At 47.6% G+C, this 115,343-nt stretch carries 116 protein-coding genes, 2 pseudogenes and 1 riboswitch (2 of these 119 only partly in view); of the genes and pseudogenes, 5 read left to right on the forward strand and 113 right to left on the reverse strand.

Annotated features, from left to right (window positions below):
- From MKY22_RS09840 to MKY22_RS09870, 7 genes are all read right to left on the reverse strand, one after another.
- Window positions 1–221, reverse strand: partial view of a Glu/Leu/Phe/Val family dehydrogenase gene (locus MKY22_RS09840; RefSeq protein WP_341088607.1) — the 5' portion only. Its footprint begins 1,045 nt before the window's first position; the window shows 221 of its 1,266 coding nt (coding positions 1–221); the start codon lies at window positions 219–221; the stop codon falls past the left edge of the window.
- 134 nt (window positions 222–355) lie between these two features.
- Window positions 356–1,300, reverse strand: coding sequence for a D-alanine--D-alanine ligase (locus MKY22_RS09845; protein WP_290777315.1), 945 nt, complete (start codon window positions 1,298–1,300; stop codon window positions 356–358).
- 139 nt (window positions 1,301–1,439) lie between these two features.
- Entirely contained in the window at window positions 1,440–2,030 is a 591-nt protein-coding gene (locus MKY22_RS09850; RefSeq protein WP_195864803.1) for an adaptor protein MecA, read from the reverse strand.
- Window positions 2,031–2,086: 56 nt separating this feature from the next.
- Window positions 2,087–2,971, reverse strand: a complete 885-nt coding sequence (locus MKY22_RS09855) for a MerR family transcriptional regulator (protein ID WP_195864802.1) — start codon at window positions 2,969–2,971, stop codon at window positions 2,087–2,089.
- 71 nt (window positions 2,972–3,042) lie between these two features.
- Window positions 3,043–3,237: a hypothetical protein gene (locus tag MKY22_RS09860; protein ID WP_152995552.1), complete on the reverse strand. Its 195-nt coding sequence runs from the start codon at window positions 3,235–3,237 to the stop codon at window positions 3,043–3,045.
- A 43-nt stretch (window positions 3,238–3,280) separates the two neighbouring features.
- Window positions 3,281–4,711 (reverse strand): RecQ family ATP-dependent DNA helicase, encoded by a 1,431-nt coding sequence (locus MKY22_RS09865; RefSeq protein WP_290777319.1) that lies wholly within the window; start codon window positions 4,709–4,711, stop codon window positions 3,281–3,283.
- Window positions 4,711–5,733 (reverse strand): helix-turn-helix domain-containing protein, encoded by a 1,023-nt coding sequence (locus MKY22_RS09870; protein ID WP_290777321.1) that lies wholly within the window; start codon window positions 5,731–5,733, stop codon window positions 4,711–4,713. Before MKY22_RS09870 ends, MKY22_RS09865 begins: the two co-directional genes overlap by 1 nt.
- Window positions 5,734–5,961: 228 nt before the next feature.
- Between MKY22_RS09870 and MKY22_RS09875 the strand changes: the two genes are divergently transcribed.
- A complete protein-coding gene (locus MKY22_RS09875) occupies window positions 5,962–6,210 on the forward strand; it encodes a ferredoxin (RefSeq protein WP_029342027.1) in 249 nt (82 codons plus the stop codon).
- Between the two features lie 129 nt (window positions 6,211–6,339).
- Here the strand turns inward: MKY22_RS09875 and MKY22_RS09880 are convergent, their stop codons facing one another.
- The 63 genes from MKY22_RS09880 to flgB form a co-directional block, all read right to left on the reverse strand.
- Entirely contained in the window at window positions 6,340–7,299 is a 960-nt protein-coding gene (locus MKY22_RS09880; RefSeq protein WP_023468662.1) for an ABC transporter permease, read from the reverse strand.
- Window positions 7,299–8,369, reverse strand: a complete 1,071-nt coding sequence (locus MKY22_RS09885; RefSeq protein ID WP_290774961.1) for an ABC transporter permease — start codon at window positions 8,367–8,369, stop codon at window positions 7,299–7,301. Before MKY22_RS09885 ends, MKY22_RS09880 begins: the two co-directional genes overlap by 1 nt.
- Window positions 8,366–9,895 (reverse strand): ABC transporter ATP-binding protein, encoded by a 1,530-nt coding sequence (locus MKY22_RS09890; RefSeq protein ID WP_035407107.1) that lies wholly within the window; start codon window positions 9,893–9,895, stop codon window positions 8,366–8,368. The genes MKY22_RS09885 and MKY22_RS09890 overlap by 4 nt, the downstream gene beginning before the upstream one ends.
- Window positions 9,896–9,960: 65 nt before the next feature.
- Complete coding sequence (locus MKY22_RS09895) at window positions 9,961–11,034, reverse strand: BMP family lipoprotein (RefSeq protein WP_214854462.1); 1,074 nt, start codon at window positions 11,032–11,034, stop codon at window positions 9,961–9,963.
- A gap of 130 nt (window positions 11,035–11,164) precedes the next feature.
- Window positions 11,165–11,884: a GntR family transcriptional regulator gene (locus MKY22_RS09900; protein WP_023468666.1), complete on the reverse strand. Its 720-nt coding sequence runs from the start codon at window positions 11,882–11,884 to the stop codon at window positions 11,165–11,167.
- Between the two features lie 222 nt (window positions 11,885–12,106).
- Window positions 12,107–13,120 carry a BMP family lipoprotein gene (locus MKY22_RS09905; protein ID WP_290777323.1) on the reverse strand — a complete coding sequence of 338 codons (1,014 nt, stop codon included), beginning with the start codon at window positions 13,118–13,120 and terminating at the stop codon, window positions 12,107–12,109.
- A 342-nt stretch (window positions 13,121–13,462) separates the two neighbouring features.
- Window positions 13,463–15,610: a DNA translocase FtsK gene (locus tag MKY22_RS09910; protein WP_341088617.1), complete on the reverse strand. Its 2,148-nt coding sequence runs from the start codon at window positions 15,608–15,610 to the stop codon at window positions 13,463–13,465.
- A 68-nt stretch (window positions 15,611–15,678) separates the two neighbouring features.
- Window positions 15,679–17,343: a ribonuclease J gene (locus MKY22_RS09915; protein ID WP_023468670.1), complete on the reverse strand. Its 1,665-nt coding sequence runs from the start codon at window positions 17,341–17,343 to the stop codon at window positions 15,679–15,681.
- Between the two features lie 153 nt (window positions 17,344–17,496).
- Entirely contained in the window at window positions 17,497–18,159 is a 663-nt protein-coding gene (locus MKY22_RS09920; RefSeq protein WP_251133294.1) for a M15 family metallopeptidase, read from the reverse strand.
- The gene (locus tag MKY22_RS09925) at window positions 18,159–19,418 is read right to left on the reverse strand and encodes a lipid II:glycine glycyltransferase FemX (protein ID WP_029342035.1); all 1,260 of its coding nucleotides are present in this window, start codon (window positions 19,416–19,418) and stop codon (window positions 18,159–18,161) included. Before MKY22_RS09925 ends, MKY22_RS09920 begins: the two co-directional genes overlap by 1 nt.
- The gene (locus tag MKY22_RS09930; RefSeq protein ID WP_064299664.1) at window positions 19,415–20,878 is read right to left on the reverse strand and encodes a UDP-N-acetylmuramoyl-L-alanyl-D-glutamate--2,6-diaminopimelate ligase; all 1,464 of its coding nucleotides are present in this window, start codon (window positions 20,876–20,878) and stop codon (window positions 19,415–19,417) included. Before MKY22_RS09930 ends, MKY22_RS09925 begins: the two co-directional genes overlap by 4 nt.
- Window positions 20,879–20,937: 59 nt before the next feature.
- Window positions 20,938–22,170, reverse strand: a complete 1,233-nt coding sequence (locus tag MKY22_RS09935; RefSeq protein ID WP_290777326.1) for a M16 family metallopeptidase — start codon at window positions 22,168–22,170, stop codon at window positions 20,938–20,940.
- A 74-nt stretch (window positions 22,171–22,244) separates the two neighbouring features.
- Window positions 22,245–24,464 (reverse strand): polyribonucleotide nucleotidyltransferase, encoded by a 2,220-nt coding sequence (pnp, locus tag MKY22_RS09940; protein WP_064299662.1) that lies wholly within the window; start codon window positions 24,462–24,464, stop codon window positions 22,245–22,247.
- A gap of 138 nt (window positions 24,465–24,602) precedes the next feature.
- Complete coding sequence (gene rpsO, locus MKY22_RS09945; protein WP_023468676.1) at window positions 24,603–24,872, reverse strand: 30S ribosomal protein S15; 270 nt, start codon at window positions 24,870–24,872, stop codon at window positions 24,603–24,605.
- A gap of 123 nt (window positions 24,873–24,995) precedes the next feature.
- Window positions 24,996–25,925, reverse strand: coding sequence for a bifunctional riboflavin kinase/FAD synthetase (locus tag MKY22_RS09950; RefSeq protein ID WP_341088622.1), 930 nt, complete (start codon window positions 25,923–25,925; stop codon window positions 24,996–24,998).
- Between the two features lie 16 nt (window positions 25,926–25,941).
- Window positions 25,942–26,850 (reverse strand): tRNA pseudouridine(55) synthase TruB, encoded by a 909-nt coding sequence (truB, locus tag MKY22_RS09955; RefSeq protein ID WP_341088624.1) that lies wholly within the window; start codon window positions 26,848–26,850, stop codon window positions 25,942–25,944.
- 50 nt (window positions 26,851–26,900) lie between these two features.
- On the reverse strand, window positions 26,901–27,242 hold the full coding sequence (rbfA, locus tag MKY22_RS09960; protein ID WP_023468679.1) for a 30S ribosome-binding factor RbfA: 342 nt from the start codon (window positions 27,240–27,242) through the stop codon (window positions 26,901–26,903).
- 39 nt (window positions 27,243–27,281) lie between these two features.
- Window positions 27,282–29,453 (reverse strand): translation initiation factor IF-2, encoded by a 2,172-nt coding sequence (gene infB, locus MKY22_RS09965; RefSeq protein ID WP_290777330.1) that lies wholly within the window; start codon window positions 29,451–29,453, stop codon window positions 27,282–27,284.
- 15 nt (window positions 29,454–29,468) lie between these two features.
- A complete protein-coding gene (locus MKY22_RS09970; protein WP_023468681.1) occupies window positions 29,469–29,771 on the reverse strand; it encodes a YlxQ family RNA-binding protein in 303 nt (100 codons plus the stop codon).
- Window positions 29,764–30,033 (reverse strand): RNase P modulator RnpM, encoded by a 270-nt coding sequence (gene rnpM / locus MKY22_RS09975; protein WP_023468682.1) that lies wholly within the window; start codon window positions 30,031–30,033, stop codon window positions 29,764–29,766. Before rnpM ends, MKY22_RS09970 begins: the two co-directional genes overlap by 8 nt.
- A 3-nt stretch (window positions 30,034–30,036) precedes the next feature.
- Window positions 30,037–31,146, reverse strand: coding sequence for a transcription termination factor NusA (gene nusA, locus MKY22_RS09980; RefSeq protein WP_023468683.1), 1,110 nt, complete (start codon window positions 31,144–31,146; stop codon window positions 30,037–30,039).
- 17 nt (window positions 31,147–31,163) lie between these two features.
- The gene (gene rimP, locus MKY22_RS09985) at window positions 31,164–31,631 is read right to left on the reverse strand and encodes a ribosome maturation factor RimP (RefSeq protein ID WP_023468684.1); all 468 of its coding nucleotides are present in this window, start codon (window positions 31,629–31,631) and stop codon (window positions 31,164–31,166) included.
- Between the two features lie 129 nt (window positions 31,632–31,760).
- Window positions 31,761–36,032 carry a PolC-type DNA polymerase III gene (locus MKY22_RS09990; protein ID WP_290777382.1) on the reverse strand — a complete coding sequence of 1,424 codons (4,272 nt, stop codon included), beginning with the start codon at window positions 36,030–36,032 and terminating at the stop codon, window positions 31,761–31,763.
- Between the two features lie 147 nt (window positions 36,033–36,179).
- Window positions 36,180–37,880, reverse strand: coding sequence for a proline--tRNA ligase (locus tag MKY22_RS09995; RefSeq protein ID WP_050677461.1), 1,701 nt, complete (start codon window positions 37,878–37,880; stop codon window positions 36,180–36,182).
- Window positions 37,881–37,914: 34 nt separating this feature from the next.
- Window positions 37,915–39,156 carry an RIP metalloprotease RseP gene (gene rseP, locus MKY22_RS10000; RefSeq protein ID WP_341088626.1) on the reverse strand — a complete coding sequence of 414 codons (1,242 nt, stop codon included), beginning with the start codon at window positions 39,154–39,156 and terminating at the stop codon, window positions 37,915–37,917.
- A gap of 14 nt (window positions 39,157–39,170) precedes the next feature.
- Complete coding sequence (locus MKY22_RS10005) at window positions 39,171–40,325, reverse strand: 1-deoxy-D-xylulose-5-phosphate reductoisomerase (RefSeq protein WP_050677463.1); 1,155 nt, start codon at window positions 40,323–40,325, stop codon at window positions 39,171–39,173.
- Between the two features lie 14 nt (window positions 40,326–40,339).
- A complete protein-coding gene (locus MKY22_RS10010; protein WP_149427585.1) occupies window positions 40,340–41,140 on the reverse strand; it encodes a phosphatidate cytidylyltransferase in 801 nt (266 codons plus the stop codon).
- Window positions 41,141–41,159: 19 nt separating this feature from the next.
- Complete coding sequence (locus tag MKY22_RS10015; RefSeq protein WP_029342046.1) at window positions 41,160–41,900, reverse strand: isoprenyl transferase; 741 nt, start codon at window positions 41,898–41,900, stop codon at window positions 41,160–41,162.
- Window positions 41,901–41,979: 79 nt separating this feature from the next.
- Window positions 41,980–42,537 carry a ribosome recycling factor gene (frr, locus tag MKY22_RS10020; RefSeq protein WP_023468691.1) on the reverse strand — a complete coding sequence of 186 codons (558 nt, stop codon included), beginning with the start codon at window positions 42,535–42,537 and terminating at the stop codon, window positions 41,980–41,982.
- 1 nt (window position 42,538) lies between these two features.
- The gene (pyrH, locus tag MKY22_RS10025) at window positions 42,539–43,258 is read right to left on the reverse strand and encodes a UMP kinase (RefSeq protein ID WP_341088631.1); all 720 of its coding nucleotides are present in this window, start codon (window positions 43,256–43,258) and stop codon (window positions 42,539–42,541) included.
- A gap of 111 nt (window positions 43,259–43,369) precedes the next feature.
- Window positions 43,370–44,251 carry a translation elongation factor Ts gene (gene tsf, locus MKY22_RS10030; RefSeq protein ID WP_023468693.1) on the reverse strand — a complete coding sequence of 294 codons (882 nt, stop codon included), beginning with the start codon at window positions 44,249–44,251 and terminating at the stop codon, window positions 43,370–43,372.
- An 82-nt stretch (window positions 44,252–44,333) separates the two neighbouring features.
- Window positions 44,334–45,068 (reverse strand): 30S ribosomal protein S2, encoded by a 735-nt coding sequence (gene rpsB / locus MKY22_RS10035; RefSeq protein WP_012370721.1) that lies wholly within the window; start codon window positions 45,066–45,068, stop codon window positions 44,334–44,336.
- A gap of 129 nt (window positions 45,069–45,197) precedes the next feature.
- Complete coding sequence (locus tag MKY22_RS10040) at window positions 45,198–45,641, reverse strand: hypothetical protein (RefSeq protein WP_341088636.1); 444 nt, start codon at window positions 45,639–45,641, stop codon at window positions 45,198–45,200.
- On the reverse strand, window positions 45,638–46,411 hold the full coding sequence (locus tag MKY22_RS10045) for a FliA/WhiG family RNA polymerase sigma factor (protein ID WP_047393832.1): 774 nt from the start codon (window positions 46,409–46,411) through the stop codon (window positions 45,638–45,640). Before MKY22_RS10045 ends, MKY22_RS10040 begins: the two co-directional genes overlap by 4 nt.
- 13 nt (window positions 46,412–46,424) lie before the next feature.
- Window positions 46,425–46,907 (reverse strand): chemotaxis protein CheD, encoded by a 483-nt coding sequence (locus tag MKY22_RS10050; protein WP_341088638.1) that lies wholly within the window; start codon window positions 46,905–46,907, stop codon window positions 46,425–46,427.
- Window positions 46,900–47,508, reverse strand: a complete 609-nt coding sequence (locus tag MKY22_RS10055; RefSeq protein WP_029342053.1) for a chemotaxis protein CheC — start codon at window positions 47,506–47,508, stop codon at window positions 46,900–46,902. The genes MKY22_RS10050 and MKY22_RS10055 overlap by 8 nt, the downstream gene beginning before the upstream one ends.
- Window positions 47,501–47,929, reverse strand: a complete 429-nt coding sequence (locus tag MKY22_RS10060) for a chemotaxis protein CheW (protein WP_029342054.1) — start codon at window positions 47,927–47,929, stop codon at window positions 47,501–47,503. Before MKY22_RS10060 ends, MKY22_RS10055 begins: the two co-directional genes overlap by 8 nt.
- A gap of 11 nt (window positions 47,930–47,940) precedes the next feature.
- The gene (locus MKY22_RS10065) at window positions 47,941–49,944 is read right to left on the reverse strand and encodes a chemotaxis protein CheA (RefSeq protein ID WP_341088640.1); all 2,004 of its coding nucleotides are present in this window, start codon (window positions 49,942–49,944) and stop codon (window positions 47,941–47,943) included.
- A gap of 21 nt (window positions 49,945–49,965) precedes the next feature.
- Entirely contained in the window at window positions 49,966–50,817 is an 852-nt protein-coding gene (locus tag MKY22_RS10070) for a MinD/ParA family protein (protein WP_341088641.1), read from the reverse strand.
- The gene (locus MKY22_RS10075) at window positions 50,817–51,818 is read right to left on the reverse strand and encodes a flagellar biosynthesis protein FlhF (RefSeq protein WP_341088644.1); all 1,002 of its coding nucleotides are present in this window, start codon (window positions 51,816–51,818) and stop codon (window positions 50,817–50,819) included. The genes MKY22_RS10070 and MKY22_RS10075 overlap by 1 nt, the downstream gene beginning before the upstream one ends.
- A gap of 45 nt (window positions 51,819–51,863) precedes the next feature.
- Window positions 51,864–53,888, reverse strand: coding sequence for a flagellar biosynthesis protein FlhA (flhA, locus tag MKY22_RS10080; protein ID WP_290751359.1), 2,025 nt, complete (start codon window positions 53,886–53,888; stop codon window positions 51,864–51,866).
- A gap of 14 nt (window positions 53,889–53,902) precedes the next feature.
- Window positions 53,903–54,994 carry a flagellar biosynthesis protein FlhB gene (flhB, locus tag MKY22_RS10085; RefSeq protein ID WP_035407021.1) on the reverse strand — a complete coding sequence of 364 codons (1,092 nt, stop codon included), beginning with the start codon at window positions 54,992–54,994 and terminating at the stop codon, window positions 53,903–53,905.
- Window positions 54,995–54,998: 4 nt separating this feature from the next.
- Entirely contained in the window at window positions 54,999–55,766 is a 768-nt protein-coding gene (gene fliR, locus MKY22_RS10090) for a flagellar biosynthetic protein FliR (protein ID WP_341088649.1), read from the reverse strand.
- Window positions 55,763–56,035, reverse strand: coding sequence for a flagellar biosynthesis protein FliQ (fliQ, locus tag MKY22_RS10095; protein WP_023468705.1), 273 nt, complete (start codon window positions 56,033–56,035; stop codon window positions 55,763–55,765). The genes fliR and fliQ overlap by 4 nt, the downstream gene beginning before the upstream one ends.
- Window positions 56,036–56,046: 11 nt before the next feature.
- Window positions 56,047–56,715, reverse strand: a complete 669-nt coding sequence (fliP, locus tag MKY22_RS10100) for a flagellar type III secretion system pore protein FliP (RefSeq protein ID WP_035407016.1) — start codon at window positions 56,713–56,715, stop codon at window positions 56,047–56,049.
- Window positions 56,712–57,203, reverse strand: coding sequence for a flagellar biosynthetic protein FliO (locus MKY22_RS10105; protein ID WP_341088651.1), 492 nt, complete (start codon window positions 57,201–57,203; stop codon window positions 56,712–56,714). The genes fliP and MKY22_RS10105 overlap by 4 nt, the downstream gene beginning before the upstream one ends.
- Complete coding sequence (locus MKY22_RS10110) at window positions 57,200–57,565, reverse strand: response regulator (protein WP_029342063.1); 366 nt, start codon at window positions 57,563–57,565, stop codon at window positions 57,200–57,202. Before MKY22_RS10110 ends, MKY22_RS10105 begins: the two co-directional genes overlap by 4 nt.
- A gap of 12 nt (window positions 57,566–57,577) precedes the next feature.
- Window positions 57,578–58,717, reverse strand: a complete 1,140-nt coding sequence (gene fliY, locus MKY22_RS10115) for a flagellar motor switch phosphatase FliY (protein WP_341088654.1) — start codon at window positions 58,715–58,717, stop codon at window positions 57,578–57,580.
- 1 nt (window position 58,718) lies between these two features.
- Window positions 58,719–59,702, reverse strand: coding sequence for a flagellar motor switch protein FliM (gene fliM / locus MKY22_RS10120; protein WP_029342065.1), 984 nt, complete (start codon window positions 59,700–59,702; stop codon window positions 58,719–58,721).
- Between the two features lie 9 nt (window positions 59,703–59,711).
- Window positions 59,712–60,161 (reverse strand): flagellar basal body-associated FliL family protein, encoded by a 450-nt coding sequence (locus MKY22_RS10125; RefSeq protein WP_029342066.1) that lies wholly within the window; start codon window positions 60,159–60,161, stop codon window positions 59,712–59,714.
- Window positions 60,136–60,372 carry a flagellar FlbD family protein gene (locus MKY22_RS10130; RefSeq protein WP_029342067.1) on the reverse strand — a complete coding sequence of 79 codons (237 nt, stop codon included), beginning with the start codon at window positions 60,370–60,372 and terminating at the stop codon, window positions 60,136–60,138. The genes MKY22_RS10125 and MKY22_RS10130 overlap by 26 nt, the downstream gene beginning before the upstream one ends.
- Window positions 60,369–61,223 carry a flagellar basal body rod protein FlgG gene (gene flgG / locus MKY22_RS10135; protein WP_214727177.1) on the reverse strand — a complete coding sequence of 285 codons (855 nt, stop codon included), beginning with the start codon at window positions 61,221–61,223 and terminating at the stop codon, window positions 60,369–60,371. The genes MKY22_RS10130 and flgG overlap by 4 nt, the downstream gene beginning before the upstream one ends.
- Window positions 61,223–61,693, reverse strand: coding sequence for a flagellar hook capping FlgD N-terminal domain-containing protein (locus tag MKY22_RS10140; RefSeq protein WP_047393808.1), 471 nt, complete (start codon window positions 61,691–61,693; stop codon window positions 61,223–61,225). The genes flgG and MKY22_RS10140 overlap by 1 nt, the downstream gene beginning before the upstream one ends.
- Window positions 61,686–62,804: a flagellar hook-length control protein FliK gene (locus tag MKY22_RS10145; RefSeq protein WP_341088659.1), complete on the reverse strand. Its 1,119-nt coding sequence runs from the start codon at window positions 62,802–62,804 to the stop codon at window positions 61,686–61,688. Before MKY22_RS10145 ends, MKY22_RS10140 begins: the two co-directional genes overlap by 8 nt.
- Window positions 62,805–62,817: 13 nt before the next feature.
- On the reverse strand, window positions 62,818–63,360 hold the full coding sequence (locus tag MKY22_RS10150) for a magnesium transporter MgtE N-terminal domain-containing protein (RefSeq protein ID WP_341088661.1): 543 nt from the start codon (window positions 63,358–63,360) through the stop codon (window positions 62,818–62,820).
- Window positions 63,357–63,791 (reverse strand): flagellar export protein FliJ, encoded by a 435-nt coding sequence (locus tag MKY22_RS10155; protein WP_133207505.1) that lies wholly within the window; start codon window positions 63,789–63,791, stop codon window positions 63,357–63,359. The genes MKY22_RS10150 and MKY22_RS10155 overlap by 4 nt, the downstream gene beginning before the upstream one ends.
- 12 nt (window positions 63,792–63,803) lie before the next feature.
- Complete coding sequence (fliI, locus tag MKY22_RS10160) at window positions 63,804–65,117, reverse strand: flagellar protein export ATPase FliI (protein WP_133207506.1); 1,314 nt, start codon at window positions 65,115–65,117, stop codon at window positions 63,804–63,806.
- Window positions 65,110–65,847: a FliH/SctL family protein gene (locus MKY22_RS10165; RefSeq protein WP_341088665.1), complete on the reverse strand. Its 738-nt coding sequence runs from the start codon at window positions 65,845–65,847 to the stop codon at window positions 65,110–65,112. The genes fliI and MKY22_RS10165 overlap by 8 nt, the downstream gene beginning before the upstream one ends.
- A complete protein-coding gene (gene fliG / locus MKY22_RS10170) occupies window positions 65,831–66,838 on the reverse strand; it encodes a flagellar motor switch protein FliG (protein WP_050677479.1) in 1,008 nt (335 codons plus the stop codon). The genes MKY22_RS10165 and fliG overlap by 17 nt, the downstream gene beginning before the upstream one ends.
- 4 nt (window positions 66,839–66,842) lie before the next feature.
- Window positions 66,843–68,411: a flagellar basal-body MS-ring/collar protein FliF gene (gene fliF / locus MKY22_RS10175; RefSeq protein WP_341088667.1), complete on the reverse strand. Its 1,569-nt coding sequence runs from the start codon at window positions 68,409–68,411 to the stop codon at window positions 66,843–66,845.
- Between the two features lie 28 nt (window positions 68,412–68,439).
- Entirely contained in the window at window positions 68,440–68,727 is a 288-nt protein-coding gene (gene fliE, locus MKY22_RS10180) for a flagellar hook-basal body complex protein FliE (protein ID WP_029342077.1), read from the reverse strand.
- A 17-nt stretch (window positions 68,728–68,744) separates the two neighbouring features.
- Complete coding sequence (gene flgC / locus MKY22_RS10185) at window positions 68,745–69,143, reverse strand: flagellar basal body rod protein FlgC (protein WP_035406970.1); 399 nt, start codon at window positions 69,141–69,143, stop codon at window positions 68,745–68,747.
- A 3-nt stretch (window positions 69,144–69,146) separates the two neighbouring features.
- Entirely contained in the window at window positions 69,147–69,509 is a 363-nt protein-coding gene (gene flgB / locus MKY22_RS10190) for a flagellar basal body rod protein FlgB (RefSeq protein ID WP_341088669.1), read from the reverse strand.
- Between the two features lie 448 nt (window positions 69,510–69,957).
- On the opposite strand from flgB, the pseudogene MKY22_RS10195 reads away from it, so the two are divergent.
- Window positions 69,958–71,405 (forward strand): annotated as a pseudogene (locus tag MKY22_RS10195) (IS1182 family transposase).
- A gap of 49 nt (window positions 71,406–71,454) precedes the next feature.
- Here the strand turns inward: MKY22_RS10195 and codY are convergent.
- The 22 genes from codY to smc all read right to left on the reverse strand — a co-directional run bounded on the left by codY (window position 71,455) and on the right by smc (window position 93,849).
- Window positions 71,455–72,234 (reverse strand): GTP-sensing pleiotropic transcriptional regulator CodY, encoded by a 780-nt coding sequence (gene codY, locus MKY22_RS10200; RefSeq protein WP_023468725.1) that lies wholly within the window; start codon window positions 72,232–72,234, stop codon window positions 71,455–71,457.
- Window positions 72,235–72,250: 16 nt separating this feature from the next.
- Window positions 72,251–73,624: an ATP-dependent protease ATPase subunit HslU gene (gene hslU / locus MKY22_RS10205; RefSeq protein ID WP_035406964.1), complete on the reverse strand. Its 1,374-nt coding sequence runs from the start codon at window positions 73,622–73,624 to the stop codon at window positions 72,251–72,253.
- Window positions 73,617–74,168: an ATP-dependent protease subunit HslV gene (gene hslV, locus MKY22_RS10210; RefSeq protein WP_023468727.1), complete on the reverse strand. Its 552-nt coding sequence runs from the start codon at window positions 74,166–74,168 to the stop codon at window positions 73,617–73,619. The genes hslU and hslV overlap by 8 nt, the downstream gene beginning before the upstream one ends.
- A gap of 14 nt (window positions 74,169–74,182) precedes the next feature.
- Window positions 74,183–75,088, reverse strand: a complete 906-nt coding sequence (locus MKY22_RS10215) for a tyrosine recombinase XerC (protein WP_251137861.1) — start codon at window positions 75,086–75,088, stop codon at window positions 74,183–74,185.
- Between the two features lie 145 nt (window positions 75,089–75,233).
- On the reverse strand, window positions 75,234–76,538 hold the full coding sequence (gene trmFO, locus MKY22_RS10220) for an FADH(2)-oxidizing methylenetetrahydrofolate--tRNA-(uracil(54)-C(5))-methyltransferase TrmFO (RefSeq protein WP_058264804.1): 1,305 nt from the start codon (window positions 76,536–76,538) through the stop codon (window positions 75,234–75,236).
- A 3-nt stretch (window positions 76,539–76,541) separates the two neighbouring features.
- A complete protein-coding gene (topA, locus tag MKY22_RS10225; protein ID WP_290778027.1) occupies window positions 76,542–78,638 on the reverse strand; it encodes a type I DNA topoisomerase in 2,097 nt (698 codons plus the stop codon).
- A 47-nt stretch (window positions 78,639–78,685) separates the two neighbouring features.
- Entirely contained in the window at window positions 78,686–79,513 is an 828-nt protein-coding gene (gene dprA, locus MKY22_RS10230; protein ID WP_341088680.1) for a DNA-processing protein DprA, read from the reverse strand.
- 83 nt (window positions 79,514–79,596) lie between these two features.
- A complete protein-coding gene (gene sucD / locus MKY22_RS10235; protein WP_035406957.1) occupies window positions 79,597–80,514 on the reverse strand; it encodes a succinate--CoA ligase subunit alpha in 918 nt (305 codons plus the stop codon).
- 13 nt (window positions 80,515–80,527) lie between these two features.
- A complete protein-coding gene (gene sucC / locus MKY22_RS10240; RefSeq protein WP_023468732.1) occupies window positions 80,528–81,688 on the reverse strand; it encodes an ADP-forming succinate--CoA ligase subunit beta in 1,161 nt (386 codons plus the stop codon).
- Between the two features lie 87 nt (window positions 81,689–81,775).
- Complete coding sequence (locus MKY22_RS10245; RefSeq protein WP_035406955.1) at window positions 81,776–82,036, reverse strand: EscU/YscU/HrcU family type III secretion system export apparatus switch protein; 261 nt, start codon at window positions 82,034–82,036, stop codon at window positions 81,776–81,778.
- A complete protein-coding gene (locus MKY22_RS10250; protein ID WP_341088682.1) occupies window positions 82,033–82,899 on the reverse strand; it encodes a flagellar hook-length control protein FliK in 867 nt (288 codons plus the stop codon). Before MKY22_RS10250 ends, MKY22_RS10245 begins: the two co-directional genes overlap by 4 nt.
- A gap of 12 nt (window positions 82,900–82,911) precedes the next feature.
- Complete coding sequence (locus MKY22_RS10255) at window positions 82,912–83,664, reverse strand: ribonuclease HII (RefSeq protein ID WP_290778039.1); 753 nt, start codon at window positions 83,662–83,664, stop codon at window positions 82,912–82,914.
- Between the two features lie 51 nt (window positions 83,665–83,715).
- A complete protein-coding gene (gene ylqF, locus MKY22_RS10260) occupies window positions 83,716–84,579 on the reverse strand; it encodes a ribosome biogenesis GTPase YlqF (protein ID WP_035396901.1) in 864 nt (287 codons plus the stop codon).
- Window positions 84,580–84,726: 147 nt separating this feature from the next.
- Window positions 84,727–85,266 carry a signal peptidase I gene (gene lepB, locus MKY22_RS10265; RefSeq protein ID WP_034786034.1) on the reverse strand — a complete coding sequence of 180 codons (540 nt, stop codon included), beginning with the start codon at window positions 85,264–85,266 and terminating at the stop codon, window positions 84,727–84,729.
- A gap of 104 nt (window positions 85,267–85,370) precedes the next feature.
- Window positions 85,371–85,724 carry a 50S ribosomal protein L19 gene (gene rplS, locus MKY22_RS10270; protein ID WP_023468738.1) on the reverse strand — a complete coding sequence of 118 codons (354 nt, stop codon included), beginning with the start codon at window positions 85,722–85,724 and terminating at the stop codon, window positions 85,371–85,373.
- Between the two features lie 112 nt (window positions 85,725–85,836).
- On the reverse strand, window positions 85,837–86,565 hold the full coding sequence (trmD, locus tag MKY22_RS10275) for a tRNA (guanosine(37)-N1)-methyltransferase TrmD (RefSeq protein WP_341088686.1): 729 nt from the start codon (window positions 86,563–86,565) through the stop codon (window positions 85,837–85,839).
- Entirely contained in the window at window positions 86,562–87,071 is a 510-nt protein-coding gene (gene rimM / locus MKY22_RS10280) for a ribosome maturation factor RimM (protein ID WP_023468740.1), read from the reverse strand. Before rimM ends, trmD begins: the two co-directional genes overlap by 4 nt.
- Before the next feature lie 62 nt (window positions 87,072–87,133).
- Entirely contained in the window at window positions 87,134–87,409 is a 276-nt protein-coding gene (gene rpsP, locus MKY22_RS10285) for a 30S ribosomal protein S16 (protein ID WP_023468741.1), read from the reverse strand.
- A 93-nt stretch (window positions 87,410–87,502) separates the two neighbouring features.
- Window positions 87,503–88,852: a signal recognition particle protein gene (gene ffh, locus MKY22_RS10290; protein WP_023468742.1), complete on the reverse strand. Its 1,350-nt coding sequence runs from the start codon at window positions 88,850–88,852 to the stop codon at window positions 87,503–87,505.
- 12 nt (window positions 88,853–88,864) lie between these two features.
- Window positions 88,865–89,185, reverse strand: coding sequence for a putative DNA-binding protein (locus tag MKY22_RS10295; RefSeq protein WP_023468743.1), 321 nt, complete (start codon window positions 89,183–89,185; stop codon window positions 88,865–88,867).
- A 99-nt stretch (window positions 89,186–89,284) separates the two neighbouring features.
- Window positions 89,285–90,289: a signal recognition particle-docking protein FtsY gene (ftsY, locus tag MKY22_RS10300; RefSeq protein WP_023468744.1), complete on the reverse strand. Its 1,005-nt coding sequence runs from the start codon at window positions 90,287–90,289 to the stop codon at window positions 89,285–89,287.
- Window positions 90,286–93,849, reverse strand: a complete 3,564-nt coding sequence (gene smc / locus MKY22_RS10305; RefSeq protein WP_341088690.1) for a chromosome segregation protein SMC — start codon at window positions 93,847–93,849, stop codon at window positions 90,286–90,288. Before smc ends, ftsY begins: the two co-directional genes overlap by 4 nt.
- A 126-nt stretch (window positions 93,850–93,975) precedes the next feature.
- On the opposite strand from smc, the gene MKY22_RS10310 reads away from it, so the two are divergent.
- Window positions 93,976–94,176, forward strand: coding sequence for a DUF1128 family protein (locus tag MKY22_RS10310; RefSeq protein WP_023468746.1), 201 nt, complete (start codon window positions 93,976–93,978; stop codon window positions 94,174–94,176).
- 70 nt (window positions 94,177–94,246) lie between these two features.
- On the opposite strand, the gene rnc is transcribed toward MKY22_RS10310, so the two are convergent.
- The 11 genes from rnc to MKY22_RS10365 all read right to left on the reverse strand — a co-directional run bounded on the left by rnc (window position 94,247) and on the right by MKY22_RS10365 (window position 104,435).
- The gene (gene rnc, locus MKY22_RS10315) at window positions 94,247–95,017 is read right to left on the reverse strand and encodes a ribonuclease III (protein WP_023468747.1); all 771 of its coding nucleotides are present in this window, start codon (window positions 95,015–95,017) and stop codon (window positions 94,247–94,249) included.
- Window positions 95,018–95,073: 56 nt separating this feature from the next.
- Window positions 95,074–95,313: an acyl carrier protein gene (gene acpP, locus MKY22_RS10320; RefSeq protein WP_341088692.1), complete on the reverse strand. Its 240-nt coding sequence runs from the start codon at window positions 95,311–95,313 to the stop codon at window positions 95,074–95,076.
- A 70-nt stretch (window positions 95,314–95,383) separates the two neighbouring features.
- The gene (gene fabG / locus MKY22_RS10325) at window positions 95,384–96,115 is read right to left on the reverse strand and encodes a 3-oxoacyl-[acyl-carrier-protein] reductase (RefSeq protein ID WP_035396763.1); all 732 of its coding nucleotides are present in this window, start codon (window positions 96,113–96,115) and stop codon (window positions 95,384–95,386) included.
- Window positions 96,112–97,032 (reverse strand): ACP S-malonyltransferase, encoded by a 921-nt coding sequence (gene fabD / locus MKY22_RS10330; RefSeq protein WP_035396761.1) that lies wholly within the window; start codon window positions 97,030–97,032, stop codon window positions 96,112–96,114. Before fabD ends, fabG begins: the two co-directional genes overlap by 4 nt.
- A gap of 16 nt (window positions 97,033–97,048) precedes the next feature.
- Entirely contained in the window at window positions 97,049–98,044 is a 996-nt protein-coding gene (plsX, locus tag MKY22_RS10335; RefSeq protein ID WP_341088694.1) for a phosphate acyltransferase PlsX, read from the reverse strand.
- The gene (fapR, locus tag MKY22_RS10340) at window positions 98,041–98,610 is read right to left on the reverse strand and encodes a transcription factor FapR (protein WP_023468752.1); all 570 of its coding nucleotides are present in this window, start codon (window positions 98,608–98,610) and stop codon (window positions 98,041–98,043) included. The genes plsX and fapR overlap by 4 nt, the downstream gene beginning before the upstream one ends.
- An 85-nt stretch (window positions 98,611–98,695) precedes the next feature.
- The gene (gene recG, locus MKY22_RS10345; protein WP_341088695.1) at window positions 98,696–100,726 is read right to left on the reverse strand and encodes an ATP-dependent DNA helicase RecG; all 2,031 of its coding nucleotides are present in this window, start codon (window positions 100,724–100,726) and stop codon (window positions 98,696–98,698) included.
- Window positions 100,710–101,606, reverse strand: coding sequence for an L-serine ammonia-lyase, iron-sulfur-dependent, subunit alpha (gene sdaAA / locus MKY22_RS10350; protein ID WP_023468754.1), 897 nt, complete (start codon window positions 101,604–101,606; stop codon window positions 100,710–100,712). The genes recG and sdaAA overlap by 17 nt, the downstream gene beginning before the upstream one ends.
- A 4-nt stretch (window positions 101,607–101,610) precedes the next feature.
- Window positions 101,611–102,273, reverse strand: coding sequence for an L-serine ammonia-lyase, iron-sulfur-dependent subunit beta (gene sdaAB / locus MKY22_RS10355; protein ID WP_023468755.1), 663 nt, complete (start codon window positions 102,271–102,273; stop codon window positions 101,611–101,613).
- A gap of 100 nt (window positions 102,274–102,373) precedes the next feature.
- On the reverse strand, window positions 102,374–104,047 hold the full coding sequence (locus MKY22_RS10360; protein WP_369815311.1) for a DAK2 domain-containing protein: 1,674 nt from the start codon (window positions 104,045–104,047) through the stop codon (window positions 102,374–102,376).
- A 25-nt stretch (window positions 104,048–104,072) separates the two neighbouring features.
- Window positions 104,073–104,435 (reverse strand): Asp23/Gls24 family envelope stress response protein, encoded by a 363-nt coding sequence (locus tag MKY22_RS10365; protein ID WP_023468757.1) that lies wholly within the window; start codon window positions 104,433–104,435, stop codon window positions 104,073–104,075.
- 283 nt (window positions 104,436–104,718) lie between these two features.
- Between MKY22_RS10365 and rpmB the strand changes: the two genes are divergently transcribed.
- Entirely contained in the window at window positions 104,719–104,907 is a 189-nt protein-coding gene (gene rpmB, locus MKY22_RS10370; protein WP_023468758.1) for a 50S ribosomal protein L28, read from the forward strand.
- 141 nt (window positions 104,908–105,048) lie between these two features.
- Window positions 105,049–106,452, forward strand: a complete 1,404-nt coding sequence (locus MKY22_RS10375; protein ID WP_341088698.1) for an amino acid permease — start codon at window positions 105,049–105,051, stop codon at window positions 106,450–106,452.
- A 54-nt stretch (window positions 106,453–106,506) separates the two neighbouring features.
- Here the strand turns inward: MKY22_RS10375 and MKY22_RS10380 are convergent, their stop codons facing one another.
- From MKY22_RS10380 to priA, 10 genes and pseudogenes are all read right to left on the reverse strand, one after another.
- Window positions 106,507–107,109 (reverse strand): thiamine diphosphokinase, encoded by a 603-nt coding sequence (locus MKY22_RS10380; RefSeq protein ID WP_341088700.1) that lies wholly within the window; start codon window positions 107,107–107,109, stop codon window positions 106,507–106,509.
- Window position 107,110: 1 nt separating this feature from the next.
- On the reverse strand, window positions 107,111–107,671 hold the full coding sequence (gene thiT / locus MKY22_RS10385; protein WP_290778066.1) for an energy-coupled thiamine transporter ThiT: 561 nt from the start codon (window positions 107,669–107,671) through the stop codon (window positions 107,111–107,113).
- A gap of 60 nt (window positions 107,672–107,731) precedes the next feature.
- Window positions 107,732–107,841: riboswitch (TPP riboswitch) on the reverse strand.
- Between the two features lie 22 nt (window positions 107,842–107,863).
- On the reverse strand, window positions 107,864–108,520 hold the full coding sequence (gene rpe, locus MKY22_RS10390; RefSeq protein WP_029342106.1) for a ribulose-phosphate 3-epimerase: 657 nt from the start codon (window positions 108,518–108,520) through the stop codon (window positions 107,864–107,866).
- A gap of 2 nt (window positions 108,521–108,522) precedes the next feature.
- Window positions 108,523–109,428 carry a ribosome small subunit-dependent GTPase A gene (gene rsgA / locus MKY22_RS10395; RefSeq protein ID WP_341088703.1) on the reverse strand — a complete coding sequence of 302 codons (906 nt, stop codon included), beginning with the start codon at window positions 109,426–109,428 and terminating at the stop codon, window positions 108,523–108,525.
- A gap of 25 nt (window positions 109,429–109,453) precedes the next feature.
- Window positions 109,454–111,388 (reverse strand): Stk1 family PASTA domain-containing Ser/Thr kinase, encoded by a 1,935-nt coding sequence (gene pknB / locus MKY22_RS10400; RefSeq protein WP_341088705.1) that lies wholly within the window; start codon window positions 111,386–111,388, stop codon window positions 109,454–109,456.
- A 2-nt stretch (window positions 111,389–111,390) separates the two neighbouring features.
- Entirely contained in the window at window positions 111,391–112,125 is a 735-nt protein-coding gene (locus MKY22_RS10405; RefSeq protein ID WP_035396748.1) for a Stp1/IreP family PP2C-type Ser/Thr phosphatase, read from the reverse strand.
- Window positions 112,126–112,143: 18 nt separating this feature from the next.
- A complete protein-coding gene (rsmB, locus tag MKY22_RS10410) occupies window positions 112,144–113,475 on the reverse strand; it encodes a 16S rRNA (cytosine(967)-C(5))-methyltransferase RsmB (RefSeq protein ID WP_341088706.1) in 1,332 nt (443 codons plus the stop codon).
- Complete coding sequence (gene fmt, locus MKY22_RS10415) at window positions 113,472–114,392, reverse strand: methionyl-tRNA formyltransferase (RefSeq protein ID WP_035396898.1); 921 nt, start codon at window positions 114,390–114,392, stop codon at window positions 113,472–113,474. Before fmt ends, rsmB begins: the two co-directional genes overlap by 4 nt.
- A gap of 72 nt (window positions 114,393–114,464) precedes the next feature.
- Window positions 114,465–114,854 (reverse strand): annotated as a pseudogene (gene def / locus MKY22_RS10420) (peptide deformylase); the annotation flags it as partial.
- 9 nt (window positions 114,855–114,863) lie between these two features.
- Window positions 114,864–115,343, reverse strand: partial view of a primosomal protein N' gene (gene priA, locus MKY22_RS10425; RefSeq protein WP_341088707.1) — the 3' end only. The gene runs 1,845 nt beyond the window's last position; only the last 480 of its 2,325 coding nucleotides appear in the window; the start codon falls outside the window, past its right edge; its stop codon occupies window positions 114,864–114,866.

Below are 115,343 nucleotides of genomic sequence, written 5' to 3' on the forward strand. Positions count from 1 at the left end.
CCAACGGCATCGTTATGTTGCGCACGATATCCTGTGAAGATTTTCGTCGAACCATCATCCATCCGTACCGGAATCCGGACTGTCAACATCCGGAGTGGTTCTTTAAGTAATTCGTACATCTCGTCTGGATAACCAAGTTTCCCTAGTGCCTCCTTGACGATTTCTTGTGTCGCTTCCAGTACGTTCTTGCGGTGATTCGCATGTTGTTGGTCAGTGATCATTCCAACGTTCCTCCCCATAAGTGGCATCCCCTATGCCGTTTCCTTGTTCGGATAAAGTATACTCTTTTCTCGAACGTAATGAAAGGGGTTACGCCTATATTTGTAAGCGCTTTCTCACTTCTTTTCCTAGGATATCATTGATTTGGTTGTTTTGTTTGACGATGTCGTTCGATCGCCAGTTCCATGAAATATTCAACCAATTCCGGATATTCGATTCCCACTGCTCGTGCACCGTCCGGGAATAAACTGGTCGAAGTCATACCAGGAAGTGTATTCGTCTCCAAGATGACTGGATTTCCGGATTCCGGTACTAGGAAATCAGATCGCGAGTATCCTGCACAGCCAAGGACTTGGTGCGCTTTAACAGCCCATTCTTGAAGTTTTTCTGTCGTTGTCTCATCCAGCTCAGCAGGACAAATATGCTCCGAACCTCCGATGGCATACTTTGATTCATAGTCATAAAAGGCGTTCTTCGGAATGATTTCGATGACCGGCAGTGCTTTTTCTGCACCTTTATGACCGACGACAGGGACTGTCACTTCACGCCCTTTAATGAACTGTTCGACAAGCACTGCATCGTCCGCTTTAAAGGCTTTAGCGATTCCTTCACGTAACATCGTCTCATCTTGAGCAATCGTCAATCCGTTTGATGAGCCTTCTTGTGCTGGTTTGACGACACAAGGAAATTGACCATTCCACTCTACGATTTTTGCTTCGATATCATCTCCACGCTCTAACAGCACATCACGGGCGATCGTAATGCCTGCTTTATCAAAGTGAACTTTCGAACGTGCCTTATCCATCGCTAGCGCTGACGCTAACACACCTGAACCTGTATATGGAATGTCTGCCAGTTCAAGCAATGCTTGTACGCGTCCATCTTCACCAATTTTCCCGTGAAGAGCGATGACAGCCACATCTACATCCAGCTGGAAGAGTTCATGCGCTTGATCAGGGTGGAAATCAACAGCCGTGACCTCATGCCCTTTACTGTTTAATGCTTCCATGATCGACTTTCCACTGTTTAATGAAACCTCCCGTTCTCCTGAAGTCCCACCGTATAATACTGCCACTTTCATCCTACTTCACTCCTTCTTCTTACGTTCAATGATTATCATACCATCCTTCTGACGATGAAAAAATACAAAATGGTGCCACTTCCAGCAGAAGACAAAAAGGTGCGGCATCCCCCTATGAGGGAATGTCGCACCTGATGTTTTACATATTAAACTGTTCAGCTATCGTTGCGACGGCATGTTCCGCCTGAATCGTTTTCCCATACTCCGCCATGACAAGTGGACTTTTCGGGCTCGGTTCACCGTATTCAGATAAAATCGTCGTCACCGTCTGCTCGAGCGCCTCATTCATTCGTTCTTGGAAATAGAGATAATAGCTTCCCTCGAAGAAGTAGAGGCTACCACCTGTCTCTGTACGAGGCATATGTCGCAATAATCCATGACTCGCTTGAATGACGTCTTCTAGCGATTGTAGAGCATATAAGACGTGATGGACGATATCAACTGTCATACGAATTTCGACTTGATCGAACTCCTCGTTCATCTCTTCTGGCAAATCGCCTTCACGACGTACATCAACGAGCATCCCGTCATTCGGAAAGAATGTAACGAAAAATTCGAGTGTTCCCGCTGCTTGAAAACCAAAATTCGATTCGGCTTCTTCTAATAGATTACGCAATAAAGCTTGTCCCTTCCCGACAGCCAACGTTTCTGGTCGAACGTCGTGAAGCGATAACTCCTGCTTTGTGATGAAGACACGAAGGTGTCCTTGTTTCATTTGTTCAAACCTCATATAGACTCCTCCAGTCAAAACCGGAAACCTGATGTCTCCGTTCGCTATGAATCATACTATACACCAGTTGTCGGAGTGAGTCGACTTAACCAACTTTTCCAAGATTGATCGTCTGCACCAAGTAAATGTGGACCATACCGTTCCGGCAGCTGATCGACCGCATAACCTCCAAGACCAATCTCAAGATCCGGAAAATCAGCCATCAAACGTGCCAGCGCTTCATCGAGCAACGGTAAATGATCCGATAACGTGCAGGAAAGAATAACGGCTTTCGGTTGCAGCTGGTGTGTGACCGTCACTAAGTCCTGAACCGGTATACCGGAACCGAGGAAAATGACATCAAATCCAGATTGACGTAAGTAAAGCGTGAAGAAAAGTAGCCCAAGTTCGTGTTCTTCTTCCGGCGCGCAGACACAGACGATTCGCGGTAAAAATGGATTGATCGGCATCTGTAACGACAATGTCGAAAGGCGAGCTCTCAGAAATGCCGTCGCAAAATGCTCATGCGCAATCGTGATCTCACCCGACTCCCACTTCACTCCGATCTCATGCAAAAGTGGACCGACGATGTCCTGAATGACTTTATCGAAGCTAAACATCGAGAATGCTTTATTCATGATGTCATGCGCATGTCGTTCTTCAAAGTTCGTCAATGCCTGAAATAACTGATCTCGCAGTTCGACTCCGTAATCGTGCGGTACTTCAGCCCGATTGACAGGCATCTCATACAACTGGATTGCTTTAGAGACAGATAACCCCTCTTTTTGTTTATCGACGATCCAGCGTAATTTCGCGACATCGTTATCACTATAGATGCGATGTCCGGATTCACTTCGATCCGGATCGAGCACCTGATATCTCCGCTCCCAAGCACGAATGGTCGTCGGGTTGAGTCCCACTAACGCAGCGACTGCTTTGATATTATATTTCCCACGATCCATGCATCGTGCCTCCTTCCCCTTCCTTTCTAGTATACGCTGAAAGGAAAAAAATCTCCGTTCACAATGTGCCCTTACATCATGAAACCGATGGAGACGAAGGCGATGATGATCGTGATCATGAGCACCGTCAACGTGATTGCTAACGGATTTTTTCGAAATGGTTGTTTTAATCGCTCGTTTCGAACGTGTTCGATACGCGAAGAACGCGGTGGAAGTGACTGCCCCTCTTCGTTCTGATGCAACCGTCTCTGATCTTGTTTACTCAATGTTCATCACCTTTTCTTAAAAAATATAAGGATATTGTCTAGTTTACACCGAATCTGGTGATGAAAAAAAGACTTGTTCTAAACGCAATTTCCAATCTACCGGTTGATGCGTCCTTCTCTGCACTGGATTTTCCCACTCAATCGTTCCACATATATCACAACAACGTGGTTGTACGATTGCCTGCTCATCAAAATGATGCAACAACATCGAACGGCGACATTCGTTCCGGTGAACGTAGTCCATCATCTGTTTGATCTCTTGTCGTTTCAATTGTTTACGTTCTGTTTGCCACTGGATGATGCGTTCCTTCGACCACCCATTCTCGAGTTGTGATTTAAGTAAGCGGTATGCCGGATCTTCCGGATTAAAACGAAAACGACTTTCCATCTTGGCATAGGATTCGCCTTGATTCATTCCTTGTTGCAATTGATCGATCCACAAGACGGGCGCATATTGCGTGTCGATCAAGTACGTTTGTAGTTGTTCATCTTGAGTAGCGTAGAGTAAGATCGCAGTCGCCTCTTTACCGTCACGTCCGGCACGTCCGACTTCCTGCATGTAAGCTTCGATCGTCGCAGGCATCGTATAGTGAATGACCGTACGGACGTTACCTTTATCGACACCCATTCCGAACGCACTCGTACACACGAGACAATCAATCTCATCATGAAGAAACTGTTGTTGAACAAGCTGGCGATCTTCTATCGTCAACCCAGCATGATAATAGGTCGCGCCGTCAATGATTTCAGCAATTCGTTCCGCTTCTTTACGGGTTGTCGTATAGATGACGCATGGGCGAACGATGCGTTCCATCCACCGATTGACTGCCGCATCCTTTTCTTCTCGATCAACGCGATCGACAACATATTGGATTTCTGGTCGGTTGACAGAACGACGGATGATTTGTGGCTCATGCATACGCAGTTGTGTTTGAATATCTTGCTCAACAGCACGCGTCGCTGTTGCCGTTAAGGCAAGACATGGTGGAAGGCCAAGTTCTTGTCGAATGTGACCAAGTCTTGCATACTCCGGTCGAAATTCGTGTCCCCATTGGGAGATACAATGCGCCTCATCGACGACGAAGAGCGCGATATTGATCTGTTTTAGCCGAGCCCGAATCTGTGGCAGCGCCAGTTGCTCCGGTGATAAGTAAAGATATCGTAGATGTTCGAGTACAGATAAGATCTGCTCCTTCTCTTCTCGTGTCTCGACAGAAGTTAATTTAGCGACAGATCGCTCCCCTCTGCGCTTGATTTGCATGACCTGGTCTTCAATCAACGAGAGTAACGGAGACAAAATCAACGTTAGTCCTTCATTTTGTACATAAGACGGAAATTGATAACAGACAGACTTTCCTCCACCAGTCGGCAAAATTGCTAGTGTATCTGTTCCGTTTAGGATGGAATCGATGATTTGGCGTTGTCCAGGTCGAAATGCTTCGTAGCCAAAATGACGATGCAATAACGCTTCCATTAAATCCCCTCCCATTTGCTACGTGCTAATACCAATCGAATCTGAAAATAAGATATCTCGGATTGCATCTCACTCTTGATCCGTTTCAGCGCGTAGGTTCCGAGTCGCTGTGCAATCTGTCGAACCTCTTCTTGCTGAGATAACGTAACAAAATGATCCAGTGGAAACGAAGGAACATACATTGCAATCTCAACGAGATGATCTTCCATCGTACTATTTTTTAATCGTCTTCGGATCGCAACCGCTTCAACGGTTAATCCCTGTTGTAATAACTCCCATGTCGTTTGCGCAGACTGGGTCATTTTTGACGTGTGTAGATCAACACCTATTTGCTTTAGAAATGGTGTTTTTTCTAAGTCATCGATGCACTTTCGCCAAGCGATCGTAAATTCGTATTGAACACTCTCCATATCCGTTTTCATCATTTGAGCTAATTGCGGATAAGACCATCCTGCCTGCACGCCAGACAAGCGGTAACTGATTAATGTCGCTTCTCGCTCTGGTAAGCGCTCAAGGAGAAATATCAACTCTTGGTGCATATGATGTAACCATTCTGCTCGATTCGAGATGGTCGGAAGAACACTTTTTACCCATTCACGGATGATGGTTTCCTGTTGCACAGGAATAAACGGCTGTTTCGCTTCTAAACAAACCATCGTTTGAACCAAAAGGCTGAGTCGTTTCCACATCATCTCAGCATAACCACGAAGTTCACCACCTAGTTGATCAATGATCGCACGATCCGTTTGCTCTACTAGTTGCGCGCCTTCGTACGTCAGTCGCAGTGTCTCTTGCCGCTCAATCCAATTCTTCTGCGAAAGTTCAGCCAAGATTGTTTCGAATCGCTGTTTACTGACTAATACAGTACCGAATACCGACTCTAAATCATAAAAATGAGCATCTTGCAGAGAAGTCGCTGATTTCTTTCCTTGAAAAACATGATAAAGACTGCGGTCAGATCGTTCATTTCGAAGGCGCTGGATCGATTCCAGAAAAATACGCTCGAGTAAAGAAACTTCCATATGTCACGCTCCCTCCTGTTGTATGTCGTTTCCAAATCAAAGATGATATGCTATTCCTGTTTCACCGTTACGTTTTAGAGAGGCCGTTTGCGGGCATGTGATGATATATACATTTTCTGCTGTCACTTGTGCTTCGTCATTGAAATGCACCGATGAGTCCGATACAATGACATATAGATGAGAACAGCGTGTTTCAATAATGTTTTCGTATAGAGAGGAGACCGTTCAATGGCTAAATTTACGATTGTCGACAAAGATACTTGCATCGCTTGTGGTGCTTGTGGAGCAGCGGCACCAGATATCTATGATTATGATGATGAGGGTTTGGCGTATGTCATTCTTGATGATAACAATGGTACTGCCGAAATTCCAGAAGCATTATTCGACGATATGATTGATGCATTCGAAGGTTGCCCGACGGATTCAATCAAAGTAGCAGATGAATCGTTCGAAGGCGATGCGTTAAAATTCGAATAAGTGAATAAAAAAAGATGTTTCCTCGCGAAGCATCTTTTTTTATTGGACTTTTTCTCATTCAATCTATCGATCATCTAAAAAAACCGGATGTCACCAATTGGCAACATCCGGTCTATGATTAGTAAAAATTTAGCGTTTACCTTTGATATACGGTACACCGACAGCTTTTGGTGCATCCGCACGACCTACGACTCCAGCAAGTGCTAAGATCGTCAATAAATACGGCGCAATCAACAGATACACTTGTGGAATTTGATCGAGTAACGGCAATTGCTGACCGATGATCGAAATCGCTTGAGCGAACCCGAAGAAGAGGGCTGCCCCCATGGCACCGAGTGGGTTCCATTTTCCGAAGATCATCGCCGCAATCGCGAGGAAGCCTTGACCGAGAATCGTCGTCACACTGAAGTTCAATGAAATCGACGTCGCGTAGACAGCACCAGCAAGACCGCCGAAACCACCAGAGATCATGACGCCGATGAAACGCATCTTCGTGACGTTGATTCCCATCGTGTCCGCTGCCATCGGGTGTTCCCCGACAGAACGTAAACGAAGACCAAATGGTGTCTTGAAGATGATGTACCATGCGACGAACGCGAGAACGATCGCGATATACGATGTATAGTAGACGTTCGCGAAGAACATCTTCAAGACTGGAATATCAGACAAGAATGGTACATTTTCTTTCGAAATCCGGTTTGGAATCGAATCTGTCTGTCCTTTACTGTAAAGTGCACGGACAAGGAAGATCGCAAGACCGACTGCGAGCAAGTTGATCGCTACTCCAAGAACCGTTTGGTCTGCTCGGAATAGGATTGCCGGAATCGCAAGGAACAGTGAGAAGACCGCTCCGACGACGATCGCGATGAGCATCGCAAGCCAAGGACTCGCAGCACCTAAGCCCATTTTCGATAAAGTCAACGCCGTGACGACACCTGTGAAGGCACCCATGACCATTAATCCTTCTAACGCGATGTTGACGACGCCAGAACGTTCACTGAAAATGCCGCCAAGTGCTGCAATGATCAACGGAGCCGAATAGGCAAGTGCGATTGGCACGATGATATAAAGTACTTCAAGAAAGCCCATTACTGACCGGCTCCTTTCGCTTTTTTAGATTCTTTCTTAACTGCGAACTTCTCGATGACGAGACGAATCGCGTATCCAGAAGCCACGAAGATGATGATGAACGCAATGATAATTTTGATCAGTTCCGGTGGAATACCAATCTGTTGCATCGACAGACCACCGATATTGAGTCCTGCAAATAGTAATGCAGCGAGCACGACGCCGATCGGATTATTCGCACCTAACAAGGCAACCGCGATCCCGTCGAATCCAACACCAGTGAAGGACGCATTCAGCGTCATGTTTTGGAACGTCCCAAGACCTTCCATCGCCCCAGCAAGACCAGCGAACACACCTGAGATGACGAACGATAAGATGATATTGCGGTTAACGCCCATCCCTGCATATTCAGCAGCATTCTTATTGAATCCAACAGCTCGAAGTTCATAACCGAGTGTTGTTTTCCAAAGAATAAACCAGAAGACGAGTGCAGCGATGATTGCGATGAAAATTCCGTTATGAAGACGTGAGAAATCCGTGATCTCTTGTAAGAACGGTGACGCAAGTGATGCTGATTCCTTGATTGTCTCCGTCCGCTCATTCGTAATGCCGATGACATGACGTAAAATATCGTTCGTGACGTATAACGCGATATAGTTCATCATGATCGACGTGATGACTTCATGTACGTGGAATTTCGCTTTTAAGATACCAGGAATCGATGCCCAAAGCGCACCTGCTAAACCTGCTCCAATCAAAGCGAGTGGTAAATGAACAACTGTCGGAAAATCAAACTTGATTCCAATCCAGACTGCAACCATCCAGCCGACGAGTACTTGACCTTCGACACCGATGTTAAAAAGTCCTGTCCGAAAAGCAAACGCGACAGCAAGACCCGCGAAGATCAATGGAGCCGCCGCACGCAATGTTTCACCGATGCTGTACGGTTCGCCAAAAATACCATAAAATAATTGATCAAACCCAGCAATCGGATCATACCCACCAATGAGCATGACGATTGCCCCGACGACCATCCCAAGCACGATGGAAAGAATCGGAATGAGGATGCCGTAAAAACGCTCTAACTTCATGAATGACCTACCTCCTCTTTCTTACCGCCGGCCATCAGGAAGCCAAGCTCAATTTCGTTCGTTTCTTTCGGATCCAAGAAGGCCACTGTTTTTCCTTCATATAACACGGCAATCCGGTCAGAGACTTGTAGAATTTCTTCGAGTTCGAATGAAATCAACAAGACAGCACGACCTTTTTCGCGCTCAAGAACCAATTGTTCATGAATGAACTCGATTGCCCCAACATCAAGCCCCCGAGTCGGCTGAGCCGCAATCAGCAAATCTGGAGAACGATCGACTTCACGCGCAATGATCGCTTTTTGCTGGTTACCACCAGACAAGGCACGAGCGAACGTCTCTGGGCTTGGAGTTCGGACGTCGAACTTCTCGATGAGCGTTTTGGCTTTTTCCATGACTTGTTTATAGTTCATGATGCCTGCTTTTGAGTACGGTTGTTTGTAGTACGTTTGTAAGACCATGTTATGTCCAATCGAATAATCAAGGACAAGTCCATGTTTATGTCGGTCTTGTGGGATGTGACCGACACCTGATTCCGTTACTTTCCGTGGCTTCAGGTTTTTAATCGATTTGTTGTTGAGGAAGATTTCGCCACTGTCTGCTTTACGAAGACCTGTAATGGCTTCAATCAATTCCGTTTGTCCGTTCCCGTCGATTCCGGCAATTCCAACGATTTCTCCGGCACGAATGTCGAGATTCAACCCATCGACTGCTTTGATGCCACGACCGTCCTTGACGACTAGATTCTTGATATCGAGGACGAGTTCTTGTGGAGTTGCCTTGGAATACTCCGCATTAAAGTTGACTTCACGACCTACCATCATTTCAGCAAGACGCGACTGTGTCATCGTCTCATCAATATCGACCGTGCCGATATATTTACCACGGCGAATCGTCGTACAGCGATCAGCTACTTCCATGATTTCTTTCAGTTTATGCGTAATGAGGATAATCGACTTTCCTTCCGCAATCAAGCGATTCATGATTTGAATCAATTCTTTGATCTCTTGCGGTGTCAAAACAGCAGATGGTTCATCAAAGATCAAGATGTCTGCCCCACGGTACAACGTCTTCAAAATTTCAACACGTTGTTGCATTCCGACTGAAATATCCTCGATTTTTGCATCAGGATCAACAGCAAGACCATACTGTTCAGAAATCTGGCGTACCTTTTCACGCGCCGATGCACGATCAATCTTAATCCCTGTACGTGGCTCTGCACCTAAAATGATGTTTTCAGTAACAGTGAAATTTTGAACGAGCATGAAGTGTTGGTGCACCATGCCGATTCCAAGATCATTCGCGACGTTCGGACTCGTAATATTGACTTTTTCACCACGTACACGAATTTCTCCAGCCTCAGGCTGATACAAACCAAATAAGACGTTCATCAGCGTCGATTTTCCGGCACCGTTTTCACCAAGTAAAGCGTGAATCTCACCTTTCCGAAGCTGGAGCGTGATATTATCATTTGCGACGAAATTGCCAAACTCTTTTCTGATGTTCAGCATCTCAATGACGTATTCCAAGAAAATCCACTCCCATGTTTAGTTTAAAAGGGGAGTCGCAATGCTAGCGACCCCCGCTTTCATTATTATTTAAGTGACGCTTCGTACTCTTTATACTCGTCGTCAGTCGATGGAACTTTAATGTCACCATCGATGATTTGTTTTTTGTACTCTTCGACTTTGTCGAGTGCTTCTTTTGAGACGTTGTCTTTTGAAGGTGCGATATCGACACCGCCGTCTTTTAGACCGAACTCAACGACTTTACCTGCTGGGAATTTGCCGTCCTTCGTGTCTTTCGCGACTTGCTCTACTGCTGTATCCACACGTTTGACCATTGATGTCAATGTGACGTTCTCTGGCATACCTTCTTCGACTTGGTCACGGTCTACACCGATAACCCAAACATCTTCACCGTTCTTTTTACGGTTTTTCGCTTCTGTGAATACCCCTTGTCCAGTACCACCAGCTGCGTGATAGATGACGTCGACTTTTTTACCGTACATACCTGAAGCGATTGCTTGTCCTTTTTCTGCAGCGTTGAAATCTTCTGCGTATTGAATTTCGATTTCCGCTTTCGGGTTAGCCGCTTTAACACCTGCTTTAAATCCGCTTTCGAACTTTTTGATCAAGTCCGAGTTGACACCACCGACAAATCCAACTTTATCCGTTTTCGTCGTTAGACCTGCAACGACACCAACGAGGAACGAACCTTCGTTTTCTTTGAAGACGATTGACGCGACGTTTGGTTTATCAACGACTTGGTCAACGAGTGCGAAGTTGTTCTTTTTGAACTGATCCGCTACTTTACCGATATCTTCAGCCATCAAGAAACCAATCCCGAGAATTAAGTCGTATTTTGCACGTGCTAATTGCTGAAGGTTCGGTTGATAGTCTGATTGTTTTGCAGATTGGAGATATTTATAGCCAGTACCTTCTTTTAAGTCATTGTCTTTCCCGAACTTTTGGATACCTTCCCAAGCAGATTGGTTGAATGATTTATCATCCACGCCACCTGTATCTGTAACCATACCTACTTTAAAGCCTTCTGATTTGCTGCCGTTACCTGAATCTTTCGAATCGTCGTTGCCACCACATGCTGCAAGGACGGAACTCATTGCTAAACCTGTTGCTGCTAATGCGAGAAGTGACTTCTTTTTCATCTGGAAAAATCCCCTTTCGAATATGGTCATACAAAGTTCAAGACTACGTCTAGCACCTGAGGCTGGCGATGAGGAGCGTTACGTAGGTTTTGACGGGAAGCGCTTTCAGTATTTATCCTAAAACCATGGCTCACACACGTTTACGGATGACGTGGAAATCGAACTTATCTGCTCGGAAATAGTTCGCTGAAAAAAGAACGGAACGGTCGAGCTCATCATAATGCGTTTGACGCAACGCGAGCAAAGGTTGGTCCGTATGTAATTGTTCAGCGATTTTCGGATCAATACGTGGCTCGATGTGCGTCACGGCATGCGTGACACGTCGTCCAAGTTCTTTTTCTAAAGCATCAAATAATGATGTCGAAGAGGTGAACTGCTCTTCATTTTTAATATAATGGCTTGGAATCTTATCGATACAATAGACGACAGGAACATCCCCTGCGAGTCGGATTCGTTCGATTCGATAAACCAATTCATCCGGACCAAGTTGAAAACGCTCTCGGTCGCGCTCAGTCGGTTGGACCATCTCGGATGATAACACTTCTGATGTCGGAACCATACCTGCGCGCGCAATCATTTCTGTTACGCTGTACAATTCTTCGATTCCAGAAGTAAACGGTGGTCTTGCATTGATAAACGTACCGACACCGTGTTTACGGATGACGATGTTCTCATCTTCAAGAATTCGTAATGCCTCTCGAAGAGTAGCTCGACTGACGCCAAGTTGCTTTGAAAGTTCAAACTCTGAAGGGAGCTTCTCGCCTTCCTTGTAAACGCCGTCATCGATGTCAGACTTGATCTTTTCAATCACACGTAAATAAAGCAAACGATGATCTAATTTAATCGACATGACGCATCTCCATCCTCTATCTAGTTATAACCAGTGCTCAGACTTCTGACGTATGAGAACTCCAGCCAAGATAAGTATATGACGCCCAACACAATCCTGCAATCATTTTGTAACAGGTTAGAAGTCTGACTTCTGGCGCTTTTGTAACCCTTTTCATAACGCAATCAATAATGGAAGAAAATAGGGTATTCTACCTAAGAATGCCCCTTCTTTTTTCAACGTTTATTGCTCAGGTACTTCGATTTTTCCAGAAACGACATCTGATTTTGCTTTCTCAAGCGCAGTCAACGTCTTCTTCGAAATCTTTTCAGATGGTACGATATCAACTCCATCTTCTTTCAGACCATAACGAATCGTTTTGCCGCCCTCGAGTTTACCATCCTTCGCTGCGTTTGCTGTATCTTCGACTGCACGGTCGACACGTTTGATGACAGAAGTCATCGTAACATCTTCCGGCATACCCTCTTCTTTTTGGTCTCGGTCGACACCAATGACTGAGACATTTTCACCGTTTTTCTTACGGTTCTTCGCCTCTGTGAAGACACCATTTCCTGTACCACCTGCTGCTGGGAAGATGATATCTGCGCCTTTACCATACATTCCAGCTGCGATCGCTTGACCTTTTTCTGGAGCTGCGAAGTCTTCCGCATATTGGACATCGATTTTAATCTTCGGATTGACGGACTTAGCACCTGCTTCAAAACCGGCACGGAAACGCTCGATGACGTCCATCTTCATCCCACCAACGAAACCGATATGATCTTTTTTCGTCTCCATTGCAGCAACGATCCCTGCAAGATATGCTCCTTCATTTTCCTTGAATGTGATCGACGTGACGTTCTTTCCTTCAACGACGTTATCGATGATTGCGAATTGTGTGTCTTTGAATTGATCAGCAACTGTTTTGATATCCTCATTGAACGTGTTCCCGATTCCGAAAACTAAATCTTCTCCCCCACGAGCAAGACGCGATAGATTCGGTTGATAATCTTGTTGCGATTTAGATTGTAGATAAGAGAACCCTTCATTCTTTTGAAGTTTGTTGTCTTTACCGTACGCTTGCAGACCTTCCCAAGCGGATTGGTTGAACGATTTATCATCGATACCACCCTTATCGGCTACCATCGCAACAGAGAATTGATCTTTTTGATCGGCTTTCTCACCTGAACCACCACAAGCAGCAAGACCAACCGTCGCTACTGACATCATCGATACGATTACCTGTTTCTTCTCCATTTCATCCATCTCCTCTGCAATTATGAGAGCGCTTTCATTATCTATTTGTGAAAAAACCGCTCCCAGCCCTCGTGTTGAAGGTCGGTCACTCATATGACTAAGTATGCCAAAAACACTACTGAAAATCAACAGACGTCTGACAACTATTTTCATGAAAGCGATTTTATTTTTGATACATTTATGAATTTTTCCAGTCATTTCTATTTATACAAAATCATCATGTCTTTTTTTCATATGTCTTTTCTTGTCTTTTCTTTTTTTGAGATACCGGGTTTTCTCTATACATTTTTCTAGAAAAGAAAAGGAAGCCCCGGAATATTCCACGACTTCCTTTCTACTCGATTAACGTCCCATGACGCGACGTGGTTTAGATCCTTCAGATGGACCAATTAGACCGTTTTCTTCTAACGCATCAATAAGACGGGCAGCTCGGTTGTAACCGATGCGGTACTTTCGTTGAATCATCGACGTTGATGCCGTCTCTTGTGTCAGAATGAACTGGACGACCTCATCGTAAAGTGGATCGTCGACCTCTGTTTCGCCCTCTGGTACATCTTTTGGAATCATCGCTTCAACATACTGTGCCTTTTGCTGACTGATGACATGATTGACGACCTTCTCGACTTCTTCGTCCGATAAAAAGGCTCCTTGTACGCGGACCGGTTTGTTCATGCCGTTACCAAGTAACAACATATCTCCTCGTCCGAGCAATTTATCAGCGCCTCCTGTATCAAGAATCGTCCGTGAGTCGGTCGCACTTGATACACTGAATGCGATCCGCGACGGGATATTCGCCTTGATGACACCGGTGATGATGTCAACACTCGGACGCTGCGTCGCAATGACCATATGAATTCCTGCTGCTCGCGCCATTTGTGCAAGTCGCATGATCGCATCTTCGACTTCGTTTGACGCGACCATCATCAAGTCAGCTAACTCATCGACGATGACAACGATGTAAGGTAATCGTTGATGCACTTTCTCCTCTGCGTTCATCTTATCAATCAGTGCATTGTAGCCTTCGATGTTGCGCGCTCCGTTTTGACTGAAGATCTCATAACGGCGTTCCATTTCCGAGACGACCTGTTTTAATGCCTGTGCCGCTTTTTTAGGATCGGTGACGACGGGCGCTAAGAGGTGCGGAATGCCGTTGTAGACATTCAATTCGACCATTTTCGGGTCAATCATCATCAAGCGGACTTCATCCGGTCGTGCCCGCATCAATATCGAGACAATCATCCCATTGATACAGACCGATTTACCGGAACCCGTCGAACCGGCAACTAAGACGTGTGGCATCTTATTCAACTTCGCTGTCACCGTCTCACCAGAAATGCTTCGTCCGAGTGCAACGAGCAAACGATCGCTGTCGGATTGGACGCTCTCCGCTCCTAGTACTTCTCGAAGTGATACCATGGCGACTTCACGGTTCGGCACCTCGATTCCAACAGCCGCTTTACCCGGAATCGGTGCTTCGATCCGGATATCTTTTGCGGCTAACGCTAGCGCTAAGTCATCGGCGAGTCCCGTGATTCGACTAAGCTTGATTCCTTGTTTTGGTTCAATCTCGTACTTCGTAACACTTGGTCCGAGATGAATCTTTAAGACTTTTGCTCCGATCCCGAATGACTTTAAGGTCGCAATCAATTTCGTCGCATTGTCCTTCAGTCGTTTGTTCTCACCGGACAAGTCTTTTGATGTTGGTTCTGCTAACAAATCAAGCGACGGCAATTGATAACCGTCGGGTGTCTCTGTCATCGTCAACGGTCCTTGTGTCTCCGCTGCTTGCGGTTCAACATGATCCGTGAAACCGATGATCGGAACATCTTGAATGTTAACGGAAGGATCTTCTGCTTCCTGTTCCGTTTCGATCGGTTCCTCGACAGTTGCTGGTCGCAACGTCTTCGTTTTTTTCTCACGAACTGGTTTCGCTTTCAACTCTTTTTCGACACGAGGACGTGGTGTTCGTTCACGATTGCGAAACTCTTCTGCACGTTCCCGGAGCCCAAGCCACAGCTCACCATAAAACGATGGGCGTAGGATATGAACGGCCGTTCCGATGAAGAACAGACCAATCAAGAAGGCACCCGCGCTCGAAATATAATAAGCTGCGTTTTGATAGAGCCATCCATTGAGAATGCCACGCGGTGCTCCGAGCAATAGATCAATCCAGACGACTGAACCCATCAGTAACATCGACCATGCCCATTTCTGAGCACGCGACGCATTCGAGAGGAGTAAAAGTAGCACAGCACCGATTCCACCATATAATAAGGAACCGAACTGACCAATTAACCGCTCTCCTCCATCGGCTAGCGTCAGTCCGACTTTCCCGAACTCCCCGAAAGCGAGAACGAAAGCTAGTAATGAGACGATTGCGATGATGGTCGCATATGTACGATACGCAATCGGCTGACGTTGTTTCTTCGCTGCCGGTCGTTTCCGTGGCGGCGTTTTTTTTCGTACAGGTTTTCGTTTCGTCGTCGCCATACGTCATCCCTCCTGATAAAAAAACGGCTCAGTGGACCAGGTATTGGTCAATCTGAGCCGCTCGTTTGTTAAATCTCCATGATGATCGGAAGAATCATCGGGCGGCGTTTCGTCTGTTCATAGAGATAAGCACTCAGTTTATCTCGAATCAACGACTTCATCTCCGTCCAATCCAATTCTCCGTTTAATTTACCTTGTAGTTGTTTCGCAACGATTCGGTTCGCTTCGTTGATCATATCCTCTGATTCACGCATGTAGACGAATCCGCGAGAGATGATTTCCGGTCCCGAGACGATCGTTTTGTTTTTCCGGCTGATCGTAATGACACAAAGGACGACACCGTCTTGCGATAACAAGCGACGATCACGAAGAACGATGTTTCCGACATCACCCACACCGATTCCGTCGATCAAGACGTTTCCGGCGTTCACTTTGCGCGACATCCGTGCTTTGCGCTTCTCGAATTCAACGACATCCCCATTCTCGATAATGAAGATGTTGTTCGCATTGACGCCAACCGTCTGTGCGAGACGACTGTGTGCCTTTTGCATCCGGAATTCTCCGTGAATCGGTAGGAAGAATTTCGGTTTGATCAAGTTTAGCATCAGCTTCAGATCTTCCGCATGACCGTGACCGGACACGTGTACTTTCCGTTGGTTGTAAATGACATTCGCACCGGCACGGAATAAGAGATCGATCGTTTTCGAAACCGACTTTTCGTTACCTGGAATCGGCGAAGCCGCAACGACGACCGTATCGTTCAAGCGAATATTGACTTGCTTATGTGCATTACGCGCCATTCGTGTCAAGGCTGCCATCGGCTCACCTTGCGATCCTGTCGTCAAGATGACGACTTGGTTATCGTCGAGGCGGTTGATGTCAGATAGATCAATCAATGTTTTCTGTTTGAAGCGTAAATAATTCAGACGCTGTGCCACTTCGACGTTATTGACCATGCTACGACCGACGACCGCTACTTTTCGATTGTTCGCTTCTGCTGCCGCAAACACTTGTTGTAGACGATGAATGTTCGAAGCGAATGAAGCGACGATGACACGACCTGGTGCCTCATAGATGACGTCGTTCAGTTCAGAACCGACGATCGATTCTGATCCAGACATCCCTGGTCGCTCTGCATTCGTTGAGTCAGACAGTAAGCAAAGCACTCCCCGTTGACCAATTGCTGCAATCTTCCCGAAATCCGCCTGTTTTCCATCAACTGGTGTGTAATCGAACTTGAAATCCCCTGTATGGACGATCGCACCTTGAGATGTTTGAATACATACCCCGACTGCATCCGGAATCGAGTGGTTGACCCGGAAGAACGTAATAAAATGACCTGCAACGGTTAATTTCGTCTTGGCATCAATTGGACGAAGATCTGCCTTTTTCAATAAACCGGCTTCTTTTAATTTGTGTTCAATCAAACCGAGCGTCAAACGTGTTCCGTAAACCGGTACTTTTAAGTCACGCAAGACGTAACTGAGTGCCCCGATATGATCCTCGTGACCATGGGTAATGAAAATCCCCTGAATCCGCTCTTTGTTTTCTTTTAAATAACTGATGTCTGGAATGACTTTATCGATTCCAAGCATCTCATCTCCTGGGAACATCAACCCGGCATCGATGACGAAGATGTCCTCGTCGAGTTCGACGACGTACATGTTCTTCCCGATCTCACCGGCGCCACCAAGAGCAAAGACGCTTACTTTTTCCGTCTTCTTCTTTGACACAACATGACCTCCTATAATTCATATTCACTTTTCGTGAGCCGTCCACTTATCACTATCACTATTCTAGCCGAATTTTCACAATCTGCCAACAATCGGACTAGGAAATCTAAAAAAAACGTCATTCCTGCCTCATTACTCCAGGAATGACGTTGATCACGTATTCAACAAATCTTCGACTTCTTCCGTTCGTTTCGCTTTTTCCGAACGGCTTGGACGTTCACCAGCCTTCAGTTCGTCGAGCGAATACCCGAACGTCATCTCAAAATGAGGATAGTCGACGAATCGTTTCCAATCGCCTCCCCATTCGAAACCGAGCGCTTTTCCGATATCCGCGACTTCGCGCCAATCACTTTTCCCAGACCGATTCCCGTCATACTCAAGGTCATACGAAATCTGGCCATTCACGAGCTGAACGAAATCGACAGCGAGTCCATAATTATGCATCGATTCACCGCCACGTGCATTCGTGACGACTTCACCTGCCTTAGAACGTCCTTGTTCATAAAGCGCATTCTGTTGCTGAATCGAGCGGTATCCTTGCGTAATCTTGATATCGATATTGTAGCACGAATGCGCAACACGGATCAGATCCTTTGCCCCTGCCTCGACAGCAGGGTGGAGACGCTTCAGGTTCGTCTCGCTTGCATTGATTAAGCGATCTTCCCCCGCTACATCTCGTGGACAACTATCAATCCCGAGCTCCGGTTGATCCATTAAAATCGTCGGCATCCGATTCATGGATGCCGCAAGAAACAATCCAATCGCAAACATCGTCAATAAAAATACGATCCAACCGAAGATTGTTCCCCGTTTCATCAGCGGCGAAGCTTCTTCCGAAGTTTTTGTAGAATCGGTAACCCAGTCTCAAGCAACAGATAGAGCGGACGATTGAGTACATAATCGAACTCACCGATTTTTTCAATCATCCGGCTGCCCCAACCAGATTTAAAGGCGTAGAGTCCCGCGTAATGATCATCCGGGTCTGTCGAACCACTGACTCCACCGAAGTCATAGGAGAGCGCACCATGTTCTTTCGCATATTGCATCATCGTCCATTGCATCAAGTGGTTCGGCATGAACTCCCGGTACTCGTTCGATGAAGCGCCGTATAAGTAATACGAGCGACGACCAGCAAGCGTCAAAAGACCACCAGATAGGATGACACCGTTTGGATGTTTAGCAGCAATCGTCATCAGTTCTGTCTTCGACTTCTCTGCTTTTTCGATTTGTGCTGTCGTCTGCTCCAAGCGATTGTTTAAGCTTTTTAGCTTCTTCTCGGCCGTCTCTTTCTCGAGCTGACGATGAATTTTCGAGAGTTCCTTGTCAGCTTGAAGTAATAAGGCTTCTGTATTCTCAAGCGCACGAACGACATCGAGTTTCGTCAAAAACAAGACTGCATCACCTTTTGGGTGAAGATGATCGTACAGATTTTCGAAATAATCCAGACCGCGGATTGAAAAACCATCCCGTTCGCCCGTCTCGACCATCAGCTTCGCGAATGTCTTTAGCCCTTCACGATCTGCTTGTTCGCATACGATCCCTTTGCGTTCAGCAAGGCGGACGTTGTAGCGGAACTTCGAATGGAAACCGTCGAAGATCTCTTTTTCTGTCCCTACAAGACTCGTCTCCATCGTAAAGCGTGGCTGCGCGTAGTCAAAACCGCCACCGAAGCCATTATGTTTGAAGCCAAGTCCTTGCATCTCCTGCAACAGACCAGGATATTCTTCCCGCTCGACGTTTGGATCAAATTTAATCGCAATTGCCTTCTGTTGTTTTGCGACACGAATCGCTTCGTCACGAAGGGCGCGAAGTGCGTCCGTATCTGTATAATCGACGACGAAACCGCGCGGTGCATAACAAAGCGTGAACGGTAGCTTCGGTACTTTCTTGAACAAAAGAAGACCAACTCCGGCAATCTCACCGGAAGCCGTTCCGACCGCGATCCGTTCATGTGTCCATCCTGTCGCGCTTTTGACTTCTCCCCATGCTGGAAGCTGGAGTAAGTCACCTTTGGGATGTGTTTTTACGAATGTTTCAAATTGATCTATGGTTACAACGATTGGTTGATAAGTCACTTCTGTTCCTCCATTTGCCGTATCATCTCTTTGACGATGACTTCCTCATCGAGAGGGATTTTCTCATCCCCAATGATTTGATATTTTTCATGGCCCTTACCGGCTAAGATGACGATATTGTCTGGTCGTGCGAGTCGCGCTGCGTAACGCACGGCCTCTTCCCGATCACCGATTTCAACGAACTGATCGTGGGTCATCCCTTTGGCGATGCCGGATGTAATCGACTCATATGCTTCATATCGTGGATCATCCGTTGTGATGACGACGGTTCCTGCGTAAGTCGAAGCGAGTTCGCCCATCTTCGGTCGTTTCGTCACGTCGCGGTTTCCACCTGTCCCGATCAGGAAGACGATCTTTTCCTTCGGTACGTCAACGAGTGCTTTCAGACATTGTTCGATGCCGTCAGGCGTATGCGCATAGTCGACATAGACGTTATATCCTTCAATCGGCAAGCGTTGCATCCGACCTTTTGCCGGACGGATTGCTGAAATCGCGCCTGCGATCGTCGCTAGATCGTATCCGCAAGACAAGAGGATCCCTGTCGCAAGCAACAGATTATAGACGTTAAAGCGACCGATGAAGTTCGCCGTGACATCGACTTGTTCTTCCTTGTACAGCATCGTGAACGTCGTTTGTTGAAGCGACTGTTCAATCGCTGTTGCTCGGAGGTCAGCTGCGTTGTCGATGCCGTATGTCATGACACGAGCACCTGTCATCATCTCATACAGCTCACTCGTCGGATCATCCGCATTCAAGACCGCGACTTTCTCTGTCGACAGCCGTTGACCGAGTTGTGCAAATAACAATCCTTTGGCACGCGCATAGTTTTCAAATGTTTTGTGAAAATCAAGGTGATCATGCGTCAGATTCGTGAATCCCGCAACATCGTAATCGACACCCGTTACCCGACCAAGCTCTAATCCATGTGAAGAGACTTCCATGATGACATCTTGGACATCTTCTTCGTGCATCTGATACAGAAAGGCTTGTAACTCGGAGCTTTGTGGTGTCGTATTGCGACTTGGCACGACGCGGTCACCAATCTTGACTTCAACCGTACCGATGATGCCCGTCTTCCGACCAAGGTGCGCTAATATATCACGGACGATCGTCGTCGTCGTCGTTTTCCCATTCGTTCCCGTAATACCAATCATCCGCATCTTTTCAGAAGGATAATCATAGAATTTGCCAGCCAACTCGGCAATGGCACGTGATGTACTACGAACAAGAATGACAGGAATCGACACGTCGACCGGTTGTTCCGCAACGATCGCGACCGCTCCTTGTGCTTCCGCCTGTTTAGCATAGTCGTGTCCATCAACAGTATATCCTTTGATGGCGACGAACAATGTTCCCGGTTTAACATCCCGTGAATCGGTCGTAATGGACGTAACGTCCACTTCTACCATTCGTTCGATTTTTTGCGTCTGTATGACTTGAATCAATTCAGCTAAATTCAACGGTATTCCTTCTTTCTCGACATCGTCATTTCATATGTTTCATCTATTCCGTTCTGCTATCATGCTTCCTCTTCTTCGTCTGCCGGAAGAATATAGGCCTTTGCCGGTTCCTCCGAAAAGATGTGCTCAATCAGCCCTTCGATATCCGATGGACGAATCCGTTCGACATCCGCTAACACTTCTTCAAGTGATGGATGGCGATGTAGATGCAACTCATTTCGGGCGTTTCGATTCATGTGACTCGATGTGCCTTCGTTGCCTAGAATCAGAGAACCTTTCAGCTGTTCAATCCCATCTTCGAGTTCCTTCGTCGATAATCCATCCCGCTTCAAGCGATCGATTTCAGCAGCGAGGACCTGTTCGACCTCTTCGACCGATTCCGGAGACGTGCCGACATAGATCGTGAACGTTCCATGATCGTCAAACGTCGTGTAATAGGAAAAGACTGAATAGGCAAGACCGCGTTCCTCTCGGATGGATTGGAACAAGCGACTCGACATCGTCGCACCGAATGCATTATTGAGTAAGGCGAGGGCAGGCAAACGTGGGTCAGCAGAAGGAATCGCACGGAAATTATAACAAATATGAGCCTGTTCCGTATCCTTTTCCTTGCGAATCACACCATTTTGTAACCTTGGCTCTATCGTCTCGCGTGTCTTCGATCGTGATTCGAGGATCGACATCCGCTCTTGAATCTGCGCAATCAACGCGTCTGAGACGTTTCCGGCAACAGAAATGACGATTTGATCCGGAGCATACGCTTCTTCGAGATACCGCACGATCATCGCACGATCAATCCGAAGCACACTCTCTTCCGTTCCAAGAATCGGACGAGCCATGACATCCTCTCCGTAAGCCGCAACAGCTAATAACTCATGGACGAGATCATCTGGTGTGTCATCGTACATTTTAATCTCTTCAATGACGACCTTTTTCTCTTTTTCCAGTTCATCCGCGTCAAACGTCGATTCGAGGAACATATCCGCCAACACGTGAAAGGCTTCTCCTGCATGTTCATCTAATGTCTTGACGTAATAACACGTTTGATCCTTACTCGTGAACGCATTAATATTTCCACCAAGTCGGTCAAAGTAAACCGCAATCTCTTTTGCCGTATGGCGTTTTGTCCCTTTAAACATCATATGCTCGATGAGATGACTGATACCATGCTCCTCGATCTGTTCCGTCCGACTTCCTGCTTGAATGAAGATTCCGGTCGCGACGCTGCGTGCTTCCGGCATCCGTTCAACGATCAGTCGAACTCCATTTTCTAGTTGTATCCGTTCGATCATAGTAATTCCTCCAAATATAGGAAACAAGGTGGCTCTCGTTGCATTCTCTGCACCGTCGAGCCACCTTGGATTCATTAGTTACGACGTGGTGGACGTTGTCCGTCACGTGGTGGGCGTGAACCCTGATCCCGGCGTGGCGGGCGGTTCTCACGCTCTGTCTTTTTCTTTTCTTCATACGCTGCACGATCTTCTTCGCTTAAGCCTTCGACGAGCAGGACTTTGTGCGAAGCATTGACGCGTCCCTTGTCATCGATTTCCGTGACACGGACTTTTAGCTTATCACCAAGTTTGACGACATCTTCTGTTTGACCGACACGGTTAAGTGCAAGTTCCGAAATGTGGACGAGTGCGTCTTTTCCTTTGAATAACTCGACGAATGCACCGAATTTCTCAACGCGACGGACTGTTCCATCGAACTCTTCACCGACAACGACTTCACGGACGATATCTTCGACCAATTGACGGGCACGATCGATGCCAGCTTGATCCGTCGAAGCGATAAAGACGGTTCCGTCTTGATCAATGTCGATCTTGACGCCTGTCTCATCGATGATACCGTTGATGACTTTACCACCAGGTCCGATGACATCACGGATTTTATCTGGATTAATTTTGAGTGTGACGATTTTTGGCGCGTATTGTGACAATTCGACACGTGGTTCAGCGATGACAGTTTGCATATGCTCAAGAATGTGCAGACGACCAAGACGTGCTTGTTCGAGTGCTTCTTCGAGGATTTGACGCGTGATTCCGCCAATTTTCATATCCATTTGCAGAGCTGTGACACCTTCGTGAGTTCCAGCGACTTTAAAGTCCATATCTCCGAGATGATCTTCCATCCCTTGGATATCTGTCAAGATCGAGTAATTGTCGCCTTCCATGATCAAGCCCATCGCGATACCAGCGACAGGTGCTTTTAATGGAACACCCGCATCCATCATGGCAAGGATAGAACCACAGATTGAAGCCTGTGATGAAGAACCGTTCGACTCAAGAACTTCTGACACTAGACGAATCGTGTATGGGAAATCAACTTCATTCGGAAGAACTGGTAAGAGTGCGCGTTCTCCGAGTGCCCCGTGACCAATTTCACGACGACCTGGTGCACGCATCGGACGTGCTTCCCCGACTGAGAATGGCGGGAAGTTATAGTGGTGCATGAAACGTTTCTCTTCCTTCAGACCAAGTCCATCGATGATTTGAGCGTCACCCGCAACACCGAGTGTCGCAACAGACAAGACTTGTGTCTGACCGCGTGTGAACAGACCTGAACCATGTGCACGTGGTAAGAGACCGACTTCTGAATCGAGTGGACGGATCTCAGCAAGACCACGACCATCCGGACGGACTTTATCTTCTGTGATCAGACGGCGGACTTCGTCTTTGACGAACTTGTTGAGAACGCCTGATACTTCTGCTAGTTGTTCTGCTGTGACTGACTCGTCAGCTGCATACAACTCAATGTATTTTGCGATGACTTCGTTGATGGCAACGTCACGTGCTTGTTTTTCTTCGACTTGAACTGCTTGTGTGACTTCTGCCAATGCTTCTGCTTTCAGGCGATTGACGATTGTCTCATCGAAGCTTGATACCGTATATTCGAACTTCTCTTTACCGACTTGTGCGACGATCTCCTCTTGGAAAGCGATCATTTCCTTGATGACATCGTGTCCAAGCAAGATCGCTTCAAGCATTGCTTGTTCCGATACTTCCTTCGCACCTGCTTCGACCATGTTGACGGCATGTTTTGTTCCGGCAACTTGGAGGTCGATATCGCTAACTTCCATTTGCGCTGAAGTCGGGTTCACGACGAACTCTCCGTCGACGCGACCGATCGTCACGCCTGCGATTGGACCATCGAATGGAATATCCGAGATCGAAAGGGCAATCGAAGCCCCGATCATCGCAGCGACTTCTGGTGAATTGTCAGCATCTGACGAAAGGACTGTCGTCGCCACTTGTACGTCGTGACGGAAACCGTCCGGGAATAATGGACGGATTGGACGGTCGATCAGACGCGAAGTCAAGATCGCACTCTCTCCAGGGCGTCCTTCACGTTTCAGGAATCCACCTGGGATTTTCCCTGCCGCATATAATTTTTCTTCATAGTTCACTGTTAATGGGAAGAAATCTAAGTCCTTCGGTTGTTTTGATGCAACGACCGTAGCAAGAACGGCTGTATCGCCGTAGCGAATCAATGCTGCTCCGTTCGCTTGTTTTGCTAATTGACCGATTTCAATCGTTAATGGACGTCCACCGAGTTCGGTCGAAAACGTCTGTTTTGTTTGTGACATGCACAAATCTCCTCTCACTGCTATCCGTTTTTTCATTCAAATCTAATTATGTAGGTTCTTGCGCAAAAAGTCCATGAATCGGCAAAAAAAAGAAACAGGAGACGATGCTCCTGCTTCCCTACCTCGTTCTCGTCGGGATTAGCGACGGAGACCAAGACGCTCGATCAACGAACGGTAACGTGCAACATCCTTGTTACGAAGGTATGTGAGCAAGTTACGGCGACGACCGACCATTTTCAAGAGACCACGACGTGAGTGGTGATCCTTTTTGTGTGTACGTAAGTGATCGTTCAAAGTTGTGATCTGTTCAGTTAAAACAGCAACTTGTACTTCCGGCGAACCAGTATCGCCTTGTTTCGTAGCATATGCTTCGATGATTTCGTTTTTACGTTCTTTTGTGAGTGCCATTGTCACTCCACCTCCATCTTATGAATGACCGTATTCCCGAGCATCGGATGGTGAGACCAGATGCCAAGCGAATCGGCTGTACGTGATCGTACTGACCTATCATAACGAACCCTGTCCGTACTGTCAAACGCTTAATCGTGCATTTGCCTCTTCACGGTCCCGCGCCAATTGTTCTTTCAATTGATCGATACCATTGAAGGCTTTTTCATCGCGTAAGTAAGCGATCCATTCAAGCGTCAATTCTTGACCATAAAGATCCTCATCAAAGTCAAGAAGATGTGTCTCAATACTGACGTCTCCCGTCTCATAAAACGTCGGGCGTCTGCCGACGTTCGTCATCGCTTTGAATCGACGACCGTCCGCTAAGCGAACGAAAGTCGCATATACACCGAGTTTCGGAATGACGTAAGAAAATTCCGGACGCATGTTGGCTGTCGGGAAGCCAATTTGTCGACCACGTGCGTCACCGTGAATGATTGTACCTTTGATTTGGTAGGGTTCTCCAAGCAAACGTGCAGCCGGTTCGACTTCTCCTGCAGCAAGTAAACGACGAATCCGGGTTGAGCTGATTTTTTCTGCTTCTTCTTGGAACTCTGCTACAACGGTGTGTGTGAACGTGCCCCGACTATGAAAATCAAGCGTCGTCATTTTGCCAGCTCCAAAGCGACCGTAGGAATAATCAAATCCAGCGACGACATGCTCTGCACCGGACGCAATCAGATATTCATCGACGAAAGCTTGCGGTGACAATTCCGAGAAAGGAATCGTGAACTCAATTACATAAACACGATCGACACCAAGGCGTTCGATTTTCTCTAATTTACGTTCAAGCGGCGTGATGTAGCGGACCGGTTCATCCCCTTTACTAAGTACTTGTTTCGGATGGGGATCAAAGGTCATGACAGCCAAAGGCAGGCGACGAGCCTCCGCTTCTTTCCGTGCTGCTGCGATGACTTGCTGATGTCCGAGATGTACACCGTCAAAAAAGCCAAGTGCGATGACAGCAGGGGCTTTTTGAGGCTGTTCCGGATATGTCAAATGTATGATGTCCATGATGCTCTCTCCGATCTTAATCGATTTGTAGCATGACCTCGACGCGTGCTACCTGTTCTTCTGGAAGACGTCGATATAGCGCTAAAGGTACGTCCTCTTCATTATAGACAGTAAACAGCTCGAATTCGACTGGAATGCTTGTCAGCTTTGCTCCGTTCAAGACACGCTGCGCTGTTGCTGCATCAACCGTCAATCGTGGCCATTTTTGGATGACGTGTTCGATCGGTAGGACGTGCTGCATCCGTTCTTCGACCGTCTCATACGATTCGAGTGTTTCGAGTGTGACGGTATCCGTCTCAGCAATCGCACCAGATCCTGTCCGGCGTAAGTCGCTCATGTGTGCCGCATAACCAAGTCGTTCTCCGATCTCGACTGCTAGTGTCCGGATATACGTCCCTTTCCCACACGCGATATCGAGGCGGAATCGGCAGAGACCATCTTCGAACACAAGGTCCGATGTCCGTTCTAATCGATCGATGCGAACGATCCGGGTCGGTCGCTCGACTTCAATCCCTTTTCGTGCATATTCGTATAACTTCTTCCCGTTCACTTTGACTGCTGAATAATACGGTGGTGTCTGCTCGATCTCCCCTGTCAATGCGCTCAGGATATCAGCAATCGTCTCTTCAGTAATACTTTCGGGTTCGACCGGTGTTTCACGAACCGTCTCTCCGTGTGCATCTTCTGTCGTCGTTGCGAAGCCGATCGTCACTTCCGCCGCGTAACGTTTTCCTTCATCCGTGATGAAGCGGGCAAGCTTCGTCGCTCGACCGAGACAAATCGGTAAGACACCTGTTACTTCCGGGTCAAGCGTTCCTGTGTGTCCAACCTTTTTCGTCTGAAACAAACGACGTAGACGAAAGACACAATCATGACTCGTCATGCCGGCTGGTTTATCTAGTGGTAATACTCCGATGGGTTCCACGTGATGTCCTCCTTGAAAAAAGGCAACCACACGCGTGGTTGCCTTAGGTGTTAATCTTTGTTCAAATTCCGAAGCAACTCATCAATGCGTGATCCGTATTCGACAGAAGAATCGACCTCGAACAATAGTTCAGGTGTTTTCCGTAGACGAATCCGCGATCCGATTTCCTTACGCATGAAGCCTTTCGATTTTTCAAGACCGATGCGCGCATCCTCACGTGCTTTTTCGTCACCGAGGACTGAATAGAAGATCGTCGCTTGTTGCAAGTCTCCTGTCACTTCGACACCTGTGACGGTAATCGGCTTGACGCGTGGATCCTTGACATCCTTGATGAGCAGTTGCGTAATTTCCTTACGCACCTGTTCGGCGACACGATTCGAGCGTAAACTCATGTTTGTTCCCTCCAGTTCGGAAGAATGGATTCCGTTCTGTTACTTCCGTTTGACTTCTTCCATGATGAACGCTTCGATGACATCATCAACTTTTATGTCATCATAACGTTCGATCTTAATTCCACACTCGTAACCAGCAGCGACTTCTTTGACATCATCTTTAAAGCGGCGAAGTGTATCGAGTTTTCCTTCGTAGATGACGATACTATCACGAACGACACGGACACCTGCATCACGCGTCAACTTACCTTCCGTGACATATCCACCTGCAATCGTACCGACTTTCGATACTTTGATGACATCGCGGACTTCAGCTTGACCGATGATTTTCTCGACGAACTCAGGATCAAGGAGACCTTTCATCGCTTGCTCGATTTCTTCAATCGCATTGTAGATGATCCGGTGAAGACGAATTTCGACTTTCTCCTGATCTGCCATTGATTTCGCGTTACCATCCGGACGAACGTTGAATCCGATGATGATCGCATTTGCTGCTGAGGCGAGGATGACATCACCTTCCGTGATTGCACCAACACCTGAGTGTACGATGTTAATTTTAACACCTTCGACATCAATTTTCTTCAATGAACCGGCTAAGGCTTCAACTGAACCTTGGACATCACCTTTGATGATGATGTTGAGGTCCTTGACTTCGCCTTCTTTAATGCGGTCAAAGAGATCTTCTAAGCTAACTTTCGCTGAATCGCGACGTTGTGCTTCGATTTCACGTTGGTAACGTGCTTCACCGATTTGGCGTGCTTTTTTCTCATCTTCGAATGCGAAGAATTGATCGCCCGCTTTCGGAACATCGTTTAGACCTGTGATTTCGATTGGCGTCGATGGTCCGACTTCTTTGACACGACGACCGATATCGTTGACCATTGCCCGGATACGACCGAACGTGTGACCGACAACGATCGGGTCACCAACGCGAAGTGTTCCGTGTTGAACGAGAAGTGTAGCGACTGGACCGCGTCCTTTATCGAGTTTCGCCTCGATGACTGTTCCGCGACCGTTCATGTCTGGTGTTGATTTGTATTCTTGTACTTCTGAGACGAGAAGGATCATTTCGAGCAATTCATCGATGCCGTCACCTTTAAGTGCTGAAACGGGTACGAAGATCGTATCGCCGCCCCAGTCCTCTGCAACGAGTTCGAACTCTGTCAATTCTTGTTTGACACGGTCAGGGTTTGCGCCTTCTTTATCCATCTTGTTGACCGCGACGATGATTGGAACGCCAGCTGCTTTCGCGTGGCTGATCGCTTCTTCCGTCTGCGGCATGACACCGTCATCCGCTGCAACGACGATGATTGCGATATCCGTGACATCTGCTCCACGTGCACGCATCGTCGTGAACGCCGCGTGACCTGGTGTATCAAGGAACGTGATCTTCTTGCCGTCGATCTCAACTTGGTAAGCACCGATGTGCTGCGTAATCCCGCCGGCTTCGCCTGCAGTGACCTTCGTGTTACGGATCGAATCAAGCAATGTCGTTTTACCGTGGTCGACGTGTCCCATGATCGTAACGACCGGTGGACGCTCAGACAATTCGTACTGGTCGAGATTCAATTCGTACTGATCAAAGTCCGTCTCATCGACTTGGACTGTCTTCTCGACTTCAAAGCCGAACTCTGTCGCGAGAAGTTCCACTGTCTCGTCATCAAGATCTTGGTTGATGTTCGCCATGACACCGAGACCCATCAATTTCATGATCAGTTCATTCGGTTTTTTCGCCATTTTTTCAGCGAGTTCACCGACTGTCAAGTTGTCAGAGTATTGAACGACGTTTGCCATCGCTTCTTCTTGTGCACGGCGAGCAGCTTTACGTTGACTCGACTTCGAGTTCGGATCCGCTACTTCAAGTTTGCGTGGTTCTGCTTTCTTTTGGTTCGGACGACGTTTGCCGCCACGGTTGTTACGGTTGCCGAATTCTGGGCGTCCGCCTTTGCTGTTACGTGATTGATTACCTGCTGGTTTGTTTGTACTTCCTGGTCGGTTCGGTTTATTATCTGATTTCACTTGTTTTGGAGCCTCCGTCTTTTGAGCCCGATATTTCTCGGGATTAAATACTTGATCGAGTTGCTGTACTGTCTGTTCATCTAATACTGCCATATGATTCTTGACTGGTTTCTCCAGCTTTTCGAGCTGGGTGATGACCTGCTTACTTGTTACATTTTGTTCCTTGGCGAATTCGTATACACGTTTACCCAAAGGATCCACCTCCAATTAGTCGTTCGAGAGGAGTTCAGTTAGCTTTTTCGCAAATCCGGCTTCATTGACTGACACGACAACACGCGCATCCTTTCCTAATGCTTGACCGAGAATCGTCCGGTCGGCGACTTCTAGGTAAGGAACCTGATAACTCGTACATTTATCTGTGACTTTCTTACGCGTGGCAGCCCCCGCATCTGCTGCTAAAAGAACAAGCTTCGCTTGTCCTCCTCGTACTTCTTTCAGTACGAGTTCTTCTCCCGTCGTCACTTTTCTAGCTCGATTCGCGAGACCGAGAAGGGATTCCCATTTACTCATTTGTACCTCCCGCGATTTCAAGCAATTCATCGTATAAGGCATCTGTCGTCTTGACCTTCAAATGATGATCAAGCGTCCGTTTTTTCTTCGCCGTCGCAATGACTGCCGCATCTTTCGATAAATAGGCACCTCGCCCATTCATCTTACCATTTAAATCGATGACGACCTCTTGTTCAGGTGTCCGGACGACACGAATTAATTCTTTTTTCGGTTTCATTTCTTGTGTGATGACACACTTACGTAATGGTACCTTTTTTTGCACGAATTATTCCTCGCCTTCGACTTGGACCGCTTCTACTGCCGGCTCTTCCGTCGCGAAGACATCTTCGAGATCCATCGCTTCCGCTTCAGACTCGCTCTTGATGTCGATTTTCCATCCTGTCAATTTCGCTGCGAGACGCGCGTTTTGACCACGTTTCCCGATTGCAAGCGACAATTGGAAATCCGGAACGACGACGATTGTCGCTTTCGCTGGTTCGTTGACATAGACCGCAACGACTTGAGCTGGGCTGAGTGCGTTCGCGACATATTCTTTCGGATCATCCGAGTAACGGACGATATCGATTTTTTCCCCGTTTAAATCATTGACGATGCGTTGAACACGCGCCCCTTTTTGTCCGACACATGCACCGACTGGATCGATGTCATCCGCTGCGACTGCGATTTTCGAACGGTCGCCCGCTTCACGCGCAACAGACTTGACTTCGACTTCGCCACTTGAAATCTCTGGTACTTCGATTTCAAAGAGACGTTTTAAGAGACCTGGATGTGTCCGTGATACGAGAATCGATGCCCCTGATCCTTTGACCATTGGATCAACCTTCGTGACGTACACCTTGATGCGATCACGAATCCCGAAACGCTCGTTCGGCATTTGCTCGTGTGTCGTCAAGACGGCTTCGATACCTTCTAAGTTGACGTACAAGTTCCGTGCATCTTGACGTTCGACGATACCCGTCATGATCTCGTCTTCACGATCCGCGAAGTGATTGTAGATACGTTCACGTTCTGCTTCACGCATTTTTTGTGTGACGATTTGTTTCGCCGTTTGTGCTGCAACACGACCGAAGTCGCCTGGCGTCACTTCGACTTTATGGAAATCGCCGAGTTCATATGTCGGATCGATCTCGTGCGCTTCTTCAAGCGAAAGTTGCTCTTCTGGTTGTGTCAATCGTTCGACGACTTCCTTAAGCGCGAAGACACGGATGTCTCCTGTCTGCTGGTCGAATTCGACCTTTACAGCCTCCGATTCTTTTCCGAAGTTGCGTCGGTACGCTGAAATCAATGCCTGTTCGAGCGCATCGATGATGATGTTCTTGTCAATTTCCTTCTCTTTCGCGATTTGATTGATCGCCTCGAGTAACTGTGGTCCCATCGTTCTCTTCCTTTCCGTCAGAACATTACCGCAAGTCGCGCAAGTGAAATCTTGTCGACCGGTATCTCAATTTTCAATTTTCTTGTTTTGACACGCACTTCGATTTCAAGCATCTCAGGTGTGTACGCGAGCAACGTTCCTTCGAATTCAACCGCATTCTTTACTGGATCGTGCGTTTTGATGTACACATGTTTCCCAATCGCCTTTTCGAAGTCCTCGTCTTTCTTCAGTGGACGTTCCGCTCCTGGACTAGCGACGTCGAGGTAATACGGCTCGTCGATCGGATCATTGTCATTCAATGCTTCCGATAACTGTTCATTGATTTTGACGCAGTCTTCAAGATCTACGCCACCCTCTTTGTCGATGGAGACACGTAGGAACCAATCCGCCCCTTCTTTGACGAATTCAACGTCGACTAGCTCCATCCCCTCTCGTTCGACGATTGGTTTTGCGAGCGCTTCGACCTTTTCCGTTACGTTCGTCATCTTCATCCTCCTTCAAAAAACAAACAAGAAAGGAGCAGGTCCCCCTACTCCTTCCAAGTCGTAGTATAAAAAACATTTCCTCACTCAATATAGCATAGGAAAGCGCTCAAAGCAAGTGTTCCTAAGGGCTTACAAGTCGAACAAGGAGAGCTGATTCTCGTCTGGTAACCCTTCGAGACAGCCTAGGTTATCGAGCGTCTCGATGATCGATTTCGACAATTTAGCGCGTTTTTGGAGGTCTTCCTTCGAGAGGAATTCGCCGCCTTTACGTGCTTCGACGATTTGCTTCGCAGCATTCGTCCCGAGACCTGTCACGGCATTAAACGGTGGTAACAACGTATCCCCATCAATGAGGAATTCCGTTGCACTTGAGCGATAGAGATCGACTTTTTGGAACGTAAAGCCGCGTTCGATCATCTCAAGCGCGATTTCAAGAACCGTGTACAATCCCTTATCCTTCGCCGTCGCTTCGAAACCTTTGTCCTTGATGTCTTGCAAGACTTTCCGAACGGCAGCAGAGCCTTTATTCATCGCACCGATATCAAAGTCACCCGCACGAACCGTAAAGTACGAAGCGTAGTAATACATCGGATGGTGGACCTTATAGTAAGCAATCCGGACGGCCATCAAGACGTAGGCGGCAGCGTGAGCTTTTGGGAACATGTACTTGATTTTCTTGCAGGAATCGATATACCAAAGCGGTACATCGTTCTCGATCATCGCCTCTTCCATGTCAATCGAGAGTCCTTTCCCTTTTCGGACCGACTCCATGATTTTAAAGGCAAGCGACGGTTCAAGACCGGCGTAGATCAAGTAGACCATGATGTCATCTCGACAACCGATGACGTCTTTTAGTTCACATGTTCCGTTGTAAATCAATTCGCTGGCGTTTCCGAGCCAGACATCCGTTCCGTGCGAGAGTCCTGAAATCTGGACGAGTTCCGAGAACGTCGTCGGTTTCGTCTCTTCTAACATTTGGCGGACGAACTTCGTTCCAAACTCCGGAATACCGAGCGTTCCTGTTTTCGAATCAATCTGTTCCGGCGTCACACCGATCGATTCCGTCGAACTGAAGATTTTCATGACTTCCGGGTCATCGACCGGAATCGTCTTTGGATCTCGTCCTGATAAATCCTGTAGCATCCGGATCATCGTCGGGTCATCGTGACCGAGGATATCGAGTTTGAGTAAGTTATCGTGAATCGAGTGGAAGTCGAAGTGTGTCGTCTTCCATTCAGAACCCATATCGTCTGCCGGATACTGAATCGGACTAATATCATAAATATCCATATAGTCCGGTACGACGATGATCCCACCTGGGTGTTGTCCGGTCGTCCGTTTGACACCGGTGACACCACTGACGAGACGATCGACTTCCGCATTCCGATACGTCAGCTCATTCTCCGACTGATACCCTTTGACATAGCCATACGCCGTCTTCTCGGCGATCGTTCCGATCGTTCCGGCACGATAGACGTAATCGTCACCGAACAAGACTTTCGTATAGGCATGGGCTTGCGGCTGGTATTCTCCACTGAAGTTCAAATCGATATCCGGTACTTTATCCCCTTTAAATCCAAGGAACGTCTCGAACGGAATGTCATGACCATCCTTAAACAACGGGATATCACATTTCGAACAGGATTTATCCGGTAAGTCGAATCCCGAACCAACGGAACCATCATCGAAGAACTCCGATTCCTTACAATTTGGACAGACATAATGCGGTGGTAATGGATTGACTTCCGTAATCTCGGTCATCGTCGCAACGAGACTTGATCCGACCGATCCCCGTGAACCGACCAAATAGCCGTCGTCGAGTGATTTTTTTACGAGTTTATGGGAAATCAGATAGATGACGGCGAATCCGTGACCGATGATCGACTTCAACTCTTTTTCGAGTCGGGCTTCGACGATCTCTGGTAACGTGTCGCCGTAAATCCGGTGCGCCATATCGTACGACAAGTTTCGGACTTCTTCATCTGCCCCTTCGATCTTCGGTGTATAGAGATCTTTTGGAATGATGTCGATGTTCTCGAACTGTTCCGCGACGGCTTGACTGTTCGTGATGACGAGACGTTCAGACACATCCGGTCCGAGGAACTTGAAGTCGTCCATCATTTCCTTCGTCGTCCGGAAGTGCGCCGGCGGCAATTGTTTTCGCATGTTCAGCATGTTCGCTCCACCTTGCGTCCGGATCAAAATCTCCCGGTACGTGGCATCATGTTGATCGAGGTAATGCACATTCCCTGTCGCGACTGGTAAGATATCATGTTCTTCCGCGACGCGGATGATCTTTTTAATCAGTTCGCGCAGTTCGAGTTCATTCTGAACGATTTCCCGTTCGATCAAATGTCCATACATCGCGGGTGGCTGAATCTCGATGAAATCATAGAACTGCATCACTTTCGCTAAATCTTCGTCCGACTTGTTCAAGGCGGCATCAAACACTTCGCCATTATCGCAAGCTGATCCAATGATCAATCCATCCCGGTGCGCGACGAGTTGCGAGCGCGGTGTGCGGACGACACGGTGCACGTGTTTTGTATGAGCAATCGAAATCAATTGGTACAAATTCTTCAAGCCCGTCCGGTTCTTCGCATAGACCGTCGCGTGGTATGGTCGTGCCCGCGAGATATCTTTCCCCATCTCCCTGTTGAGTGAGGCGTGTGTCTTCATGTCGAACATCTCATCCGCCATTTGCAGCAACTTGACCATCAAGTAGCCTGTCGCTTCCGCGTCATAAATGGCGCGGTGATGCTGCGTCAATTCGATGTCAAATCGTTTCGCGAGTGTGTTCAATCGGTGGTTTTTTAGCGTCGGCATCAAAACACGGGCTAGCTCAAGCGTATCAATGACTGGCAAGATCGATTCATCGTGTCCACCGGATCGTAGTGTTGCATTCAAGAATCCGATATCGAATGAGGCATTATGGGCAACGAGAATCGAATCGCCGACCCAATCCATGAATTCCTTGACGACTTGTTCCGGGTCTGGTTTTCCGCGGACCATATCATCGGTGATTCCTGTCAAATCAATCGTCGTCGCCGACAATAGATGCTTCGGATCCGCGAACGCTTCGAACTTATCGATGATATCACCGTCGTGGATCTTGACGGCTGCAAGTTCGATGATCTTGTTGTACATCGCCGATAAACCCGTCGTCTCGACGTCAAAGACAACGAATGTCGCGTCATCTAAGTTACGGTCCACGGGATGATAGGCGACTTGCACCCCGTCATCGACGACATTCGCTTCGATTCCATACAATACCTTGATATCGTTTTTCTTTCCGGCATAGTAGGCATCCGGGAAACTTTGGGCACCCGCGTGATCCGTGATCGCAACAGCAGGATGACCCCATTTCGCCGCGCGTTCGACGTATTTCGTCACGTTCATGACGGCGTCCATCTGGCTCATTTGCGAGTGCGCGTGTAACTCGACACGCTTCTCGCCTGCCCAAGGGTCAGCAGGGGCTTCCATCTTCACTTCTGACAGTTGGGCAATCATCATACAAAGATCGCGCAGGAATGTATCGAACTCAACGCGGCCTGCCGCCTGGATCCACATCCCTTTTTTGATCGCAGAGAGAATCTTGACGTCTGTCTCGTCACGCGCAAACATCTTGACGACAAGGGAGTCCGTATAATCCGTCATCTTAAACGTAAAGATTGTCTTTCCGCTTCGTAATTCACGACTTTCAGCTGAGAAAACGAGACCACGGATCGCGATCCGTCGTTCCTCGTCTTGGATCGTCTTGATTGGGACGATCTCATCTTGAATCGGTTTCCCGATCCGGATCTCAACCGGTCCTTCATCGTCATCCCGCGACTGTTCCCGTTTGAATTGCAACTCGAGCATCCGTTTTGCTTCTTCCATGTCTTCCTGTTTCACCTGATTGCGCAACGCTTCTTGTTTCGATTCGTTGATTTGAACAATCGGTTCACAGTTGAATTTCGGAAATCCGTAAGCACTGTAAAGTAACTGCAACTCACCACATAAGCTACTTTTTAAGAATCCTGCTTCCGGTTCACTCCGGACCGGAATGAATAATTTCTGTTCTTTGAACTCCGGTAAGACCCGTCCAAGTTGTGTCCGCATCGCCGATGAGACATCTGCGAGATCCTGCACGACGTATGGCCAGTAATCATGATACAGGCGTTCGTCTGGTCGACCATCCGCGTATAGGATGACCTTGACTTCGGCGAATTGCTGATACCGACTTATCAAGCGACTCGTAAAGAGTTGATAGACGTTTTGTGGCAAAACCTGTGGCAAGCGGATCTCAAATGTCCAGGTTGCTTTTGCTTTATTGACGCGAAGCTTCTCAAGAACTGCTTCATTAAAGTATTCTTCAATGATACCATTCGGTAATTCCAAGTCACTAAGCAACAGTGACATGCGTTGTTGTGTATCCACTCGCAATTGTGCTGTCTGATCGCTTCACACCGTGACAGCAACTCCTCCTCCTCTTGCGGATTGCCCAAGGGGCGAATGGGTGTGAGACAAGAAAACAGTCACTTTATGAAAAGTGACCGTCTCCATTCTTTATTCTAAACCTTCATAGAGTGAACGAACAGCCTCAACGACTTGTTCTTGTCCAATTTCTTCTGCATCGCCACCACGACGGGCTTTTAATTCGACGATTCCTTCTGCCGCTTTTTTGCCGACGTTCAAGCGAACCGGTAGACCGATCAAATCCGCATCGGCGAATTTGACGCCTGCTCGTTCTTTCCGGTCGTCAAGTAGGACGCTAAAACCTGCAGCTGTCAACTCACGGTATAGTGTTTCTCCGAGTTCAAGCTGTTCCGCATTTTTACCATTGACGACGATCAAATGGACATCGTATGGTGCGATCGCTTTTGGCCAAATGATCCCACGCTCATCATAATGCTGTTCGACGACTGCCGACAATGTCCGCGAGACACCGATGCCGTAACATCCCATGATGAGTGGTTGTGCTTTACCGCCTTCATCGAGGAACGTCGCTCCCATTCCTTCAGAGTAACGTGTTCCGAGTTTGAAGACTTGACCGACTTCGATGCCACGTGCGAATTTAACGTTTCCGTTGCCGTCTGGTGACGCGTCACCTTCTTCGACGAAGCGCAAGTCTGTATATTCTGCTTCGAAATCACGACTTGGGTCGACATGGATATAATGCGTTTCCGCTTTGTTTGCACCACAGACAGCGTTCGTCAAGGCACGAATCGCGTAATCGGCGACGATCTTCATGTCTGCTCCGATCGGTCCGAGTGTTCCAGGCGTTGAGTGAAGCGCTGCTTCAATCTCTTCGTCGCTCGCCATCGTGATGTCGAGTGCTCCCAGATAGTTTTTCAACTTGATATCGTTGACTTCGTGATCGCCCCGGACGAGTGCCATGACAAGCCCTTGCTCCGTCTTGAAGATGACGGTCTTGATTGATTCGTTTGCTGGTAAATTCAAATGTGCGCTGACCGCTTCGATCGTCTTCGCATCTGCCGTATGCACTTCTTCAAGTGCTTCTGGTGCTTTGTCTTGCTTCGGATAGGCATCGATGGACTCTGCCATCTCTAAGTTCGCTGCATAATCCGATTGGTCTGAGTAGACGATCGTATCTTCACCGATTGCTGCTAACGCATGGAACTCATGTGTTCCACTACCACCAATCGCACCTGAGTCAGCGACGACTGGACGGAACTCAAGACCAACACGTGTGAAGATGCGCGAATACGTATCAAACATGTTTTGATACTCTTCGTCTAAGCTCTCTTGTGAAGAATGGAACGAATAAGCGTCCTTCATGATGAACTCACGACCACGTAATAAACCGAAACGTGGACGACGTTCGTCACGGTACTTCATTTGAATCTGGAAGAGATTGACCGGTAACTTTTTGTACGAGTTCAATTCATCACGAACGATTGAAGTGATCAGTTCCTCGTGCGTCGCTCCGAGCGCGAACCGGCGATCATGACGATCCGTCAAGCGCATTAATTCAGGTCCATAGATATCCCAGCGTCCTGTTTCTTCCCATAGTTCAGCTGGTTGAATCGCTGGCATCAGTAATTCTTGCGCACCCGCCGCTTCTAATTCCTCGCGGATGATCGTCTCGATGTTTGCGAGTACTCGTTTTGCGAGTGGGAGATACGAATAGATCCCAGCGGCATTTTGACGCATGAATCCTGCACGAAGCAAGAGTTGGTGACTGATGGCTTCTGCATCAGATGGTACTTCACGCAACGTTGGCATGAATAGTTTTGATTGTTTCATAATGAGTCACGAACTCCTTTGACTGAGTGATTAATTAAAAGAATTTTTGAATGTCGTTCCAAGTGACGACGAGCATGAGTAGCATCAAAAGCGCAAAACCGACGAAGTGAACCAATCCTTCTTTTTGAGGATCAACTGGTTTACCGCGTAAGGCTTCAAGGAAGAGGAACAACAAGCGTCCTCCGTCAAGTGCTGGAAGTGGCAATAAGTTGAAGACTGCTAAGTTGACGGACAACAATGCTGTCCATGTCAATAGCATCGAGAACCCACTATCTGCGACCTGATCGGTCATTTTAACGATCCCGACTGGTCCTGATAATTGATCGACGCCAACGACACCCGTTACGAGATCTCCAACAGCTCCGACGATAAGCGTCGACATCCGCCATGTTTCTGAAACGCCCGTTTGTAGTGCTGTTCCGAATGATTTTTCTGTCTCATTCGTGACACCGATGATGCCAACCTTCTGTTCCCCTTGCTGTTGCACTTTTGGCGTGATCTCAGTTGTCGTCTCTTTTCCATCACGCTCATATTTTACTTCTGTCGCTTTCCCAGCACGATCTTGGAATCCAGCACGTAAATCTTTCCATTTTGCTGTATCCTGTCCGTTGACCGAGATAATCCGGTCACCTTCAACGAGTCCTGCTTGATCGGCAGGTGAACCTTTTTGTACTGTTCCGATGACGCTTTCCCCTGTCGGAGAACCATTATATAAGGCAAGACCGAATAAAATGACGAACGCAAGGACAAAGTTCATGAACGGTCCTGCAGCAATCGCAAGGACGCGTTTCCATACGGATTTCGAACCAAATGTGCGGTCATATGGCGCAATTTGGGTCCGTGTCTGACCTTCGACAAGAAATGCTGTCGGTGAGACAGGATAGCGAACCGATGTCTCGTCTTGTAACCCAACGAGTTCGAGTTGACGCAACAAGTCAATCCGCTCGACAGTAACGACTTGATCGACTTGTGGCTGATCCGCATCGAAATAAATCGTCTCGATGACGCCGTCCTTTAACTGTAATCCAACGGTTTGACCTGATTTGATTTCTACGAGTTCAGGTTCTTCACCCGCCATCTTGACGTAACCACCAATCGGCAACAGGCGTACCGTATACAACGTCTCATTCTTAAACACTGAAAAGATCTTCGGTCCAAATCCAATCGCGAATTCCCGACAGAGAATACCTGCCCGCTTCGCCATTACGAGATGACCCCATTCATGGACGGCGACGAGTACACCGAACATCAGCACGATTGAAATAAAGGTCGTCATTACTTATCCCATCCTTAGTTAGCGAATGTAAGAGACGATACGAACTCACGCGCCCATCGATCAGCTTCAAGGATTTGATCCAAAGAAGGCTCCTCGATAAGCTCATGAGCTTGAAGCGCCGCCTCGACGCTCGCTTCGATTTCTAAAAAGCGAATGTCCCCTTTTAAGAAACGGTCCACCGCTTGTTCGTTCGCAGCATTGAGTACTGATGGCATCGATCCGCCGGCTTGACCCGCTTCAAAAGCAAGTCGTAACAACGGATAACGCTCAAATGATGCATCAGCAAAGTGTAAGCGTCCGATTTCCTTTAAGTTTAACCGTTCTCCCCCTTGGATTTCAAGGCGGGACGGATATGTAAGAGCGTACTGAATCGGTTCTCGCATGTCGGGCATACCAAGCTGAGCCATGACAGCTCCATCGTTGAATTCGACCATCGAGTGGATGATGGATTCACGGTGAATGACGACATCGATATCCGCATAGTCGACATCAAATAACCAGTGCGCTTCAATGACTTCGAACCCTTTGTTCATCATCGTCGCGGAATCAATCGTGATTTTTGCTCCCATCGACCAGTTCGGATGCGCTAGTGCTTGTTCGACCGTCACGTCTGCCAGCTCTTCACGTGATTGATCACGGAAGCTCCCACCTGACGCCGTCAAGATGATTTGACGGACATCTTCTCGCCGCTCACCGTTCAAGCATTGGAAAATCGCCGCATGCTCACTATCGACTGGTAAAATCGTCACGTTTTTTTCGCGCGCGAGCTTCATGACAAGGTGCCCTGCCGTGACGAGTGTTTCTTTGTTCGCAAGACCAATCGTCTTACCCGCCTCGATTGCGGCAAGCGTCGGACGTAAGCCGACAGCTCCTACGACCGCTGTAATGACTGTATCGACTTCAGGATGCGTCACGACATCAAGCAATCCTTCTTCACCGATGACGATCGTCGGCTGATAACTCAACTGCTGCTCGAGTTCTTGACGTGTTGTCTCATCTTGAACTCCGACAAGCATCGGTTGCAAACGATTCAACCACGGTACGGCAACCGTCGTGTTGCGGCCAAATGCAAAACTCGTCAATTCAAAAAGGTCTGGATTAGCCGCAATGACATCAAGTGTCTGCGTACCAATCGATCCCGTTCCACCGATGATACTGATTTTCTTCATAATGAAGCGCCTCCTCAAGCAAAGATATCGAGTACGACGAGGACCGTAAAGACGATCATCATGCTGTCGAACCGATCTAGAATACCACCATGGCCCGGTAGTAACGTTCCAGAATCCTTCACACCATAATGGCGTTTGTAAGCGGACTGGACCAAGTCACCAAGTTGCCCAACGACGGCAACGATGATGGCAAGGACAATGACTTTCCCAAAACCGACTGTCGGTTCGATACTTTCAAACACGACACCGAGTAAGATGGCAAGTAGTACGCCACCGACTGCCCCTTCAATCGTTTTGTTCGGGCTGATTGACGGCCACAGTTTATTCTTACCAAATCGTTTCCCGACGAAGTAGGCCCCTGAATCCGTAAACCAGATCAAGAGAATGATCAAGAGCGACCACGTTAATCCATGTTCGAGTAAGCGGATGTAGGCGAACGATGCAAAACCGACACCGACATAAACCGCAGTCAGCAGTAAAAAGGCGACATCATCGAACGTAAAGACATTTTTCGAAAACACATTCCAAAAGAGACCGATCAATAAAATGATCATTGCCCAAGCGATTGGTGAAAGTCCGATTGGGAGTGTCCGATCGACTGCCTCTTCATAGATACCGACGAATGGTAATAATGTGCCGATCCCGAATAAAATCCGTGGAATGCGCGAACCGCTCCATTGTCGCATCCGGACGAGCTCGGTAAAACCGAGAATCGTTAGTATTGCCATAAACGCTAAAAAGGGAAGTCCACCGATGTACAAAAGCGCCAAAAAGATGGCGCCTGCCCATATCCCTGTGATAATCCGAGTTTTCATAAGCTAGTTCCTCATTTAATCAGACGCCGCCAAATCGGCGTGTCCGTTGATTGTAATCTTCAATTGCTGCCAAGAAAGCATCCCGACGGAACTCTGGCCACAAGACATCTGTAAAATAAAACTCTGCGTACGCCGCTTGCCAAAGTAAGAAGTTCGATAACCGTTGTTCGCCACTCGTTCGAATCACGAAATCGACATCGGTTACGGATCCTGTCATTAGCTCGCGCTCGATCGTCTCCGGTGTAATCGCGTCCGGTGACAATGTTCCTGCCTGAACCTGTGCGCCCAGTTTTTGCATGACTTGCACGAGCTCATCGCGTCCTCCATAATTCAGAGCGAAAATCAGACGAAGTCCTGTATTGTGTTGCGTATCCAGTTTCGCTTGTTCCACTGCCTCACGTGTGAAATGGGGGAGGCGTGACACTTCTCCTGCTACCTCGACTTTGACATTTTGCGCGTCTAACTCTTTTAAATCCGACTCTAGAAATTGTGCCGGCAGTTTCATGAGAAAACTCACTTCTTCTTCCGGACGCGTCCAATTCTCCGTCGAGAAGGCGTATAATGTCAGACTCTTAACGCCGAGTTCATTTGCAACCCGAACGACCTCACGAATCGATTTCATGCCTTCGCGATGTCCCATGATACGCGGAAGTCCGCGCTTTTGTGCCCATCTACCGTTTCCATCCATGATGATAGCGACGTGCTCAGGCACCCGGTCATAGGTTTCGGTTTCTTTCGTCTGATTCAACCATTGAAACATCCGCACTTCCTCCTCTCTCAATTATGAAGAAAGGGACTCTTCGTGTGACAAAGAGTCCCCCCCATGACGATCCGTCGCGTCATACTTCCATGATTTCTTGTTCTTTTTCCGTTGCTGTCTGATCAAGTTGTTTAACGAACTTGTCTGTCAACGTCTGAACATCTTCTGTGTAGCCACGCAAATCATCTTCTGTCAATGCACCATCTTTTTCTTGTTTCTTTAACTGCTCGTTCGTATCACGACGAATGTTACGGAGGGCAACCTTACCTTCTTCCGTATACTTCTTGACGAGTTTGACGAGTTCCTTCCGGCGCTCTTCCGTTAGTGGTGGAATCGCAAGACGGATGACTGTACCATCAGATGATGGCGCAAGACCAAGATCAGCACGTTGAATCGCTTTTTCAATCTCGCTGACCATTGATTTATCCCATGGAGTGATCAAGATCAGACGTGCTTCTGGTGTGTTGACGTTCGCTACTTGATTGAGCGGTGTCGGTGAACCGTAGTATTCGACTTGAACAGGATCTAAAATCGCAACGTTCGCACGACCGGCGCGGAGTGTCGCAAGTTCTTTCTTAAGTGAAAGATGTGCTTTTTCCATCCGTTCTTCGGCTTGTTTTAAGATTTCTTTTGACATATTATTTCCCCCTTACGATTGTCCCGATTTCGTCACCGATGACGACACGTTTGATGTTACCTTCTTCCATCAACGAGAAGACGATGAGCGGGATGTCATTGTCCATACAAAGTGATGTTGCTGTAGAATCCATGACTTGAAGTCCATCCTTTAAGACATCCAAGTAAGAGAGCGTTTCGAACTTCTTCGCTTCTGGATCAACATTCGGGTCAGCTGAGTAGACACCATCAACGTTGTTTTTCGCCATCAAGATGGCCTCTGCTTCAATTTCAGCTGCACGAAGAGCAGCTGTCGTATCTGTCGAGAAGTACGGATTCCCTGTACCTGCTGCAAAGATGACGACGCGTCCTTTTTCAAGGTGACGCATCGCACGACGGCGAATGTACGGTTCTGCTACTTGGCGCATCTCGATTGATGTTTGAACACGTGTTTCAACACCTACATCTTCTAAGCTGTCTTGAAGCGCAAGCGAGTTCATGACTGTCGCTAACATCCCCATATAATCGGCGTTGGCTCGGTCCATCCCAAGTTCTGCACCTGTTTTGCCACGCCAAATGTTTCCAGCTCCGACGACGACCGCTACTTCAACGTTCAATTCAACTAATTCGCGAATCTGTTCCGAGATAGATTTGACGATGACAGGATTGATCCCAAACCCTTGATCTCCTGCGAGCGCTTCTCCGCTCAATTTTAACACAATCCGGTTATATTTCGGTTGCATGACTATGTCCCCCTTGCTAGATTCCGTAAAAAAGGAACACGAACCACTTCCACACGAAAGTGGATTGAAGCATACGTGTTCCTTCTCTTGTCATCAGGATGATCCCGATTCTTATTTTTTAAGTTGGTTCATAACTTCTTCAGCGAAGTTCTCTTCGCGTTTTTCCATACCTTCTCCAACTTCGAAGCGTACGAATGACACGACTTTACCGCCTTTAGATTCTACATATTTACCAACTTTGAAGTCTGGATCTTTGACGAACGTTTGATCGACGAGGCAGATTTCCTCGAAGAACTTGTTCATACGACCAACGATCATTTTTTCAACGATGTTAGCTGGTTTTCCTTCGTTCAACGCTTGCTCAGTGAGGACTTTTTCTTCACGCGCTTTTTCTTCTTCTGTGACAGAAGTACGGTCAACGTAAAGTGGACGTGCTGCTGCGATGTGCATTGCAACGTCTTTTGCAACTGTTTCGTCTGTCGTACCTTCGATGACGACGACTGAACCGATGCGTCCACCCATGTGGAGGTAAGAACCGAAGACTGCGTCATCTGCTTTTGTGAAGAGTGCTACGCGACGGAGTGAGATTTTCTCTCCGATTGTTGAAGCTTCTTCTGAGATGTATGTGTCGATTGTTTTACCTGCTTCGTATTCAGAAGCAAGAGCTGCTTCAGCAGTCTCAGAACCGTTACGGAGAACAGCGTCTGCGATATTTTGAACGAGTGTTTGGAAACGTTCGTTTTTCGCAACGAAGTCTGTTTCTGAGTTGATTTCGACGAGTGCCGCTTTGTTACCGTCAACTGCAACTGCAGTCAACCCTTCAGCAGCGATACGATCGCCTTTTGCTGCTGCTTTAGCAATCCCTTTTTCACGCAAGAAATCTACTGCTGCGTTCATGTCACCGTCAGTTTCAACGAGTGCTTTTTTGCAGTCGAGCATACCTGCACCTGTTTTTTCACGAAGTTCTTTAACCATTGCTGCTGTAATAGCCATTCGATATTCCTCCTTATAACATCCTTAGTTTCAAAAAAAAGGTGATAAAAGGTCGATTCCCTTTATCACCTGGCATCACGAATTACTCAGCGTCTGCTACTACTTCTTCAGTAGTTTCAGGTGCTACGTTATCTTCGCCTTGTTTAACTTCGAGGATTGCGTCAGCCATTTTACCAGTGAGCAATTTGACTGCACGGATCGCATCGTCGTTCGCTGGGATGACGTAGTCGATTTCGTCTGGATCACAGTTAGTATCAACAATCGCAACGATTGGGATGTTGAGTTTGTGTGCTTCTGCAATCGCGATACGCTCTTTGCGTGGGTCAACGATGAAGAGTGCATCCGGAACGCCTGGCATATCTTTGATACCGCCGAGGAATTTCTCAAGACGAGTCATTTCTTTTTTAAGAATGATGACTTCTTTTTTAGGAAGAACTTCGAATGTACCGTTCTCTTCCATTTTTTCGAGTTGTTTCAAACGGTTGATACGTTTTTTGATTGTAGAGAAGTTCGTGAGAGTTCCACCCAACCAACGTTCGTTGATGAAGTATTGACCTGCACGGATCGCTTCTTCTTTCACAGTGTCTTGAGCTTGTTTTTTCGTACCAACGAAAAGAACGTTTCCGCCTTCAGACGCTACTTCACGGATGAAGTTGTATGCTTCGTCTACTTTTTTGACCGTTTTTTGAAGGTCGATGATGTAGATTCCGTTCCGTTCTGTGAAGATGTATTTTGCCATTTTTGGGTTCCAACGGCGTGTTTGGTGACCGAAGTGTACACCAGCTTCTAACAATTGTTTCATCGAGATTACTGCCATGATGAATTCCTCCTTTTGGGTTTTGGATGTCCTCCGCGATGATCGTCTGTCCAGCTAACCTATTAAAGGCACCGCAGCTGGCGATACATGCGTGCGTAATTAACACCGTAGACTAATATAGCATAAAGATTACCGAGGGGCAACCTTCGTTTGATGAGAAAGTTTAGCAATCAAAGCAACCTCGCCCGTCCCACGATTCAAAGACCGTGCAAGCGTCTCAAGATCTGCTCCTTCTCGGAGCGCCTGCTTGACATCCGTTAACGGTGGTTCTTTTGAAATGGATTGTTCGATTTCGACGGTTTCTGATTTCTCGTATGTAGCCGCCTCCACCATTTGTGGAGACGCGTCCGGTACTTGATCAACCTGTTCGTTCGCTTCAATTACGGATGTCTCCGTCATGGCGTTGACGTTCTCCATGAAATGAAGCAACACTTGTTCCGTCTCATTCTTTTCACGTTCCAACCGGGTAATTCGGTCTTTAAGCGCTGCCTGCTGGCGAAACAACACCAGCAGCGCATAACAGACTAGAGCAGCTAATAAAATATAAACGACAGTCATAATTCTTCCTTTCACATGGCGACACGATCTGCTAAGTAGGCACTTCCGAGCGCATTCTTCAACTTACGAAGCGCTTTTGAATGGATTTGTGAAATACGGGAAGTCGAGAGCCCGAGGACTTCACCAATTTCAGTAAGCGTCAATTCTTCATAATAGAACAACGAGACGACAAGTTGTTCTTTTTCGGATAGCCCTTCGACTTCCTCTGCCAGTTTAGCGATCAACTCCCGCATTAATAACATATCTTCCGGTGTAGCAGTATCTGGATCTAAATAGGAGACGGTCATCGCCTTCCCCTCATCCTGTAGCGTGACTGCTTCATCGATCGATAATACATTCGCAAAATAGCTTTCTGCTAAAGCACCCTTGACCTCGTCCGGTGTCATGTCGACGATGGAAGAGACTTCGTCTAACGTCGGCGTCCGTTGCAAAGATTGTTCAAGGATCTCGACGGCTGCCTCGACCCGTTTTGCTTTTTCCCGTAAGGAACGTGGTAACCAATCGATTTTACGAAGCCCATCTAAAATAGCTCCTCGAATCCGAAAGGCGGCATACGTGTCGAATTTATTATTATGATTTTGATCGAATTTTTGAAGCGCATCGTACAATCCCATCATCCCTAAACTTTTCAACTCGTCTCGATCGACACTTTTAGGCAACGTCGCACTTAAACGCTGAACGTGGTATTGAACAAGTGGTTCATAATTGTGAAGTAACAGGTCTGCCACCGCAATATCGCGTGTGGTCAGCCATCGATCCCAAAGTTGTTGTAATTCCTCACGCATGACCATTCCTCCTCTAGATTTCCAGCGTCCCGACATTCACCGTCCGGATGACGAGACGCCCTGATTGTGAGTGGAACTCGATCGTTCGTCCATTCGTGCCGCCAACATCTTCGGCAACGAGTGGAATTTTGACTTGTTGAAGCATTGCTTTGACCGCAGCGATGTTTCGCTCACCAATCCGCATTGATTCATGTTCATACTTAAATTGAAACATCTGAGCCCCACCCGCAATTTTCGCACGTAATCGGATGGCTCCACTTGCTCGTAATTCGCGGGCTACCTCTAGAATTGCCGTATCCGCGAACTTTCCGACTTCAAGCTCCCGATTCCGACTGATCGCTGAATCAGGCAACATGACATGCGACATACTCGATAACCCTCGTTCCTGGTCATAGATGACGACGCCTACACACGATCCAAGACCCGCCGTCCGTAAAATGACGGGGCGTTTACTGATGGCGTACTCCGCAATCCCAATCCGTACGATTTCATCCATTCAAGTCCACACCCAATCGTTCGAAGACCGTCTGAAAGGCGTTCGCTTCAGGCAACAAAAGTAAATGTCCGGTCAAATCGTTTCCTGCACTAGACAAATGCGTGTCGATATAGACAGCCATATTGCCTGGAGTCGTTGATTCAAGTAAGGCTACTTCAAGTAACGCACCAACCATATCAAACGCTGATGCAGGAACACTGACATGTAATGATAAATCAAGCCAATCGGAGATAGCCCGAGCATATGCTCCTATTAAAATATTCCCAATTTCTTCCCAAGCAGAAACCCCCATTTCGTGGGAATCGGAAAAAAAGTGGAATTCCGTCTGCATCAATTGGCTCACGAGCTTCTCTGCATCACGAAGTGGCATCAAAAAAAGTAACGTTGCTTGAATATCGCCAGAAAAACGTAACAATGCACCAGCGGTATACGTTTCCGCCCCTCCACTTCGCTCGATGATCGTCGTGAAATCCTCAAGTTCAGCGGAAGGTACTTCGATCTCAATCGGTTGTCCAAGTAAGGTCGAAAGTGCTGTTGCTGCGTGACCAGCTCCAATGTTGCCGACTTCCCGTAAAATGTCCCGTTCGTTTGGATTAAGCATGAACGATGTCCTCAAATAAGCGATTCGGCTCAATCAACGAAAACAATTGCTGATCGCCTTTTGCGACTGCAGTCAAATACGAGGCATCCTCCTGCTTTTGTTCACTGAGCGGTTCAATCCGAACATCCGTTGATTCGACGACTTCGTTTGCCCGGTCGACGATGAATCCAGCGTCCCCATGCTCCAAAGTGGCGATGATGATGCGTGTTTCTTCCGTTTCTTCCATTAATTCGAATCCAAGGCGGGCACGCAGGTCAATCACGGGAGTGACGACACCTCGCAAATTGATGACTCCTTTGACATAGGATGCAGCGTTCGGAATCCGTGTGATCGGGATGAGCCGTTCGATTGAACGAACAGACTGTACATCAATACCGTATGCATTATCTTCTAATTGAAAAACAACCCATTTTTGTTCCATCTTCGTTCCCCTCACTTCCGTAATAGTGCATTGCTGTCAATGATCAATGCGACTTGTCCGTCTCCAAGAATCGTCGCGCCAGAAATCGCACGGATGCCTTCTAGATAACTACCGAGTGGCTTCATGACGATCTCCTGTTGACCGATCAATTCGGATACGATCAACCCTGCTAATTTTTCGCCACTCCGGACGACGACGACCGAATAGGCTTCTGCCTCATGTTGTGGCAATCCGTAAACTTCATTCAGCGAAATAAGTGGAACCAATTGTCCACGGAAATCAAATACTTTTTCCCGGTGCGCTTGCAGGATCGCCGATTTACGTAAAGATGTCGTCTCGATGATGGCAGTCAGTGGAATTGCATACGTTTCTTGTCCGAGCTCAACGAGCATGGCTGAGATGATCGAGAGCGTCAATGGTAAACTGATACGGAAAATCGTTCCTTCTCCGCGGCGTGTCTCAACGAACACTTCTCCACCCAATGATTCGATCTTCGATTTGACGACGTCGAGACCAACACCACGACCAGACAAGTCCGTGACTTCTTCTGCCGTCGAGAAACCAGGTGCGAATAACAGCATCGAAGCCTCTTCGATCGTTAATTGCATCGCTTCTTCTTCTGTGATCAATCCTTTTTCAATCGCAATCCGTGTGACACGTTCGTGATTGATACCTGCTCCATCATCTTCAATCTCAATGAAGACTCGGTTTCCTGAATGGTAGGCACGAAGCGAAAGATTTCCTTCGACCGGCTTATTCGCTAAAATCCGTTCCGCTTTGTTTTCAATTCCATGATCGATCGCATTACGGATCAAGTGGACAAGTGGATCACCAATCTCATCGATGACTGTGCGATCAAGTTCCGTCTCAGCACCCGTAATGTGTAGTTTGATATGTTTTCCGACATCCTTCGAAACGGAACGCACCATTCGTGGGAATCGGTTGAATACTTGTTCGATCGGCATCATTCGTAACGTTAAAACGAGTGATTGCAATTCGTTCGTGCCCCGTTTGATCCGTTCGACCGTATCTGTCAATTCCGGTGAGCTGACTTCTGCTGCAATACGCTCCAAACGTCCGCGGTCGATGATGAACTCTTCGAACAGATTCATCAAACGATCAATCCGCTCGAGATTGACACGAATCGTTTTCGAAGCGACAGGCACAGATAAATCTGTCTGTTCTGGTGATTCCGGTGAAGCTGTTGGTGCAGGTACTGATGTCGCAATCGGCACTTCCTGTGGAAGGGTGGATGTCGCCACCTCTGCTTCTGGTGTTGCTTCGAACACGTCCATCGTTACTGTTGCGACTTCAGAAACCGAGGCAACCGCCTCTTGAATGACCGATTGCTCTTGTTGCGTCACGAATAAAACAGAGAATGACGTCTCAAAATGTTCTTGCTCCAGTTCATCAGATGTCGGATTCGACAAAATGACATCTCCGAGCTGTTGTAAACGATCAAAGACCATGTAGACACGTGCCGCTTTTAAGATGACGTCTGCTGAAAGTTCGACTTGGACGATATAGGCTTGATAACCGGACGCAATCGATTGTTTGACGACCGCTTCCGAATAGACATCACATTCGAATGTTGATGGTGCAGTTGATGGAGTAACCGAAATGATCTCTTCTTGTTCGGGACGAATGAACTGCTGTAATCGTCTCACTGTTTCCGTAACGTCAAGTTTCCCTTTTCCACCGCGACTGATGTCTTCTACCATCGTTTCCAGTTGTTCAGCAGCAACGAATAGGACATCGATCAACTCAGCTGTAGCGGGTTGTTTCTTTGATCTGACTAAATCAAGGGCGCTCTCCATCTCATGCGTCAAATCAGCGATCGCATCATATCCCATCGTTCCTGCCATTCCTTTTAGCGTATGGGCAGAACGGAAAATTTGATCGATGACCGCTTCATCGTCTAATCGTTCTTCAAAAACCAATAAGCTTGTGTTAATAGCTTGTAAATGCTCCATCGACTCATCGAGGAACAACCCCACATATTCATTTAAGTCCATGACTGATACCCTCCTTTAATCTTAACGGACATGATCTTTTCGTTTTTTCAGACGATGTAACAATCGATCTAAAAACTTCCGTTCTTTGACTTGTACACCTGTTAGAGACGTCGTGATATGATCGAGTCGCCAACTGACGTCACTCGTTCGATCCATCAAGTAAAATGGCATCTGTGCCTTGACTGCTTTGACGACTGTCGGATCTTCCGGCAAAAAACCGGTAAAGCGCAGTGGTTTTTGTAAAAATTGTTGGCTGACGAGCGCCAGTCGATCAAACGTTTCAAGTGCTTCTCCACCATTCGTCGCCCGATTGACGACTACGGAAATCGGAAGATCCGTCGCATGATGGTGTGCCAGTTTGACGAACGCATAACCGTCCATGATTGAAGTCGGCTCTGGCGTGACGATCAACCAGGCTTCGTCTGCACTACTGATAAAATCGAACGTCTGATGATTGGCGCCGGCTCCTAAATCAAGCAACACAAAATCATACTCATAGAAAAATTGGAATTCCCGCAGTAGGAACACGACATCCTCCTTCGTCAGATTCGTCAGTTCCGCAAATCCACTCCCGCCATGAATGAAATGAAGGGATGGAGACTGTTCAACGATTGCGTGCTGGAGTGATTCTCGTCGTTTGACGCATTCCATCAAGGATGACTTCGATGATTTACCGAATAGAATACCAATGTTCGCCATCCCGATATCAAGATCAATCAAGAGTACTCGTTTTTCTTGTAACGATAATGCCACGCCAAGATTCACCGCGACATTCGTTTTTCCGACGCCACCTTTTCCACTCACGATGGCAATCGTCTTCGTTTCCTTGACGGTCACTTTTGATCGTAAGACACGTGCTTGATCTTCTCGCATCATCTCATCCCTCTCTCGACGATCATTCGGGATAACTCATCCGCCGTAGCGAACGTGATGTCTTCTGGCACTTCTTGACCCGTTGTCACGCAATAGATTGGTAACTCCGTCTCTGTCATAAGCCCAAACATCGACCACAGTTCACTTGTTTCATCTGCTTTCGAAAAAACGATCCCTGATAAGGGAATCTTACTGAAACGATCGTGGATCTGTAATAAATCTCGGTATTTCGATGTCAAACTAAGAACTAAGAATACATCCGTATCCTCAAAGTCATGACGACTTCGTAATTGCTCTACATATGCTTCGTCAAGGAAATTCCGTCCCGCTGTATCGACAAGTACGATATCGCATGAAGCTAGCGCCTGCTTCGCTCGTTCGAAATCTTCCAGGTCGTATGCAACATGAATCGGAATACCTAATATGTCGGCATATGTCTTCAGTTGTTCAATCGCTGAGATCCGGTATGTATCGGTTGTGATGAGACCAACTCGTTGATTTTTAATGAGCGTATGATGTGCAGCGAGTTTAGCGATGGTCGTTGTCTTTCCGACACCAGTCGGTCCTGTCAGCATGACATAACGTGCAGTCGACGGCGTCACGCGCAATGCCGACTTCACTTCTTCCGTCAAGAGATCGGTTAATTCCGTTTGCTGCGTTTGATAGTACGCAGTCAGTAATCGCTCATGCAATCGTTCAGACACCTGTTGTAACGCTGGTTCTGCCAACAGCGGCGCATAATGTCGCAATTCTTTTGGCAATGGTCGTTCGCCGATCGTAACGATCGTTGGACGCATAGGGATCGGTTGGATGGTTTCCACAATGTCCTTCCGACTCGTTGCTTGCTTTGAGACGACAGGTTCGCTTGAGACATGTTCATCCACCGATGCAACCAGTTCCACTTTTTTCTTCGCAAATAAACCAAAGAATCCGCCCACTTTGATGTGGCGAGTATTTAATATAATGGCATCGTTCCCGAGTTCGCGTTTGATCCGTTCCATGGCCTCGCTAACAGAATCCGCCGTGACTTTTTTGACTATCATCTCTTAAATCACCCCAATACTCTTGACTTCGATCGTCGGCATTAATTCGTTATAGGACAAAATCGGAATATCTGGAAAATAGCGTTCTGTCAATTGACGAACGAACATCCGGATACTTGGAGAAGTCAGGATGATCGGATGCGCCCCGTATCGTTCGAATTCCATTGCTCGCTCTTGCAACGTCTCGATGAAACGTGTCGCCTTTTCGGGATCAAGCGCTAAATAATTACCGAACTCAGTCTTTTGGATGGCCGACTGGATATCCAGTTCCATCTCACTTGAGATCGTCACGACGTGCAAGACATCTCCTTGCATGACCTGTTCCGTAATTTGACGCGATAAGGATTGACGAACATATTCCGCGAGCAATTCGCTGTCTTTCGTCACAGCTGCATAATCTGCGAGCGTTTCGAAAATCAATGGTAGATTTCGAATCGAGACTTTTTCTTTTAGTAATTGAACGAATACTTTTTGAAGTTCACCGATCGATAACAGCTGTGGTGTGACTTCTTCGACTAGAATCGGATGCGATTCCTTCAAATGGTCGACCAATTGTTTCGTCTCTTCTCGTCCGAGTAATTCAGCGGCATGTTTCTTCAAGAGCTCCGTCAAATGTGTCGCGACGACAGATGGTGGATCAACGACCGTATACCCTGACATCTCTGCTCGACTACGTGTCTGTTCATCAATCCAGAGTGCTGGCATACCAAAGGCTGGTTCGACCGTTTCGATACCTCGAATTTCTGGATCATCGACACCTGGGCTCATCGCTAAGTAATGATCCAGTAAAAGCTCACCACTTGCCATCTCACTTCCGCGAATCTTGATTCGATACTGGTTCGGGGATAACTGCAGATGATCGCGAATCCGAACGGTCGGTAGAACGAATCCAAGTTCAAGCGCTAGCTGCCGACGAATCATGACGACACGATCGAGTAAATCGCCGCCTTGGGCTTCATCAGCGAGTGGAATCAATCCGTAACCGAATTCGAATTCAATCGTATCGACATTGAGTAAGGAAATGACTGATTCGCTTGATCGTAAGTTTTCACTCGGTGCTTCTTCGACCGCAACTTCTTCTTGCATCGTCTTCGTCGTCTGCTTCATCCGCCAAGCGAAGAAGCCGAACAGGGCTGCAATCGGCATCGTGACGTAGTCGGGAATCGCCGTGAACAATCCGAGAAAGAAGATTGCCCCAGCTGCGATTCCGACAAGTAAAGGTGTCCGTGCCAATTGACCGATGACATCCTCACCGAGGTTTCCATCTGAAGTCGAGCGCGTGACGATGATCCCGGTCGCCACCGAAATTAAAAGGGCTGGGATCTGACTGACAAGACCGTCTCCGACCGTCAGTAACGTGTACAGTTCGACTGAATCTGCCATCGGTAAACCTTGCTGAACGACACCGATGATCATTCCGAAGATCAAGTTAATGATGACAATGATGATACCGGCGATCGCATCTCCTTTAACGAACTTCGAGGCACCATCCATCGCACCGTAAAAGTCTGCTTCAGACTGGATTTTTTGGCGGCGGGTCCGAGCTTGTAATTCATCGATCATACCGGAATTCAAGTCAGCATCGATTGCCATCTGTTTCCCTGGCATCGCATCAAGCGTAAAACGTGCCGACACTTCCGAGACCCGTTCCGAACCCTTCGTGATGACGAGGAACTGGATTAAGACGAGAATCAAGAAGACGACGAAGCCGACGAGCGGCTTACCGCCGACCACAAAGTTACCGAAAGCCTCGATGACTTCGCCACCGTTTCCGTTTGACAGGATTGCCCGTGTCGTCGAGACGTTAAGCGCAAGACGAAACAAGGTAACGATCAATAACAATGTTGGAAAGACAGAAAACTCTAGTGCCTCTTTGGCATTCATCGCAACGAGCAATACCATCAAGGCAATGAGAATATTGATGATGATCAAAAAGTCGAGCATGATAGCGGGCAGTGGAATGACGAGCATGAAGACGATCATGATGACGCCTAGCAGGACCGTTAAATCTCTTGTTGATATACTCATGATGCTTCATCCTTTCATTTTGCTTGTTTCAGTTGATAGACAAAGGCGAGTGTTTCAGCGAGCGCCTGATAGAACGTTTCATCCACTGCCATACCAATTTCTGATTGAGCGAACAACGCCCGCGCGAGCGGACGGTTTTCAACAATCGGGACCTCAGCTGCTGTCGCCTTCTCCCGAATCCGGAACGCGACAGCATCTACGCCTTTCGCAACGACGATCGGTGCCATATGTTTACCGTCATCGTATTGGATCGCTACCGCATAATGGGTCGGGTTCGTGATGACGACGTCGGCATTTGGTATTTCTTGCATCATCCGCCGCATCGCCATCTCCCGTTGTTGTTGTTTAATCTTTCCTTTGATTTGAGGGTCACCCTCTGTGTTTTTATGCTCATCCTTTAAATCCTGCTTACTCATTCGGATCGACTTTTCAAAATCAAATTTTTGATATGCGAAGTCCAGAATGGCTAACGCGATCAAGGCGATACTGACCGATAAACCGAGTAAAAATGTTAAATGACCAATGATAGCTAACGCATCGCCAATCGGTTCCGAGGTCAATCTCGAGATCTCGACCTTGTTGTTCCATAAGACTGTTCCGCTTGTTACACCGATCACCAGCAATTTAAAGACCGATTTCAAAAACTCGACGAGTGCTTTGACGCTCACGATCCGTTTGACGCCTTGAAGCGGATTGATCCGGTCCAGTTTCGGCTGAATCGCCTCACCGCTTAAGAGCACACCGATTTGAACGAAGTTTCCGAGAATACCAATCACGACCGCTGTTAAAAAGAAAGGTGCGACTAAAATCCCCATTTGCATCAGCATCTCGATGAGAATCTGTTCAACTCGTCCTTCTTCGACCGCTTGCAGGACTTGACTAGCACTAAGACCATCTTGCAGGACGAGAACGAAACGCCGTCCTAGAAACGGACCAAAAAAATAGAGGACGAGAAACATCGCGAATAACATAAAACTGCTCGTTAAATCTGCTGATTTTGCGACCTGTCCCTTTTTACGCGAGTCATCCCGCTTTCGAGGTGTCGCTTTTTCCGTCTTCTCACCAGCGAAGTACTGAAGATCAAGGCGTAATCGATATGAATGCATGTCCTTAACCTCCTAGTAATCGAATGGCGTCTGCAAGTACATCTTGCAACAATGGAACGAATCGACCGATTCCTGTGATCGTCGCTCCTGCTAATAAAAACAGAATCGCGTATCCCATTAACAGTTTGACGGAAAAACCAATCGCAAAAATATTGAACTGAGGTGCCGTCTTCGCGAGGAATCCGAGTGCGAGATCCACTAAAAATAGGGAAACGACAAGTGGCATCGCCATTTGTAACGCAGTTAACATGGCAAGCCCAACGACCCGGATGACAAGACTCATCCCAGCGTCGCCCGATACCGCAAGCAGACTGCCCGGTGGAAAGATTTGAAAACTCGTGTAGATTCCGTCAAGCAGGATTAAATGCATATCAGAAGCGAGTAGAACAAGTAACGTCAACATGTAATAAAATCGTCCGACGATCGGTGACTGTCCACCAAACATCGGGTCATAAGCGGAAGCCATCGCGAGACCCATCTGCAAATCGATGATCGAACCGGCAATTTGTGGCGCATACAATAAAAAACTAGCAAGTAAGCCAAGCGCTAGACCCACTAAAACTTCCGTTCCCATCCGAAAGAAAAAATCGAAGTCTTCTACTCGAACGTCTGTCTTTACAGCGTAACTCGCAAAGTAAGCAAGACCGGCCGCAAGCGCTAATTTATGTTGCGCTGGTAATTGCTTTGAGGAAAACAATGGAGCCGCGACAAGAAAACCGACGATTCGTCCAAAGACGAGCAAAAAAACACTCAGGAAAGATAGTAACGTCATTTGCGGGAAACCTCAGCGATTTGCTTAAATAAGTCAATCGTAAAAGTCTGTAATTCCTGCATGATCCATGGTCCGAAAAAAACGAGTGCTAAAAATACGGCAACGATCTTCGGAACGAACGATAGCGTCTGTTCCTGAATCTGTGTCGTCGCCTGCAAAATACTGACGAGCAGACCGACGACGAGCGAGACGAGTAATAAGGGAGCTGATACTTTGAGTAATGTCCAGACAGCAGAGCTTGCCAACTGAATAATCATTTCTTGAGTCATCTTCTCTCCCCCTAACGCATACTGACGAGCAGTGATTCAACGATCAGGTGCCAGCCATCGACTAAAATAAATAACAAAAGTTTAAACGGTAAGGCAATCATGACCGGCGGTAACATCATCATCCCCATCGACATCAAGACACTCGAGACGACCATATCAATGACAAGGAATGGAATGAAGATCATGAATCCGATTTGAAAAGCCGTCTTCAATTCACTAATAGCATATGCTGGAACGAGTGCGACGAGTGGGATATCTTCAATCTTTTTCGGTTTTTCATAATTGCCGTATTTTAAGAACAACTCTAAATCATTCGTTCGCGTGTGTTTTGACATGAAGCGTTTCATCGTATCTCCTGCTTTATCAAATGCCTCATCTTGACTGATTTTATCTGCCATATACGGTTTCAAGGCTGTCGTGTTCAATTCTGATAAAACGGGTGACATGACGAACAGCGTGATGAACAGTGCCAGTCCAACGAGTAGCTGGTTCGGCGGCGTTTGTTGTGTTCCAAGGGCAGAACGGACAAAAGACAACACGACGACGACACGCGTAAAACAAGTCATCAAGATCAGTAATGAAGGGGCTAACGACAATAATGTCAGCAATACAAGTAGTTTGATCGATGTCGCCGTTCCTGAAGGAGTATCAAGTGAGATCAGGTTTTCAATCGTGTTCATGAGCGTCCTCGATTCTTTTGCAATTGTTCGAGTTGTTGTTTGAATGTCTCAAGAAACGGTGAAGATCCCGTTTTAGATGAAGACTCTTCAAGATCCATCGGCTCATATCCCTCTAAATCATCAAGTGTATCTAACAACTGTACGTTCTCTCCAACACCGACGACATAAATCTTGTCCTGCACCTTCACTAACTGGACGGATCGATCCTTTCCTAGTGGTACACCACCTAGATGAGTCAATCGACCAGAATGTCTCACACCTCGTGTCCGTTCATGAATGAATCGTGTCACGAGGATGAATCCGCCGATCAAAACGATGAGAACGACGACTCCTTTGAAGATAGTCAACGCCATGGAAGGACTCTCATCGACTTGCTGAGTCGTCGGTGCATCGTTCTTGGTTGGATTTAATTTTTCTTCGACCGTTTCAGCCTGTACAGGAAGTGTCAGCAGAAACAGAAGACAAATCAGCAAAGTCACTTTTTTCATGACGAGACAGTTTTCGAGACCGCTTCAAGCACACGATCCGCTTGGAACGGTTTGACGATGAAATCTTTTGCACCTGCTTGAATCGCGTCGATGACCATCGACTGTTGCCCCATCGCTGAACACATGATGACTTTAGCGGCAGGATTGAATGCTTTGATTTCTTTAAGCGCAGAGATTCCGTCCATCTCAGGCATCGTAATGTCTAGCGTGACGAGGTCCGGTGTCAATTCCTTATACTTCGTGACCGCTTCGCGTCCGTTTTCTGCTTCACCGACGACATCATAGCCGTTCTTCGATAGGATTTCCTTGATCATCATCCGCATGAAAGCGGCGTCGTCTACGATTAATACTTTTGCACTCATATTAGTTCCTCCTTAGAACATCCGAAGACGTTCTTTTGTATTTACGATTTCCGTAATGCGTACACCGAAGTTCTCTTCGATGACGACCACTTCACCCGTTGCGATCAATGTATTGTTGACAAGAACGTCAACTGGTTCCCCTGCCAGTTTATCTAGCTCGATGACAGAACCTTGTGTTAATTCCAATATGTCACGAACGGAGCGGCGTGTCCGTCCTAACTCAACCGTGACGTTCAACGGAACATCATATAACATTCCGATATTTCCTGGCGTGCCCTCTACTTCCATCTCACCTAACTGACTAAATTGAACCGGACTGACACCGACTGGCGTTGCTTTCGGTTCAGGTGGTGGGACGACCGTTCGTTGTTCCATCGCTGGTGCCGGTGCCGGTGTCGGTTGCGCTTGTGGTTGTGGTTGTTCTGGTTGCGCTTGTGCCGTTGCTTGTGGTGCAGGTTCTGCTTGTTGGGTCGTACTCGCGCTAAAGAGTTTTTGAATCAATTGTTTCGAGAAATCCAGTGGTGCTAATTGAACGATTTTTGAATCGATCATCGTGCCAATCTTCAAATCAAACTCGATGATGACCATGTTCTCCCAAAGAGAAAAGCTATCGACGATGCTCTTATCTTGTGAAAAATCAAAAATTTCAACAGCAGGTGGTGAGATATCGATTCGCATGGAGAACACTGTCGACATCGATGTCGCAGCAGCTCCCATCATCTGATTCATCGCTTCCTGTACAGCAGATAGAGCAATCGGATCCATCTCAAGCGATTCATCAATGACACCATCGCCTCCCATCATCAGGTTCGCGATGACAGAAGCATCTCGCTGTGTCAGGATCAGGACATTTTCTCCTTTAAATCCTTCTGTATAACCGACACGCAACGCGACGTGCGGAATCGGATAACGACTTCGTAATTCTTCCATCGAAATCATCCGAACATGTGGTGTCGTGATTTCTACTTTTTGATTCAACAATGCCGATAAGGCCGTTGCTGAATTCCCAAGTGAGATGTTTCCGACTTCCCCTAGCGCATCGATTTCCATATCATCTAATATTTCCTCTGCGTCCGAATCTTGCGGTTCATCGTTTGATGGCGTTCCGCGTAACAACGCATCGATTTCATCTTGCGAAAGCATATCGCTCATGTTATTCCTCCTCAATTCGTTGTAAGACTTGCAAAGCGAGGTGTTTCCCGTTTAGTCCCGGTCGGGCTTTGAACATCTTCCGGTCATCGACGAATACATCGACGGCATCCGAGGCTCGCGTCTTCAGGGATAAACAATCGCCTACTTCGAGGTGTAACAATTCACCAAACGATAGCTCTGTTTGGCCGAGCACTGCTTTTAAATCGACGACGGAACTCATCAACTGCGTTTGCATGTGTTCAGACTCTTGATTATCTGCTGTCGTTCGCTTTTCTTGTTGCATCCAATAATGACTTGATAATTTCGGAAGAACGGATTCAAGGGTCACGAACGGCAAACAGACATTCAACGTACCGCTCACTTCTCCAACCGTTACGTAAATCGAAACGAGGATGACCGTCTCATTCGGAGAAACGAGCTGTAGAAACTGCGGATTGATTTCTAAATCGTCGTACTCCGCCTCGACTTCCGTCACCGACTCCCAAGCGGCGCCATATTGGACGAAGGCACGTTTAAACAATTGTGTCAGAATACGCGTCTCGATTTCCGTCAAATTTTCAATCTTGTTCATCCCTTCACCCGGTCCTCCAAGTAATCGATCGAGCATCGCATAAGCAATGTTCGGATTGACTTCGAACAAGACTTTTCCATCAAGCGGATGAAGGTTCACTAGATTGATCAAAGTCATGTTCGGAATGGAATGAATGAATTCATCGTACGGGAGTTGCTCGACTGTATTGACCGTGAACTGGACGTACGTCCGAAGTTGTGCAGAAAAATGCGTCGTCAACACTCGGGCGAACTGTTCATGGATACGCGTCAAATTCCGTAATTGATCTTTTGAGAAGCGGAGCGCTCGTTTAAAGTCATAGACTTTGACACGGCGCTGCTCCTCTTGGCTTCGGATTTCCTCGACTTCCATATCTCCGCTTGAAATGGCTGATAGCAAGGCATCGATTTCATGTTGGGATAATACTTCGCTCATGCTGCCACCTCACTGGATGATTTTTTTCGTCGTATAGACACGCTGGACATCACCTTCTTGGATGAGCTTCTTGAACTGCATCCGTAACCGTTCTTCGAGCTTTTCCATATCCGCTTTTGAATCTAAGTCCGACTTTTTCATCGCAGATAAATCACCTAAGATGATGTTATTGATTTGAAACTTTCGTAATTCTAAATCATCACGCGTTGCTTGATCGTCTGTAACGATCGTAAATTGGACATTCAAAAAACGTTCATCAGCGATATTCGTCGTCAAGTCGTCTGTCTGAAGACTTCGTGCATCAAGTTCTTCACCCGTCGGCTGTTCGACTTTTGCTTCTGTCGTATCATTAGCTAAAAAGTAATTCATGATCATATAACCTGCCCCAACCATCAGTGCTGCGACAATGATCATGATTAAAGGGATTTTTAGTTTACTCTTCTTCTTTTCCTCGGCCATCTTCGAGCCTCCTTACACTGTTCAAGCCCGCTAATCCGATTTGTTGATAAAAAGCGATTGCGATTGCCTTGACCTCTTCTATTGATTCCTTCACGACATAAATCTGTCCGCCAACGAGTTGAATCGTCGTATCCGGAGTGGAACGGACTGATTCAATCAGAATAGCGTTTAGTACGAGTGGTGCATTACGTAATGTCGTTAGCGTAATCATCGTTTCAGGTTGACCAATTCCTCAAGAACTTGGTCAGAAGTCGTAATGATTCGCGTATTCGCTTGGAAACCACGTTGGGCAATGATCATCTCCGTGAATTCTTCTGATAAATCGACGTTTGACATTTCGAGCGTTCCAGATGTCAATTGACCCATTCCGTTTAAGCTCGGTGTTCCAAGTACTGGCTCACCTGAGTTTTGCGACGCTGCGAACACGTTGACACCTGATTTTTCTAAACCACCTGGGTTAGCAAAGTTCGCGATCGTGATATAACCGACGTTTTGTAATGCTCCTGTCGTATCGACGTAAGTGACGAGACCGTCTTTACCGATTGATAAGTTACGTGCATCCGTTGGTACTTTTAGTTTTTGGAATCCTGCACCACCTGCTTCCGGAAGGGGTACCGGTGGTGTCTCGCCATCTGCAATTGCTTGAGAGTCACTACCAATTAAATAGTTTCCGTCGCCGGTAACTAAGTTTCCATCAAGATCCGTATAGAAGTTACCAGAACGCGTATAACGAATCCCTTCCGCTGTGACGACTTGGAAGAATCCTTCCCCAGAGATCCCGACATCGAGAACGCGACCCGTATTTTGAAGCGCACCTTGGTTATACACATTATCGACTGTTGACATCGATGCTCCCAGACCGACCTGTTTCGGGTTCGTCCCACCGACATTGCCGCCTGCACCGGATGATGAACCGACCGATTGGCTGACGAGATCCTTAAACGTCACCCGTCCTTTTTTATAACCGAACGTGTTGACGTTCGCGATGTTATTCCCGACGACATCCAGTTTCGTCTGGAAGTTCTTAAGCCCACTGATTCCTGAATACATTGAACGTAACATTATTTTTCCTCCTTTGATTGAATCTGCGTCAACTCGTATACACTGATCTGTTTTCCGTTCGATAGTTCGGCCATGATATCCAGCCCATCCCGTTTTACACTAACGACACTGGCTGTCTCTTCGACGGTCGTCGTCTGTTCCGCTCCAGAAGCATCGGTCGTCTTTGACTCTGCTTCATAACTGACGTTCTTACCAATCAGATTGCTGTAGGATAATAACGCCGTCGCATGTTGGTTCAAGACCATCGTGTCCATCGTCTTCCCGATTGCTTGCATCTGTTCAAGTGAAGAAAACTGCGCCATCTGAGCAATGAAATCCTTATCTTCCATCGGTGCCGTCGGGTCCTGATTCGACAGCTGGGCAATCAGAATTTTCATGAACATATCTTTATCCATTGCTTTATTCGTCGGTACTTGTGACTTTTCAGGAAGCTGGTATGAAGTACCCTCTGTTTTGATTGCATCAGTCATCGTCTTCCTCCTCTTCTTCCTCTACTGAAGCGGGTGTTTCTTGATAAGGAGACTCATGCTCCTGCTGATCACGTGTGAAGGACTGTTGAAACTCCCGTGCACTAGAAGCAATCATCCCCGTCTCGATCTTCACGACCGGCGTCTGCTGGTGTAAGGCTGTCTGCAATTTTCCGAGTTGTTGCTCAATCGATTGTTTCGCTTGCTCAGTACTTGCAAACAGTTTGACGGTCAATGCCCCCTCCTTACGATCGAGTTGAACGACGACCTCTCCAAGCTGCTCTGGATAAAGACGAATCGACAATCGCGTTGACCCGTCAGCACCTTTTAAGAACGGTGCTTGCTGAAGTGCGGCTTCGATTCGTTGTTGAATCTGTTCTGGTACGGGTAGCGGTACTGGACGAATCGTTTGCAACGGAGTACCTTTGTAAATCGGCATGCTCATTAGAGTCGGCGCGACTTTTCCTTCTGGATCAACGGGCATGGTCGCTTTTCGCATGAGTGAAGCGAATGCCAACGGAAGCGGTGTCTTTCCTTTTGCCTGCTCAGCTACAGCTACAGTGTCCGACTTGAGCGTTTCGACAATAGGACCAGTTTGCGGGAGCGTCTGTTTCACAGGCAACGCGGAAATGTCTCCTTCAATCGTAGGAAGTAATGGTTGTTTTAAGTTGTTCGTATGATGATCTTTCATTTTGATCGTATCGTTCGTTACTGTCTGCAAGACGACTTGCTGAAGCAATGGTGGCAATTGATCGAACTGATTTTTCGCCTGCTCGACATTTCCCTCAAGCAATTGTTTGACGAACGCTAGTAGTTGTTCCATTTTCTTTGGTTCTTGTTTTAACGTCTCTACTTCCGGTTGTTTCAGTAAAGAGAGAAGCTCGTCCGGTTGATCTACGAGTTCTTGTATCCAATCCGGTAATAGTGGTGTCTCCACTTTTGTCTCGAGTGCTGTCAAATCAGCTGAGACCGGTGACGATGACGTTGTTGGTAACTTCGTCAGATAATCCAGTAACGAAGCAAATTGACCACCAACCGTGGTCATCTCTCCTTTTTTCCCTGTTCCAGTATTCAAGTTCGGGGAGGATGATTGTATTACTTCCGTCATGTTCATCTGGCTTCCCTCCTTACTTCGTCGCGAGTAGCTGTGTTAAGGCCGCCGCTTTTTTAGCATCCATCTTGGCAATGATCGCCGCCTGTTGTTCCGCATCGATGTCCTCGATGATCGGTACGACTTCTGTCGGACTAAGTTCGTTTAAGATGAGCGCAGCATCCTTTGGTGCCATTTCAGCATATACATCCGTCACGGATGCTGTTTTTTTCTTCGTCGTTTTTGTTTGATCCGTTGTTTGCGCAGGTATCTGTTTTAACTGATCCCTCTCAGCAATCAAACGTTCAACTTCCTGTTCTTTAGCTTTTAAAGTATCCGATTGTTCCTTGCTTTGATTGCGTAGTTTCTTGATTTCTTGATTCGCTACTTTCAGACGACGTTCGAGTTCTACTGACGGATTTGCTTGATTCGTAGTCGTTTTTTCCGTTGCGAACGGTAAGGATAGCAATGGACGTCCATTCGCATAATTTAATACGAAATAAGCTGTCAGCAAGATTAAAATCAAAGGGATGATCAATAAAGGTAAGATCCATCCTTTTGACGTTTTATTTTCACTCATATCATCCGTCCTCTTCCAAACTGTAACAATGCCAGTTCATCTAATTGATTTTGTTCCGTCAATGCCTCGATTCGTTTCGTTTCAACCGTATGATTCTCTTGCAGACGACTAAACTTCTTCTCCTCGATCAACGCTCGTTCGAGTGCTTCCTGTGTGCGTTCATAGCGATTTTTCGATTGTGTCACGTACAGTTGTTGCCGTTCGATTTCTTGCTTCACGACATCTCGAGCCCGCTCTCGATATTGCGAAGACGTTAATTCGACGATACCAATCTCATCTTGCGCTTTCAGAAAGGATTCATAACGGACGAGTAGATGGTATAGTTTTTCGACTTCGATCTCATATTGTTTTTTATGAAGGCTCAATTCTTTTGCGACGCGATCTTTCTCTGCTTCAGCCAAAGGAATGATTCGTTCATAAATCGTCTTCATCTTCCGTCCTCCTTACTGAATCGTTGTCATGAGTTGCTGACAAGCTTTCTCGAAGTCACTGTCTTCATGGATTTGTTGTTTTAAAAAACGGATCAGCTCCGGATATTTATCAACGGCACGATCAATTTCTGGGTTCGTCCCTTTTTTGTAGGCGCCGATATTGATTAAGTCTTCCGAATCAAGATACGTCGATAACAGCTGTCGAAATGCGACGGCAGCTGTCTTTTGTTCAGCAGTCGTGATTTGATTCATGACACGACTGATGGATCGTAAGACATGAATCGCCGGAAACTGTCCTTTGTTCGCAAGATTACGATCAAGAACGAAATGACCATCTAAGATCCCTCGTACAGCGTCAGCAATCGGTTCATTCATGTCGTCTCCATCGACGAGCACAGTATAAAAAGCCGTAATCGAGCCATCTTGCGTTTTCCCGCTACGTTCGAGTAACTGAGGAAGAAGAGCAAAAACGCTTGGTGTATACCCTTTTGACGCAGGCGGTTCACCTGTCGCAAGACCAATTTCTCGTTGTGCCATCGCAAAACGTGTGACAGAGTCCATCATCAAGACCACATTCTTACCTTGATCCCGAAAGTGTTCAGCGATAGCTGTTGCCGTATAGGCGCCTTTTAGACGAACAAGTGGCGGTTGATCACTTGTCGCTACGACCAAGATGGAGCGTTTCATTCCTTCTTCACCGAGTTCTGCCTCCACGAATTCCTTGACTTCGCGTCCTCGTTCACCAATCAAGGCAATGACGTTGATGTCTGCTGTAGATCGTTTTGCAATCATACCGAGTAGTGTCGACTTCCCAACTCCTGATCCTGCAAATAAACCAACGCGTTGCCCTTGACCGACTGTTAGTAGCCCATCGATGGCACGGATGCCCGTCGAGAGAACATCACTGATACGAGGTCGCTCCAACGGACTAGGTGGTTTACGAACGATTGATGTCGTACGTAAATTTTCTAATGACTCCCCATCCAGTGGTCTCCCTAGACCATCGAGCACCTTACCGATCAGTTCATCCCCTACAGGGACGTGGAGTGGTTTTCCTGTCGCAAGAACAATCGAGCCTGGAGCAATCGATGTCGTTTCACCATACGGCATAAGTAGGACGTGACCTTCTCTAAAACCGACGACTTCCGCTTCAATCGTCTGCCGTTGTTGAATTTGGATCAAACAACGCTCGCCGATTGCGACAGCCGTTGGTCCACGTGATTCAATCATCAATCCAATCACTTGTACGACCTTTCCGGAATGCTGAACGAGTTCTTCCGGACGAATTTCTCGAACTGCGGCTTGAATCGCATTTACGTTAAACATGATGTAAAACCTCTTTGATTTTGGTTTGTAGGGCTTCAAAGCCACTTGTCAAACCACCTGTGATTGCTCCATTCTCCGAGTCGATCCGATAATCGCGTGCTTTAAGCGCTGGATCAAATCGTAATTGAATCGTCGCATTAGCACCTAGAACACCTTGGAGTTGCTCTTCAAGCAGAACGACCCGTTCAAAATCCGCTGGTGAAGCGTAGATAATGATCTTTTCACGATCTCGGAACTGAATGATCAACTGATGTAATAATTGGTATAATGCCTCTTCTTCTTCATCGTGTAACTGCTCTAGAAACTGATGCGTCACCTGGAGTCCAAGAACACACAATTCATGCTCCAATCGCATCAATCGCTCTTGATTTTGCTCTTCGATTCGTGCAGTAAACGTATTTGTCGTTGCGATTTGCTCTTCGAACGTTGCTTGTCCTTCCGCACGTCCTGTTTCAAATCCAGCCTGGTGTCCTTCTTCATATCCTCGTTGACGTGCTTCCTCTAATGCCTGAAGACGTTCTTGTTCAAACTCACGCTGACGCTGTTCAAACTCTAGAACCATCGTCTGGCGAAGACGTTCTAGTTCAGCGTGACCTTCTGCCATCCGCTCTTCATAGAACGTATCTGGAACGATTGCCAATTCTTCCTGAGCATTTCGGACTTGAACGAGTGTTCGTTCCTGTCGTTCAATCACAGCTTGTCTTTTGATGACGTTAGACAACAATATCATCTCCTCCACCACGAGCCACGACGATCTCACCCATGTCTTCTAAGCGGCGGATGATTCCGACGATTCGACTTTGTGCTTCTTCGACGTCTCGGAGACGAACAGGACCCATGAATTCCATATCCTCTTTGAACGATTCGACCATCCGTTGTGACATGTTGCGGTAGACCATATCCTTGACGTCGTCTGACGATACTTTGAGTGCCAACAGTAGATCTTCGTTCGATACTTCGCGAATGATGCGCTGAATCGCCCGTGCATCGAGCGTGACGATATCTTCGAAGACGAACATCCGTTTTTTGATCTCTTCTGCGAGTTCCGGATCCTGAATCTCGAGCGTATCGAGGATCGTTCGTTCCGTTGTCCGGTCGACCCCGTTCAATACTTGAACGACCGCCTCGATACCGCCAGACTGCGCAAAATCTTGCATACCTGCTTGTGACAGATTCCGTTCGAGAATTTGCTCTACTTCGCTAATGATCTCCGGGTTCATTCTGTCCATCGTCGCAATCCGCCGTGCTACATCGGATTGTGCTTCTGCCGGTAGCTCCGAGAGAATCTGTCCTGATTTGGCAGGATCAAGATGGGCAAGAACAAGCGCGATTGTTTGCGGATGTTCATTTTGAATGAAGTTCAATAGCTGTTTTGGGTCTGCCTTTCGTGCAAACTCAAACGGTCGGACTTGTAACGTCGATGTCAGGCGATAGATGAGTTCCATCGCCTTTTCTTCACCTAGCGCCTTCTCAAGAACCGATTTAGCAAACCCAATTCCACCTTGAGTGATGTAGTTTTGCGCCATCGCTAGTTCATGAAACTCATCGAGAACGACTAACTTATCTTCTGGATCGACTCGTTTCATACTTGAGATTTGAAGGGTCAACCATTCCATCTCTTCTTCCGATAAATGTTTATATACACTGGCAGCGACTTCAGGACCTAACGAAATCATGAGAATCGCAGCCTTTTCCCGACTGTTCATTTCTAGCTTCTTCATCTCATCAATCCTCCGCTAACCAAGTACGTAATAATTTCGCAAACTCATCCGGATTGGATTCAGCGAGTTTTTCAAGCTGTTTGCGTTTGACTGCACCATCGCTCGTATCTTCTGTTGATAATTCCGGAATTTCCGTCTCAATCGGTGTCCATTCCTCAAGTTCTTCGATTTCATTCGCTCTCCGTCGACGCATGAGGAGGATGACTGCTCCAATGACGAGGATTGCCGCTCCACCAAGGGCGAACCAAACCCACACCGGTGTTGCCGTCGTCGTTTTCGTCGCTGCCGTCGTTTCCGCGAATGGTCGAGACATGACAACGACCTTATTGGCAAGTTCTGCATCCGTCAGCGTTGCTTTCGCATCTGTCTTCGTTAATGATGTCCGGATGATCGAGTACATCATCGTCTGTAAGTCCGTTTGTAGTTGTGGATCGATCTGATTCTGACCTTTTGGTGGCTCGACGATGATTTGAATTCCTAAATCACGAATCTCGTAAGGAGCTCCTGTGATTTGTTTTGTGATTCGATTGACTTCATAGTTGATGATATCGTGTGTTTTCTCACTCGTATCACCCGTCGTTCCAGTACCCGCCGGGAAATTCGTCGTCTCATTTTGCCCCGTACCTGCTGTACCAGCATTTGCAGAGCCTGTGTACGCTTCTGCTACTTTTTCAGCAGACGTGACGATCCCTTCGATTTTATCGGGATCTACTGGCTCAACAAGCTTTTGTTCTTCCTGACGTTTCGTGACATCGACATCTGCCGTAACTGAAACGAGTGCTTTTTGTGGACCGAGAACGACAGATAGCATCTGCTGAATCTGCTTGCGTAAATCGTTTTCCGTCGTTTTCTTCAGCGCCATCGGATCGGTTCCACCCGCCGTTTGCGTAGCAGATCCTGGCTCGTAATACGTAAAATACTGATCCATGATCGTAATGTTTTCTTCTTTAAGGTTTGGAATACTCTTTGCAATCAAATGATACAACCCTTGAACCGTCTGATTGTTAAGATTACTACCCGCGCTAGAAGTCAAGACGACAGAAACCGTTGAAGATTCCTTTTCATCAGATAGAAAAACACTCTTCTCCGGGAGAGTGATCATGACTTTTGCTGACTCGATCCCATTAACTTGTGTGATCAAGTTTTCAAGTTCCGTCTGCATCGTATCGCGTTCGAGAATGTTCATCTCTTTATCCGTCGTTCCGAATCCAGCGTTTTCACTGAAGAAGGAATAGTCGATTTGACCGGATTTTGGTATACCAGCCGTCGCTAATTCGACTTTTAAGTTTTCAACGTTTGCTTCTGGAACAAGTATCGTCACGCCATTTGCTTCAGTGACGACTTCCGATGCGATTCCATCTTCATTTAGCTTTTCCGTCACTTGCCCCGCCTCTTGAGGGGATAGCTTCGAATAAAGAGGCGTCATTGTTGGTTTAGATAACCAGATGATCGCAACAATCAACACCGCTAAAACGACGACGATGATTCCTAAAATCGTCGCCTTCTTCGCAAGTGACCACTCTTTCCATGTCGTATTCATTGCTCCGAATCGAGCTTTTATTCGTTCGTTCATTCAACATCTCCCACGCTTTCCTTAACAGTCACAGTTGCATACGCATCATTTCTTGGTATGCTTCGATGCCTTTGTTTCGGACTTCAAGGGCGAGTTGCATAGAAAGCGATGCCTCTTCTGTTTTAATCATGATGTTATGTAAATCCGTCGTCTTCCCTGTCGCGAGATCGACACGAGCTTGAGATGAGGCGTGTTGCGTTGCATTCAGTCCGTTCATCGCTTCGCTGAGCACCTCACTAAAATCACTTGGTGTCGTCTTAGCGACTGTCTGCGTGGGTAGTACCATCTGCATGTTTTGAATAGGTTGAATTGCCATCCCGTCATCTCCTCTACTTATTTACCAATCTCCATCGCTTTGACGAGCATCGCTTTTGTCGCGTTCAAAGCCGTTACGTTCGCTTCGTAAGAGCGTGTCGCGCCCATCATGTCGACCATTTCTTTCAATAGATCGACATTAGGCATCTTGACGTACCCGAGTTCATCCGCATCTGGATGCGTCGGATTATATTCTAATTTGAATGGTTCAGGATCCTTCTTCAATTCACTGACCGTGACACCATTGGCGGTCTCTTTCAACACAGCGAGTTTTCTCGCATACGGTTGCCACTGTCCATTGACGAGCTCACCACGTGTCGTTTGAGCATTGGCGATGTTTGCCGAGACTGTATCGAGCCGCAAACGCTGGGCAGTAAGCCCAGACGCAGACGTATGAAATCCGTTGAACATACTCATCGATTACTTTCCTCCTCGGATAACAGACTGAATGCCAGAGAATTTGCGATTCAACTGTTCGACCAACGCCTCGTACTCAATTTGATTGCGTGATAATTCAGACATCTCAAGATCGATATCGACACCATTTCCATCGTTACGCATCGTATTTGGTCGATCGACGATGCTACCAGAAGTTCCGATTGGTGCATGTCGCTTTAAACTCATTTTCATCTCTGAATCGAGCACATCTCCAAACGTGACACGCTTTGCCTTATACCCAGGCGTATCGACATTCGAGATGTTCTTAGCGATGACTTCCTGTGCCATAACCGTTCGATTGACAGCCTGTGTCATTACGTTATAGTCAGACCCTAACCAATTCATCTTCTTTCCTCCACTCATGGAAACTATATTTAAATTCACGACAAAAAGTAAGTCGTTAGTAACATATCTGAAATAATTGAAACAAATAGGTCAATGTTTGAAAAGAAGTTTTTTGAAAAATAGGGTAATGAGATGTTATTAATCTGTTTTTTATTCCCTTTTCTTATAAAAATGATAAATAATACCTAGTCAAACAAAAAAAGACTTAGTGCTTAGCTAGGTCTTCAGTCTGAAGACAAAGCGTAATTTTTCTCTTAACGAGAAGGATTGCGCTTTTTTTGTTCATCTCGAATCGTTTTCCTGGGACAAGCATCGCGTCGCTTCACTTCGTTGCAGGGGCGCTCCTGCTTGTTTTTCCCTAGGAAGCGATTTCGAGTGAACAACACGCTTCTTCCTTCTTTCTTCTGGGTATAAAAAAAGTAAAAACGAAGAAGGAGGAGGACTTCCAATGATGGGTAAGAGAGATCACCATCATCGATCAGAACATGTCACCATCACATTGGAACAACTGGTCCCGCAGGACCATCTTGTGCGCAAAATTGATGCGGTCATCGATGTCGACTTCATCTACCGTGCCGTCGAGAAATTGTATAGCGAAAACACCGGTAGACCAAGCATCGACCCCGTTCTGTTAATTAAAATGGCACTTCTCCAATATGTATTCAGTATTCCTTCCATGCGACGTACTATCAAAGAGATTGAGACTAATGTGGCGTACCGTTGGTTTTTAGGTCTTGGGCTGGATGAAAAGGTACCCCATTTCTCTACGTTTGGGAAGAACTACGTCCGTCGCTTTCAGGGTACGGACGTCTTCGAAAGTATTTTTTATCGCGTGCTCACCCAGGGGGTCGAAGCTGAATTTGTGGACCCTTTGGTCCTGTTCATCGACTCCACCCATATCAAGGCGAACGCAAACAAACGGAAGTACAAGAAGAAGCTCGTTCGACGCGCTGCCCAACAGTACAAAGACGAACTCGATCAAGAAGTCAACGAGGATCGGATCCTCCATGGAAAAAAGCCCTTCACCCCCAAGACGAAGAGTGTTGAAGAACATCAGATAAAGGAGAGTACGACAGATCCGGAGAGCGGCTATTACGTGAAGGGGGAACGTGAGAAGCAATTCGCTTATTCGTGTCATACCGCCTGTGATCGACATGGTTTTGTCCTAGGGATGATCGTGACACCCGGCAATGTCCACGATAGTGTCGTCTTCCCTTCTCTTCTTCAAACTGTCACGGAACACTTCGGGAAACCATTCGCCGTCGTTGCCGATGCTGCCTATAAGACGATTCCGATTGCTCGCCGTCTTCGCGAACAAGATATTCTAGCAGTCTTCCCTTATACACGCCCCGGAGGGGTAAAAGGGATGTTAAAGGGATGTTAAAGAAGAAGGACTTCTTTTATGACGAATACTATGACTGTTATCTTTGTGAGAACAACCAAGTCCTCCGTTACCGGACGACGACACAGGAGGGATACCGGGAGTATGTCTCTGATCCTCGTATTTGCGAGGCATGTCTACTCCTTTCACAGTGTACGAAGAGTCGTGACCATAGAAAAGTCATCCTCCGTCATCTCTGGCAAGAAGCGATGGACGAAGTCGAGCATCTCAGACATACAGATGTGAATCGAGCGTTGTATCGAAAACGTCAGGAAACAATCGAACGTGTCTTCGCAGACGCGAAAGAGAAGCATGGCATGCGTTGGACCCGCTACCGCGGAGTGAAAAAAACGACGCTTCAAGCGATGCTTACTTTCATTGCCCTGAACCTCAAAAAGCTTGCAAATTGGTCTTGGGATTCCTATGGGAATCCACGTGTCTTTAACATTTTGGTGATCAATACATACAACAAACCCTCATTTCGATCACGAAATGAGGGTTTGTCTACAATCTGAAGACCTAGTGCTTAACTAGGTCTTCTCTCTATAAGCAGCAATTCCCTTTTTAGTTCGATTTAATTCGTTCTAATTCATATAGGAAATTATCGTTTAAGATTTTGATGTATGTTCCCTTCATCCCGAGCGAACGTGACTCGATGACTCCTGCACTTTCGAGCTTACGAAGCGCATTGACGATGACGGAACGAGTAATACCGACACGATCCGCAATCTTTGAAGCGACGAGTAACCCTTCATTTCCTTCAAGCTCTTCGAAGATATGCTCAATCGCTTCGAGTTCCGAATAAGACAGTGAATTGATCGCCATCTGAACGACAGCTTTCTTCCGTGCTTTATCTTCCGCCTCATGAGCCTTCTCACGAAGGATCTCCATCCCGACGACTGTCGCACCATACTCCGCAAGCACGAGGTCTTCTTCGTTGAAGTCTTCCACCATACGACCGAGGACAAGCGTACCAAGGCGTTCTCCACCACCGATGATTGGTACGATCGTCGTTTTCGACGTTTCGAACGTGTCACGGTTATCGACCGGAAATGCCGTATGTTCGCTATCGATGGCAATGTTTGCCGTCGTTTCCGTGACGTTAAATAATTTTTTCGTGTAATCTTCCGGGAATTGGCGTTCTTCCAAGAAACCACGGACCCGGTCATTTTCGATTTGTTGCTTAATTGCGATACCTAGTAACTTACCGCGTCGACTTACGATGAATGTGTTCGATTCCATAACTTCGCTGAGCCGATCAGCCATGACCTTGAAATCAACATGTGTGCTTGCTTCTTGTTGTAACATCGTATTCAGCTTCCGCGTTTTCGCCAATAAATTCATTTTTTCTTCCTCCACTTTATAAGATGAACTGACTTAAGTCTCGATCATCTGCTACTTTTCCAACACGATCCGTCACGTATTGTGGCGTGATCGTTACATCCGTTTCAGGCATGTCTGCTGCTTCGAAGGATAATTCTTCAAGTACGCGCTCCATGATCGTATACAAGCGCCGCGCTCCGATATTATCCGTCTCATCGTTTACCTGTGCAGCAATCCGTGCAATTTCACGAATGGCTTCTTCTGTAAAGGTGACATGAACGTGCTCTGCCCCTAGTAATGCTTTATATTGTTTGAGTAATGCTTGATTCGGTTCAGTTAAAATTTTAACAAAGTCATCTTCCGTCAAACTGTCGAGTTCGACACGGATCGGGAAACGACCTTGGAGTTCAGGAATCAGATCAGACGGTTTCGCCATATGGAATGCACCCGCAGCGATGAACAAGATATGATCCGTCTTTACTGGTCCATATTTCGTGACGATCGTCGATCCTTCAACGATTGGTAAGATGTCTCGTTGAACACCTTCTCGTGAAACACCTGCTGAATCATGTCCCTTTGTCGCAATCTTATCAATCTCATCAACGAAAATGATGCCCATTTGTTCTGCACGGCGGACCGCTTCGTCATGAACTTCATTTAAGTCAAGCAATCGTTCCGCTTCTTCTGCTGTCAAAATCGGACGTGCTTCCTTAACAGTAAGCTGGCGCTTCTTCGTTTTCTTCGGCATGACTTGTCCAAGCATATCCTGAAGATTTGCGAGCCCCTCCATGCCTTGTTGTCCGGAAAATAAATCAACTTGACGTTCTTCAACATCGACCTCGATCATTCGATCTTCGAGTTGACCTGTCAGCAATTGCTGACGGAGTAGCGAACGATCAGCTGTCGCTTCCGATGTATCTGGCTCTTGCTGCTTTTGGTTCCCACCGAACAACATCTCAAACGGATTCGTTCCACCCCCGAGACCAGATGACGCTTTTTTGCCAGACAATGCATCAACGATTCGTTCGTTCGCCACTGCCTCCGCTCGATCCTTGAGCGCTTCTTTTTTCTCATCTTTGACAAGACGCAGAGACGCTTCCACGAGATCCCGCACCATTGACTCCACATCACGACCGACGTACCCTACCTCAGTGAACTTCGTTGCTTCAATCTTGACGAACGGCGCTCGGACGAGTTTCGCGAGGCGTCGCGCAATTTCAGTCTTTCCGACACCGGTCGGTCCGATCATCAGAATGTTCTTCGGTGTGACTTCGTCCCGCATCGATGCATCGAGTAACTGTCGACGGTACCGATTACGTAAAGCAATTGCCACCGCACGTTTAGCATCTGCTTGTCCGATGACATGTTCATTCAACTTCTCGACGATTTGTCTTGGCGTCAATTCATGCATGGTCATTGCCTCCGATCGTTTCTAGGATGATTTGATCGTTCGTAAAGACACAGAGTTCACCAGCCGTCTCAAGAGCTGCGCGGGCGATCTCCTCTGCTGTGAGATGACTTGCATGTCGAGCTAAAGCGCGACCTGCTGCAAGCGCATAATTACCACCTGAACCGATTGCGAGAATGCCGTCATCCGGTTCGATGACTTCCCCGTTTCCGGATACAAGTAAGAGATGTGTTCCATCCATGACGAGTAAGAGTGCTTCTAGTTGACGCAACATCTTATCGCCTCGCCATTCCTTTGCCAGCTCAACTGCTGCCCGTTGTAAGTTCCCGTTATACATTTCAAGCTTCGCTTCGAATTTTTCAAAGAGTGTGAACGCGTCCGCGACACTTCCAGCAAATCCGGCAATGACTTTGCCACCATAGAGGCGCCGTACTTTTTTCGCACTTTTCTTCATGATGACTTGGTTTCCGAAAGTCACCTGTCCGTCTCCGCTCATCGCGGATTGTCCGTTATGTTGAATCGCAAAAATCGTCGTTGCATGAAACATCAATGTTTCCTCCCTTAGGCACGAGGATGTGCTTGTTGATAAACATGTCGTAATCGTTCCGTCGTTACGTGTGTATACTGACCAGTCGTCGACAGCGATGCGTGTCCAAGTAACTCCTGGACCGCTCGCAAATCGGCGCCTCTTTCCAGTAAATCTGTCGCGAAACTATGACGAAGCGCATGTGGTGTCACATGTTTCCCAACGAGTTGTTCCCCTTTTTTCATGATTTTCCGAATCGCATCCGTCGTCAATCGACGCCCTGAATGAGACAAGAACAACGCTTGCTCATGACCTGCGATTGGATCTCGTGATGGTAAGTACAGTTCTAATGCATCTTTAGCAAAGGTTCCGATTGGTGCGATGCGTTCCTTCCCACCTTTTCCATACACATGGACGTAGGAGTGATCAGTAGCGAGATCACGAAGATCTAGTTGAACGACCTCGCTGACCCGCATACCCGTCGCATATAAAAGTTCTACTAACGCCACATTCCGGTTGCCAAGCGTATCACTCGATCGAAAGGCATCGAGGAAACGTTCATATTCCGTTGGGACGAGGAATGTCGGAAGTCCTTGTTGTCGTTTTGGTGCTTTTAATCCATCGAATGGATTAGGCTCATCGGTGTCACGTGTCAAAAAACGACCAAATTGTTTGAGGCAGGAAACTTTTTGTGCAATCGTTGCCCGCGCTAGCTCCTGATCGTAAAGAGCATACAAATAACGCCGTGCACTTGCCAATTCAATCGATCGTAACTGATGATCGCGGCAAAAAGCGGCGTATTGTCGAAGTGTTTGATCATAAGAGCGACCTGTATTCGGAGATAATTGACGTTCAATATGAACATACCGCATAAAATCTTCTAGCAGTCGCTCAAAAGCAGTGTCTATCCCCATGAATGCGCCCCCTTCTGACCATTTCATTCTCGAATCGCCCTTAGCATAGCACAGACCAAGTAGTCTGACAATAGACCAAAAACCGAAAAATTAACGAAATTATCACGCTTTTATGACAAATTAAGAAATGGGGAGAAAGAGCGCTAAATCACGCCTTTCTCCCCATCAAAAATCACATATCCGTGAAATCTTTGATTGCTTCAAGTGCTCGCTCTGCGTAGAGCGCATACTTCTCAGGTTTTTTCATTCGAACCGGATGACCGACGAGTGCTGGTACCAATCCGAAGTTGGCATTCATTGGCTGGAAGTTCTTCCCTTCCGTCGTCGTGATATAGTGCGACATCGCACCCATCATCGTTTCCTGCGGGAACGTAACCGGTTCCGCCTCATTGATGAGACGTGCCGCATTGATTCCTGCTGTTAAGCCGGACGCTGCTGACTCGACGTACCCTTCGACACCTGTCATTTGACCAGCAAAGAACAAGTCGTCACGTGTACGTGTCTGATACGTTGGTTTCAACAAATTCGGTGAGTTAACGAACGTGTTACGGTGCATGACACCATAACGGACGATTTCTGCATTCTCAAGACCAGGAATCAAGCGAATGATCCGCTTTTGTTCGCCCCATTTCAAATGTGTCTGGAAGCCGACAAGGTTGAACAATGTTCCAGCTGAGTTATCCTGACGCAATTGAACGACAGCATATGGTCGTTTGCCTGTCTTCGGATCTTCCAGTCCGACTGGCTTCATTGGTCCGAACAAGAGTGTTTTCGGTCCGCGAGAAGCGAGAACTTCAAATGGCATACAGCCCTCGAAATAAATCTCTTTTTCAAATTCCTTCAGTGGGACGACTTCCGCATTGATCAGCTCATCATAGAAGAGCTGGAATTCTTCTTCCGTCATTGGACAATTCAAGTAGGCAGCTTCGCCTTTATCATATCGTGATTTCAGGTAAACCTTCTCACGATCGATCGTGTCTCCATCGAGAATCGGTGCCGCTGCATCGAAGAAGTATAGGTAATCTTCACCTGTGAATTGTTTAAGTGATTCCGATAATGCCGCACTCGTCAACGGACCCGTCGCAACGATCGTCGGACCATCTGGAATCGCTTCGATTTCTTCATGATGGACTGTAACGTTCGGGTGGTTTTTCAACGTTTCCGTCACATATCCTGCGAAGTCATGCCGATCGACAGCAAGTGCTCCACCTGCTGGAACGCTCGCTAAGTCTGCTGCTTTCATGATCAAGGAATCGAGCTGACGCATCTCTTCCTTTAAGACACCAACTGCGTTCGTTAACTGGTTCGCTCGAAGTGAGTTCGAACAGACGAGTTCAGCGAATTGGTCTGTATGGTGCGCGGGTGTCTGTTTGACAGGCCGCATTTCATATAAATCTACTTGTACGCCGCGTTTTGCAAGTTGCCATGCTGCTTCAGAACCTGCAAGTCCCGCGCCGATTACCGTTACACGTTTCAACGGTTATTCCTCCTCTTGCTCCTGATCGATGCGTGTTTCATGATGTCCACAAGATGTACATTCTACTTTCACACCGTTCTTGATTTTCTTTTGTACCATCATACTACTACATACCGGACATGGTTCTTCGACCGGTTTATCCCATGAGACGAACTCACACTCCGGATAGTTCGAACAACCGTAGAACAAACGTCCTTTTTTACTACGACGTTCGACGATGTCGCCCGTTCTACATGTCGGACACTTCACACCGATCTCGACTTGGATCGGTTTAGTGTTACGACACTCTGGGAAGTTCGAGCACGCCATGAACTTGCCATAACGACCCATCTTGATGACCATCGGATGACCACAGACTTCACAATCTTCTCCAGCCGGTTCATCTTTGATTTCAATCTTCTCGATTTCTGCTTCTGCTCGTGTCAGACGCTTTGCAAAGGACTTATAGATTGGATCGACGACTTCCGTCCACTGCATGTCACCTTTTTCGATCGCATCGAGTAAAGCTTCCATGTCTGCCGTGAACTGGACAGTGATGAACTCTTGGAAATAGTCGCTGATCATATCGATGACGAGTTCACCGAGTTCCGTTGGTAAGAATTTCTTCTCTTCAAGCGTCACGTAACCCCGTTTTTGAATCGTATCGAGCGTCGGCGCATACGTCGACGGACGACCGATACCGAGCTCTTCCATCGCCCGGACGAGACGTGCTTCCGTATAACGCGGCGGTGGTTGTGTAAAGTGTTGTTTCGGTTCGATTGCTGATTTTTTCAACTCTTCCCCTTCATCGAGTGGAGGAAGTAGTCCTTCCTTGACGTCTGAAACCGCCTCATCATCGGTATCTTCGATGTAAACCTTCATGAAGCCTGGGAATTTAACAGTTGATCCGTTCGCACGGAACATAACATCGTTCGAGACAAGGTCAATTTTGACGGTATCGAGAATTGCTGGCGCCATCTGACTTGCGACGAATCGTTCCCAGATCAGCTTATATAAACGGAATTGGTCACGCGATAGATACGATTTAACGAGTTGTGGTTCACGCATTGTCGAAGTCGGACGAACCGCTTCGTGCGCATCCTGTGAGTTCGCTGATTTCTTTTCTTTACGTTTCTCGCTTGCGATGTATTCTTTTCCGTACGCCTGCTCAATGAACCCGTGTGCTTCGAGGTTCGCCGAATCTGACGTCCGTGTCGAATCGGTACGCATATACGTAATCAAACCGACTGTACCTTCTTTTCCAATTTCGATTCCTTCGTATAGCTGTTGTGCGATCATCATCGTCTTCTTCGCTCGGAAGTTCAGCTTACGTGCTGCTTCCTGTTGCAAAGAACTCGTCGTAAACGGTAACGCCGGATTCCGTTTCCGCTCTTTTTTCGTGACGGAATCAACTGTAAAGTCTTCTGAGAGTTGATTCAAGATTTGATCGACTTCTTCTTGCGAATGAAGTTCACGCTTCTTGCCATCGACTCCGTAGAAGTTCGCTTCGAGCTTTTCACCGTTTGCATCGAGTTCGAGTTTGATCGTCCAGTATTCTTCAGGCATGAACGCATTGATTTCTTGTTCACGATCGATGATCATCTTGACGGCAACGGATTGAACGCGTCCCGCAGATAACCCTTTTTTAATCTTCTTCCATAATAACGGACTCATGCTGTAACCAACAAGGCGGTCCAAGATACGACGGGCTTGCTGCGCATCGACAAGATCATAGTTGAGCTTGCGTGGTCGCTTGAACGAATCCTTGATGGCATCTTTCGTGATTTCATTGAAGACGACGCGGCACTCCGTTGATTCATCAACGCCTAATGCTTTAGCTAAATGCCATGCGATCGCTTCCCCTTCACGGTCGGGGTCGGCTGCGAGATAGATTTTTTGTGCTTTTTTCGCAGCTGTCTTGAGTTCTTTTAAGACCGGACCTTTACCACGGATCGTGATATATTTCGGTTCATAGTCATGTTCGACGTCGACTCCCATTTGGCTTTTCGGCAAGTCAATGACGTGCCCCATCGACGCTTTCACGGTATAGTTGGATCCGAGATAACGTTTAATGGTTTTTGCCTTAGCGGGTGACTCGACGATTACTAGATATTTTGCCATTGCAATCGCTCCCTATTAGAGGCGTACTCGTATTTTAATCTCACTTATCATAGTAGTCTCGATTCCCATTTGTCAACGTTCAGCCGAATACTTTTTGAAACTTCTTCCGGATCAAGGAGTGGAATCGCTCCTTCTGCGATCAATTGATTCGTTCCGGTAAAGAACGATTCCGTGGGACAACCCGGCAAACAATAGACATCTTTTCCTTGGTCAAGCGCATGACTGGCAGTATTCATCGTACCGCTTCGTTTCGCCGCTTCGACGATGATCAATGATGAAGATAATCCAGCAATGATCCGGTTCCGTTCTAGAAATTGAAATTTTTGAATAGGAGTTCCGGGTGGATATTCAGAGAGAAGAAGACCGTTCGAGAGGATGCGTTCAAAAAGAGAAGCATGGGAAGTAGGATATAGACGATCAAATCCTCCTGCGAGAACCGCAATCGTTGTCTGCTGATGTTTTAAGGACAAGCGATGGACGAGGGCATCGATACCATAGGCACCTCCGGAAACGGTGGCGAGATCTGGATGAAAGAAGGGTTGCAAGAAACGCATGCGGGAAAGATGGTGCGGTGAGGGGGTTCGACTACCGATGATACTGACGCGTGGAAGTGTTAGGCGGGACGGATCACCGCGGTAAAAGAGGGCATAGACCGGTTGAGGGATCGTCAGTAACACAGTCGGAAACAGTGGATCTCCTTTGACTAGAATCGACTCTTCGATCCAATCAAGCTGTAATGCTTGTTCATACCGTTTTCGAAGACGCGTCGAAACGGGTAATTCATGACTTGGAACGATTCCGAATTGCTCAATCAATCGGACGATCGTGTACGGTACCTGACACATGGCGAAGCGGACATACAGTTCACGTTTCATGAGATCAGCGCTCCTTATTTAAGCTTCTTATTTATATAGAAGAAAGCCGTCCTGATTTGATCAGGACAGCTTCTTTTTTTGATTTATTTGACTGTGCTGTTCGTCACGCACTCGTCATAGATCCCTGCTTCTTTGATGACACGGATTAACGTCTCACCAATGACAGCTGGTGTTTCTGCCACTTCGATTCCGTTTGCACGGAGTGTCTTGATTTTTTCAGCAGCTGTTCCTTTACCGCCAGATATGATCGCACCTGCGTGACCCATCCGTTTGCCGGCAGGAGCTGTTTGACCACCGATGAAACCAATGACTGGTTTCGTCATGTTCGCTTTGACCCACTCAGCTGCTTCTTCTTCAGCTGTTCCACCGATTTCCCCTAACATGATAACGGCTTTTGTTTCTGGATCTTCATTGAATGCTTTGAGCGTATCGATGAAGTCCGTTCCATTGACCGGGTCGCCCCCGATACCAACAGCTGTCGATTGACCGATGCCAGCCGTCGTTAATTGATGGACAGCTTCATATGTCAAAGTCCCAGAACGTGAGACGATACCGACATGACCTGGTGTATGGATGTATCCTGGCATGATACCAAGTTTCGCGACACCTGGAGTGATGACGCCCGGGCAGTTCGGTCCGATGAGACGAACTGGTTTTCCTTCGAGGTAACGTTTTACTTTGACCATATCAAGAACTGGAATACCTTCCGTGATACAGATGATCAACGCGATGTTCGCATCTGCTGCTTCCATGATTGCATCCGCTGCGAATGCTGGTGGTACGTAGATGATCGATGCGTTCGCACCTGTTTTGTCGACCGCTTGTGCGACCGTATCGAAGACAGGAACACCACCAAGTACTTCCGTACCGCCTTTTCCTGGTGTGACACCACCTACGAGGTTTGTTCCGTAGTCGATCATCTGTTCACCATGGAACATCCCTTGATTACCTGTAATCCCTTGAATAATGACTTTCGTCGATTCGTTCACCCAAATACTCATCTTTAGCTCCCCCTTACTTCACGAGCGCAGCAATTTTTTCTGCGCCGTCTGCCATTGATGTAGCTGCTGTAATCGCTAGACCTGAATCTTTGAGAATTTGTTTTCCTGCATCAACGTTCGTCCCTTCAAGACGAACGACGAGCGGCAATTCGAGACCGACTTCTTTTGTCGCCGCAACGATACCTTCTGCGATGACGTCACATTTCATGATTCCACCGAAAATGTTAACGAAAATCCCTTTAACGTTCTCATCCGACAAGATCAGTTTGAAGGCTTCTGTTACCTTCTCCTTCGTCGCACCACCACCGACATCAAGGAAGTTCGCAGGATCACCACTGAAGTGTTTGATGATATCCATCGTTGCCATGGCAAGACCAGCACCATTGACGAGGCAGCCGATATTTCCATCGAGCGCGATGTAGTTCAAATCACTCTTCGATGCTTCGACTTCGCGTGGATCTTCTTCTGTTTCATCACGTAACGCCACGATGTCCGCATGACGATATAATGCGTTCGAGTCGAAGTTCAACTTCGCGTCCAGCGCGAGAACTTCGCCATCCTTCGTCGTAACGAGTGGGTTAATTTCTGCGATTGAACAATCCTTGTCGACGAAGAAATTATAAAGTTTCGTGACCATACCGACGAACTTGTTGACGAGCTTCACAGGAACACCCATTGCGAACGCAAGTTTACGCGCTTGGAATCCTTGAAGACCAACTGCAGGATCGACGACTTCTTTAATGATTTTTTCCGGTGTCGCTTCCGCCACCTCTTCGATGTCCATACCACCTTCGCTTGATCCCATGATGACGACACGTCCTGTCACACGATCAAGTACGATTCCAAGATAGTATTCTTTATCAATCGCACAGCCTTCTTCGACGAGAAGACGTTGAACGACTTTTCCTTCGGGACCTGTTTGGTGCGTGACGAGCGTTTTGCCGAGTAACTCCGTCGCATATTCCTTCACTTCTTCTTGCGATTTCGCAAGCTTGACGCCACCTGCTTTACCGCGTCCCCCCGCGTGAATTTGAGCTTTGACGACTTTAATCGGGCCTGACAATTGTTCTGATGCATCGACCGCCTCTTCGACGGTGAAGGCTGCGATTCCGTTTGGTACGGGTACCCCGTACGAACGAAGTAATTCTTTTGCCTGATACTCATGTACATTCATGAAAAAATCCCCCTTAACCCCTTTAGTTTCGGCTCTTTCATTGTAGTTAAAATTGGAAGCGCTGTCTATCGTTATCGACCGAAAGCTTTATTTTTTCAGAATTCCATCTTGATCAAGACGATATAAAAAGGCGAATAATTCGGCAATGACACCGTATAGTTCTTCTGGGATCTGTTCTGATACTTGAACAGCATCCAGTAACGTCATCAACGTTTCGTCCTGCCGGATCGGAATATCATGTTTTAATGCCTCTTCTAAAATCCGTTCTGCGATGTGTTCCGATCCCTTAGCAACGACTTTTGGGGCATGCATCTGTTCTTCGTATGATAGAGCTATTGCTTTTTTCATATATGAAGATCCACCCTTCCGTTACGCGTTGAGATATCATGCGGTACGCGCTCTTTGGTCTGTTCAACCCAATCGAATCGCGTCAATGCATAGCCTTGTTCCTCAAGACGAGTCTGGATTTGCGGTGTGTAGGCTTGCATGAACGTATTGACGTGCGCATTTGGATGAAAGACGGAAATCGAAACATTTCGGTCTGCGATCAAGACGTCGACAGCGACCTCACCGAGCGTTGGTAATTGAAGATATAAGACGACACGGGCATGATTCGGATCAAACGTCCGTTCGAACGGTGCTTCCATCATGAGATCCACATCTTCGAATGGTCCAAATTGAGGTAATTGAAATAAATAGACTCCTTTCCCTGTTTCGTTCGTTGCTTGGACGAGTTGTTGCGCTAAAATCTGATCACTCGTCTTTCGATCAAGCGTTCGACCTGTCTCGTCACCCTTTGCCAGTTGAACGAGTTCGGTAAGGGCGTGTTTTAACTGCTTCGCTTCTCCTTCCGTCACCGGTTGACCAATTTGCCTTAGGAGTTCCCGTGTTTCCGCAGTCGGTACCGTCTGGCGTTGTAAAAAGGAGTCGAGTAACTGGGGGAGAGCCGACTTTTGCGGAACAGACTCGGTCGAGATGATTTTTAAAACCGGTTGTCCCTCTGCTGAAACGACTTGGAAGCGATACATGTTCCCTTCTTTTAGTTCAGCCGTCGTTCCTGCCGTCAAGACGCGTTGACCGACTTGGAGTTCCATTAATCCGTCGGGCAACAGCTTCAATACTTTACCGACGATGTTTGCGCCTTCCCGTAACGGTAGGTTCGCATGATCGATGATTTTAAATGGAAGTAAGGCACGATGTTCGATTTGCATGCTCGATTCCTCCTAAAGACGTTCTTTGACAGGACGGAATGTTTTCCGGTGAATCGGTGTGACGCCCAGTGTATCGAGCGCTTGTAAATGTATGGGTGTTCCGTAACCTGCGTGTGTTTCAAATCCATATCCCGGATACTCGATTGCGTATTGTTCCATCATCGCATCTCGTGTCTCTTTCGCAACGACACTTGCAGCAGCAATCGAGACACTTCGCGCATCTCCTTTGATAAGAGAGAGTTGTGGTGTATCGTCGTCGAGTGTCATCGCATCGACAAGTAAGGCATCCGGTTGCAATTGGTGTACTGCGTCTTGCATCGCCCGTTTCGATGCTTGATAGATGTTGATTTCGTCGATTTCAGCCGGTTCGATGATGCCGATTGCAATCTCAGCCACTTCTTGCAGATGCTTCAGTGCCGCTTGCCGCTGTACTTTACTCATCTGTTTTGAATCCGTTAGTCCTGGATGATAGAATCCGTCTGGTAAGATGACAGCTGCTGCGACGACCGGACCAGCTAGTGGACCTCGCCCGACTTCGTCCACTCCTGCAATTCGAACGTATCCTTGCTGACGATACTCGTCTTCAAATGCGAGTCGTTCCTTGAAATCGATCCGTTGCTGCTCTTCGTGCGCAAATCGTCGTTCTGTCTGACGAAACAGTGTATGCACCCCTTTTCGCGTATCTGACGCCAGTTCCTGCTTTAACTGAATAAATTCTTCTAGTGTTGCTTTTTGCAATCGTTCTTTTAATTCTGCTATCTTCATACATCCTGCTCCTTTGAAAAAAACTTGGACATCAAAGGATGTCCAAGTCCGTTATGCATGCGTTTCCCACTCTTCGACCGTTTCAAGCGTCACTCGACCTAACTTTTCCGTTCGTAGTTCATGCAGGAGCATTTCGCTCGTCCGCTCGAAATCGACATAGCCACCTGAGACGAAACCACGTTTTTTACCGATTGCTTCGAGTACATCAACCGCTTCTCCCGATACTTCGTCGAGACGATAGCGCTCACGCAATTGCTCCGGATACCGTGTCTTTAGCTCACGAAGGGCAAATAGCGCGATATCGTCGATGTTTAAGATATCATCCTTGATCGCTCCTGTCGCTGCTAACCGATACCCGACGACTTGATCGTCGAACTTCGGCCAGAGGATACCTGGTGTATCGAGTAATTCCATCTCACCTGTCTTCATCTTGATCCACTGCTGGCGTTTCGTCACACCTGGACGGTCACCCGTGATTGCGATATTTCGACCGGCAAGTCGATTGATGAGCGTCGATTTCCCGACGTTCGGAATGCCGATGATCAAGGCACGGATCGCACTCGGGTTCCGACCCTTCTCCCGCATCCGTGCGTGTTTTTCTTTCATTAGTCGTAAAGCGCCCTCATGGATTTGATTCAATCCTTTATTGTGCTTCGCATCAACCGCCACGACATCGACACCATCTGCTCGTAATGCCTGCATCCATTGCTCCGTCACTCGTTTGTCTGCCATATCCGCCTTGTTGAGGACGATCAGTCGCGGTTTACCTGCCGTAATCTGTTCGACCATCGGGTTACGGCTCGACATCGGAAGACGTGCATCGACGAGTTCGATCACCACATCGATCAACTTTAATTTTTCTGTGACTTCCCGACGTGCTTTGGCCATGTGACCGGGGAACCATTGAATCGTCATATCCTTCACCTCTTTCATATATTCCTGGACTTCTTGCTGATCATACGATACATGAAAAAACATCCACTCCCTAGTATACGCAACTTAAGACAAGAAAAGAAGATGAGCTGCTTACTTTTAACGGCAAGCGTCTCATCTTCTTTCGTTTTAATCGACAGAGCGTACATCATTGAATGGATAGAAGACGAAGTTCGTCGTTCCGACGATTTGTTCTTCATCCACGAAACCGATATCACGACTATCTTTTGAATTTTGACGATTGTCTCCCATGACGAATACTTTCCCTTTTGGAACAGTCGTCTCTCCTGTTCGCTCTTCAAGCGTGAAGTCTTCTGTCAATGGCACACCACTCATCTGGGCTTTGTATTCTTTCAGATACGGTTCGGCGACTTTCTTATCGTTGACATACAACGTATCGTCTTTGTAATACATCGTATCTCCCGGAACAGCGATGACCCGTTTGATGTAGTCACGCGTTTCCGTTGCATGGAAGACAACGATATCGCCTCTTTCTGGTTCATTAAAATAGTACGGGACCTTATTGACGATCATTCGATCCGCATTGTGTAAGGTCGGCATCATCGATTCCCCATCAACGATGACAGGTACGAACAGGAACGTTCGAATGATGAACGCGATGACGAGCGCTACGACGAGCGCCTTTACCCAACTGAATAACTCCTTCACGAATTCCACTCCCTTGATTAACGCAATTTCTTCCTAAGGACTAGTATACGCATAAACTGCAAAAAAAAGAAGCTTGTCCGGAGACAAGCCACTTTTTCACATGATTAACGACGAATTTCTTTAATACGCGCCGCTTTACCACGAAGGTTACGGAGGTAGTAAAGTTTCGCACGACGGACTTTACCGTAGCGAACGACTTCGATTTGTGCAACACGTGGTGAGTGGAGCGGGAAAGCACGCTCAACGCCAACTCCGTAAGAAATTTTACGGACTGTGAATGTTTCACTGATGCCGCCACCGTGACGTTTGATGACTACGCCTTCGAAGAGCTGAATACGCTCACGCGTACCCTCGACGACTTTAACGTGTACACGGACTGTATCCCCAGGACGGAACGCAGGGACGTCTGACTTGATTTGTTCTTGTGTAAGTTCACGGAACAATTGTTGTGTGTTCATGAATGATTTCTCCTTTTTTCACCAATGTTCTTATCTTCATTTGCTTCAAGCATCCGACAGCGGAACATCGTTAATGGGTGGCTTTTGCCACATATTTTAACTTATCATAGATTCAGTCGTTTGACAATCCTGAAATCGAGTCTAAATAACGTTGATCTTCATCCGTTAACGATGCATCCACGAGAAGATCAGGGCGCCGCTCATATGTCCGCTTCAGCGACTGTTCCCGTCGCCATTTTTCAATCCGAGCATGGTTGCCTGATAACAAGACATCGGGTACTCGATACCCTTTATATTCTGCCGGACGTGTATAGTGCGGGTATTCGAGAAGTCCCGTCGAGAAGGAATCATCTTCGTGACTCGCAGAAGCACCGAGGACGTCCGGTAAGAGGCGGACGACTGCGTCGATCATCGTCATCGCAGCGAGTTCTCCTCCCGTCAAGACGAAGTCTCCGAGCGAGACCTCATCCGTCACCAACTGATCATGGATTCGCTGATCAAATCCCTCATAGTGACCACATAAGAAGACAAGTTCTTCTTCGTTTGCCCATTCTTCCGCCATTCGTTGCGAAAACCGTTTACCGGTCGGTGTCATGACGATGATTCGTCGTTTTCGTTCCGGTAGACTTGCCATCGCATCGAAGACGGGTTGAGGTGTCAACAGCATGCCGGCTCCTCCGCCATACGGATAATCATCGACCTTACCATGTCGATTCGTTGAAAAGTCTCGAAAATTGATTATTTCGAGTATGACGTGTTGATCGTCTTGCGCTCGCTTGACGATCGAATGATCAAGCGCTGAAAACATCTCTGGAAACAGCGTCAATACACGGATGTTCATTCCTCGATCAGTCCCGGAAGCGGCGTGATCTGAATGCGTTTCTGTTCGACGTCGACGGAAGCGACGACTTGCTCGATATACGGAATCAGGACATCTTTTTTCCCGTCGCGTTTGATCGTCCAGACGTCATTTGCGCCTGTTTCGAGAATGTCGGATACGACTCCGATTTTCGTCTCACCGTCATAAACCGTACAACCGATGATCTCATGATAGTAAAATTCATGCTCGTCTAAGTCCTGTAAGTCTTCTGCATGGACATAGAGTTTCAATCCTTTGTACTTCTCGACGTCATTGATATGATGCATCCCTTTGAACGTCACCATGATGAATTGTTTATGCTTTCGGTAGCCACTGATCGTTACCGGTGTATACGTGCCTTCAGAGCCGAGAAAGACTTCTTTTCCGACCTTAAAGCGTTCTTCCGGAAAATCCGTGCTTGCGAGTAACTTCAATTCCCCTTTTAGACCGTGCGTGTTGGCGATTTTCGCAATTTCCAACCATTCCATTCGTTTCACTTCCTTTCTTGAATTAAAAAAAGGAGGTAAGCTTTCGCTCACCTCCTAACGTCTTACTTCGCGAGTTTCGCGTTGTGGAATTTCTCCATGATACCAGCTTGTGAGAAGAGGTTACGAACTGTGTCCGAAGGTTTAGCACCTTCAGAGAGCCATTTAAGAGCTAGCTCTTCGTTGATTTTAACTTCTGCTTCTGGTTTAGCAACTGGATTGTAGTATCCGATTTGCTCGATGAAACGACCATCACGTGGTGCACGTGAGTCTGCTACTACCACACGGTAGAAAGGTGATTTTTTTGCGCCCATGCGCTTAAGACGAATTTTAACTGCCATTCGTAAGTCCCTCCAAATAGTAAATGATTTTTTCGTTTAGTCAAATTGACAACTTCATTAGTATACAACGTTACAGCAAAAGAGAAAAGACTTTTAAAAGAATGGAAGGCCAAAGCCTTTCTTTTTCCCTTTGCCCATCTGTCCGGAAAATTGTTTCATCATTTTCCGCATGTCTTCGAACTGTTTAATGAGGCGGTTGACTTCTTGGATACTGCGTCCGCTACCACGGGCAATCCGCTTCCGACGGCTCGCATTCAAGATTTCAGGTTCAGTCCGCTCTCGTTTCGTCATCGATTGGATGATCGCTTCGACATACACGAGTTGCTTCTCATCGATTTGGGCGTTTTTCAACCCCTTCATCTTCCCTTTACCTGCCCCAGGGATCATTCCCAACAGTTCGTCGAGTGGACCCATCTGTTTCACTTGCTGCAACTGCTCGATGAAATCATCGAATGTAAACGATGCATCGCGCATTTTGCTTTCTAACTCTTTGGCACGCGTAGCGTCCATTTGTGACTCTGCTTTTTCAATCAGTGTCAGCATGTCTCCCATGCCTAGAATCCGAGACGCCATCCGCTCGGGATAGAATGGTTCGATGGCATCGAGCTTCTCTCCAAGACCGACGAACTTAATCGGTGCTCCGGTGACTGCCTTGATGGAGAGTGCTGCACCACCTCGCGTATCTCCGTCGAGCTTCGTCAGAACGACTCCCGTTACGCCAAGCTTCTCGTTGAAGCTCTCTGCGACGTTGACGGCATCCTGACCCGTCATCGAATCGACGACAAGGAAGATTTCATGCGGTTTGGCGATCTCCTTAACATCAACGAGTTCCTGCATCAGTTCCTCATCGACGTGTAAGCGACCCGCCGTATCGATCAACACGATATCGTGATGATGCTCTTTTGCATAATCGAGTGCACCGGTAACGATTTCTTGTGGACTAACCTGATCTCCCATCGAGAAGACCGGTAACTCCAATTGTTTTCCGAGTGTCTCTAATTGTTTGATTGCTGCCGGACGATAAATATCCGCCGCAACAAGCAAAGGACTACGATTATGTTTTTTACGTAAATGATTGGCAAGTTTACCCGTTGTCGTTGTTTTACCTGCCCCTTGCAGACCCGTCATCATGATGACGGTCGGAGGACGGTTCGCAAGCGTCAATGGTGACACTTCTGCACCCATCAGATTCGTCAATTCATCGTGGACGATTTTGACGACTTGTTGCCCTGGCGTCAAAGACGTCATGACATCCTGTCCGACGGCGCGTTCCTTTACATCATTTACGAATTGTTTGACGACCTTGAAGTTGACGTCGGCTTCGAGTAGCGCTAAGCGAACTTCGCGCATCATCTCTTTGACGTCTGCTTCAGAAATCTTACCTTTACCTCGCATTTTAGCGAGACTGGCTTGAAGCCGTTCCGATAATCCTTCGAATGCCATTAAGAATGCCTCCTACTCTAATTGCTCCAATGTCTCAATGATCACTAGGGCTTCACCCGGAAGGTCGCATTGCTTCAGCTGATCGAGTAACTGCTTTCGCCGTTCGTGTTTCTTGAACAGCGATAGTCGTTCTTCATACTGCTCGAGCATGGCTTCCGTGCGTTTTATGTTGTCGTAGACTGCTTGTCGGCTGACTTCAAACTCATCGGCGATCTCACCTAAGGAAAAGTCATCTAAGTAATAGAGTGACATGTAATTCCGTTGTTTTGGCGTCAAAAGCTCCTGATAAAAGTCAATCAGATAATTCATCCGGTTCGTTTTATCAAGTGTCATTCGAGCACCTCCGCAATGTTAAGTGAAATTCCTTTACAGATAGTATAGTACAGCCCTCACAGTGTGTTGTCAAGTTTTTTTCTTTACATGAAACGTCGCTTATTCCGCGCTTTCTTCCGTGTCGACGTTTTCTTTTTCTTCAAAGACATCGCCGAACAGTCCATATACGAATTGTTCTGCGTCAAATGGTTGTAAATCATCGATTTTTTCACCGAGACCCACGAACTTCACCGGTAGATTCAGCTCGTTCTTGATCGCAAGAACAATCCCACCTTTTGCTGTGCCGTCAAGTTTCGTTAAAACGATTCCGCTAACGTTCGTCGCTTGTTTGAAGGCTTTTGCCTGCACCATCGCGTTTTGCCCTGTTGTTGCGTCAAGTGCTAGTAACACTTCATGGGGTGCGCCTGGAATCTCACGTTCAATGACGCGTTTGACCTTTTCGAGCTCGTTCATCAAATTGACCTTGTTTTGTAGGCGTCCTGCCGTATCACAAATCAGAACGTCGACCTTACGTGCTTTCGCTGCTTGGACGGCGTCATAAACGACAGCAGCCGGATCGGAGCCTTCGCCTTGACGAATGACCGGTACACCGGAGCGTTCGCCCCAGACTTGCAGTTGATCGATCGCACCAGCCCGGAACGTATCTCCCGCTGCTAACATGACGCTCTTACCTTCTTGTTTTAATCGGTTCGCAAGTTTCCCGATCGTTGTCGTCTTACCGACCCCGTTGACACCAACGAAGAGGATGACATTCAGCTCATGATCAAGATCAAGGGCTGTCTCTTCTTCTTCGACTAACATGTTCGCGACGACTTCAACGAGGACATCCCGGACTTGTTTTGGATCCTTGACGTTACGTCGTTTGACTTCTGTCTTTAATTCTTCGACCAAATCCATCGTCGTCGTCACACCGACGTCTGCTTGGATCAACACTTCTTCTAACTCTTCAAAAAAGTCTTCATCGACTTCACGGAAGCGGTAGACGAGATCATTGACGGCACTCGCTAATCCGTCGCGTGTCTTCGTCAAGCCTTCCGTAAATTTAGTCGTGACTTCTTGTGTCGAAGTCGTCAAGCGGTCTTTCAGTTTTTTAAAGAAACTCATCGTTTAATCTCCTTTGGTTCTTCACTTAATGTACGTCGTGCCTCTTCTAGTTTAACGGATAACACTTCAGATATCCCGTTTTGCTGCATCGTGACGCCGTAAAGGACATCTGCCGCCTCCATCGTTCCTTTCCGATGGGTGATGATGACGAACTGTGTCTCGCGTGCTAGCTGATGGACGAACTCGCCGAATCGCGCGACGTTCGCTTCGTCAAGCGCCGCCTCGACCTCATCGAGGACACAGAACGGGACAGGACGTGTCTTTAGAATCGCAAATAATAAGGCGATTGCTGTCAAGGCACGCTCTCCACCGGACAAGAGCGACAAATTCTGCAGTTTCTTACCAGGCGGTTTCGCAACGATATCAATTCCACTCGTCAACAGATCACTCGGGTCAACGAGGACTAGATCGGCTTCACCGCCCCCGAATAACTCGCGGAATGTTTCCCGGAAGTGTTCTCGGACAGCATCATACGTTTGACGGAACAATCGAATGACTTCTCGGTCCATCTCTTCGATGACGCCATAGAGATCGGTTTTAGCAGCGACGAGATCATCCCGTTGCGCGGATAGGAACGTAAACCGTTCATCGACCTCTGCGAATTCCTCAATCGCACCGATGTTGACGATGCCGATTTCTTCGAGTTGGCGTTTGAGCAGATGAATTTCCTCTTTTGCCTCTTCATACGATAAATCAAGTGGTGCAATCAGTTCGAGCAGTAATCCCATCTCTTCCAGCATTTCTTGTCTTGTCTCAAGACGCGTGCTCGTTTTCCCTTGCGAGAGTCGTAGCTGCTCGAGTGCCTGTTTCGTCGTTTGTTGATCGTCCTTCGTCTTCGCTTCGCGGATCCGGATCAAGCGCAGGGATTCTGCTTGTACTTGAATCCGTTGCCCGATCGCGACGAGTTCGGTCTCGACCCGTTGTTGTTCCTGTTCCTGTTCGCGCTGTTCCGCATGCAAGGCATCGATTTTCGCTTCGTCGAATCCTTCGAGGACATGACGCAAGTCACGGCGTTTATGACCACGTTCAAGCTTCGCGTGACTGAGCTGTTCCGTCAGGCGTTCGATCTCTTGCGAAAGTTGCGCTTGTTTCATTTGAATCGTCCGCTCTTCGAGAACTGCTTCTGCTTGTTCCTTCTTCAGTTCGTCCATCGTGACGGCACCACGGGCTTGCGCATCCTTAAGACGATCTAAGGCTTGTCTGAGCTCCGTTTGACGCTCCGTCCATTTTGCGATCTCGACTTCCGACGTCTCGATGATCTGACGTGCTTCCTGTTCTTGTTCGAGTACACGTGCCATCTGTCGATCTTCAACCGACAATTCAGACGTCATGACAGCGAGATGACGGTTCGCATCTGCTAACGTATCGCGCGATTGTTCGAGTTGCCCTTGTAATGTTTGAATCGTTTCTGTCCGTGTCCGAGCCGTAGCATCAAGAGTCTGGATCGCCGCTCTCAGATCTTCCAAGCGGCGCATCTGCTCCCGAATGACCGCTTGTCCGCGCGTCAGTCCCTCTTTTAACTCGTCAAGTTCGCGCGATTGACTGAACAATGGTGTGCCTTTTTTCCGACTTCCGCCGGTCATCGTACCGCCGACGTTGACGACATCTCCTTCGAGCGTAACGAGACGATAGCGATGTCCCGTCGAACGGGCGATTTGGTTCGCCTGTTCAAGTGACTCGACGACGAGTGTCGTACCGAGCAAGTTCATCTTTAATTTCGTCAACGTCTCGTCTGTCGTCACGAGATCACTTGCAATCCCGACGAACCCAGACATTCCACCGACTTGTTCTCGTACTGAACGATTGACTTCGCGTGCTTGGAGTGAGGCGAGCGGCATGAACGTTGCTCGACCGGCATTTAATCGCCGAAGCTCCTGGATCAGACGACGTCCTGTCGCATCGGTATCAACGACGATGTTTTGCATCGACCCACCAAGCGCTGTCTCGATTGCCGCTTCAAACCGCGCCGGAACCGAAATCAACTCCGCGACCGCTCCGTAAATACCTGGGTGCTGATCTCGTTGTTTTAAAATCGTCTTCACGGCACCGAAATAACCGCTATAGTCGGCTTTGACGGATTCAAGGAATTCAATCCGGTCTTCCGTCTTATGCCGACGTCGCTCTAAATCCGCAACGGACTGTTCGACTTGTCGTAACGCATGTTGTTGTTCATTTCGTGCTGCAAGTGCCGTCGTCTCTTCTTCCGTTGCTTGGTCCAACTTCGTCCGGATCGAAGCGACTTCCGCCTCTAGACGAGCTACGTCTTCCTCGAGTTGACGACGCGTCGACTGTTTCGTACCGCTGTCCGCCGTAAATGAACGTTGTTGTTCTTCTGCCTGCATGAGATCTTGCTTCGCTCGATTATAGGCATTATTCGTCGCAGCTAATCGACTCGCCACTTCAAAGGCTTCCGAACGTAATACTTCGGCTTCCTTATCGAAATCACGATCGGTTTGTGTCAGTGCTTGATCGGCTCTTTCCCGTTCAGCCGTGATCCGTTTTGCTTCCTGATCGACTTCTGCTTGACGTTCCTGTAAAGCGGTCAGTTCGAGTTCCAGTTCCTTGACGCGTTCTTCGACGACGGCAACCTCTTGTTCGAGTCGCTCTTTCGTCTCGGTCCCGTGTTTTTCACGCTCTTTCGCTAGGTTAAGGGCACCTTGGATCTCAACAAGTCGCGTCGAGACATGTCGAAGTTGCTCCTGCAACGCGTTTTCTTGTTGTCGTTCTTCTTCGAGCGTCGATTCTTGATTCTCTCGGGACAAGACGGTCTCTTCGTAAGTCGTCTTTTGAGACGCAAGGCGTTCTTCACATTGTGCGATGTCACGCGCTAGTGTTTCGAGCTCCGTCTGATACGTCGTGATTTCATGCGCCAAGATACCACGTTCGAGGACATCATGCCGTTCTCGAGCGACGAGATACTCTTTCGCGAGCGCCGCTTGTTCACGTAACGGCTCGATTCGTCCGCCAAGTTCATATAAAATATCATCGACACGCGATAGATTCGCTTCCGTATCACTTAATTTCCGCTCGGCTTGCTTCTTGCGATGACGATACTTCAAGACGCCTGCTGCTTCCTCGATGACAGCACGGCGTTCTTCCGGTTTACCGGAGATGACTTGTTCAACTCGCCCTTGTCCGATGATTGCAAAAGCATCACGCGACAAGCCTGTGTCCATGAACAGATCAAGGACATCCTTCAGGCGACATGGTTTTTTATTTAAAAAATAATCGCTGTCTCCGTTGCGGCTGACACGCCGCGTGACACTTATTTCCTGATACGGCAACGCAACCGTTCCCGACTCGTTGTCTAAGACGAGCGTCACCTCGGCAAATTGTTTCCGGTGTTCAGACAGACTGCCGGCAAAAATGACGTCTTCCATCTTCGCCCCGCGCAGTGACTTCGCAGATTGTTCTCCGAGCACCCAACGGACAGCGTCCGATATATTTGATTTCCCACTTCCGTTCGGTCCGACGACTGCCGTGACACCCGGAAGAAATTCTAATTCAGTTCGACTGGCAAATGATTTGAAGCCATTGATTTCAATTCTTTTTAAGTACATCTTGATCACCCGTATGTTTAAATTTCTTTTGAATTTCTTTCAGTTTACCATAGCCGAAACGCTAGCAACATGATAGGTTTTAAGGTAGTATCACGCGAAACAAGAAGAAGAGGAGCGAATAACACGATGACGATTGAACAAATGATTGAAGCAATCTTAGATAAATTGAACATCATCAACAAAGGGGTCATTAAAGCAGAACAGTTCGATGGCTCAAAAAACGAGGACTTAAAAGAGATTTATGAGTTCGTCATGATGCGCGACTCGTTATCACTGGCAGAGGTCGATGCGATCGTCGACGAACTGAAATCCCTCAAGACTGTCTAATCAAGTGAACTCCACACGATAAAGGCCGATCATCTCTCACGCATTCGAGAGATGGTCGGCCTTTTGTTGCTTAAAACTGTTTCTTTAATTCAAGTAAGGCTTGTTTTGCCGCCTGTTGTTCTGCCTCTTTTTTCGATCGGCCTGTCCCGATCCCTTCCAGCTCATCCGCGACTTGGACACGCGAGATAAATTCCCGACTATGCGCCGGACCGCGCTCCTCGATGATTTCATACTCGATGACACCTAAACCGACACGTTGAATCGCTTCCTGTAATTGACTCTTGAAATCTGTCTGTTCTTCAAAAAAGCCTGTCGCCACTTTCGGAAAAACCGCTTCGGCGAGGAATCGTTCGGCTGCTTCGATGCCTTGATCAAGATACAAGGCGCCAATGAAGGATTCGAAGACATCCGCAAGTAAGGCTGGACGATTCCGACCACCGGTCAGTTCTTCCCCCTTACCTAACAGAATCATATCGGAAAACTGATAGTGATTCGCAAATTGGACGAGTGACGGTTCACAGACGATTGCCGCTCGCAATTTCGTTAATTCCCCCTCGGAACGTTCCGGGTAGTGTTCGAATAGATAGCGTGACACCGTCAACTCTAAGACCGCGTCCCCTAAAAATTCTAGGCGTTCGTTATCCCCTTCAGACTCGCGTTGTTCATTGACGAACGAAGAATGCGTGAAGGCTTGTTTTAATAGCTCGACATTAGAAAACGTGATATTCAGGCGCTCTTGTAACGCTTCGAATTTCTGCTCGATTTGAGCGAGCGTCCGAGCATCCTTGCGTCGTTTTACATAGGGTCCTTTTCGGACACGACGTCCTTTTTGATTCGTCATAGTTCCTCCTAAACAGCTAAAGCCCACCGCAAATTGCGGTGGGTCAGCTTCAATGATCAGACTTGTGTTTCGATGTAGTTGACGACATCGCCGACAGTCTTCAAGTTTTCTGCTTGCTCATCTTCGATCGTGATTTCGAACTTGTCTTCTAAGTCCATGACGAGTTCCATGACTTCGAGAGAGTCAGCACCGAGGTCGTCTTTGAACGATTTATCAAGTGTGATTTCATTTTGTTCTTTTCCTAATTTTTCTGCGATTGCTTCTTGTACGTCTACTAAGATTTGTTCTTTTGTCATTTTAAAATCCCTCCATGAGTTGAGTATATAAGATGATTGCCGATTTAGCAAAGTACTACCGTTAGTTGTGTTACATCGTCATGCCGCCATCGACGGCAAGAGTTTGTCCTGTGATGTATCGTGCTTCATCTGAAGCGATGAAACTGACGAGTGAAGCAATATCGTCGGTTTGACCGAAGCGTTTCAACGGAATTTGCCCGAGTGACAGGTTCCGCTGTTCTTCTGTCAATTCGTCCGTCATGTCCGTCTCGATGAATCCTGGACAGATGGCATTGACTGTGACGCCTTTACTAGCGAGTTCACGTGCGACGGATTTCGTCAGCCCGATCAGACCCGCTTTCGCTGCGACATAGTTCGCTTGCCCTGGATTTCCGGAAATACCGACGACTGATGCGATGTTGATGATACGACCGCTTGTTTTTAACAACGGACGTGTCGCAGCTTGCGTGACGAGAAACGCCCCTTTCAGGTTCGTATCGATGACAGCATCGAAATCCGCTTCCTTCATACGCATCAGCAAACCATCACGCGTGATGCCGGCATTATTGACGACACAATCCAGTTGACCGAATGTGTCGATCGTCTGTTTGATCATCTGTTTGACAGCATCTGCTTCAGCGACATTCGCTTGAATCGCGAGTGCCTCTCCGCCTGCTTCCTTGATTTCACGGACGACAGCTTCCGCCTTGTCCGTGCTTCCTGCATAGTTGACGACGACACGGAAACCATCTGTTGCCAATCGCTTCGCGATGGCAGCTCCGATGCCGCGTGACGCGCCAGTGACGAGTGCTACTTTACTCAACGAATTCCCTCCGCTTCCAACTGCTCAAGTGTCGTGATGCTGATGATTTTCGCATCTTTTTTGATTCTTTTCACGAGACCGCTCAACGGAGATGATGGACCAAACTCAATGAATGTATCCGCACCTTCTTCGATCAGACGCTCAACGCATGATTCGAATCGAACCGGTGAGTAGAGCTGCTGAACGAGCAAACGAATCAATTCGTCTGGTTGATCATGGAACGCACTGTCGACGTTCGAGATGAATTTCGTCTTCGCCGCTTCAAACGGTGACGAGACGAGAATGTCTTCGAATCGTGGTGCGAATGGTGTCATGAGTGACGAATGGAATGCACCTGAAACATCAAGCGGTAAGACACGTTTTGCTCCGAGCTCTTTTAACTTCGCTGTAGCGGATTCGACCGCTGCGATTTGTCCGGAGATGACGAATTGCCCGGGACAGTTGTAGTTGGCGATTTGAACGATTTCTCCCGTCGCCGCAATCGATTCGACCGCGTGATGGGCTGCCTCGACATCATTCATGCCGATGACCGCCGCCATCGTTCCACCCGTGACTTGATTCATGAGCTTTCCGCGTTCGCGGACGAGATAGACGGCTTCAGACGGTGTGATGACAGAAGCTGCGACGAGCGCGCTATATTCTCCAACACTGTGTCCGAGTACGAAATCAGGTGTATGTCCTTGTGCTGCGTACTGCTGTGCGAGTAATGCACTGTGTGCGACGATGGCTGGTTGAGCAATATCTGTCGCTTTCAATTCATCCTTCGTCCCTGTCGTCATCAGCGTCGTCAGATCCAGACCAATTCGCGTTCCGAGGTCAGCGAGTGCTTGGCGTGTCTCGTCTTGCGTAATGAGCGTTTGTCCCATTCCAGGCGTCTGTGACCCTTGTCCCGGAAACATCCAAACTGTTTTCCCCATCTCGTCTCACTCCTTCTTAACGTGCTTCATTTGCCTTCGCTTGAACGATTTTGGCAACGACTTCTTGTTCGACCATCTTCTCAGCTTGAACGAGCGCTCGGCTGAATGCGTAGGCATTACTTGAACCATGCGCCTTAATGACCGGAGCCGCTATGCCGAATAGTCCGGCACCGCCATATTCTTCATAAGCAAGCAACTGCTTCATTTTTTTCAACTTCGGTTTTAGTACGAGAGCGGCGAGCTTTGATGTCCAAGAGCTCATGAATTGTTCTTTCATGACACCCATGATCATACTGGCAGCCCCTTCTGTACTCTTAAGTAACGTATTGCCGGCAAAACCTTCCGTGACGATGACATCGACGTCACCGCTCATCGCTTCTCTCGCCTCGACGTTCCCAACGAAATGAATCGGTGCTGTCTCAAGTAGCGGATACGTTTCCTTCGTCAGTGCATTCCCTTTACCGGCTTCTGATCCGATATTCAGGAGTCCGACTTTTGGACGTGTGATGCCGCGAACTTGTTCTGCGTAGACAGACCCCATGATGGCATAATCGAGCAAATGCTCTGCCTTCGCATCCGGGTTGGCGCCAACATCTAAGATGACGACACCTTTCCCATTACGTGTCGGGAAAGTCGGGGCAAGTGCAGGACGGTCAACTCCTTCGATTCGACCGATGACGAACAATCCGGCAGTCATGAGCGCTCCCGTGTTGCCTGCTGAAATCAAGGCATCTGCCTCTCCTGATTTCACCAGGTTTGCAGCCACAACGAGTGAGCTATCTTTCTTGCGGCGAATCGCACGTACCGGTTCATCTTCTCCGGTGATGACGGATGCCGCGTGGACGATCGTCACGCGCGGATCCTCGATTGTGTATGAGCGTAATTTCAACTCATCTCCGACTAGTCGGATATCGATGTTTTCGTTTGGACGTTCTGCCAAATAGGCAACGACCCCTTCTACGATGGCACGGGGTGCGTGGTCGCCCCCCATAGCGTCAACTGCTAAAATCATTTCGATTCCTCCTTACTACTTCGATACACCGTGAACTCACCGATGAAGACACATTCTTCACCGACATAACTCTCCACCGTGATGTCAGAACGACCATCTTGACGATGGGAACTGACGAATGCTTTCGCAACGACGCGTTCTCCGACGTGAACGGAGCGTGTGAACTGAACGTTCGCACGTGTCGTCAATGCGAGTTCATCGTCGATGAGCGCAATCGCAAGCGAGTTTGCCTGCGCGAACAAAATATGTCCGCGGGCGATCGCATTCCGACTAAACGCATGTTCCGGCAAAATCTCAAGGATAGAGATCGCAGATGTATCGAGTTTCAGGTCAATCATATCACCAATGACTTCATTTTCAGTCAACGTACGCACATCATCCAGCCGTTCGGTCGCGACGTGTTTAATTCGCTCCCGTAATTCCGGAATCTTTAATTCCATCCGGTCGAGACGAATCGTCTGGATACTGACACGGAATCGTGTCGCCAGCGCTTCATCCGTGATGAACGGATTTTGCTCGATCGTCTGTAATAATTCTTGTTGTCTCTCTTTTTTAGGTACCCGCATGTATGTTCCTCCCACAAGAAGGATGACCACTGTTATTACCTGGTACTAACAGTAGTATATATCCCTTGTTGTTCACTTTCAAGTATTATTCGATTCTTTCTCCTTCAAGTAGCCCTTGTCTTTCGATATAGTCACGCAAGACATCGTATTCCGGCGCTTGCCAAAAGGCGTCCGATCGCAGTAAGCGGACTGCATCTTGTCGCGCAGTTTCCATGACTTGTATATCGAGCGCAGGATCAGTCAAGACGAAGCGCGGTAATCCACTTTGTTCGGTACCGAAGAAATTTCCGGCTCCGCGCAGTTTTAAATCCTTTTCCGCTAGCTTGAAGCCATCGTTCGTCTCCGTCATTGTCTTGATCCGTTCTTTTCCCGTATCGGAAGAGGGATCGGCGATTAGAATACAGTAAGACTGGGCATCGCCTCGACCGACGCGCCCTCTTAATTGGTGTAACTGCGCAAGACCAAAGCGTTCTGCATCATGAATGACAATGATCGACGCGTTCGGAACGTTCACGCCGACCTCGACGACCGTCGTTGAAACAAGGATTTGAACAGTATTCTCCTTAAACGCCTGCATAACCTCGTCTTTTTCTGAAGAAGTCAAGCGCCCATGCATCAAACCGACATGATAGGGCTTGAACCGCTCGGTCAATGTCGCATGTAATTCGATCGCATTTTGAACTTCGAGTGATTCGGATTCCTCGATCAATGGCGTGATGACGTAGGCTTGTCGACCTTGCGACAATTCTTTCTCGACGAACCCGAAAACACGTTCCATCTGTTGCGGTTTCGCCCAGTAGGTCTCGATTTCCTTTCGTCCCGCCGGCATCTCATCGATGATCGAAACATCCATATCTCCAAAGACCGATATCGCAAGCGTACGCGGAATCGGTGTCGCTGTCATATATAATACATCTGCCTGTTCAGCTTTCGCGCGCAACCGCTTCCGTTGTTCGACACCGAAGCGATGTTGTTCATCGGTGATGACGAGGTGCAATGCCTTGAACTGGACAGTGTCTTGAATCAGCGCATGTGTTCCGACCAAGACGTCGATCTCTCCTGTCGCGAGGGCTTCGAGCAAGTGTGCACGCGCTTTCCCTTTAACGGAACTCGTCAGTAGACCGACTCGGATCCCAAGTGGTTCAAGCAATGGGGCGAGCGACGCTGCATGCTGTTCCGCTAAAATTTCGGTCGGCACCATCAAGGCGCCTTGTTTTCCGGCACGAACCGTCGCGAACAAGGCGATGGCAGCGATGACGGTCTTCCCGCTTCCGACATCCCCTTGCAGCAACCGATTCATTCGTTCGCCTCGACCGATGTCGTCTAGAATCTCTTTTGTCACACGTTGCTGTGCACCTGTCAGCGGAAACGGCAGGCTCTTGATGAAATTGGCAATATCCGTTTCATGAAGGGGAAGAGCAATCCCTCGACCTTTCCGTCGTCCAAGACGTAACGCCTGTAATTTCAGCTGGAAATAGAGGCACTCCTCGTAGACATAACTGCGACGAGCAGCCGTTAACTCTTGTCGATTCGTTGGGAAATGAAGCGACTTCAACATCGTCATCCGGTCTTGCAACCGATACGTCTTCCGGATGCTATCCGGGATTCGTTCAGCTAATGCCTCAGTCTCCTTGAACGCCAAGTCGACGACGCGTCGAAACGTCTTCATCCGCATGTCACCCCGGAGCGAGTAAACGGGTGTCAATTCGCCTTCGATTGCCCCGAATTGCAATTCCGTCGCAGAGATCGTCATCCGGTGTAAATCCCACTTGCCACTGACCGTCACTTCTGCTCCGAGTTGCAATTGGTCTTTGTAGAATGCCCGGTTGAACATCGTTACGGTCACACTATACCGTTCTTCAACGAGCAGACGGAACGTTAAACGATTCTTTCCTTTGCCGTAATAGCGCACAAGTGGTTCAGACTGGACTCGACCCGTGAACTTGACTTTATCCTCATGGATTGCTTCCGTTAGACTTCCCGTCACGAAGTCGTCATAACGAAACGGGACGTGCTCGAGCACGTCCGCAACGGTGAGAATATTCATCTCTTCTAGTTTTTTCGCTAAATCCCGTCCGACACCTTTTAATGTCTTGACGTCACGTGATGGATTCATTCGATAACTCTCCGAAGATTTTCGCTTCGAGCCAGCGACCCGTCGGCGTATTCGCGAGTCCACCTTTTGCTGTCTCGCGAAGCGCAGACGGCATCATCTGACCAATCTCATGCATGGCTGAGATGACTTCATCACACGGAATCCGTGACGTGATTCCAGCGAGTGCCATGTCGGCAGCGACAACAGCATTCGCCCCGCCCATCGCATTGCGTTTCACGCATGGCACTTCGACGAGTCCTGCAACAGGATCACAGACGAGTCCAAGCATGTTCTTCAGCGCGATCGCAAAAGCATGCGCTGACTGATCCGGTGTTCCGCCCGCCATCTCAACGATGGCAGCAGCTGCCATCGCTGTTGCTGACCCGACTTCTGCTTGACAGCCACCAGCCGCTCCGGAAATCGATGCATTGTTCGCGACGACGAAGCCGAACGCACCGGATGTGAACAAGAAGCGTAACATCTGCTCACGCGTTGGGTTTAACCGATCTTTGACAGCAAATAGTGTACCTGGTACGACGCCGGCACTCCCTGCCGTTGGTGTCGCACAAATTTTTCCCATCGCAGCATTGACTTCATTCGTTCCGATTGCCTTACTAACGGCGTCCAGTAATAAATCACCGGATAATCCTTTACCCGAAGCACGGTACCGTTGAAGCAAGACAGCATCCCCACCGGTCAGTCCTGTCACCGACTGGACACCGTCACCATCAAGTGAACGAGCGACTGCTTCTTCCATCACTTGTAGGTTTCGTTCCATCATCGCATAGACTTCATCTCGCTCTAAATGACGAACCGTCATCTCTTGCTCGATCATGACTTCCGAAATCGGAATATTTCGTTCCGTCGCGATGGCGACGAGTTCTTTTACGGATTTAAACATGTCTTCACTCTCCCATCATGACGGCACGCTCGACTTGAGGTAACCGATCGATTTCTTCCAACACTTCTGCCGTTATCCGGTCATCAATCTCAATTGCCATAAGTGCTTGTTTTCCTTTTTCATGCCGTGACACTTCCATATGCCCGATATTGATTTCGTAATCAGCCAAAATGCTCGTCACGGCTGCGATCGCACCAAAGCGGTCATGGTGCAAGACGACGAGTGCCGGTCCCCCACCGGACAAACGAAGCGGTACACCATTTAATTCTGTGATTTCAATCGTTCCCCCACCAATTGAAATACCAACCAATTCAAACTCTTCTACTCCATTCGTCAAATGGACACGAGCCGTATTCGGATGATCCGTCAACGCTTCACTCGTCTCGAAATGAATCTCAATCCCTTTCGACTTCGCGATATCGATCGATTGTGGAATCCGGTCGTCAAACGTATCGTATCCGAGAACACCGCCGATGATGGCGACATCCGTTCCATGTCCACGATACGTATCCGCGAATGAACCGTAAAACGTGATGTGGATGACAGTAGGCGTTTCCCCGAATAATTTACCCGCCATCAATCCAATCCGTGCAGCCCCTGCTGTATGCGAGCTCGATGGACCAACCATGACTGGTCCGATGATGTCAAAGACGCTACGATATTTCATTTCTTTTCCCCTCTCTATGAAACAAACGAAATCCCACCTCTATTATCGCAGATGGTGGGATTCGTGAAAAGGCTAGTCGCCCTTTTTCAGTATGATGGTTTTATTCGACGCTTAAAATGTACGAATAAAGTGGTTGTTTGCCGTCGTGGACTTCCACTTCAGCATCCGGATTGACCGATTCGATGTACGCGACGAGTGCGTCAACTTCTTCTGTTGAGACGCCTTCACCGTAAAGAACCGTGATGATTTCGTCGTCCTCAGTGACGAGTGTATCGACGAGTTTCTTGACTGCACCAAGACTTGAAGCGTCCGTAGCGACGATTTGTTTTTCAGCAATCGCCATATGGTCGTCCTTCTTGATTTCTACACCATCGATGTTCGTATCACGTACGGCATATGTGACTTGTCCCGACTTAACTGCTGCAATCGCATCTGCCATGTGCGCTTCGTTCTCTTCGACAGTCGCTTCTGGATTATAGACGATTGTTGCTGCTAAACCTTGTGGAACTGTTTTTGATTTCACGACCGTCACACCACAATTCGCAACAGATGCTGCTTGTTCAGCGGCCATGATGATGTTTGAGTTGTTTGGATAGACATAAACGTGTTCAGCGTGTGCATCCTCGATCGCCTTAACGATATCTTCAGTCGACGGGTTCATCGTTTGTCCGCCTTCGATGACGACACTGACACCGAGTGATTTAAAGAGTTCGCTGATTCCTTCACCCATTGCGACTGTCACGAGGGCTGCTTTCGCTTTTGCCTTCGGTGCAGCGACTGGAGTGACTTGGTTCGCACCTTCTTCTTCAAGGATCGTCGAGTGTTGTTGACGCATGTTTTCAATCTTAACAGCGACGAGTTCACCGAAACGTTGTCCTTTTGTGATGACTTCTCCTGGTGTTTCAACGTGGACGTGAACTTTAAGGAGTTCTTCATCCGCTACGACGAGCAATGAATCACCGAATTCCGCTAATTCGTTACGGAAGTCTTCTTCGCTGAATGGTGCATTCGCAAGCTTGTCATCTTGGAAACGAACCATGATTTCCGTACAGTAACCGTAATGGATTTCTTCTGTCGACATGAAGCTTTGAGCCGTTTTATGATGCTCTGCTTCGACGAGTGCTTCCATGACAGGCGCATGCGGTTTGTCGAGTTCTTTTCCTTCGAGTGTTGCGAGGAATCCTTCATAGATACAGACGAGACCTTGACCACCAGAGTCAACGACGCCGACTTCTTTTAATACCGGAAGAAGTTCTGGTGTACCGTCGAGCGATACTTTCGAAGCTTCGACGAGTTGACGCATCAACTCTAAGAAATCCGTCGTCGTCTCAGATTGTGCGATAGCAGCGACAGCTGTTTCACGGGCAACCGTCAAGATTGTTCCTTCAACCGGTTTCATGACTGCTTTGTATGCTGTATCGACACCTTTTTGTAACGCATCTGCGAATTCCTTCGTATCAATCGTTGTTTTGCCTTCGATTGATTTCGAGAATCCACGGAACAATTGACTTAAGATGACGCCAGAGTTTCCGCGCGCCCCCATCAATAATCCACGTGCGAAGACGTTCGCGACTTCCGATACAGAATCCGAAGTTGATTTACCTGCTTCTTTTGCACCTGAAGTCATCGTCAAATTCATGTTCGTTCCCGTATCACCATCTGGCACAGGGAAGACGTTCAATGAATCGACGAAATCTGCATTTTGATAGAGATTCGCCGCGCCATTTTGAATCATCTTGACTAACTGCGCTCCTGTTAAACGATCTACACTCACTAAAGTTTCCTCCTCTATTCCCGCCTTAGACATTCGTCAAGCGGACTCCTTGGACAAAGATGTTCACAGATGTCACGTCAAGACCTAGTGCCTGACTGAGCGTGTATTTCACGCGACTCTGTACGTTGTTCGCCACCTCTGAGATTTTCGTTCCATAGCTTACGATGATATGCATATCGATATGGACCTGCTCTGAAGCCTGTCGAACGATGACACCGCGTGCAAAGTTCTCACGTTTTAAGAGTTCAGCAAGACCATCCTTGATTTGAGACTGGGATGCCATACCAACGACACCAAAACATTCCATTGCTGCGCCGCCCGCAAGTTGCGCGACGACATCATTATCTACATCAATCTTTCCATAGGTCGTTTTCATCTCGATCGCCACCTGAGTAGCCCCCTTTGAATATTGTATTCTTCTCATAATTCTACTATAAGGACCTACTATTGAAAAGTCGCCGTACTGACTATACAATGAATAAGTGAAAAATAGTAGCGGTCAATTGAACTTTTACCATCATCCTCATCCATTATTTTAAATTTCGAGGTTGTCTGTCAAGTTTTTTTCTTGTCAGCTACTTTTTTTATGTTGCAACCGCCCTGACACCATGCTAAGATAGCAAAGTGTCTATTAGGACGAACGCAAAACAACATAAAAGGAGGCGGAACGCATGGCACGTAAATGCTACGTTACTGGGAAATCGCCAAAGTCGGGTAACAACCGTTCACACGCATTGAACAAAACAAAACGTACTTGGGGAGTCAACGTACAAAAAGTACGTATCCTCGTCGATGGTAAGCCGAAAAAGGTTTGGGTTTCAGCTCGAGCTCTTAAATCAGGTAAAGTCGAACGCGTATAAGGCGCAACCACCGGATGGGAATCTTCCCTTCCGGTTTTTTTATGCCCTCATTTATTTTTCTCATAAACTAATTGTTGCTTTTATTGAAAACGCTTACAATAAGGAACGTACTTTATTTTGTCAGAATTGGGGGAAGTCATCATGCAACTCAAACGAGAGATGACGAGTCGACACCTGTTCATGATTTCACTCGGCGGAATCATCGGAACAGGCTTATTTTTAGGGTCAGGATTAACGATTTCACAAGCAGGACCTCTCGGGGCGGTCCTCAGTTACATCGTGGGTGGGACCATCATGTATCTGACGATGTTATGTCTAGGAGAATTAGCGGTCTATCTGCCGGTCTCGGGGTCATTTCAGACCTATACGACCCGCTTCATCGGACCAGGGGTCGGCTTTGCCGTCGGTTGGATTTATTGGCTCGGCTGGGCCGTGACGGTGGCACTCGAAATTACAGCTGCCGGCAGTTTGATGGACCGCTGGTTTCCGAACGTACCCGTTGTCGTCTGGTGTACCGTCTTTACGGTCTTACTGTTCGGTCTGAATGCCGTCTCCGCCAAAGCATTCGGTGAAGCTGAATTCTGGTTCTCGAGTTTGAAGGTCCTCGCGATCCTGTTCTTCATCATTTTAGGTGGCGCTGCTTGGTTCGGCTGGTTACCGATGGAAGCAGATCGTCCGACATCGTTATTTGCGAATTTTACGGCAAGCGGTTGGTTTCCAAACGGGATTCTCGGTGTCTTGACGACGATGATTGCCGTCAACTTCGCCTTCCAAGGAACGGAATTGATCGGTGTTGCGGCTGGGGAGTCCGACACGCCCGAAAAATCGATTCCAAAAGCCATCCGCAATACAGTCTGGCGGACGTTCATCTTCTTCGTCTTATCGATTACGATCGTTGGTGCATTAATTCCGTATGAATCAGCTGGCGGAGTCAGCAGTCCGTTCATCATGGTCTTTGATGCGATCGGTATTCCGTACGCTGCTGATTTGATGAACATCGTCGTCTTGACGGCACTATTGTCCGTCGGAAACTCCGGATTATATGCGGCGACTCGGATGTTATGGGCAATGGCGCAAGAAGGGATGATTTCAAAGAAATTATCTTACGTCAATGCACGTGGTGTGCCGATGCGGGCGTTGCTCTTTACGATGATGTTCGCGATGTTATCGCTTCTGACCGCATTTTTTGCAGAAGATACCGTCTTCATTTGGCTCTTGTCCTTAGCCGGACTCGGGGCTCAAGTCGGCTGGATTTCAATCTCTGCTTCGCAGCTTGCATTTCGTCGTCAGTTCGTCCGAAACGGACACGATGTATCCGAACTGAAATTCAAGACACCACTCTATCCGGTGTTACCACTGATTTCGTTGACACTTAACGTCGTCGTCCTCGTCAGTCTTGCGTTTCAAGCGGATCAACGAATCGCTCTATACATCGGTGTTCCTTTCTTCCTTGTCATGTGGGGAAGTTATCATCTCTTCGTCAAAGGAAAACATCTATCCGCTCAAAGCGACATCCGTGTCGCCCCTTCTCAACTCGAAGAATAATTTCATCTAAAAAGAGGCCGCGGAGTCATCCACGGCCTCTTTCCTATGATTGTGCTATTCCTTAAGCGTCCGCATCATCAATAGTTCTCCATGATGGAGCTCTACCTTCGCTTCTGACGCACACCATTCATTACTGACGGTCAAGGAACCTCCGACCGGTACTGGATGTGCATCAAGTGGATATTTGACTCCGGATAAGCTTAAAGTCGATGGTACGAGTGGAATGAACGAAAGATAATGATAGCTCCCTGCTTCGACTGCATACGTTCCCTCAGCCAAGTATCGTACCTCTTCTCGTTTCGTCACGAGTCGTGCCTCTGGGTATCGCTTCAATAGATATACATTTTGGACGGTCATGTCGAGCCGCCCACCTGTCGCCCCGATAATGAAGGTATCCTCAAACTGTTTCTTCTCTGAGACTGTACGAAGTGCCAGTTCGAGATCCGTTTCATCTTTCTCGGCCGGATGAACGATTGCCCCTTCTGGTACATAACCAAGAGAATCAAAATCACCAATCGTCAGGTCGCATGTCAGCCCAAACGATTCAATCGTCTGAACACCACCGTCGACACCGACGATAAAGTCACCTGGCTGACAAAACGTCCGTAAATCCGGCGCTTCTTCTCGCGGACCGGCACAGACGAGAATCGCCCGCATCTCAGACACCTCGTGCCGAATAACGGAGTAAGCGTGGCGCAGTCGTAAATAAAAGACCCGCAACGACACCACAAAGAACGTAAGACGGTACCATGTATGTCGCGTTATAAATCAATGAATACGGTACGACTGGACCTTCGGCATACTCGGCAAAAAAGACGATTCCACTGATGACATGACAGATATAGCGGAGTCCTGCGCCTAATAACGTCGCCAGGAGAACGAACGCCATCAAGCTTTTCTTTTGTCCATTGCGCGCGGCTAGTCTGACTTGACGCGCGAACAGACCACTTAATCCGACGACACCATACGCAATCGTATAGTCAAGCATCGGTTGAACAATCGTCAAGACTTGTGGAGCGAACATCAATTGAATCGTACCCACAAGCGCTCCCGTGACGACCCCTCCGACGACACCGTGGCGAAATGCCATGACGAAGATCGGTAACATCGCTAAGCTGATTGAGCCTCCTTGTGGCATTTTGAATGGAATCAGTAAATCAAAGACGACTCCGAGACTGGCGAAGATGGCAATTTCCATCATCACTTGTAACCGTTTCATGCTATTTTCCTCCTTCATTGTACGAGAGGACGCAAAAAGGCAGTACGACGAACGCCGTACTGCCTGCGTGCGCCACATCCCTACGTCCGTTTGAACGGAACAGGTTCGAAGGGTTAAAGTCTAAAAGACTCCTCTCAGCCGCTTTTCAAGCGACACCCCTTGCGGTCATCATATTTCGTTTTCTCGTTCTTATTATACGGCAGCCCCTTGACGAATGCTAGTGATCGCTTCCGCATAATCTGGTGCATTGTAGATTGCTGATCCTGCGACGAGAACGTTCGCACCGTTATCGATGCAAAGCTTTGCCGTTTCCGGATTGACGCCACCGTCAATCTCGATTTCAAATGTCAGACCACGATCTGCTTTCATTTGCGCAAGTGCTGCGAGTTTCGGCATGACACGCTCGATGAAGGCTTGTCCGCCGAAGCCCGGATTGACCGTCATCAATAAAACCATATCGACATCCTCAAGGACGTGTTCAATCGTTGATAATGGCGTATGGGGATTCAAGACGACTCCTGCCTTTGCGCCCGCTGCTTTGATTTGTTGCAAGACACGATGGACATGATTCGTCGCTTCGACGTGGAACGTCACGATGTCCGCCCCTGCTTTGACGAAATCCTCGACGAAACGTTCTGGCTGGTCAATCATCAAATGGACATCGAGAATCATATCCGTCTTTTGACGTAAGCTGCTAAGCACAGGTAATCCAAATGAGATGTTCGGTACGAACTGACCGTCCATGACATCAAAATGGATATAGTCCGCGCCTGCTGCTTCGACTGCTTTAACATCGCGTTCGAGATTCGCAAAATCTGCTGATAAGATAGATGGTGCAATTTTAATCATCTTCAATACCTCCGGGCTCGATTCTTGATTTCGTCTATAAACATACCATAGTTCTCATAACGAGAGGACATGATTTCTTGGGCTTCGACGGCTTCCTTGACGGCACAACCGGGTTCATTCAAATGCAAGCAACCTCGGTATTTGCAATCATCTTGTACAGCCACGAATTCAGGGAAACTCCACCGTACATCCTCGATTTCCATATCATACGGAAAATCGAGGTTCGAGAAACCTGGCGTATCGGCAATCAATCCTTCGGCAAGCGGCATCAATGTGACGTGGCGCGTCGTATGACGTCCGCGTCCGAGTGATTTCGAGATCGCACTTGTTTCTAAATCAAGAGAGGGTTCCAGTGCATTGAGCAATGAACTTTTCCCGACACCGGATTGTCCGGCGAGAACGCTCGTTTTTCCAGCAAGTAACGGACGGACTTGCTCAACACCTGCCAACGTCTCACTTGATGTCTCGATGACCGTATACCCAATCTTCCGGTAAGCGGCAATGGCGTCTCGGACAGCCGGTCCTTTAACATCGTCCAGCAAATCCATCTTCGTCAACAGGATGACGGGTTGAATTTCCTTCGCTTCGATCAAAACGAGAAATCGGTCGAGCAAGTGCGCTGAAAAATCAGGTTCTGCCGCCGAGACGACGAGCAATGCCTGGTCGATATTCGCGACTGGAGGGCGTACTAAAAAGTTGTCCCGCTCCTTCACTTCGAGAATGTACCCGGTCTCACTTTCGATATGAAGCACGACTTCATCTCCGACGACTGGACTGATGCCGCGTTTTCGGAAATTTCCTCTTGCTCGTGAACGAACTTCTCCTTCTGGTGTCATGACATCATAAAAGCCGCCCTGCAGGCGTATGATCGTTCCTTCTCGATTCTCTTCGATGCGTTGTTCCGTCATCCTATGCACTCCTTTTTTATCACATTCATTGTGCGTCTTTTGCTTGATTGTACGTGATGGTTTTTGAACGATACACCGTATCGTCTTTATAGATCGTAATTTTGCCTTCTTCTCCCGGATCAATCGTTAATGGCACGTCGAATGTCTCATCTTGATCAATTGATTCCTCGATGACGGTCCGCTTCCCTTTCGCGTCTTCCGTCTCGATTCGGATGACTTGTTTCGGCGGAGCCTCTTCTTCATCTTCACTAACAGCATCATAGACGACCTTTTCAGGGAACGTCGCCGTCACTGTTTTTTCTTCCTCACCTTTAGAGATGAAGACCGTCACGGAGTCGTTCGGCTCGACTTGTGCGCCAGCTTGTGGGAATTGACGGATGACTTGATCGAGTTTGACATCGCTAGAAAATTCTTGTTCGAACGTTCCGTCTAATCCTACTTTATCGAGATAAGCTTTTGCTTCATCACTCGATAAATTCGTCAAATCCTTCAACTCGAAAGAAGACGTCCCCTCAGATACAGTAATCGTAATCGTTTGTTCTTTCGCAATGACCTCCGTTCCAGCAGAGATCGATTGCCGGATCACATTTCCTCGCGCGATTTCATCCGACTTCTCTCGCTCGACTTCGACTTTTGCGAATCCTGCTTCTTTTAGCGTTGCAATTGCTTCTTTTTCAGCTTCATCCGTCACATCCGATACCTCAACCGGAGCGCTACCAGTAGAAACGACCAAATTGACTGTCGAGCCCTTCTTGACCTGTGCTTTTTCACGAGGCGTTTGACTGATGACATCGCCTTCTTCGACCGTATCGCTACTCCGTTCCGTTGTCTCGACGACAAATCCAAGTTTCTCAAGCTTCGTTTCCGCATCGTCTCCATCCGTCTTGACGACAGATGGTACGGTGACCGTTGGATCCGGCCACATCGCGAACGTCGTAGCCGCCCCACCCAGTAAAAGGAGTAACAAGAGGATGATCCACCAGCGTTTTTTCTTTTTCTTTTCCGGTGTTTTCGGTTGAACAGTTGCGACGGCGGGTGATTCTAGTTCCGCTTTTGATTCTTCTGGCACTTGGACAGGTAATAAAACCATTGTCTTTTCCATCTCATCCTCTTCTGCACCTCGGATGCTTTCACTTGCCCGTTCGTCAGACAACGCCGTCACCATATCTGCCTTAAAGGCTGCGACGGACTGTTGACGGTCATGCGGTGCTTTCGCGAGCGCCTGCATGATACAGTTCTCGAGTGCTTGCGGCACTTTCGGATTCAAGACGGATGGGCGACGCGGTGTATCTTGCAGATGCTTTAAAGCGATCGCAACCGGTGAATCACCTTCGAACGGGACTTGTCCTGTGACGAGTTCGTATAAGACAGCACCAAGCGAATAGATATCCGACTTCTCATCCGCAAATTTACCTTTTGCTTGTTCCGGTGAAAAGTAATGCACGGACCCAAGAACGGACATCGTATGCGTCAGCGTCGCATTCGACATCGCCACAGCGATTCCGAAATCCGTTACTTTGACGGTACCATCTTCTCGAATCAACATGTTTTGCGGTTTGATATCGCGATGGATGATCCGGTGTGCATGGGCGTGATCAATCGCATCACAAATTTGAGCGATGATATCGACGGCCTGCGGCACAGGTAATGCTTGATTTTCACAAAATGTTTTTAATGTCATACCATCGATATACTCCATGACGATGTAATAGATGGCATCTTCTTCGCCTACATCATAGACGGCAACGATGTTTGGATGATTCAAGCTGGTAGCAGCATGCGCTTCACGTTCGAATCGACGAATGAACTGTTCGTCATGCGAAAATTCAGTCCGTAAAATCTTAATGGCAACATGACGCTTTAAAATCTCATCATAGGCTTGATAGACATTCGCCATCCCGCCACTTCCAACTAGCCGTTCTATGCGGTAGCGGTCATTTAATCGATCTCCGTATCGCATATTCAGACCCTCTTTCTTTCTTTGAACCGGATGGCGGCAATCGTAATGTTATCCGCGCCTCCTCGAGCATTCGCTTCTTTCACCAATCGTCCAACGATCTCATCAAGCGGCTCATCCTGTAAGATGATCTGTTCGATGACATCATCTGGCACTTCATCGGTCAACCCGTCACTACAGACGAGGACGAGGTCATAGTCTGGAGCATCTCTGACTTGAATGTCGACTTCGACTGTTTCGTTCGAGCCGACCGACCGTGTGATGACATTCTTACGTGGATGATTTTCGACTTCCTCATCCGAAAGTTCCCCCATTTGTCGTAACATGTTGACGTAAGAATGATCATCCGTCAATTGTTTTAACGCCGTACCTTCAAGGGCATAGACTCTGCTATCCCCAACATGACCGATGACGAGCAACTCCTCGACCCAGCATACGCAGGCAATGGTCGTTCCGACGATGGCAAGTTGCTCTTCTTTTGAAAACTGAAGAATCCGGGCATTTGCCTCGGCTACACGTTGTTCTATCCATTCAGACAATTCCATCGGACGATTTGGCATGAGTGAAAAGGATGCTTCAAATACCTCGCGAACAATTGCACTTGCGATATCGCCAGCAGCATGACCTCCCATACCGTCCGCAACGACGGCAAGACCACGTTCAGCGTTCCCGACGAGTAATACCGTATCCTCATTTTTAGTCCTGACTTTCCCAGTAGTCGAAAGGTGAGCTAACTCCATGACAGTCCTCCGTTCGTGTCAATCTTCTCGTTTTTTAAACGCGGCAATATAGAAGCCATCCGTTCCGACTGTCGTCGGTAACAACTTGAGTTCTGCTCGATCCCCAATCAGATGTCGCACGGATTCTGGCATGCGTGCCGCAAAGGATGTGTCAAAATCGAACCCTTGATCGAGAATGAACGCTGTCTGGTCCTCGTTCTCGGTCGGATCAATCGTACAAGTCGAATAGACAAAGGTTCCACCCTTTTTAACGAGTGGTAAGACAGATGTCAGAATATCTCGTTGAATTTTCGGGAGTTGCTCGAGTTGTTCCGGGCGTTTCGTCCATTTGATATCTGGTTTTCTTCGAATGACACCGAGTCCTGAACAAGGTGCGTCGACAAGAATCCGATCAAACGATTCTACTTCAAAGCGGTCTCCTGCTTTACGAGCATCTAACGCTTCTGCTTGAACAGTCGTAAGACCTAATCGTGTCGCTTGCTGTTCAATCAATTTAATCTTATGTGGATGAAGATCAAGTGCCTGTAGTGTTCCCGTCGTCAAACCTTCAGCAATATGCATCGCTTTCCCACCAGGTGCGGCACAGCTGTCAAGTACATGATCAGATGTTTCTGCACCGAGTGCACGGGCGACGAGCATTGAGCTCTCATCCTGCAGAGAAAGATACCCACGGTCAATCAGATCCGTTTTTTGAACGCTTCCTCGTTCGATTTCGAGACCATCTGGCGCGACCGTAGATGGGTTTGCCGTCACACCTTGGTCGAGTAGAAGCTCGATCGCTTCCTCTCGCGTCGTCTTCGTCCGATTGATGCGAACCGTGACCGGTGCAGGTGTGTTATTCAATTGACAGATTTGAAGCGTTTCTTCCGGACCAAACAGTTCAATCCAGCGTTCGACGAGCCACTGCGGATGACTCGTTTCGACGCTGATTCGTTTTGCAACAGGCTCAATCTCAGCGAAATGGGGCATTCCCGCCCGTAATACATTCCGGAGCACTCCGTTGACGACTTTCGAGACGTGGACTTTCCCACGTTTTTTAGCAATCTCGACAGCTTCATGGATGACGGCATGATCCGGTACACGATCAAGATAAAACAATTGATACACACTCATCCGTAATAATGGACGCATGAACGGATCAAGTTTTTTCTGTTTCGCTAGATACGGCTCCAAAATATAATCCAGTGTCAATTCACGACTGAGCGTCCCGTAGACGAGTTCTGTGAACAAGCCGACATCCGTTGCTGAGATAGCACGCTTTTCAAGCATCTGGTGAACTGTGATTGTCGAGAAGGCACCACCTTGACCAATTTTCATTAGTGTCGCTACTGCTGCGTCACGTACGTTCATGCGTTCTCACCTACTTGTTGTCCGAGTTCAAGCGATTGACCGATCCCGCGCATGAACGTGGCACCATCCATCCGTTTTTTTCCGGACGGCTGTAAGTCGATCAGCTTCAACGCTGTTTCCGAACCTGTCGCGATGACGGGACCATCCGCTTCTAAAGCAATGATTTCACCTGGTCGTCCCGTTCCTTTGACTTTCGTCGCGAAAAAGACTTTCAATCGATCATCACCAAGCATCGTGTACGTACTTGGGAAAGGATTCATTCCTCGGATTTGATCATAGAGTGTCTCACCCGGTAACGTAAAATCAAGCCGTTCCCGTTCACGTGAGATATTCGGTGCAAACGTCGCTTCTGCCTCGACTTGTGCTTCCGGTGTCAATTCACCTGCGAACAAACGCGGTAACGTCTCAAGCAACAGACGCGCTCCTGCGTCCGCTAATTTTTCAAACATCGTTCCAACTGTATCGTTCTCTTCAATCGGAACGATGATTTTTGACAACATATCACCGGCATCCAATCGATCGACCATATACATGATCGTCACGCCTGTCTCTTTTTCACCATCGATGATTGCTTGATGAATCGGTGCACCGCCACGATATTTCGGTAAGAGTGACGCATGGACATTGATCGCCCCAAAACGTGGTGCTTCCAAAATCACCGTCGGTACGATCTGACCGTAAGCTGCCGTGATGATGAGATCTGGTTTTAAATCGAGAACATCTTGATAATCCTCGCGAATCCGTTTCGGTTGCAACACAGGAATATCGTGCTCCATCGCGACGAGTTTCACTGGTGTCGGTTTGACTTCCCGTTTTCGTCCGACCGGCTTATCGGGTTGTGAGACGACACCGACGACGTCATATCCGGCATCGATCACTTCACGCAGTGTTCCTGCCGCAAACTCAGGCGTCCCCATGAAGACGACGCGCGGTTTTTCTTGCTCGACGAGTTTATCCGTGAACAGGACACCGTCTAAATGATCCATCTCGTGCTGGATGGCACGTGCAAAAAAGCCGTTTGCCTTGATTTTGACCGTCCGCCCGAGACGATCTTGAGACTTGACGACGATGCGGTCGAACCGTTCGACCGGTCCGAAAATGCCTGGCATGCTGAGGCATCCTTCGTCATCGATTTGTGAACCATCGGCTTCGATGATTTCCGGATTGATCAGCTCGATCGGTCCTGTCTCATCATCCGTATGGACGACAGCTACACGGATCGGTTGATTGATTTGCGGTGCCGCTAAGCCGACACCATCATATTCGTACATCGTATCGAACATCCGGTCGATCATCTTACCGAGTTTTTTATCGAACTTCGTGACAGGTTCACATACCTGTCGTAATACATCATTTGGTACTTCTACTACTTTATACATACAGACACCTCACATGAATACAAATGGATTCAAGTCGATCGCGACTTGTGTTTTTGATTTTTGACGACGGGCTAAGATATCACGGAGATGTGTCCGGACATCTTCCTGCCCTTTATGTTTAATTAAGACCTGTTGTCGGTACATATTCTTCAGTCGAGCAAGTGGCGCATCGAACGGTCCATTGACGACTAAATCCTCCGATTCGAAAGCCCGCAGCTCAGAAGCAATCTGTTGCGCTTCTGCTTGTGCTTCGAGTGGATGTGTCGCCGAGACCGTGATCAGACCAAGGAACCAGAATGGAGGGTGTCCCCCGAGTTTGCGCAACTGCATCTCCCGCTTATAGAACGTTTCGAAATCATGCTGTTTTGCCGTCTGAATGACGTAGTGTTCCGGATTATAGGTCTGGATGATCGACTGTCCGGCGAGTTGCCCCCGCCCGGCACGACCCGACACTTGCGTGATCAACTGAAATGTTCGCTCACTTGCCCG

This window comes from Exiguobacterium sp. FSL W8-0210, from assembly GCF_038006045.1.
GTDB lineage: Bacteria > Bacillota > Bacilli > Exiguobacteriales > Exiguobacteriaceae > Exiguobacterium_A.

What these genes read in the sequence shown, in the direction of transcription:
- MKY22_RS09970 (WP_023468681.1), bottom strand. Translation starts at nt 29,771, where the DNA reads ATGAGTAAATGGGAATCCCTTCTCGGTCTCGCGAATCGAGCTAGAAAA.
- smc (WP_341088690.1), bottom strand. Translation starts at nt 93,849, where the DNA reads ATGTACTTAAAAAGAATTGAAATCAATGGCTTCAAATCATTTGCCAGT.
- MKY22_RS09900 (WP_023468666.1), bottom strand. Translation starts at nt 11,884, where the DNA reads ATGTCGATTAAATTAGATCATCGTTTGCTTTATTTACGTGTGATTGAA.
- MKY22_RS09995 (WP_050677461.1), bottom strand. Translation starts at nt 37,880, where the DNA reads ATGAAACAATCAAAACTATTCATGCCAACGTTGCGTGAAGTACCATCT.
- MKY22_RS09950 (WP_341088622.1), bottom strand. Translation starts at nt 25,925, where the DNA reads ATGGACATCATACATTTGACATATCCGGAACAGCCTCAAAAAGCCCCT.
- ylqF (WP_035396901.1), bottom strand. Translation starts at nt 84,579, where the DNA reads ATGACGATTCAATGGTTCCCCGGTCACATGGCCAAAGCACGTCGGGAA.
- MKY22_RS10405 (WP_035396748.1), bottom strand. Translation starts at nt 112,125, where the DNA reads ATGGAGTTAGCTCACCTTTCGACTACTGGGAAAGTCAGGACTAAAAAT.
- fapR (WP_023468752.1), bottom strand. Translation starts at nt 98,610, where the DNA reads ATGCGGGTACCTAAAAAAGAGAGACAACAAGAATTATTACAGACGATC.
- plsX (WP_341088694.1), bottom strand. Translation starts at nt 98,044, where the DNA reads ATGATTTTAGCAGTTGACGCTATGGGGGGCGACCACGCACCCCGTGCC.
- rimM (WP_023468740.1), bottom strand. Translation starts at nt 87,071, where the DNA reads ATGGAATGGTTGGAAATTGCGAAAATCGCCAACACGCACGGTCTAAAA.
- MKY22_RS09905 (WP_290777323.1), bottom strand. Translation starts at nt 13,120, where the DNA reads ATGGAGAAGAAACAGGTAATCGTATCGATGATGTCAGTAGCGACGGTT.
- MKY22_RS10005 (WP_050677463.1), bottom strand. Translation starts at nt 40,325, where the DNA reads ATGAAGAAAATCAGTATCATCGGTGGAACGGGATCGATTGGTACGCAG.
- sucD (WP_035406957.1), bottom strand. Translation starts at nt 80,514, where the DNA reads ATGAGTATTTGGGTGAACGAATCGACGAAAGTCATTATTCAAGGGATT.
- dprA (WP_341088680.1), bottom strand. Translation starts at nt 79,513, where the DNA reads ATGAAACGTGAACTGTATGTCCGCTTCGCCATGTGTCAGGTACCGTAC.
- recG (WP_341088695.1), bottom strand. Translation starts at nt 100,726, where the DNA reads ATGAATCCATCACGTGACGTCAAGACATTAAAAGGTGTCGGACGGGAT.
- MKY22_RS09910 (WP_341088617.1), bottom strand. Translation starts at nt 15,610, where the DNA reads ATGGCGACGACGAAACGAAAACCTGTACGAAAAAAAACGCCGCCACGG.
- MKY22_RS09935 (WP_290777326.1), bottom strand. Translation starts at nt 22,170, where the DNA reads ATGATCGAACGGATACAACTAGAAAATGGAGTTCGACTGATCGTTGAA.
- acpP (WP_341088692.1), bottom strand. Translation starts at nt 95,313, where the DNA reads ATGACAAAAGAACAAATCTTAGTAGACGTACAAGAAGCAATCGCAGAA.
- MKY22_RS09880 (WP_023468662.1), bottom strand. Translation starts at nt 7,299, where the DNA reads ATGGGCTTTCTTGAAGTACTTTATATCATCGTGCCAATCGCACTTGCC.
- fliM (WP_029342065.1), bottom strand. Translation starts at nt 59,702, where the DNA reads ATGAGCGAAGTATTATCCCAACATGAAATCGATGCCTTGCTATCAGCC.
- pnp (WP_064299662.1), bottom strand. Translation starts at nt 24,464, where the DNA reads ATGTCACAAACAAAACAGACGTTTTCGACCGAACTCGGTGGACGTCCA.
- MKY22_RS10065 (WP_341088640.1), bottom strand. Translation starts at nt 49,944, where the DNA reads ATGGACTTAAATGAATATGTGGGGTTGTTCCTCGATGAGTCGATGGAG.
- frr (WP_023468691.1), bottom strand. Translation starts at nt 42,537, where the DNA reads ATGTCAAAAGAAATCTTAAAACAAGCCGAAGAACGGATGGAAAAAGCA.
- fabD (WP_035396761.1), bottom strand. Translation starts at nt 97,032, where the DNA reads ATGGGGAAAACAGTTTGGATGTTTCCGGGACAAGGGTCACAGACGCCT.
- sdaAB (WP_023468755.1), bottom strand. Translation starts at nt 102,273, where the DNA reads ATGAAATATCGTAGCGTCTTTGACATCATCGGACCAGTCATGGTTGGT.
- trmD (WP_341088686.1), bottom strand. Translation starts at nt 86,565, where the DNA reads ATGAACATCCGTGTATTGACGCTGTTTCCAGAGATGTTTTCAGCGCTT.
- fliP (WP_035407016.1), bottom strand. Translation starts at nt 56,715, where the DNA reads ATGAACACGATTGAAAACCTGATCTCACTTGATACTCCTTCAGGAACG.
- rpmB (WP_023468758.1), top strand. Translation starts at nt 104,719, where the DNA reads ATGGCACGTAAATGCTACGTTACTGGGAAATCGCCAAAGTCGGGTAAC.
- ffh (WP_023468742.1), bottom strand. Translation starts at nt 88,852, where the DNA reads ATGGCATTCGAAGGATTATCGGAACGGCTTCAAGCCAGTCTCGCTAAA.
- MKY22_RS10110 (WP_029342063.1), bottom strand. Translation starts at nt 57,565, where the DNA reads ATGAGTGCAAAAGTATTAATCGTAGACGACGCCGCTTTCATGCGGATG.
- codY (WP_023468725.1), bottom strand. Translation starts at nt 72,234, where the DNA reads ATGAATTTATTGGCGAAAACGCGGAAGCTGAATACGATGTTACAACAA.
- rimP (WP_023468684.1), bottom strand. Translation starts at nt 31,631, where the DNA reads ATGACGAACGTAACGGAAAAGGTCGAAGCGCTCGCAAAACCAATCGTC.
- rnc (WP_023468747.1), bottom strand. Translation starts at nt 95,017, where the DNA reads ATGACGAATCAAAAAGGACGTCGTGTCCGAAAAGGACCCTATGTAAAA.
- MKY22_RS09885 (WP_290774961.1), bottom strand. Translation starts at nt 8,369, where the DNA reads ATGAAGTTAGAGCGTTTTTACGGCATCCTCATTCCGATTCTTTCCATC.
- fliI (WP_133207506.1), bottom strand. Translation starts at nt 65,117, where the DNA reads ATGTTTAACGTAAATGCGATTCAAGCCGCAGTTCGAGAAATTCGTCCG.
- MKY22_RS10215 (WP_251137861.1), bottom strand. Translation starts at nt 75,088, where the DNA reads ATGAAATGGTCAGAAGGGGGCGCATTCATGGGGATAGACACTGCTTTT.
- MKY22_RS10045 (WP_047393832.1), bottom strand. Translation starts at nt 46,411, where the DNA reads ATGCGTGAGGAATTACAACAACTTTGGGATCGATGGCTGACCACACGC.
- MKY22_RS09870 (WP_290777321.1), bottom strand. Translation starts at nt 5,733, where the DNA reads ATGGAAGTTTCTTTACTCGAGCGTATTTTTCTGGAATCGATCCAGCGC.
- rpsB (WP_012370721.1), bottom strand. Translation starts at nt 45,068, where the DNA reads ATGGCAGTAATCTCGATGAAACAATTGTTAGAAGCTGGTGTACACTTC.
- rpsP (WP_023468741.1), bottom strand. Translation starts at nt 87,409, where the DNA reads ATGGCAGTTAAAATTCGTCTTAAGCGCATGGGCGCAAAAAAATCACCT.
- flgB (WP_341088669.1), bottom strand. Translation starts at nt 69,509, where the DNA reads ATGAATTGGTTAGGGTCTGACTATAACGTAATGACACAGGCTGTCAAT.
- fmt (WP_035396898.1), bottom strand. Translation starts at nt 114,392, where the DNA reads ATGGGGACGCCTGAGTTTGCGGCAGGAACACTGCGTGAAGTGATCGAT.
- MKY22_RS10055 (WP_029342053.1), bottom strand. Translation starts at nt 47,508, where the DNA reads ATGCTTAATCCAAACGAACGGGACATTTTACGGGAAGTCGGCAACATT.
- MKY22_RS10250 (WP_341088682.1), bottom strand. Translation starts at nt 82,899, where the DNA reads ATGCAAATCGAACATCGTGCCTTACTTCCATTTAAAATCATCGATCAT.
- sucC (WP_023468732.1), bottom strand. Translation starts at nt 81,688, where the DNA reads ATGAATGTACATGAGTATCAGGCAAAAGAATTACTTCGTTCGTACGGG.
- fliG (WP_050677479.1), bottom strand. Translation starts at nt 66,838, where the DNA reads ATGAAGAAGCTAGAAATGAACAGTCGGGAAAAGGCTGCGATTCTCATG.
- MKY22_RS10010 (WP_149427585.1), bottom strand. Translation starts at nt 41,140, where the DNA reads ATGAAAACTCGGATTATCACAGGGATATGGGCAGGCGCCATCTTTTTG.
- rbfA (WP_023468679.1), bottom strand. Translation starts at nt 27,242, where the DNA reads ATGAGTTTACGCTCGAATCGTGTCGCCGAACAGGTGCGTAAGGAAATT.
- MKY22_RS10060 (WP_029342054.1), bottom strand. Translation starts at nt 47,929, where the DNA reads ATGGAACAAAAATGGGTTGTTTTTCAATTAGAAGATAATGCATACGGT.
- MKY22_RS10145 (WP_341088659.1), bottom strand. Translation starts at nt 62,804, where the DNA reads ATGAACATGACGGAAGTAATACAATCATCCTCCCCGAACTTGAATACT.
- MKY22_RS10070 (WP_341088641.1), bottom strand. Translation starts at nt 50,817, where the DNA reads ATGCGAGAAGATCAAGCACGTGTCTTACGATCAAAAGTGACCGTCAAG.
- MKY22_RS10130 (WP_029342067.1), bottom strand. Translation starts at nt 60,372, where the DNA reads ATGATTACGCTAACGACATTACGTAATGCACCACTCGTACTAAACGCT.
- MKY22_RS10125 (WP_029342066.1), bottom strand. Translation starts at nt 60,161, where the DNA reads ATGGCCGAGGAAAAGAAGAAGAGTAAACTAAAAATCCCTTTAATCATG.
- MKY22_RS09990 (WP_290777382.1), bottom strand. Translation starts at nt 36,032, where the DNA reads ATGTCACTGTTGCTTAGTGACTTGGAATTACCGAATGGTATCATTGAA.
- MKY22_RS10015 (WP_029342046.1), bottom strand. Translation starts at nt 41,900, where the DNA reads ATGTTTCAATGGTTGAATCAGACGAAAGAAACCGAAACCTATGACCGG.
- MKY22_RS10310 (WP_023468746.1), top strand. Translation starts at nt 93,976, where the DNA reads ATGACGATTGAACAAATGATTGAAGCAATCTTAGATAAATTGAACATC.
- pknB (WP_341088705.1), bottom strand. Translation starts at nt 111,388, where the DNA reads ATGCGATACGGAGATCGATTAAATGACCGCTACCGCATAGAACGGCTA.
- topA (WP_290778027.1), bottom strand. Translation starts at nt 78,638, where the DNA reads ATGGCAAAATATCTAGTAATCGTCGAGTCACCCGCTAAGGCAAAAACC.
- MKY22_RS09850 (WP_195864803.1), bottom strand. Translation starts at nt 2,030, where the DNA reads ATGAGGTTTGAACAAATGAAACAAGGACACCTTCGTGTCTTCATCACA.
- MKY22_RS10105 (WP_341088651.1), bottom strand. Translation starts at nt 57,203, where the DNA reads ATGAAAAAAGTGACTTTGCTGATTTGTCTTCTGTTTCTGCTGACACTT.
- MKY22_RS10075 (WP_341088644.1), bottom strand. Translation starts at nt 51,818, where the DNA reads ATGGAACGGATCAAACGCGAACTCGGGAACGATGCCATTATATTAAAT.
- MKY22_RS10150 (WP_341088661.1), bottom strand. Translation starts at nt 63,360, where the DNA reads ATGAGTGAAAATAAAACGTCAAAAGGATGGATCTTACCTTTATTGATC.
- flgG (WP_214727177.1), bottom strand. Translation starts at nt 61,223, where the DNA reads ATGTTACGTTCAATGTATTCAGGAATCAGTGGGCTTAAGAACTTCCAG.
- MKY22_RS10245 (WP_035406955.1), bottom strand. Translation starts at nt 82,036, where the DNA reads ATGAAAAAAGCAATAGCTCTATCATACGAAGAACAGATGCATGCCCCA.
- tsf (WP_023468693.1), bottom strand. Translation starts at nt 44,251, where the DNA reads ATGGCTATTACAGCAGCAATGGTTAAAGAACTTCGTGAAAAAACAGGT.
- flhB (WP_035407021.1), bottom strand. Translation starts at nt 54,994, where the DNA reads ATGCATTCATATCGATTACGCCTTGATCTTCAGTACTTCGCTGGTGAG.
- rpe (WP_029342106.1), bottom strand. Translation starts at nt 108,520, where the DNA reads ATGATTAAAATTGCACCATCTATCTTATCAGCAGATTTTGCGAATCTC.
- rseP (WP_341088626.1), bottom strand. Translation starts at nt 39,156, where the DNA reads ATGACGACCTTTATTTCAATCGTGCTGATGTTCGGTGTACTCGTCGCC.
- sdaAA (WP_023468754.1), bottom strand. Translation starts at nt 101,606, where the DNA reads ATGTTTAAATCCGTAAAAGAACTCGTCGCCATCGCGACGGAACGAAAT.
- fliY (WP_341088654.1), bottom strand. Translation starts at nt 58,717, where the DNA reads ATGAGCGATATGCTTTCGCAAGATGAAATCGATGCGTTGTTACGCGGA.
- MKY22_RS09855 (WP_195864802.1), bottom strand. Translation starts at nt 2,971, where the DNA reads ATGGATCGTGGGAAATATAATATCAAAGCAGTCGCTGCGTTAGTGGGA.
- MKY22_RS09895 (WP_214854462.1), bottom strand. Translation starts at nt 11,034, where the DNA reads ATGAAAAAGAAGTCACTTCTCGCATTAGCAGCAACAGGTTTAGCAATG.
- MKY22_RS10165 (WP_341088665.1), bottom strand. Translation starts at nt 65,847, where the DNA reads ATGATATTGTTGTCTAACGTCATCAAAAGACAAGCTGTGATTGAACGA.
- MKY22_RS09875 (WP_029342027.1), top strand. Translation starts at nt 5,962, where the DNA reads ATGGCTAAATTTACGATTGTCGACAAAGATACTTGCATCGCTTGTGGT.
- rsmB (WP_341088706.1), bottom strand. Translation starts at nt 113,475, where the DNA reads ATGAACGTACGTGACGCAGCAGTAGCGACACTAATGAAAATTGGTCAA.
- hslU (WP_035406964.1), bottom strand. Translation starts at nt 73,624, where the DNA reads ATGCATGAATTGACGCCAAGACAAATCGTCGAGAAGTTGAATGAACAT.
- nusA (WP_023468683.1), bottom strand. Translation starts at nt 31,146, where the DNA reads ATGGGACCACAGTTACTCGAGGCGATCAATCAAATCGCGAAAGAGAAG.
- rpsO (WP_023468676.1), bottom strand. Translation starts at nt 24,872, where the DNA reads ATGGCACTCACAAAAGAACGTAAAAACGAAATCATCGAAGCATATGCT.
- MKY22_RS10375 (WP_341088698.1), top strand. Translation starts at nt 105,049, where the DNA reads ATGCAACTCAAACGAGAGATGACGAGTCGACACCTGTTCATGATTTCA.
- MKY22_RS10050 (WP_341088638.1), bottom strand. Translation starts at nt 46,907, where the DNA reads ATGGATGAAATCGTACGGATTGGGATTGCGGAGTACGCCATCAGTAAA.
- MKY22_RS10380 (WP_341088700.1), bottom strand. Translation starts at nt 107,109, where the DNA reads ATGCGGGCGATTCTCGTCTGTGCCGGTCCGCGAGAAGAAGCGCCGGAT.
- fliR (WP_341088649.1), bottom strand. Translation starts at nt 55,766, where the DNA reads ATGACGTTACTATCTTTCCTGAGTGTTTTTTTGCTCGTCTTTGGACGA.
- rplS (WP_023468738.1), bottom strand. Translation starts at nt 85,724, where the DNA reads ATGAACACACAACAATTGTTCCGTGAACTTACACAAGAACAAATCAAG.
- MKY22_RS10255 (WP_290778039.1), bottom strand. Translation starts at nt 83,664, where the DNA reads ATGAAGATAGCAGAATTAAAAGAACGATTGCAAAAAGCAACACTAGAA.
- fliQ (WP_023468705.1), bottom strand. Translation starts at nt 56,035, where the DNA reads ATGACTCAAGAAATGATTATTCAGTTGGCAAGCTCTGCTGTCTGGACA.
- MKY22_RS10140 (WP_047393808.1), bottom strand. Translation starts at nt 61,693, where the DNA reads ATGACTGATGCAATCAAAACAGAGGGTACTTCATACCAGCTTCCTGAA.
- MKY22_RS09920 (WP_251133294.1), bottom strand. Translation starts at nt 18,159, where the DNA reads ATGAAACGGGGAACAATCTTCGGTTGGATCGTATTTTTATTGACGATG.
- thiT (WP_290778066.1), bottom strand. Translation starts at nt 107,671, where the DNA reads ATGAAACGGTTACAAGTGATGATGGAAATTGCCATCTTCGCCAGTCTC.
- fliE (WP_029342077.1), bottom strand. Translation starts at nt 68,727, where the DNA reads ATGGCAATTCAACCTATTCAAAACATGCAGATGGTACTACCCACGCAG.
- pyrH (WP_341088631.1), bottom strand. Translation starts at nt 43,258, where the DNA reads ATGCAACCGAAATATAACCGGATTGTGTTAAAATTGAGCGGAGAAGCG.
- MKY22_RS10295 (WP_023468743.1), bottom strand. Translation starts at nt 89,185, where the DNA reads ATGACACTTGATAAAACGAACCGGATGAATTATCTGATTGACTTTTAT.
- flhA (WP_290751359.1), bottom strand. Translation starts at nt 53,888, where the DNA reads ATGAGTATATCAACAAGAGATTTAACGGTCCTGCTAGGCGTCATCATG.
- MKY22_RS09845 (WP_290777315.1), bottom strand. Translation starts at nt 1,300, where the DNA reads ATGAAAGTGGCAGTATTATACGGTGGGACTTCAGGAGAACGGGAGGTT.
- MKY22_RS09865 (WP_290777319.1), bottom strand. Translation starts at nt 4,711, where the DNA reads ATGGAAGCGTTATTGCATCGTCATTTTGGCTACGAAGCATTTCGACCT.
- MKY22_RS10155 (WP_133207505.1), bottom strand. Translation starts at nt 63,791, where the DNA reads ATGAAGACGATTTATGAACGAATCATTCCTTTGGCTGAAGCAGAGAAA.
- flgC (WP_035406970.1), bottom strand. Translation starts at nt 69,143, where the DNA reads ATGAGTATGTTCAACGGATTTCATACGTCTGCGTCTGGGCTTACTGCC.
- rsgA (WP_341088703.1), bottom strand. Translation starts at nt 109,428, where the DNA reads ATGACGGAACAACGCATCGAAGAGAATCGAGAAGGAACGATCATACGC.
- fliF (WP_341088667.1), bottom strand. Translation starts at nt 68,411, where the DNA reads ATGAACGAACGAATAAAAGCTCGATTCGGAGCAATGAATACGACATGG.
- ftsY (WP_023468744.1), bottom strand. Translation starts at nt 90,289, where the DNA reads ATGAGTTTCTTTAAAAAACTGAAAGACCGCTTGACGACTTCGACACAA.
- hslV (WP_023468727.1), bottom strand. Translation starts at nt 74,168, where the DNA reads ATGTTTCATGCAACGACGATTTTTGCGATTCAACATAACGGACAATCC.